The organism is Halostagnicola kamekurae, assembly GCF_900116205.1.
Lineage (GTDB): Archaea > Halobacteriota > Halobacteria > Halobacteriales > Natrialbaceae > Halostagnicola > Halostagnicola kamekurae.
Genome location: NZ_FOZS01000001.1, coordinates 957,715 through 1,066,041, shown reverse-complemented (window position 1 = coordinate 1,066,041; position 108,327 = coordinate 957,715). Strand labels below are relative to the sequence as shown.

120 protein-coding genes and 3 tRNA genes (2 of these 123 cut by a window edge) are annotated in these 108,327 nt (G+C 63.8%); 69 read left to right on the top strand and 54 right to left on the bottom strand.

The annotated features are described in order from the left end of the window. The 8 genes in view from BM348_RS05375 to BM348_RS05340 are tightly spaced (at most 7 nt apart) and all read right to left on the bottom strand, a layout consistent with a single transcriptional unit that may run on beyond the window. Positions 1 to 628 carry the 5' portion of a 30S ribosomal protein S3 gene (locus BM348_RS05375; RefSeq protein ID WP_092902704.1) on the bottom strand. The gene continues 311 nt to the left of window position 1, outside the view, so 628 of the gene's 939 nt are visible here — the first part of the coding sequence; it begins with the start codon at positions 626 to 628; its stop codon lies beyond the left edge, outside the window. Further along, entirely contained in the window at positions 629 to 1,111 is a 483-nt protein-coding gene (locus BM348_RS05370; protein ID WP_092902702.1) for a 50S ribosomal protein L22, read from the bottom strand. Positions 1,112 to 1,118: 7 nt separating this feature from the next. After that, the gene (locus BM348_RS05365) at positions 1,119 to 1,541 is read right to left on the bottom strand and encodes a 30S ribosomal protein S19 (protein WP_092902700.1); all 423 of its coding nucleotides are present in this window, start codon (positions 1,539 to 1,541) and stop codon (positions 1,119 to 1,121) included. Beyond that, complete coding sequence (locus BM348_RS05360) at positions 1,538 to 2,260, bottom strand: 50S ribosomal protein L2 (protein WP_092902698.1); 723 nt, start codon at positions 2,258 to 2,260, stop codon at positions 1,538 to 1,540. Before BM348_RS05360 ends, BM348_RS05365 begins: the two co-directional genes overlap by 4 nt. A gap of 2 nt (positions 2,261 to 2,262) precedes the next feature. Beyond that, on the bottom strand, positions 2,263 to 2,517 hold the full coding sequence (locus tag BM348_RS05355; RefSeq protein ID WP_050050027.1) for a 50S ribosomal protein L23: 255 nt from the start codon (positions 2,515 to 2,517) through the stop codon (positions 2,263 to 2,265). Further along, positions 2,514 to 3,266, bottom strand: coding sequence for a 50S ribosomal protein L4 (rpl4p, locus tag BM348_RS05350; protein WP_092902696.1), 753 nt, complete (start codon positions 3,264 to 3,266; stop codon positions 2,514 to 2,516). The genes BM348_RS05355 and rpl4p overlap by 4 nt, the downstream gene beginning before the upstream one ends. Positions 3,267 to 3,269: 3 nt before the next feature. Then, positions 3,270 to 4,289, bottom strand: a complete 1,020-nt coding sequence (locus BM348_RS05345; RefSeq protein ID WP_092902694.1) for a 50S ribosomal protein L3 — start codon at positions 4,287 to 4,289, stop codon at positions 3,270 to 3,272. A 4-nt stretch (positions 4,290 to 4,293) separates the two neighbouring features. After that, a complete protein-coding gene (locus BM348_RS05340; RefSeq protein ID WP_092902692.1) occupies positions 4,294 to 5,175 on the bottom strand; it encodes a putative RNA uridine N3 methyltransferase in 882 nt (293 codons plus the stop codon). Positions 5,176 to 5,479: 304 nt separating this feature from the next. Between BM348_RS05340 and BM348_RS05335 the strand changes: the two genes are divergently transcribed. Further along, positions 5,480 to 5,550: transfer RNA gene (locus BM348_RS05335), tRNA-Gly, on the top strand. Positions 5,551 to 5,785: 235 nt separating this feature from the next. Here BM348_RS05335 and BM348_RS05330 read toward each other — a convergent pair. Then, positions 5,786 to 7,366 (bottom strand): HTTM domain-containing protein, encoded by a 1,581-nt coding sequence (locus tag BM348_RS05330; RefSeq protein ID WP_092902690.1) that lies wholly within the window; start codon positions 7,364 to 7,366, stop codon positions 5,786 to 5,788. A gap of 114 nt (positions 7,367 to 7,480) precedes the next feature. Between BM348_RS05330 and BM348_RS05325 the strand changes: the two genes are divergently transcribed. Further along, entirely contained in the window at positions 7,481 to 8,227 is a 747-nt protein-coding gene (locus BM348_RS05325) for a competence/damage-inducible protein A (protein WP_092902688.1), read from the top strand. Between the two features lie 145 nt (positions 8,228 to 8,372). Here the strand turns inward: BM348_RS05325 and BM348_RS05320 are convergent, their stop codons facing one another. From BM348_RS05320 to gcvT, 3 genes are all read right to left on the bottom strand, one after another. Further along, positions 8,373 to 10,352, bottom strand: coding sequence for a hypothetical protein (locus BM348_RS05320; RefSeq protein ID WP_245779393.1), 1,980 nt, complete (start codon positions 10,350 to 10,352; stop codon positions 8,373 to 8,375). Positions 10,353 to 10,535: 183 nt separating this feature from the next. Continuing rightward, a complete protein-coding gene (gcvH, locus tag BM348_RS05315) occupies positions 10,536 to 10,919 on the bottom strand; it encodes a glycine cleavage system protein GcvH (protein ID WP_092902685.1) in 384 nt (127 codons plus the stop codon). Next, a complete protein-coding gene (gene gcvT, locus BM348_RS05310) occupies positions 10,916 to 12,016 on the bottom strand; it encodes a glycine cleavage system aminomethyltransferase GcvT (RefSeq protein WP_092902683.1) in 1,101 nt (366 codons plus the stop codon). Before gcvT ends, gcvH begins: the two co-directional genes overlap by 4 nt. 147 nt (positions 12,017 to 12,163) lie before the next feature. On the opposite strand from gcvT, the gene BM348_RS05305 reads away from it, so the two are divergent. The 3 genes from BM348_RS05305 (at position 12,164) to BM348_RS21155 (ending at position 14,237) form a co-directional block, all read left to right on the top strand. Then, positions 12,164 to 12,652, top strand: coding sequence for an NYN domain-containing protein (locus BM348_RS05305; protein WP_092902681.1), 489 nt, complete (start codon positions 12,164 to 12,166; stop codon positions 12,650 to 12,652). Between the two features lie 220 nt (positions 12,653 to 12,872). After that, the gene (locus tag BM348_RS05300) at positions 12,873 to 13,868 is read left to right on the top strand and encodes a phosphate uptake regulator PhoU (RefSeq protein ID WP_092902679.1); all 996 of its coding nucleotides are present in this window, start codon (positions 12,873 to 12,875) and stop codon (positions 13,866 to 13,868) included. 210 nt (positions 13,869 to 14,078) lie between these two features. Then, positions 14,079 to 14,237 (top strand): hypothetical protein, encoded by a 159-nt coding sequence (locus BM348_RS21155; RefSeq protein WP_175507112.1) that lies wholly within the window; start codon positions 14,079 to 14,081, stop codon positions 14,235 to 14,237. A 294-nt stretch (positions 14,238 to 14,531) separates the two neighbouring features. On the opposite strand, the gene BM348_RS05295 is transcribed toward BM348_RS21155, so the two are convergent. Continuing rightward, complete coding sequence (locus tag BM348_RS05295; protein WP_092903633.1) at positions 14,532 to 14,903, bottom strand: 30S ribosomal protein S8e; 372 nt, start codon at positions 14,901 to 14,903, stop codon at positions 14,532 to 14,534. Between the two features lie 117 nt (positions 14,904 to 15,020). Between BM348_RS05295 and BM348_RS21150 the strand changes: the two genes are divergently transcribed. Continuing rightward, on the top strand, positions 15,021 to 15,161 hold the full coding sequence (locus tag BM348_RS21150; protein ID WP_175507111.1) for a hypothetical protein: 141 nt from the start codon (positions 15,021 to 15,023) through the stop codon (positions 15,159 to 15,161). 24 nt (positions 15,162 to 15,185) lie between these two features. Here BM348_RS21150 and BM348_RS05290 read toward each other — a convergent pair whose 3' ends face one another. Continuing rightward, a complete protein-coding gene (locus tag BM348_RS05290; protein WP_092902677.1) occupies positions 15,186 to 17,441 on the bottom strand; it encodes an NADP-dependent malic enzyme in 2,256 nt (751 codons plus the stop codon). Between the two features lie 141 nt (positions 17,442 to 17,582). Here BM348_RS05290 and BM348_RS05285 point away from each other — a divergent pair, with 141 nt between their 5' ends. Beyond that, positions 17,583 to 18,056: a phosphopantetheine adenylyltransferase gene (locus BM348_RS05285; protein WP_092902675.1), complete on the top strand. Its 474-nt coding sequence runs from the start codon at positions 17,583 to 17,585 to the stop codon at positions 18,054 to 18,056. A gap of 144 nt (positions 18,057 to 18,200) precedes the next feature. Here BM348_RS05285 and BM348_RS05280 read toward each other — a convergent pair whose 3' ends face one another. After that, positions 18,201 to 18,509 (bottom strand): cyclin, encoded by a 309-nt coding sequence (locus tag BM348_RS05280; RefSeq protein WP_092902673.1) that lies wholly within the window; start codon positions 18,507 to 18,509, stop codon positions 18,201 to 18,203. Positions 18,510 to 18,793: 284 nt separating this feature from the next. Between BM348_RS05280 and BM348_RS21145 the strand changes: the two genes are divergently transcribed. The 3 genes from BM348_RS21145 to BM348_RS05270 all read left to right on the top strand — a co-directional run bounded on the left by BM348_RS21145 (position 18,794) and on the right by BM348_RS05270 (position 20,679). Continuing rightward, positions 18,794 to 18,970: a hypothetical protein gene (locus BM348_RS21145; protein WP_175507110.1), complete on the top strand. Its 177-nt coding sequence runs from the start codon at positions 18,794 to 18,796 to the stop codon at positions 18,968 to 18,970. 70 nt (positions 18,971 to 19,040) lie between these two features. After that, a tRNA-Leu gene (locus BM348_RS05275) sits at positions 19,041 to 19,125 on the top strand. A gap of 564 nt (positions 19,126 to 19,689) precedes the next feature. Then, a complete protein-coding gene (locus BM348_RS05270; RefSeq protein ID WP_092902671.1) occupies positions 19,690 to 20,679 on the top strand; it encodes an aldo/keto reductase in 990 nt (329 codons plus the stop codon). Between the two features lie 40 nt (positions 20,680 to 20,719). Here BM348_RS05270 and BM348_RS21140 read toward each other — a convergent pair whose 3' ends face one another. Together BM348_RS21140 and BM348_RS05260 are read right to left on the bottom strand one after the other, a co-directional pair. Next, the gene (locus tag BM348_RS21140; protein ID WP_175507109.1) at positions 20,720 to 21,199 is read right to left on the bottom strand and encodes a hypothetical protein; all 480 of its coding nucleotides are present in this window, start codon (positions 21,197 to 21,199) and stop codon (positions 20,720 to 20,722) included. A 110-nt stretch (positions 21,200 to 21,309) separates the two neighbouring features. Then, entirely contained in the window at positions 21,310 to 21,561 is a 252-nt protein-coding gene (locus tag BM348_RS05260) for a hypothetical protein (RefSeq protein ID WP_092902669.1), read from the bottom strand. Between the two features lie 137 nt (positions 21,562 to 21,698). Between BM348_RS05260 and dacZ the strand changes: the two genes are divergently transcribed. Together dacZ and BM348_RS05250 are read left to right on the top strand one after the other, a co-directional pair. Next, positions 21,699 to 22,511 carry a diadenylate cyclase DacZ gene (gene dacZ / locus BM348_RS05255; protein WP_092902667.1) on the top strand — a complete coding sequence of 271 codons (813 nt, stop codon included), beginning with the start codon at positions 21,699 to 21,701 and terminating at the stop codon, positions 22,509 to 22,511. Position 22,512: 1 nt separating this feature from the next. Beyond that, positions 22,513 to 23,277 (top strand): mechanosensitive ion channel domain-containing protein, encoded by a 765-nt coding sequence (locus BM348_RS05250; protein ID WP_092902665.1) that lies wholly within the window; start codon positions 22,513 to 22,515, stop codon positions 23,275 to 23,277. A gap of 53 nt (positions 23,278 to 23,330) precedes the next feature. Here BM348_RS05250 and BM348_RS05245 read toward each other — a convergent pair whose 3' ends face one another. Continuing rightward, a complete protein-coding gene (locus tag BM348_RS05245; protein ID WP_092902663.1) occupies positions 23,331 to 24,152 on the bottom strand; it encodes a nucleoside phosphorylase in 822 nt (273 codons plus the stop codon). A gap of 59 nt (positions 24,153 to 24,211) precedes the next feature. Here BM348_RS05245 and BM348_RS05240 point away from each other — a divergent pair, with 59 nt between their 5' ends. Beyond that, on the top strand, positions 24,212 to 24,640 hold the full coding sequence (locus BM348_RS05240) for a DUF488 domain-containing protein (RefSeq protein ID WP_092902661.1): 429 nt from the start codon (positions 24,212 to 24,214) through the stop codon (positions 24,638 to 24,640). 35 nt (positions 24,641 to 24,675) lie between these two features. Here BM348_RS05240 and cdd read toward each other — a convergent pair whose 3' ends face one another. After that, the gene (cdd, locus tag BM348_RS05235; protein WP_092902658.1) at positions 24,676 to 25,068 is read right to left on the bottom strand and encodes a cytidine deaminase; all 393 of its coding nucleotides are present in this window, start codon (positions 25,066 to 25,068) and stop codon (positions 24,676 to 24,678) included. A 215-nt stretch (positions 25,069 to 25,283) separates the two neighbouring features. Here cdd and BM348_RS05230 point away from each other — a divergent pair, with 215 nt between their 5' ends. Then, positions 25,284 to 25,592, top strand: a complete 309-nt coding sequence (locus BM348_RS05230) for an AbrB/MazE/SpoVT family DNA-binding domain-containing protein (RefSeq protein WP_092902656.1) — start codon at positions 25,284 to 25,286, stop codon at positions 25,590 to 25,592. Then, positions 25,589 to 26,065, top strand: coding sequence for a type II toxin-antitoxin system VapC family toxin (locus tag BM348_RS05225; protein WP_092902654.1), 477 nt, complete (start codon positions 25,589 to 25,591; stop codon positions 26,063 to 26,065). Before BM348_RS05230 ends, BM348_RS05225 begins: the two co-directional genes overlap by 4 nt. Before the next feature lie 63 nt (positions 26,066 to 26,128). Here BM348_RS05225 and BM348_RS05220 read toward each other — a convergent pair whose 3' ends face one another. Together BM348_RS05220 and BM348_RS05215 are read right to left on the bottom strand one after the other, a co-directional pair. Next, on the bottom strand, positions 26,129 to 27,532 hold the full coding sequence (locus BM348_RS05220) for a phosphomannomutase (RefSeq protein ID WP_092902652.1): 1,404 nt from the start codon (positions 27,530 to 27,532) through the stop codon (positions 26,129 to 26,131). Between the two features lie 236 nt (positions 27,533 to 27,768). Next, entirely contained in the window at positions 27,769 to 28,473 is a 705-nt protein-coding gene (locus tag BM348_RS05215) for a MaoC family dehydratase (protein WP_092902650.1), read from the bottom strand. A 270-nt stretch (positions 28,474 to 28,743) separates the two neighbouring features. On the opposite strand from BM348_RS05215, the gene BM348_RS05210 reads away from it, so the two are divergent. The 5 genes from BM348_RS05210 to BM348_RS05190 all read left to right on the top strand — a co-directional run bounded on the left by BM348_RS05210 (position 28,744) and on the right by BM348_RS05190 (position 32,514). After that, positions 28,744 to 29,061 (top strand): AbrB/MazE/SpoVT family DNA-binding domain-containing protein, encoded by a 318-nt coding sequence (locus BM348_RS05210; protein WP_050049697.1) that lies wholly within the window; start codon positions 28,744 to 28,746, stop codon positions 29,059 to 29,061. Between the two features lies 1 nt (position 29,062). Next, a complete protein-coding gene (locus BM348_RS05205) occupies positions 29,063 to 29,548 on the top strand; it encodes a hypothetical protein (protein WP_092902648.1) in 486 nt (161 codons plus the stop codon). Between the two features lie 39 nt (positions 29,549 to 29,587). Next, positions 29,588 to 30,142, top strand: a complete 555-nt coding sequence (locus tag BM348_RS05200) for a poly(R)-hydroxyalkanoic acid synthase subunit PhaE (RefSeq protein WP_050049699.1) — start codon at positions 29,588 to 29,590, stop codon at positions 30,140 to 30,142. A 25-nt stretch (positions 30,143 to 30,167) separates the two neighbouring features. Next, complete coding sequence (gene phaC / locus BM348_RS05195) at positions 30,168 to 31,601, top strand: class III poly(R)-hydroxyalkanoic acid synthase subunit PhaC (protein ID WP_092902646.1); 1,434 nt, start codon at positions 30,168 to 30,170, stop codon at positions 31,599 to 31,601. A 169-nt stretch (positions 31,602 to 31,770) separates the two neighbouring features. Further along, positions 31,771 to 32,514: a beta-ketoacyl-ACP reductase gene (locus tag BM348_RS05190; RefSeq protein WP_092902644.1), complete on the top strand. Its 744-nt coding sequence runs from the start codon at positions 31,771 to 31,773 to the stop codon at positions 32,512 to 32,514. 50 nt (positions 32,515 to 32,564) lie between these two features. Here the strand turns inward: BM348_RS05190 and BM348_RS05185 are convergent, their stop codons facing one another. The 4 genes from BM348_RS05185 to BM348_RS21635 all read right to left on the bottom strand — a co-directional run bounded on the left by BM348_RS05185 (position 32,565) and on the right by BM348_RS21635 (position 36,733). Beyond that, positions 32,565 to 33,584 carry an NAD(P)H-dependent flavin oxidoreductase gene (locus BM348_RS05185; RefSeq protein ID WP_092902642.1) on the bottom strand — a complete coding sequence of 340 codons (1,020 nt, stop codon included), beginning with the start codon at positions 33,582 to 33,584 and terminating at the stop codon, positions 32,565 to 32,567. 22 nt (positions 33,585 to 33,606) lie between these two features. After that, on the bottom strand, positions 33,607 to 34,155 hold the full coding sequence (moaC, locus tag BM348_RS05180; protein ID WP_092902640.1) for a cyclic pyranopterin monophosphate synthase MoaC: 549 nt from the start codon (positions 34,153 to 34,155) through the stop codon (positions 33,607 to 33,609). A 3-nt stretch (positions 34,156 to 34,158) separates the two neighbouring features. Beyond that, positions 34,159 to 35,613 carry an NAD(P)H-hydrate dehydratase gene (locus BM348_RS05175; protein WP_092902638.1) on the bottom strand — a complete coding sequence of 485 codons (1,455 nt, stop codon included), beginning with the start codon at positions 35,611 to 35,613 and terminating at the stop codon, positions 34,159 to 34,161. A 154-nt stretch (positions 35,614 to 35,767) separates the two neighbouring features. Then, entirely contained in the window at positions 35,768 to 36,733 is a 966-nt protein-coding gene (locus tag BM348_RS21635) for a M48 family metallopeptidase (protein ID WP_217641992.1), read from the bottom strand. A gap of 110 nt (positions 36,734 to 36,843) precedes the next feature. Between BM348_RS21635 and BM348_RS05165 the strand changes: the two genes are divergently transcribed. The 3 genes from BM348_RS05165 (at position 36,844) to BM348_RS05155 (ending at position 41,488) form a co-directional block, all read left to right on the top strand. After that, the gene (locus BM348_RS05165) at positions 36,844 to 39,690 is read left to right on the top strand and encodes an ATP-dependent helicase (protein ID WP_092902636.1); all 2,847 of its coding nucleotides are present in this window, start codon (positions 36,844 to 36,846) and stop codon (positions 39,688 to 39,690) included. A gap of 123 nt (positions 39,691 to 39,813) precedes the next feature. Further along, a complete protein-coding gene (locus BM348_RS05160) occupies positions 39,814 to 40,890 on the top strand; it encodes a DUF2891 domain-containing protein (RefSeq protein ID WP_092902634.1) in 1,077 nt (358 codons plus the stop codon). Positions 40,891 to 40,966: 76 nt separating this feature from the next. Beyond that, complete coding sequence (locus BM348_RS05155) at positions 40,967 to 41,488, top strand: Lrp/AsnC family transcriptional regulator (RefSeq protein WP_092902632.1); 522 nt, start codon at positions 40,967 to 40,969, stop codon at positions 41,486 to 41,488. Between the two features lie 101 nt (positions 41,489 to 41,589). On the opposite strand, the gene BM348_RS05150 is transcribed toward BM348_RS05155, so the two are convergent. Both BM348_RS05150 and BM348_RS05145 read right to left on the bottom strand, forming a co-directional pair. After that, complete coding sequence (locus tag BM348_RS05150) at positions 41,590 to 42,651, bottom strand: phosphotransferase family protein (RefSeq protein ID WP_092902630.1); 1,062 nt, start codon at positions 42,649 to 42,651, stop codon at positions 41,590 to 41,592. Between the two features lie 131 nt (positions 42,652 to 42,782). Then, positions 42,783 to 43,556, bottom strand: coding sequence for an HAD family hydrolase (locus tag BM348_RS05145; protein ID WP_092902628.1), 774 nt, complete (start codon positions 43,554 to 43,556; stop codon positions 42,783 to 42,785). 272 nt (positions 43,557 to 43,828) lie between these two features. Between BM348_RS05145 and BM348_RS05140 the strand changes: the two genes are divergently transcribed. The 3 genes from BM348_RS05140 to BM348_RS21135 all read left to right on the top strand — a co-directional run bounded on the left by BM348_RS05140 (position 43,829) and on the right by BM348_RS21135 (position 45,949). Beyond that, a complete protein-coding gene (locus BM348_RS05140; RefSeq protein ID WP_092902626.1) occupies positions 43,829 to 44,605 on the top strand; it encodes an SDR family NAD(P)-dependent oxidoreductase in 777 nt (258 codons plus the stop codon). Further along, positions 44,602 to 45,663: a TIGR04024 family LLM class F420-dependent oxidoreductase gene (locus tag BM348_RS05135; protein ID WP_092902623.1), complete on the top strand. Its 1,062-nt coding sequence runs from the start codon at positions 44,602 to 44,604 to the stop codon at positions 45,661 to 45,663. Before BM348_RS05140 ends, BM348_RS05135 begins: the two co-directional genes overlap by 4 nt. A 109-nt stretch (positions 45,664 to 45,772) precedes the next feature. Continuing rightward, positions 45,773 to 45,949 (top strand): hypothetical protein, encoded by a 177-nt coding sequence (locus tag BM348_RS21135; protein ID WP_175507108.1) that lies wholly within the window; start codon positions 45,773 to 45,775, stop codon positions 45,947 to 45,949. 207 nt (positions 45,950 to 46,156) lie between these two features. Here BM348_RS21135 and BM348_RS05130 read toward each other — a convergent pair whose 3' ends face one another. After that, on the bottom strand, positions 46,157 to 47,941 hold the full coding sequence (locus BM348_RS05130) for an outer membrane protein assembly factor BamB family protein (RefSeq protein WP_092902621.1): 1,785 nt from the start codon (positions 47,939 to 47,941) through the stop codon (positions 46,157 to 46,159). Positions 47,942 to 48,225: 284 nt separating this feature from the next. Between BM348_RS05130 and BM348_RS05125 the strand changes: the two genes are divergently transcribed. Further along, complete coding sequence (locus tag BM348_RS05125; protein WP_092902619.1) at positions 48,226 to 49,203, top strand: AIR synthase family protein; 978 nt, start codon at positions 48,226 to 48,228, stop codon at positions 49,201 to 49,203. Here the strand turns inward: BM348_RS05125 and BM348_RS05120 are convergent. Then, positions 49,167 to 50,315: an NAD-binding protein gene (locus BM348_RS05120; protein ID WP_092903629.1), complete on the bottom strand. Its 1,149-nt coding sequence runs from the start codon at positions 50,313 to 50,315 to the stop codon at positions 49,167 to 49,169. The genes BM348_RS05125 and BM348_RS05120 overlap by 37 nt on opposite strands. A 175-nt stretch (positions 50,316 to 50,490) precedes the next feature. On the opposite strand from BM348_RS05120, the gene BM348_RS05115 reads away from it, so the two are divergent. Together BM348_RS05115 and bioD are read left to right on the top strand one after the other, a co-directional pair. After that, positions 50,491 to 51,717 carry an aminotransferase class I/II-fold pyridoxal phosphate-dependent enzyme gene (locus BM348_RS05115; protein ID WP_092902617.1) on the top strand — a complete coding sequence of 409 codons (1,227 nt, stop codon included), beginning with the start codon at positions 50,491 to 50,493 and terminating at the stop codon, positions 51,715 to 51,717. 45 nt (positions 51,718 to 51,762) lie between these two features. Continuing rightward, positions 51,763 to 52,485, top strand: coding sequence for a dethiobiotin synthase (gene bioD, locus BM348_RS05110; protein ID WP_092902615.1), 723 nt, complete (start codon positions 51,763 to 51,765; stop codon positions 52,483 to 52,485). A 78-nt stretch (positions 52,486 to 52,563) separates the two neighbouring features. Here the strand turns inward: bioD and BM348_RS05105 are convergent, their stop codons facing one another. From BM348_RS05105 to BM348_RS05090, 4 genes are read right to left on the bottom strand one after another with little or no spacing between them, the layout of a single operon-like run. Then, positions 52,564 to 52,797, bottom strand: a complete 234-nt coding sequence (locus BM348_RS05105; protein ID WP_092902613.1) for a hypothetical protein — start codon at positions 52,795 to 52,797, stop codon at positions 52,564 to 52,566. 53 nt (positions 52,798 to 52,850) lie between these two features. Next, positions 52,851 to 54,428: a replication factor C large subunit gene (locus BM348_RS05100; RefSeq protein ID WP_092902611.1), complete on the bottom strand. Its 1,578-nt coding sequence runs from the start codon at positions 54,426 to 54,428 to the stop codon at positions 52,851 to 52,853. Positions 54,429 to 54,470: 42 nt separating this feature from the next. Continuing rightward, on the bottom strand, positions 54,471 to 54,851 hold the full coding sequence (locus BM348_RS05095; protein WP_092902609.1) for a type II toxin-antitoxin system VapC family toxin: 381 nt from the start codon (positions 54,849 to 54,851) through the stop codon (positions 54,471 to 54,473). Continuing rightward, complete coding sequence (locus BM348_RS05090) at positions 54,852 to 55,082, bottom strand: AbrB/MazE/SpoVT family DNA-binding domain-containing protein (RefSeq protein WP_092902607.1); 231 nt, start codon at positions 55,080 to 55,082, stop codon at positions 54,852 to 54,854. A gap of 669 nt (positions 55,083 to 55,751) precedes the next feature. Between BM348_RS05090 and BM348_RS05080 the strand changes: the two genes are divergently transcribed. The 3 genes from BM348_RS05080 (at position 55,752) to BM348_RS05070 (ending at position 56,791) form a co-directional block, all read left to right on the top strand. Beyond that, complete coding sequence (locus BM348_RS05080; protein WP_092902605.1) at positions 55,752 to 56,102, top strand: HalOD1 output domain-containing protein; 351 nt, start codon at positions 55,752 to 55,754, stop codon at positions 56,100 to 56,102. Between the two features lie 87 nt (positions 56,103 to 56,189). Then, a complete protein-coding gene (locus BM348_RS05075) occupies positions 56,190 to 56,504 on the top strand; it encodes an MTH1187 family thiamine-binding protein (RefSeq protein ID WP_092902603.1) in 315 nt (104 codons plus the stop codon). Between the two features lie 77 nt (positions 56,505 to 56,581). After that, positions 56,582 to 56,791, top strand: coding sequence for a heavy-metal-associated domain-containing protein (locus BM348_RS05070; protein WP_092902601.1), 210 nt, complete (start codon positions 56,582 to 56,584; stop codon positions 56,789 to 56,791). Between the two features lie 108 nt (positions 56,792 to 56,899). Here BM348_RS05070 and BM348_RS05065 read toward each other — a convergent pair whose 3' ends face one another. Together BM348_RS05065 and BM348_RS05060 are read right to left on the bottom strand one after the other, a co-directional pair. Continuing rightward, positions 56,900 to 57,145 carry a glutaredoxin family protein gene (locus BM348_RS05065; protein ID WP_092902599.1) on the bottom strand — a complete coding sequence of 82 codons (246 nt, stop codon included), beginning with the start codon at positions 57,143 to 57,145 and terminating at the stop codon, positions 56,900 to 56,902. Between the two features lie 95 nt (positions 57,146 to 57,240). Then, positions 57,241 to 58,722 carry an NCS2 family permease gene (locus tag BM348_RS05060; RefSeq protein WP_092902597.1) on the bottom strand — a complete coding sequence of 494 codons (1,482 nt, stop codon included), beginning with the start codon at positions 58,720 to 58,722 and terminating at the stop codon, positions 57,241 to 57,243. Positions 58,723 to 58,962: 240 nt separating this feature from the next. Here BM348_RS05060 and BM348_RS05055 point away from each other — a divergent pair, with 240 nt between their 5' ends. Beyond that, the gene (locus tag BM348_RS05055) at positions 58,963 to 59,625 is read left to right on the top strand and encodes a potassium channel family protein (RefSeq protein ID WP_092902595.1); all 663 of its coding nucleotides are present in this window, start codon (positions 58,963 to 58,965) and stop codon (positions 59,623 to 59,625) included. Between the two features lie 322 nt (positions 59,626 to 59,947). Here BM348_RS05055 and BM348_RS05050 read toward each other — a convergent pair whose 3' ends face one another. Beyond that, positions 59,948 to 61,057, bottom strand: a complete 1,110-nt coding sequence (locus tag BM348_RS05050; protein ID WP_092902593.1) for a DNA methyltransferase — start codon at positions 61,055 to 61,057, stop codon at positions 59,948 to 59,950. A 108-nt stretch (positions 61,058 to 61,165) separates the two neighbouring features. After that, a complete protein-coding gene (locus BM348_RS05045) occupies positions 61,166 to 61,495 on the bottom strand; it encodes a transcription factor S (RefSeq protein ID WP_092902591.1) in 330 nt (109 codons plus the stop codon). Between the two features lie 385 nt (positions 61,496 to 61,880). Between BM348_RS05045 and BM348_RS05040 the strand changes: the two genes are divergently transcribed. Further along, positions 61,881 to 62,285, top strand: coding sequence for a carboxymuconolactone decarboxylase family protein (locus BM348_RS05040; RefSeq protein WP_092902589.1), 405 nt, complete (start codon positions 61,881 to 61,883; stop codon positions 62,283 to 62,285). Between the two features lie 121 nt (positions 62,286 to 62,406). Beyond that, positions 62,407 to 62,946 carry an HAD family hydrolase gene (locus BM348_RS05035; protein ID WP_092902587.1) on the top strand — a complete coding sequence of 180 codons (540 nt, stop codon included), beginning with the start codon at positions 62,407 to 62,409 and terminating at the stop codon, positions 62,944 to 62,946. A gap of 83 nt (positions 62,947 to 63,029) precedes the next feature. Here the strand turns inward: BM348_RS05035 and BM348_RS05030 are convergent, their stop codons facing one another. Then, positions 63,030 to 63,263 carry a DUF5822 domain-containing protein gene (locus tag BM348_RS05030; RefSeq protein WP_092903627.1) on the bottom strand — a complete coding sequence of 78 codons (234 nt, stop codon included), beginning with the start codon at positions 63,261 to 63,263 and terminating at the stop codon, positions 63,030 to 63,032. Between the two features lie 211 nt (positions 63,264 to 63,474). Here BM348_RS05030 and panB point away from each other — a divergent pair, with 211 nt between their 5' ends. After that, positions 63,475 to 64,287: a 3-methyl-2-oxobutanoate hydroxymethyltransferase gene (gene panB / locus BM348_RS05025; RefSeq protein ID WP_092902585.1), complete on the top strand. Its 813-nt coding sequence runs from the start codon at positions 63,475 to 63,477 to the stop codon at positions 64,285 to 64,287. Positions 64,288 to 64,338: 51 nt separating this feature from the next. Here panB and BM348_RS05020 read toward each other — a convergent pair whose 3' ends face one another. Continuing rightward, on the bottom strand, positions 64,339 to 65,109 hold the full coding sequence (locus BM348_RS05020) for an alpha/beta fold hydrolase (protein WP_092902583.1): 771 nt from the start codon (positions 65,107 to 65,109) through the stop codon (positions 64,339 to 64,341). Positions 65,110 to 65,294: 185 nt separating this feature from the next. Between BM348_RS05020 and BM348_RS05015 the strand changes: the two genes are divergently transcribed. Then, entirely contained in the window at positions 65,295 to 65,537 is a 243-nt protein-coding gene (locus BM348_RS05015) for a DUF7127 family protein (protein ID WP_092902581.1), read from the top strand. Further along, the gene (locus BM348_RS05010; protein WP_092902579.1) at positions 65,534 to 67,798 is read left to right on the top strand and encodes a CDC48 family AAA ATPase; all 2,265 of its coding nucleotides are present in this window, start codon (positions 65,534 to 65,536) and stop codon (positions 67,796 to 67,798) included. Before BM348_RS05015 ends, BM348_RS05010 begins: the two co-directional genes overlap by 4 nt. Positions 67,799 to 67,977: 179 nt before the next feature. On the opposite strand, the gene bcp is transcribed toward BM348_RS05010, so the two are convergent. The 5 genes from bcp to BM348_RS04990 all read right to left on the bottom strand — a co-directional run bounded on the left by bcp (position 67,978) and on the right by BM348_RS04990 (position 71,724). After that, positions 67,978 to 68,457 (bottom strand): thioredoxin-dependent thiol peroxidase, encoded by a 480-nt coding sequence (gene bcp, locus BM348_RS05005; RefSeq protein ID WP_092903625.1) that lies wholly within the window; start codon positions 68,455 to 68,457, stop codon positions 67,978 to 67,980. A gap of 239 nt (positions 68,458 to 68,696) precedes the next feature. Next, positions 68,697 to 68,828: a hypothetical protein gene (locus tag BM348_RS22160; RefSeq protein ID WP_281244667.1), complete on the bottom strand. Its 132-nt coding sequence runs from the start codon at positions 68,826 to 68,828 to the stop codon at positions 68,697 to 68,699. A 53-nt stretch (positions 68,829 to 68,881) separates the two neighbouring features. After that, positions 68,882 to 69,850, bottom strand: coding sequence for a DNA replication complex subunit Gins51 (locus BM348_RS05000; RefSeq protein WP_092902577.1), 969 nt, complete (start codon positions 69,848 to 69,850; stop codon positions 68,882 to 68,884). Continuing rightward, positions 69,847 to 71,022 carry a DNA primase small subunit PriS gene (gene priS, locus BM348_RS04995; protein ID WP_092902575.1) on the bottom strand — a complete coding sequence of 392 codons (1,176 nt, stop codon included), beginning with the start codon at positions 71,020 to 71,022 and terminating at the stop codon, positions 69,847 to 69,849. Before priS ends, BM348_RS05000 begins: the two co-directional genes overlap by 4 nt. Before the next feature lie 225 nt (positions 71,023 to 71,247). Next, positions 71,248 to 71,724, bottom strand: a complete 477-nt coding sequence (locus tag BM348_RS04990; protein ID WP_092903623.1) for a GNAT family N-acetyltransferase — start codon at positions 71,722 to 71,724, stop codon at positions 71,248 to 71,250. Positions 71,725 to 71,943: 219 nt separating this feature from the next. On the opposite strand from BM348_RS04990, the gene BM348_RS04985 reads away from it, so the two are divergent. The 4 genes from BM348_RS04985 (at position 71,944) to BM348_RS04970 (ending at position 75,990) form a co-directional block, all read left to right on the top strand. Then, on the top strand, positions 71,944 to 72,399 hold the full coding sequence (locus tag BM348_RS04985; RefSeq protein ID WP_092902573.1) for an archease: 456 nt from the start codon (positions 71,944 to 71,946) through the stop codon (positions 72,397 to 72,399). A gap of 106 nt (positions 72,400 to 72,505) precedes the next feature. After that, entirely contained in the window at positions 72,506 to 74,005 is a 1,500-nt protein-coding gene (locus tag BM348_RS04980; protein WP_092902571.1) for an RtcB family protein, read from the top strand. A 93-nt stretch (positions 74,006 to 74,098) separates the two neighbouring features. Then, entirely contained in the window at positions 74,099 to 74,380 is a 282-nt protein-coding gene (locus BM348_RS04975; protein ID WP_092902569.1) for a hypothetical protein, read from the top strand. 188 nt (positions 74,381 to 74,568) lie between these two features. Then, the gene (locus BM348_RS04970) at positions 74,569 to 75,990 is read left to right on the top strand and encodes a DNA polymerase Y family protein (RefSeq protein ID WP_092902567.1); all 1,422 of its coding nucleotides are present in this window, start codon (positions 74,569 to 74,571) and stop codon (positions 75,988 to 75,990) included. A gap of 19 nt (positions 75,991 to 76,009) precedes the next feature. On the opposite strand, the gene BM348_RS04965 is transcribed toward BM348_RS04970, so the two are convergent. Both BM348_RS04965 and BM348_RS04960 read right to left on the bottom strand, forming a co-directional pair. Further along, the gene (locus BM348_RS04965; RefSeq protein ID WP_175507107.1) at positions 76,010 to 76,642 is read right to left on the bottom strand and encodes a uracil-DNA glycosylase family protein; all 633 of its coding nucleotides are present in this window, start codon (positions 76,640 to 76,642) and stop codon (positions 76,010 to 76,012) included. A gap of 55 nt (positions 76,643 to 76,697) precedes the next feature. Then, positions 76,698 to 77,387, bottom strand: coding sequence for a helix-turn-helix domain-containing protein (locus BM348_RS04960; protein ID WP_092902565.1), 690 nt, complete (start codon positions 77,385 to 77,387; stop codon positions 76,698 to 76,700). A 566-nt stretch (positions 77,388 to 77,953) separates the two neighbouring features. Between BM348_RS04960 and BM348_RS04955 the strand changes: the two genes are divergently transcribed. The 4 genes from BM348_RS04955 to BM348_RS04940 all read left to right on the top strand — a co-directional run bounded on the left by BM348_RS04955 (position 77,954) and on the right by BM348_RS04940 (position 82,004). Continuing rightward, a complete protein-coding gene (locus BM348_RS04955) occupies positions 77,954 to 78,445 on the top strand; it encodes a metal-dependent hydrolase (RefSeq protein WP_092902563.1) in 492 nt (163 codons plus the stop codon). A gap of 101 nt (positions 78,446 to 78,546) precedes the next feature. Further along, positions 78,547 to 80,037 (top strand): DEAD/DEAH box helicase family protein, encoded by a 1,491-nt coding sequence (locus BM348_RS04950; RefSeq protein WP_092902561.1) that lies wholly within the window; start codon positions 78,547 to 78,549, stop codon positions 80,035 to 80,037. Between the two features lie 63 nt (positions 80,038 to 80,100). Beyond that, complete coding sequence (locus BM348_RS04945; protein WP_092902559.1) at positions 80,101 to 81,678, top strand: DUF790 family protein; 1,578 nt, start codon at positions 80,101 to 80,103, stop codon at positions 81,676 to 81,678. A 32-nt stretch (positions 81,679 to 81,710) separates the two neighbouring features. Further along, positions 81,711 to 82,004 carry a hypothetical protein gene (locus BM348_RS04940; protein WP_092902557.1) on the top strand — a complete coding sequence of 98 codons (294 nt, stop codon included), beginning with the start codon at positions 81,711 to 81,713 and terminating at the stop codon, positions 82,002 to 82,004. Between the two features lie 104 nt (positions 82,005 to 82,108). Here the strand turns inward: BM348_RS04940 and BM348_RS04935 are convergent, their stop codons facing one another. Together BM348_RS04935 and BM348_RS04930 are read right to left on the bottom strand one after the other, a co-directional pair. Beyond that, positions 82,109 to 83,335: an alanyl-tRNA editing protein gene (locus tag BM348_RS04935; protein ID WP_092902555.1), complete on the bottom strand. Its 1,227-nt coding sequence runs from the start codon at positions 83,333 to 83,335 to the stop codon at positions 82,109 to 82,111. A gap of 110 nt (positions 83,336 to 83,445) precedes the next feature. Further along, positions 83,446 to 83,967 (bottom strand): helix-turn-helix domain-containing protein, encoded by a 522-nt coding sequence (locus tag BM348_RS04930; protein WP_092902553.1) that lies wholly within the window; start codon positions 83,965 to 83,967, stop codon positions 83,446 to 83,448. Positions 83,968 to 84,102: 135 nt separating this feature from the next. Between BM348_RS04930 and BM348_RS04925 the strand changes: the two genes are divergently transcribed. The 4 genes from BM348_RS04925 to BM348_RS04910 all read left to right on the top strand — a co-directional run bounded on the left by BM348_RS04925 (position 84,103) and on the right by BM348_RS04910 (position 86,370). Further along, positions 84,103 to 84,187 (top strand) — tRNA-Leu (locus BM348_RS04925). A gap of 248 nt (positions 84,188 to 84,435) precedes the next feature. Beyond that, entirely contained in the window at positions 84,436 to 84,999 is a 564-nt protein-coding gene (locus BM348_RS04920) for a DUF420 domain-containing protein (protein ID WP_092902551.1), read from the top strand. Positions 85,000 to 85,103: 104 nt separating this feature from the next. Then, positions 85,104 to 85,571 carry a hypothetical protein gene (locus tag BM348_RS04915; RefSeq protein ID WP_092902549.1) on the top strand — a complete coding sequence of 156 codons (468 nt, stop codon included), beginning with the start codon at positions 85,104 to 85,106 and terminating at the stop codon, positions 85,569 to 85,571. A gap of 184 nt (positions 85,572 to 85,755) precedes the next feature. Beyond that, positions 85,756 to 86,370: a DUF7097 family protein gene (locus BM348_RS04910; protein ID WP_092902547.1), complete on the top strand. Its 615-nt coding sequence runs from the start codon at positions 85,756 to 85,758 to the stop codon at positions 86,368 to 86,370. 39 nt (positions 86,371 to 86,409) lie between these two features. Here the strand turns inward: BM348_RS04910 and BM348_RS04905 are convergent, their stop codons facing one another. Next, complete coding sequence (locus BM348_RS04905) at positions 86,410 to 87,039, bottom strand: DUF4013 domain-containing protein (RefSeq protein ID WP_175507106.1); 630 nt, start codon at positions 87,037 to 87,039, stop codon at positions 86,410 to 86,412. A 235-nt stretch (positions 87,040 to 87,274) separates the two neighbouring features. On the opposite strand from BM348_RS04905, the gene BM348_RS04900 reads away from it, so the two are divergent. Continuing rightward, positions 87,275 to 87,865 carry a cupredoxin domain-containing protein gene (locus BM348_RS04900; RefSeq protein WP_092902543.1) on the top strand — a complete coding sequence of 197 codons (591 nt, stop codon included), beginning with the start codon at positions 87,275 to 87,277 and terminating at the stop codon, positions 87,863 to 87,865. Positions 87,866 to 87,933: 68 nt separating this feature from the next. Here the strand turns inward: BM348_RS04900 and BM348_RS04895 are convergent, their stop codons facing one another. Beyond that, the gene (locus tag BM348_RS04895) at positions 87,934 to 88,131 is read right to left on the bottom strand and encodes a DUF5800 family protein (protein WP_092902541.1); all 198 of its coding nucleotides are present in this window, start codon (positions 88,129 to 88,131) and stop codon (positions 87,934 to 87,936) included. Positions 88,132 to 88,349: 218 nt separating this feature from the next. On the opposite strand from BM348_RS04895, the gene BM348_RS04890 reads away from it, so the two are divergent. The 5 genes from BM348_RS04890 (at position 88,350) to BM348_RS04870 (ending at position 93,992) form a co-directional block, all read left to right on the top strand. After that, positions 88,350 to 89,204, top strand: a complete 855-nt coding sequence (locus BM348_RS04890) for a polymer-forming cytoskeletal protein (RefSeq protein ID WP_092902539.1) — start codon at positions 88,350 to 88,352, stop codon at positions 89,202 to 89,204. Positions 89,205 to 89,361: 157 nt separating this feature from the next. Further along, on the top strand, positions 89,362 to 90,225 hold the full coding sequence (locus BM348_RS04885; protein WP_092902537.1) for an electron transfer flavoprotein subunit beta/FixA family protein: 864 nt from the start codon (positions 89,362 to 89,364) through the stop codon (positions 90,223 to 90,225). A 2-nt stretch (positions 90,226 to 90,227) separates the two neighbouring features. After that, on the top strand, positions 90,228 to 91,880 hold the full coding sequence (locus BM348_RS04880; protein ID WP_092902535.1) for an electron transfer flavoprotein subunit alpha/FixB family protein: 1,653 nt from the start codon (positions 90,228 to 90,230) through the stop codon (positions 91,878 to 91,880). Continuing rightward, positions 91,880 to 93,577: an FAD-dependent monooxygenase gene (locus BM348_RS04875; RefSeq protein ID WP_092902533.1), complete on the top strand. Its 1,698-nt coding sequence runs from the start codon at positions 91,880 to 91,882 to the stop codon at positions 93,575 to 93,577. The genes BM348_RS04880 and BM348_RS04875 overlap by 1 nt, the downstream gene beginning before the upstream one ends. A 10-nt stretch (positions 93,578 to 93,587) precedes the next feature. After that, positions 93,588 to 93,992 (top strand): hypothetical protein, encoded by a 405-nt coding sequence (locus BM348_RS04870; protein WP_092902531.1) that lies wholly within the window; start codon positions 93,588 to 93,590, stop codon positions 93,990 to 93,992. Positions 93,993 to 94,037: 45 nt separating this feature from the next. Here the strand turns inward: BM348_RS04870 and phoU are convergent, their stop codons facing one another. Beyond that, the gene (phoU, locus tag BM348_RS04865) at positions 94,038 to 94,709 is read right to left on the bottom strand and encodes a phosphate signaling complex protein PhoU (RefSeq protein WP_092902529.1); all 672 of its coding nucleotides are present in this window, start codon (positions 94,707 to 94,709) and stop codon (positions 94,038 to 94,040) included. A gap of 134 nt (positions 94,710 to 94,843) precedes the next feature. Between phoU and gfcR the strand changes: the two genes are divergently transcribed. Beyond that, entirely contained in the window at positions 94,844 to 95,494 is a 651-nt protein-coding gene (gene gfcR / locus BM348_RS04860; RefSeq protein ID WP_092902527.1) for a transcriptional regulator GfcR, read from the top strand. Positions 95,495 to 95,579: 85 nt separating this feature from the next. On the opposite strand, the gene BM348_RS04855 is transcribed toward gfcR, so the two are convergent. After that, positions 95,580 to 96,542, bottom strand: a complete 963-nt coding sequence (locus BM348_RS04855) for a transcription initiation factor IIB (RefSeq protein ID WP_092902525.1) — start codon at positions 96,540 to 96,542, stop codon at positions 95,580 to 95,582. Positions 96,543 to 96,701: 159 nt separating this feature from the next. Between BM348_RS04855 and rnhA the strand changes: the two genes are divergently transcribed. Together rnhA and BM348_RS04845 are read left to right on the top strand one after the other, a co-directional pair. Further along, a complete protein-coding gene (gene rnhA, locus BM348_RS04850) occupies positions 96,702 to 97,295 on the top strand; it encodes a ribonuclease HI (protein ID WP_092902523.1) in 594 nt (197 codons plus the stop codon). 90 nt (positions 97,296 to 97,385) lie between these two features. Beyond that, positions 97,386 to 98,048 (top strand): DUF7108 family protein, encoded by a 663-nt coding sequence (locus tag BM348_RS04845; protein ID WP_092902521.1) that lies wholly within the window; start codon positions 97,386 to 97,388, stop codon positions 98,046 to 98,048. 54 nt (positions 98,049 to 98,102) lie between these two features. Here the strand turns inward: BM348_RS04845 and BM348_RS04840 are convergent, their stop codons facing one another. Beyond that, positions 98,103 to 98,462: a PadR family transcriptional regulator gene (locus BM348_RS04840; protein WP_092902519.1), complete on the bottom strand. Its 360-nt coding sequence runs from the start codon at positions 98,460 to 98,462 to the stop codon at positions 98,103 to 98,105. 200 nt (positions 98,463 to 98,662) lie between these two features. Between BM348_RS04840 and BM348_RS04835 the strand changes: the two genes are divergently transcribed. The 10 genes from BM348_RS04835 (at position 98,663) to BM348_RS04795 (ending at position 107,499) form a co-directional block, all read left to right on the top strand. Beyond that, a complete protein-coding gene (locus tag BM348_RS04835; RefSeq protein WP_092902517.1) occupies positions 98,663 to 99,196 on the top strand; it encodes an inorganic diphosphatase in 534 nt (177 codons plus the stop codon). Between the two features lie 228 nt (positions 99,197 to 99,424). Next, positions 99,425 to 99,547 (top strand): hypothetical protein, encoded by a 123-nt coding sequence (locus tag BM348_RS22155; RefSeq protein ID WP_281244665.1) that lies wholly within the window; start codon positions 99,425 to 99,427, stop codon positions 99,545 to 99,547. A gap of 155 nt (positions 99,548 to 99,702) precedes the next feature. Then, positions 99,703 to 101,046: an alkaline phosphatase family protein gene (locus tag BM348_RS04830; RefSeq protein WP_092902515.1), complete on the top strand. Its 1,344-nt coding sequence runs from the start codon at positions 99,703 to 99,705 to the stop codon at positions 101,044 to 101,046. A 69-nt stretch (positions 101,047 to 101,115) separates the two neighbouring features. Further along, positions 101,116 to 101,604, top strand: a complete 489-nt coding sequence (locus BM348_RS04825; RefSeq protein WP_092902513.1) for a DUF371 domain-containing protein — start codon at positions 101,116 to 101,118, stop codon at positions 101,602 to 101,604. 89 nt (positions 101,605 to 101,693) lie between these two features. Next, a complete protein-coding gene (locus tag BM348_RS04820; protein WP_092902511.1) occupies positions 101,694 to 102,521 on the top strand; it encodes an endonuclease III domain-containing protein in 828 nt (275 codons plus the stop codon). A gap of 69 nt (positions 102,522 to 102,590) precedes the next feature. Continuing rightward, positions 102,591 to 103,316 (top strand): 5,6-dimethylbenzimidazole synthase, encoded by a 726-nt coding sequence (gene bluB / locus BM348_RS04815; protein WP_092902509.1) that lies wholly within the window; start codon positions 102,591 to 102,593, stop codon positions 103,314 to 103,316. A 176-nt stretch (positions 103,317 to 103,492) separates the two neighbouring features. Beyond that, the gene (locus tag BM348_RS04810) at positions 103,493 to 104,635 is read left to right on the top strand and encodes an ABC transporter substrate-binding protein (RefSeq protein WP_092902507.1); all 1,143 of its coding nucleotides are present in this window, start codon (positions 103,493 to 103,495) and stop codon (positions 104,633 to 104,635) included. A 5-nt stretch (positions 104,636 to 104,640) separates the two neighbouring features. Next, the gene (locus BM348_RS04805; RefSeq protein WP_092902505.1) at positions 104,641 to 105,777 is read left to right on the top strand and encodes an ABC transporter ATP-binding protein; all 1,137 of its coding nucleotides are present in this window, start codon (positions 104,641 to 104,643) and stop codon (positions 105,775 to 105,777) included. A 2-nt stretch (positions 105,778 to 105,779) separates the two neighbouring features. Next, positions 105,780 to 106,703 carry an ABC transporter permease gene (locus BM348_RS04800; protein ID WP_092902503.1) on the top strand — a complete coding sequence of 308 codons (924 nt, stop codon included), beginning with the start codon at positions 105,780 to 105,782 and terminating at the stop codon, positions 106,701 to 106,703. Next, positions 106,696 to 107,499 carry an ABC transporter permease gene (locus BM348_RS04795; protein ID WP_092902501.1) on the top strand — a complete coding sequence of 268 codons (804 nt, stop codon included), beginning with the start codon at positions 106,696 to 106,698 and terminating at the stop codon, positions 107,497 to 107,499. Before BM348_RS04800 ends, BM348_RS04795 begins: the two co-directional genes overlap by 8 nt. A gap of 299 nt (positions 107,500 to 107,798) precedes the next feature. Here BM348_RS04795 and BM348_RS04785 read toward each other — a convergent pair whose 3' ends face one another. Beyond that, positions 107,799 to 108,327, bottom strand: partial view of a DMT family transporter gene (locus tag BM348_RS04785; protein WP_092902497.1) — the 3' portion only. It continues 434 nt past the right edge of the window; the window shows 529 of its 963 coding nt (coding positions 435–963); the start codon falls outside the window, past its right edge — the gene reads right to left on this strand; its stop codon occupies positions 107,799 to 107,801.

The following is a 108,327-nucleotide window of genomic DNA, read 5'->3' as shown; positions in this document are numbered from 1 at the left end:
CGACGGCGTCGGGGACGACCTCTTCGGGATCCATGTCGTCGTGGATCTGGAAGTCGTCGGGGAGTTCGGCTCCCGGCGGGATGATCTTGACGTCCACGCCGATGGTGCCGAGTTTCATGACCGCAACGCCCTGGCCGTGGTCAACGACCTCTTCGGCGGGCTCGCCGTTGTGCTTGATGTAGCCACGGTTGAACTTCTCGACGCGCGAGCGTGCGCCCGTCACCTTTCCGGAGAGGACGATCTCGGCACCGAGCGCGCCGGCTTCCATGATCCGGTCGATCGTCGTGTGACCGGCCTTGCGGAAGTACCAGCCGCGCTCGAGTGCGTTCGAGAGTCGGTCGGCGACGATTCGAGCGTTCAGGTCGGGTTCTTCGACCTCCTGAACGTCGATCTGTGGATCCTCGAGGTTGAATCGGTCCTCGAGGGCCGTCGTCACCTTCCGAATGTTCTCGCCGCCTTTGCCGATGACCATCCCAGGTTTCTCCGCTTTGAGAACGATCTGGGTTCCCATCGGCGTCTTGGCGACGTCCATGCCACCGTAGCCCGCACGACCGAGTTCCTCTTCGAAGAACTCGTCGATCTGCGATCGCTGTAGGCCGTTTTCGATGAATTGGTGTTCGTCTGCCATTTAGTTCTCACCTCCCTCGTCGGCGGCGTCTGCCGATTCGACGACGATCTCGACGTCGACTTGCGGCGTGTTCCACGACGAGGCCCGTCCCATCGCGCGCGGTTTCCGGCCGACGGACTCGCCGACCTTGTGGGCGGCGACGTGGACGATTTCCATCGATTCCCCGTCGAACCCCTGGTGTTCCGCGTTCGCGGTGACGTTCTCTAAGAGGTCGAGGAACTCCTCGCTGACCTTCTCCGGGTAGCGGCCGGCGTCCCAGCCCTCGACGTCCGATCGGTGTCCGACGCCGCTGTTGTGCGAGCGGAACGGAACCGACTGCTTCTCGTCGATGACGTCCTGCAGGTACGCCTGGGCGTCCCCAACGGTTCGACCCTTGAGTTCGCGTGCGACCTCTTTGCTGTGCTTGTGGCTCATGTGACGCTCCCGGAGCATCGCCTTTGCAGTGGAGTCCGGATCGGCGTCGACTGAGTAGTTGATTCCCATGCGTTGATCACTTCAGTGGGACGAACTTCGACGAGCGAGTCGCACCGATACCGGCCTGTCCGTGTTCGACGGACGTCCGGGTCAACTGGAACTCGCCGAGATAGTGACCGATCATCTCGGGTTCGACTCGCACGCGCTCGAAGGACTGGCCGTTGTACACGGCAAACGTGAGTCCGACGAACTCCGGGAGAATCGGCATGTTCCGGAGGTGCGTGCGGATCGGCGCGTTCGCTGTCGTCTCCTCGTCTTTCTCGCGGGCCTTCTCGAGCAGTTTCTCCTGCTCGACCGAGAGGCCGCGTTCGATACTTCGCCGCTTGCGAGCGGGCAGCAGTTCCACGACGTCATCGAGGTCCATCTCCTGCAGTTCCTCGAGCGTGTGGCCGCGGTAGGTGAACTCACCTTCACGGCCGGTTCGGTAGTCAGAACTCATTTGTTACCACCTCGGCCGGTTCGGCGCGAGGAAATGTCGCCCACCTTTCGTCCCGGCGGCGCGTCCCGCGAGACGGACTTGGGCTTGCCGGGGTGCTGGCGGCCACCGCCACCGAAGGGGTGGTCGATCGCGTTCATCGCAACACCGCGGACGCGAGGCCACTTCGTGCCTCGCGCTTTCATCTTGTGGTATTTGTTCCCTGCCTTGACGAACGGCTTCTCCGTTCGACCGCCACCGGCGACGACACCGATGGTCGCACGACACTGCGGGTCGAGGCGCTTGACCTCGCCGCTTGGAAGCTGTACGACCGCCGCGTCGCGGTCGTGTGTGATCAGGTCCGCGTTGACCCCAGAGGAGCGGGCGAACTTGCCGCCGTCGCCCTGGTTGGCCTCGACGTTACAGATCGGGACTCCCTCGGGGATCTCCGCCAGCGGGAGCGTGTTCCCGGGCTTGATCTCCGCGGAGATGCCGACCTGAATCTCGTCGCCGACCGTCACGCCCTCCGGCGCGAGGATGAGTCGCTGATCGCCGTCTTCGAACTCGACGGCGACGACCGGCGCGGAGCGGGCAGGGTCGTGTTCGACGTCGACGACCGTCCCGCGAACGATATCGCTGTCCTCGGGCTTTTTGTGCTCGAGATTTGCCTTGTACCGGTGTGAGGGAGCACGGAACGTCGGCGTCCCGCGTCCGCGTCGTTGTCCGAGAATTCGTCGTCCCATTCTCAGAACACCCCGATTCGCGAGGCGACTTCCTGTGCGTCGTCGTCCTCGGAGAGTTTGACGATTGCTTTCTTGGTTCCGTTCATCGTTATCTGCGTGTTGACGTCGGTGACGCCGACGTCGAAGCGCTCTTCGACGACGTCTTCGATCTCCGGTTTGGTGGCGTCGACGTTGACGACGAACTGGAGCTTGTTCTCGAAGTCCATGTCGTTCATCGCCTTCTCGGTGACGAGCGGATAGTCGATGATCGATTTCATCGCTCGGCCACCTCCTCGAGTGCGCTTTCGGTCCAGACCGTCAGTCGGCCCGGCTGGGTGCCCGGCGCGAGGTCCTCCGCGTTGACTTCGGCGGCGGTCGCGACGTCGGCACCGGCGAGGTTGCGAGCGGCCCGCGACGGACCGGTCTCGCTCGAGGTGACGAAGAGGATCGATTTCGGCGTGTCGTACTTCCGTCCGCGGGTCGTCCCACGTCCGGATCGGACGTTTCGACCCTCGTCGGCGCGCTCGATGTCGGCGTCGATGCCGACTTCCTCGAGGAAGGAGACGACCTCCTTCGTCTTGACGAGGTCCTCGAACTCGTCGCTGACGACCAGCGGGAGCTCGGCGTCGTCGTCGAACTGGTGACCGCGCTCGGCCACGAGTTCGGCGTCGGTCGTCGCAGCGATCGCGCTGCGGACGGCCAGTTTCTTCTCTTTCGTGTTGATCGATTCAGTCTGGTCCTTCTCGGCTTTCGGCGGGTGTGCCTTTCGTCCCGAGACAGCCTGTGGAACGCGTCGTGCGCGTCCGTTCTCTCGCGGAACGTGGGCCATGCCGCGGCCGCTACCGAACGATTCGGCGGGCGTTCGCATGCCCGCGAACTCGTCGGCGCCGTAGTCCTGTTTTCGGTTGGCCTGTGACGTGCGGACGGCACGGGCGATCAGGTCCGGGCGGAACTGCGTGTCGAAGACCGCCGGGAGCTCGATTTCCCCTGCGTCTGCACCGTCCAGGTCGCGTACTGTTGCCTGCATGGGTTATCCCTGGTTTGATGCGGTGGAGACGTACCGAACCTCGGGATCGAGGCGCGGCTGGTCTCCGGGTCGGATCGCCGGGCGGAAGCGTACGAGACGCTTGTTCGGCCCGGGGAGCGAGCCCTTGATCAGCGCGTGCGGCCCGTCGACTTCGCCGTAGTTGACGAAGCCGCCGTCGACCGTCGCGTCTGCGCCGTCGCCGATGTCGACGAGGCGTTTGTTCAGTTCGGTTCGCTGGTGGTAGCCCGTCTGTCCCTGCTGTGGAACCGTCGAGCGAACGCGGCTCGGGTTCCACGGACCGAGGTTACCGATGCGGCGGCGCCATCCCTGCCGGGCGTGTTTGCCCTTTCGCTTCTGGACGCCCCAGCGTTTGACCGGTCCCTGCGTTCCTTTCCCTTTCGTGACGCCGCTCGCGTCGACGTACTCGCCGGCGCGGAAGACGTCGTTCAGGACGTGCTCGCCGCCGTCGGCGACCAGCTCGAGTGCGAACTCGAGACGTTCCTCGACGGAACCGCCGCCGACGCGGGTCTCCATGACGTCCGGCTTCTTCTTCGGGATCGACTGTACGGAACCGGGTACTGTGTGGGTGATGACGCGAACGTCGTCGACGCGGCCCTGCTCTAGCAGGTCGCGCACGTCGGCTTCGGCAGCCTCGACGTCGTAGTCATCTCCGGGAAGGTCCAAGACGCGATCGAGATCGTCCTCGAACTCGTCGGTCCAGACCTCGGTTATCGGCTTGATACCATACGGTGTGTCTTCGTACGCACGCAGAGCGACGGCGCGCATCGGCGGCGTCTCCACGATGGTGACGGGAACGGTCGTCTCCATTCCCTCGGTCGTCGAGTTAGCGGCGTCGTCGACCATTACCACGTGGGTCATGCCGGCCTTGTAGCCCGCGAAGCCCTGGAGCGTTGGCTGTCCATCGTCGTCCGGCCACGAGTTAAACCGTGGGACCTCGCTGGTCGCACGCTGTCGTGGACCGAACCCGAGTGAGCCTTTGCGTGGTGCGTTTGGTTGTGGCATTCTATCACGCTCTCAGTGTGAGGGAAGCGAGCGTGGCGAACAGCGCTTCTTCCGTTCGCACGACGTCGCTTCCCTGGTTCGGAACCGTATTGAGCCAGAGGTCGAACCCCGGATCGCCGTTGGGTTCGACGTCTGTGTCGTCCGCGGCGTCGAGTCGCGCGACACCATCCGTTCGCACGGTGTCGGCGTCGATGCCGAGGATTGCCGGCAGCCCTCTCTCGGGCGCACCGAACGCGACGGTGAGACCGTCCCGCTCGATTCGTCCGGCCAGCGTCTCGAGTTTCCCCACGGTGAGCGCTTCACCGAACCGGGAAGCTGCGATTCGAACGCCAGCATCCTCACGGCTGAGAGCCGCCGAAAGGTCCGTTTGCTCGATCGACAACCCCTGTGTGGGCTTGCCGACGATTTTCGCACGGACCGGTCGTCGCGAAGAGATCCTGACTGTCACGCGCTCTCCCTGCTCGAGTGCCATCTCCGACGGCACGTTCAGAGAGATCGGGTGTTGCAGACCGCAATTGACCCGGACGCGTTGATCAGGTCCGACCTCGGTCACGATTCCGTGTCTTTTCGACCCCGAATCGTCGGATTCGGAGCCGGTCTGTGACGGTGCGCGGAGCGGCGGTAAGACGCCCACGTACTCCAGTTCGTCCCGCTTGCCCCAGATCTCCTTTCGGAGATGCGGAGGCGTCGTGGCGTACCGCAGTACGGTGCGTACGAACCCGCCGTCTAATTTCCCCGTTTCGCCCTCCCGGTCCGGGAAGACGATCAGGCGATCAGCCCGAAAGATCGTCGCCGCGCGGGCGACGTATCCGAGTTTGCGAGTCGCCTCGCGTTTGTCCTCGGCTTCTCGAGCGAGCGACGACGGCACGAGTACGCGTGTGGTCATACCGTGACGCTTCGGCGCCTCGTCACTAGACTGTAGCGATATTTCCTGACGGGATCTTAAAAGGGTAGCGGAATCGTTTCCGGCTGTGACACTCTGACAGTCTCGAATTCGTGCGTATCAGCCACACGCATAGTTGCGTCACCTAACGCGTTCGGTCGACCGCCGTTTTTCGGCAGATTCGGTGGTTTCCAGCGGACTGGAGCTCGAGGCCGGGAAATCGACGCCGTCGTGTGATTGTCTCTCGAGAGCGAGTCGATTCGCAACCCTTATACATCCTTCCCGATGTATTCAGAAGTGTAGCAGGGCGTTGGTAGTGTAGTGGTATCACGTGACCTTGCCATGGTCACAACCTGGGTTCAAATCCCAGCCAACGCATATTTCTCCGAACAATCACGTGAGGAGAAATATCTGTCTGGGTTTGAATCAGACGAGTCGCAGCACCGAGCGAAGCGAGTGATCGTCTCGGCGTGGTTCAAATCCCAGCCAACGCATTTCTGTCGCGAACAAACTCGTGAGTGACAGCGGTCGTCTGGGTTTGAATTTTACCGAGTTCCGCGAGTTTTGTGAAGCGGGAGCTATCGCTATTTCCGTGAGCTCGAACCGTCTCGTCTCAACACGTCCTCGAGATCCGCTCGTCGGCGACGGGCTCGCCGGTTGGGCCGTCCGGGCCGACCGGTTGCTCGAGACTGTAAATCGTCACCGTCTCGATCCGGTGGGCCGATCGATCGCAGATGTACTCCACGCTGGGTTCGAACTGGCCCGGTTCGGCGGAGCGGATGTTCCCTCCAAATCGTTTCCAGAGGGTGCTGGGGTAGGTTTCGATCGGATCCGGCGGCCGATCCAGCGTGGCAGGCTCGCCCGTCGCGAGGTCGATCCGGTCGCCGGACTCGAGTTCGGCTTCGACGACGTAGCCCCTCGACGCGTCCGGCGGATTCGGCGCGAAGAACACCCAACCGACGTCGTCTATCTCTGCGGTCAGTTCCGGAGCCGGCGAGTCGACGAAACCGGCCTGGACCGTCTGCCAGAGCACCAACGTGAGCAGGAGGGTAGCGAGGACTACCGCGACGCCGACACGGCCGACTCGTCGGAGCGCGGCCGGAACGGTCGCCGAGGGAATCGACGGCAAGGGCGTCGTCGGTCGACGCGGAACGGTGTGTCGGATCCGCGACTCGAGGCCGTCGAGGAACGCTCGCGTCCGACTGCGTTCGACGCGATCCCAGACGCGCGGGGGAAGGAACAACAACAGTCCGCTCACCATGACGAACGGGAACACCCCGATTTCCATCGTCGCTGCCATCCCGAGGTGGCTGCAGACGAAGGCGGCGGCGACCACGGTTCTGCCCCGCCCGGCGAGGACGATCAGGAGCGGCGCGGCCGAGAGCGTTCCGACCCAGGCCCAGTTGACCGCGGTGAGGACGAGCGGAAACCCGGTTAGAAACGGACCCAGCAGGGCGAGAAACTGCTCGAGATGGAAGATCCGCTCGACCGCGACGCCCTCCATCCAGGGCTCGCTCTGAAACTTCAACACCGCGTTCGTCGCGTAGATGAAGACGAGGTGGAGGAGCGCCGTCGCCGTCGCGACGGACACGACTCGAGCACCGCCGTCTGTGCCCCACCACGAACGTCCGCCCGGACCTCGATGCCGACGACGAGCGTCGAGAGACCATCGAGCACTCAGCGGGAGAAACAGTCCCAGAAACAGCAGCGACGTCAGGATCGTATCGCCGCCGTTGAGGACGTGCGGGTTCCTGAGCTGGAGCGAGGCGAGCAACGCGACCGAGACGAGGGTTGCGAGACGGGTCCGATAACCGAGACACAGACAGATCGCGGCGACGGCGGCGATCGCGAAGAGGACCCCCTGCGCCCACGGCGACCCCGACAGCGCGTGGACGGAAACGGATGCGAACGTCGGGTAGGTCTCGGCGAGCGCCGACCGGGGGAACACCCCAGCGTCGGTGTAGAACGGAACGAGCCCCGGAACGCGAAGCAAGAGCAGGTCACCGAGAACGACGAGCCCAATTGCGATTCGAAACGCGGCGAGGGCTCGGAGATCGATTCCGAGCCGCGGCCGTATCACCGATCGGACCGCCGAAATCCAGGATCGAACCGCCGGAGTCGTCGATCGACCCGCCGAACCGGACCCGGTGTCGGCACCACTCGAGCCAGACGGCGGTGATCGATCGGCGACCATCGATGGAGTTTACTCGCTTACGCGGTTGTAAGCCGCTCTATAAGTGTTTTCCCCTCCCCGACGGCTGGGTGCGCCAGCGCGAGATATAACCGTCGACGACGAGAACGTCGCGGTATGCAGGTCGCGATCCTCACGATCGGTGACGAACTGCTCGCGGGCCGAACGACCAACACAAACGCATCGTGGCTCGCCGGGAAGATCACCGATCGCGGCGGAGCGGTTCGTCGCATCTTGACGATTCCTGACGATCGAGCCCTCATCGCAGACGTCGTCGCGGAGTGGAGCGAGCGCTTCGACGCCGTCGTCGTCACCGGCGGTCTCGGCGGCACGCCGGACGACGTGACCCTCGAGGCCGTCGCGGCCGGACTGGAGCGCGATCTCGCCGTCGTCCCGTCGGTCAAAGAGCAACTCCTCGAGAAGGGCCGCGACCTCCGCGAAGAACGGCCCGAGTTCTTCGAGGAGTACGACCTCGAGTTCGACGTCGACGCCGCGGCCTCGCTTCCGGAGGGCGCGAGACCAATCGTGATCGACGACGGCTGGTCGCCGGGTTGTGTGATCGAGAACGTCTACGTCTTCGCCGGGATCCCGGACGAGATGAAGGCCATGTTCGAGACCGTCGAAGCCGAGTTTTCGGGCGAGGTCGTCTCGAAAACCGTCTTCACGCCCGCACCCGAAGGATCGCTTCGAACGGTTCTCGAGGGGGTCGACGAGCGGTTCGACGTCTCCGTCGGAAGCTATCCCCAGAGCGAGGACCGGTTGGGTCGCTTGCGAGTTACAGGAAGCGACGAAGATACCGTCGAAGCGGCCGCAGAGTGGCTCGCAGAGCAAGTCGAAACGAGAGAACCACCCGAATCCAACTGAGTCGATTTCGAGGCACTGAGCAGTCGCATCGGCTGTCGAGTACCGGTGTCGATTAAAAAACAGAGCGCCGTTCGCAACTGCCCGGACAGTCGTTCGCTACTGTCTGAGGATCGTTCGCAACGGCTCAGAACTCAGCGAGGCGACGTTACCGCTCCGGGAACGCGTAGCCGACCTGATACTGGCCGTCGTATCGGACCAACACGTGATTTACGGCGCCGATTTCGTCGACGTCGTCGCCGCTGCGGTCGGTCACGCTCTCGGCGTCGACGGTGAACGAATCGCCGTCTTCGAAGTCGCCGTCGATCTCGTCTCCGAGTGCGAGCGTGTAGGAACCGTTCTCGGCCCAGATTTCGGCCTCGAGATCCGCTGCGGGAAGCGCATCTCCACCGACGTGTTCGACCGTTCCGCCGTCGTACGCGAGATCGATCGACGGTTGCGTTTGCGTTCTTCCGATAGGGGTGTCCGTCTCGGCCCAGACGGCCTCGACGTCCGAGCCAACGGCCACGTCGTCGATCTCGAGCGTCGCACCCGTCGAGACGGTTTCGAACTCGTCGGTCCACTGCGTGTCCGCCGGCTCACCGTCGATCTGGAGTTCGTATTCGGACGCCGAGCGCTCGACGTCGTCCGTCGGCTCCGACTCTGAGTCGGGCGAAATCGGGGCGAAATCGAGCGTCGCCTCGAGGGTTTCGCTGTCATACTCGTACTCGAAGCGGGCTCTCCCCGGCGGATCGGCCTGGTGTTGCCAGATGCTGTCGTCGTAGTCCGTTCCCTTCCAGCCAACGATGACCGTATCGCCAACCTCGACGTCTTCGACCGTCGCGGTATCGCCCTCGGACATTGTTTCGCCGTCCCACGGTTGTGTCGACACCCTCGGTTCGGATCCGTCTTCGTCCAGTCGGTAGATCGGCCGTTCGTCGTAGACGGCAAGGAACACCTCCTCGCCGTCGAGCGAGAAGTCGTCTGCGTACTCGAGGGTGAGTTCGCCGGAATCGATGTCGTATGACGACTCGAACCGGAAATGAGAGAGGATCGTCGTCCTGGACGAACTGCTCCCGAGTTCGTGTTCGTGGGTGAGCGAAACGGACAGGTTCGGTTCGACGTCGTCCATATCGACGACGATCGTGTCGCCTTCCTCGAGTTTGCCGTGTCCGTCGGCCCAGATCTCTCGATCGTACGGTTCGTCGTCGATCTCGAGGGTGAGGTCCTCGATCGGCGTCGGGTCGCCGCGGCCGATTTCGATCTCGAGGAGGTCGTCGTCCTCGATATCGAAGTCGCGTTCGACCTGGAGATAGCCGGGGCTCTCGTGCTCCCTGACCGCCCGTTCTGCGGCGAGATCGCGCGTAACCGTCGTGCTGACGAACGACCCGTCGACCTCGACCGAGGGCTCGCCCGTCGTCGCAGCGTACGCGAACTGGCTCTCGAGCGTTTCGATCAGTTCGTCGGTGGCGTCCGACTCGTCCGCGAGTTCGATCCCGACAGACATCTCCATCGTGTCGGCGTCGATCACGGTCTGGGCGGTGACGGAGTACTCGATATCGACGTCTTCGAACCCGCCTAAAGTCGGTTGTTCGTCGCTTATCTGAACGGACCGTGCGTCGCTCTCTGGGAAGGTAGAGAGTCCCGATTCGATCGCCGACTCGGCCTCGAGGAGTCGATCTGCTTCACCGGCGTTCGCGTCGAACGCCGCCTCCACCGTCTCTCTGTCCGTCGACCCGACGACGACGTCGCCGTCCGACCCAACGACGCCGTCGGATTCGGGTTCGTAGTACTCGTACTCGACTCCGGCGTCAGTTTCGCTCGAGTCGGTCGATTCCGGCAGTTCGATGTCACCGGACAGAACCGTAAGCGGTTGAGAGTACTCGTCGGTGTACGACGTGACGAAGGCGCTTTTCGACACGTTGCTGGCGTCCATTTCTGCCGTGTTGATCGGCGGCGACGGACCGTACGGCTGGTCGGCCTCGCGCATCCGTTCGTAGTTCGTGACGGCCACGCCCATCGAGTCCTCGGCGACGGACGCTGGGAGGTATGCGAGCACGTCGTCGAACGAGGATTCGGTCGTCGTCGATGCCTTCGGGCGGTCGCCGTCCGGCGCGGCGACCGTCGATCCGGTGAGGGTAGCGGCCATAGTCGCACCGATGCCACCAAGAATCGTACGGCGGGGACACTGTTGCATACGACTCCCGATTGTTGTTAGGGGTATAAGTAAATTTTCCTTACTTTCTCACAGTATAACACGTCCGTGATGGACGAATATCGCCAGCTCTGGGCGACCTAGCCGTTCTCGAGTCGCCCGCGTCGGTTGAGACGCTCACGCGATCTGGTCTTCGTACTCGTCGGCAGCGAGCAGCGACTCGAGTTCGTCCGCGTCCGTGGGCTCGATCTCGAGCATCCAGCCGTCGCCGAACGGGTCGTCGTTGACGAGTTCCGGCGCGTCGAACAGGTCGTCGTTGACCGCGACTACCTCACCGCTGACCGGCGCATACAGGTCCGAAACCGCTTTTATCGATTCGACGACGCCGAACTCCTCGTCCTGGCTGACGTCGTCGCCCTCGTCGGGAAGCTCGACGAAGACGACGTCGCCGAGCTCGTCCTGCGCGAAGTCGGTGATACCGACTCGGACGAGGCCGTCCGTCTCGTGAGCCCATTCGTGTGATTCCTGGTACCGTCTGTCCGCTGGAATGTCGAAGTTCATTGTACTGTCTCGATGAAGGGTGTCGTTTCGACCCGCGCTTTCTTTGACTGTCCGCGGACCATCACTCGCAGCGTCGTCCCCGGGTCCGCGTACTCGACCGGAACGTATCCGAGTCCGATCGGAGACTCGAGGGTCGGGCTCATCGTCCCGCTGGTGACCGCGCCGACGACGCGGCTGTCGGTGTTCGTGATATCGTAGCCGTTTCTCGGAACGCCCCGGTCCATCAACTTGAGGCCGACCAGCGTCTCCTCGACGCCCGTTTCGTTGACCTGCGCGAGGGCGTCCCGGCCGACGAACTCGGTCTCGAGCGCGACGGCGAATCCGATGCCGGCCTCGTATGGCGTCCGCGGGTTGGACTCCCGGTCGAACTCCTGGCCCGCGAGGAGGTAGCCGGCCTCGATCCGGAGCGTGTCGCGTGCACCCAGCCCGCAGGGCTGGCAGTCGATCGCCGACCAGACCGACTCGGCGTCGTTCCACGGGACGACGAACTCGAACCCGTCCTCGCCGGTGTACCCCGTTCGGCCCGCCCAGCACTCGACGCCCTCGATCGTGACCGTCTTGGCATCGAACCGCGAGAGAGCATCGATCGACTCGTCTGCGGCGGCGTCGACGAGTTCGGCCGAGTTCGGACCCTGCACCGCGAACATCGCGTACTCGTCGGTCATGTTGTCCACGGTCGCCTCGAGGTCCCACTCGTTTCGGTGGGTGATCCATCGCTCGTGGATCGCCTCGTCGGTGCCCGCGTTCGGAACGAACAGGTACGTCGCCGTTTCGTCCTCGTCGGGCAGCCGGTAGATAACCGTATCGTCGATGATCGTCCCCTCGGTGTCGGTGATGGCCGCGTACTGGGCGTCTCCGACTTCGAGCGCCGCCACGTCGTTCGTTGTGAGTCGCTGCAGGAGCCGGGTCGAGTCGGGGCCGGTGACGTGAATCTCGCCCATGTGCGAGACGTCGAACTTCCCGGCGTCGGTCCGGACGGCGACGTGTTCGTCGCGGATCGAGGAGAACTCGACCGGCATGTCCCAGCCGCCGAACGCTGTAAACTTCGCTCCAGTATCGTCGTGGAGCCCGCGCAGTGGCGGCGTCTGTAGCGGCATAGTCGTGTGGACACCCCCGGGATAGTAATGTCTTTTCGTCGCCGCGCGTGCGAATACACCGCCCGCTGCGGGTACGAACCCGACCTAGTGCCGGCGGCGGCCCTTTCGTCACACCTATTTCGAGACCCCCACTACGAGGCAGTATCTATGTCCGTCTTCGACCGCGTTCGGTCTCGTCTCGAGTCTTCGTCGGAGCCCGCGCCTGAATCTGCGAACGAATCGTCGCCGACCGTCGGGCTCTTCGTCGACGGCCCGAACGTGCTGCGAGATGAGTTCGATGTCGACCTCGACGACGTTCGCGACGCGGCGCTCGAGTACGGACGCGTCGGGATCACCCGGCTCTACCTCGACGAACACGCGACGCCTGGGTTGATCCAGGCCGCAGAGGCTCGAGGGTACGAGGTCGTGGTCACCAGCGGCGACGTCGACGTCAAACTGGCCGTCGATGCGACCGCGTTCGTCGCTGGCGACCCGGTCGACGTCCTCGTCATCGCCTCGCGCGATACGGACTTCAAACCGGTGCTCGAGTACGCTGGGACGGCCGGCATTCGGACGGTCGCACTCGCTCCCGGAAGCCACGGGCGCTCGGATGCACTCCGAAACGCGGCCGACGACGGCGTCACGCTGACGGAGTGAACTCGTCTTCACTGGGTAGAGAGGAGTTTCCGTTAGGCCAGAGATATATAGATCGTCGTTCGTAACTGAGTAGCTACTTATTACTCTCGAAAACCGATCTGAACGATCCGAATACGGTCGGGAGTAGGGCTCTATCTCCGAATAGTGGCGCCCTCTATAGATTGAAATTAGATTTATAGATTAGAATAGATTTATGGTCTCATGTCCGCAACCTCTGCACATGGAGACGCGAAAAGTCCAGGTCACGGGCGGATCGACGTACACGGTATCGCTGCCGAAATCCTGGGCGACCGACAACCAGGTCAGCGCCGGGACGACCGTCGAGTTCTACCCCGAGGACGATTCGCTGCTTTTGACGCCCCAAAGCGACGTCGATAGACAGGAGGGGACCCTCGACGTCTCGAGTCTCGAGGACGACCGACTGACCCGAGCCGTCATGACGATGTACGTCAGCGGCTTCGACCTGATCCGCCTCGAGGCGAACCGGATCACGACCGACCAGCGCCGCGCGATTCGGAACGCGACCCAGAGCCTCGTCGGCGTCGAGGTCCTCGAGGAGACGACCGACAGCGTCGTGATACAGGACCTGCTCGATTCTTCGGAGCTTTCGATCGTCAACGCCGTGACTCGCATGCGCCTGATCGCCTCGTCGATGCTCGAGGACGCTATCACCGCGCTCGTCGAGAACGACGACGACATCGCACGGGACGTGATCGAGCGCGACGACGATGTCGACCGGCTGTGGCTCGTCGTCTCCCGAATTTTCCGCGCGACACTGCGCTCGCCTCGATCGGCCGAGGAACTCGGCGTCCCCCGAGAGGATTGTTTCGACTACCACTCGAGCGCCCGCCAACTCGAGCGGGTCGCGGACCACGCGGTCAAAATCAGTCAGCTCGCACTCAAACTCGAGGAGATCCCGGAGGAGGTCGCGGACGCGCTCGTCGCGCTTCGCGAAGACGCCTTCGACGTGCTCGAGAAGTCCCTCGACGCGCTGTTCGCCGACGACAGCGACGAGGCGAACCGGCTCGGACACGCCGCCCGCGAACGGATTCTCGAGATCGACGAACACACACGAACGATCGACGACATGCTTCGGGACCTAGAGCCCATGCAGGCCCAGTCGCTCGGGCTGATCGTCGACTCGCTCTCGAGAAGCGCCGACTACGGCGGCAACATCGCGGAGACGGCGCTACAGAAGGCAGCACCGAGTCCCTGATCCCGCCGACGTTGGCTTCCAGTGTGGTTTGTTTGGTCCTCCCTCGGAGACCTCGAACCGTTCTCTTTCGCTTGACAGATGCCGTGAAAAGACGCGCTCACGCGCCGATCTGCTCGCCAATTCCGCGAACTTACGCTCGATCCGGTCGGTTGTCGGGAAATAAATGTGAACACCGGCAGATTCATTTCCGTGTGTTGAGTTAGCCGAGCTATGGTCGAAACACTACTGCACGCTGGGCAAGGACACGTCAACCTCCTGTGGATACTCGTTCCGAGCTACCTGACGTTTATGCTCGGTATCGGCGTCGGGGTGTACTCCGATCGACTCCGCGAGCTCGTCACCGGGCGGGAGGCGGAAGCGGCCGAGTAACGGCGTTCGGCTCGAGGGCTATGGAACCTGACCGATTTGAATCGCTCGATTTATCGTCGATACTGAGACGCTGTTTTCGCCGTTTAATTCGTGTGAGACGCTCGATTTCGTAGAAGCACCCGGAGTTACACATCGATACTAGCAAGTTATCAGTCCGCTCGAGCGCTCGGAGGATTTCGATTCGCGTTTTGACAGCACTAGTTCGACCGTCGCTACACCGGTTCGGCTTTCGAAGCTACAGAGCGATCGCTCCCGGTCGTCGCACGCGGTCGTCCGAAAGAAACGAAATCGGCGTTAGTCGAGAAGAACGGCGTTGACCTGGCCGGTCTGTCCCGGACGGGAGGTGACTCGAGCGGTGCCTTCGTCGGTGTCGATGACCGCGCCCTTCGTGATGATGTTCCGTCGGACGTAGTTGGGGTTCGCGTCGTTTTCGACGACGTCGTTGATCTCGGTCGTGACCGTTTCGCCGCCGTCGTTGACGTTCGCGACGTTCGTCGCGAGTGCGCGGGTCTTCTCGCCGTTCCCTCGGACGTCGATGGTTCGGTAACGCGGCTCGCCGACCTCGGTCTCGGTCGGCAGGCGACCGAGTTCGTGCTTTCGTCGGTTTCGGATGTGCTTGAGTCGTCCGCCGGTTCGCTTGCGAGTAGAACGGCCCTGATCTTGCATACCCGTTGAAACTCCGGGCGGATACTTGAATGCAACCTTTTCGCCCGGCAGGTTCGATCCGGCGGGCCGGAGTGGCGGTTTCTCCGTTCGAGCGTCGCCCACGCCATCGCGGATCCGGTGGCCGTCTTCACGACGAATACGCTCGTCTACCTCCTCTCCGCGGCGATCATCTGTACGGGAATCGGCAGCTGGGGCTTTCGCCACTGGCGAGAGTTCGCCCGCGTCGAACCCTTCGAGTCAGCGGACTCACTCGAGTGAAAAATCGCGCTCGTCGGTCGTCGACTACTCCTGCTGGGCGTCGACGACGGCCACGCCGGCCAGATTGACGATGTCTTTGACCTCGTCGCCCCGCTGGAGGACGTGAACCGGTTTGTCCATCCCGGTCAGCATCGGGCCGATGGCGTCGGCACCGCCGAGGCGCTGGAGCAGTTTGTAGCCGATGTTACCCGACTCGAGGTTCGGGAAGACGAGCACGTTCGCCGGTTCCTCGAGCTCCGAGAACCCGTACGTTCCCTCGAGGATGTCCTCGACGACGGCCGTGTCGGCCTGCATCTCGCCGTCGACTGGGAAGTCGACTTCGGGATCGTCCTGCAGTTTCTGGGCCGCTTTGCGCGGTTTGACGGTGCCTTCGTTCGTGACGCTGCCGAAGTTCGAGTACGAGAGCAGTGCGGCGCGGGGCTCGACGTTGAACCGTCGCGCGAGTTTGCCGGTCTGTCTGGTCACCTCGGCGAGAACGTCCTCGTCGGGCGACTGATTGACCGTCGCGTCGGCGATGAAGATCACGCGGTTCTTGAACGTGAGCATGTAGACGCCGGCGGCGTACTCGACGTCCTCGGCGGTGCCGATGACCTGCAGCGGCGGGCGAAGCGCCGAGGGATAGTGATGCGAGAGCCCCGTGAGGAAGGCGTCCGCGTCGCCTTCTTCGACCATCACGCTCCCGAAGTAGTTCGTGTCGCGGCGGACGAGTTCGCCCGCTTCCGTTCGGGTGATCCCCTTGCGTTTTCGGAGCTCGTGCAGCCGTTCGGCGTACCGTTCGTAATCGCCCGCGTCCGGGTCGGCAACCTGCGGTTCGAAGTCCAACCCGAGGTTCGCCGCGGTCGATTTGATCTCGGTCTCGTCGCCGATGAGGATCGGCAGGGCGATGCCCTGTTCCTGGAGCTGGTAGGCCGCCCGGATCATCTTCTCGTTTTCGCCCTCGGCGAGCGCGACCGTCTTCGGGTCGGTCTTTGCCTTGTTGAGGACGACGCGCATCATCTCGCGAGACTTGCCGAGTCTGGCCTCGAGTTGCTCTTCGTACTCGTCGATATCGATCTCCGTGCGGGCGGCTCCGGACTCGATCGCGGCCTCCGCGACGGCGGGGGCGATCCGGAACAGCACGCGCGGATCGACCGGTTTGGGGATGATGTACTCGGAGCCGTACTGGATCGGGTCGTCGCCGTAGGCTTTGACGACCGCGTCGGGGACGTCCTGGCGAGCCAGATCCGCCAGCGCCTCGGCGGCGGCGACTTTCATGTCCTCGTTGATCTCGGTCGCGCGGACGTCGAGTGCGCCCCGGAAGATGAACGGGAACCCGAGGACGTTGTTGACCTGATTTGGGTAGTCCGAGCGACCCGTGGCCATGATGACGGTGTCGTCTCGAGCCTCCTTGGCCTCGGCGTAGCCGATTTCGGGGTCGGGGTTGGCCATCGCGAAGATGATCGGATCCTCGGCCATCGAGCGAACCATATCCTGGGAGACGATGTCGGCGACCGAGAGCCCGACGAAGGCGTCTGCGCCCTCCATCGCGTCCGAGAGGTCGCCCTCGGGCACGTCGCGCGCGAACTCACGTTTGTACTCGTTGATGTCGTCGGCCGTCGCGCGGGCCTCCGTGATGATTCCCGAGGAATCACACATGACGATGTTCTCCGGTTTCGCCCCGAGCGAGACGTAAAACTTTGCGGTCGCGAGCGCGCTCGCGCCGGCCCCCGAGAAGACGATCTTCATGTCCTCGATCTCCTTGTCGGCGATGTCGGCCGCATTGAGCAATGCGGCCCCGGAGATGATCGCCGTGCCGTGCTGGTCGTCGTGGAAGACGGGAATGTCCATCTCCTCGCGCAGGCGCTCTTCGATGACGAAACAGCCGGGGGCTTTGATGTCCTCTAGGTTGATCCCGCCGAAAGTCGGCTCCATCATCTTCGCGGCCTCGATTATCTTCTCGGGGTCCGCGTCGTCGAGTTCGATGTCGAAAACGTCGATGTCCGCGAACCGCTTGAAGAGAACGCCCTTTCCTTCCATGACCGGCTTCGACGCCTGCGCACCGATATCACCGAGTCCGAGCACCGCGGAACCGTTCGAGAGGACGCCGACGAGGTTCCCCTTCGCGGTGTACTGGAAGGCCTCGGACTCGTCCTCGTCGATCTCGAGACACGGGGCGGCGACGCCGGGCGAGTACGCGAGCGAGAGATCCCGCTGCGTATTCGTCGGTTTCGTCGTCGAAATCTCGAGTTTTCCCGGCGGATCGATGCGATGGTACTCCAGTGCGTCCTCGTCTAGTCCCATAGGTGGATCACTAACGTGGACCACTAAAAACAATGCGAAGGCGCAGTTCGACTATCGACGAATTATCTGTCCGTTCGCGCCCGACACGACCCGGTTCGACGATTCGACCCTTTTATACGGCCCGCGACAGTCCAATCGGATATGGATGTCGCGCTTGGTGGGACGTTCGACCCCGTTCACGACGGCCACCGACGGCTGTTCGAACGGGCGTTCGAACTCGGCGACGTGACCGTCGGGCTGACGAGTGACGACCTCGCGCCGAAGACCCGCCACGAGGATCGACCCGTCCGATCGTTCGATCGACGGAAAGATCGACTCGAGGACGAACTCGAGCCGTTCGCCGAGGAGCACGATCGATCGTTCGAAGTCCGCCCGCTCACGGAGCCGACCGGCATCGCCACCGAGCCACCGTTCGATTACCTCGTCGTTTCGCCGGAAACCGTCGATGGGGGCGAGAAAATAAACGAAATTCGGCGAGATCGAGACCTCGACCCGCTCGAGGTGGTCGTCGTCCCGCACCTGCGAGCCGAAGACGGGGACATCATCTCGAGTACGCGGATCGTCAACGACGAGATCGACGAGCACGGGAACGTGCTCGACGAAGGCGGCCAATAGCCCTCGGGCGTGAGACGCTGTTTCACTCACCGTCTTCGAGGCGTTCGTACCGGTTCTTACCGCTGGATACCGTTTCATCACCGTAGCTGGCACTTACGAGGCGTAGACGCGAAGAAATCGATCGATGGCAATTATTGCGCGACCTTACCACCGAGGCGGCTCGAGTCCAGCCGTCTCGAGGAGGTCCTTCCAGCGCTGTTGAATCGATAACCGCGAGACGTCGGCGGCGTCGGCGACCGTCCCCTGCGTGCGACCGTCGCCGGCGACCAACGAGCCGGCGTAGACGCTCGCAGCCAGGACGGCGCGCTTCGACCGGTCCGATTCCGGAACGTCAGTGAGAAAGAGGTCGCTGGCGTACGAGCGAGCGTCACTCGAGAGGTCGAGCCGATCCGCGACGATCTCGAGTTCCTCGAGCCAGGGCTCGTGTTCGATGCGGTCGCGAGCGCTGTGCATACGTCATCTGTTCGCCGGAACAGGGATAAATCCACGGACGGCGTCCGCTCCGCCGCCGCTCGTAAACTCGCCCGGGTGTCGCCTACTCGAAGTTACGGACGCCGTGAAGGGTCTCTGGGAATGGATACTCACCGCAATAGGTGGCTGTATCGGGCAACGTTCAGCTACGAACGACTAGTAAAACTGGCCGTTTGGGTGCGATCGTATAGGTCACGATTACTAAAGCCGGATACACGGCAAGGTACAATCGACGCCCGTCGCTCTCCCGCGACCCGCGTCTCACCATGAGTACCGAACCAACTTGCAAACTCGTCTGTACCGGCTGCGGCCTCGAGATGCCCTACCGAGACCGATCGCTGGCCGAACAGGCGGCGGAGCTACACCAGTTGCGGGATTCGGAGCACGTGACCTTCATCGTTCCACCGGATTGGTCTCCCGAAGAGCCGCTGATTCACGACTGATCGGGATCGGCAACCGGAGACTCGATGGGATCGACAGGTTCTTACTCGAATCGTGGGAACGGTAGCCTGCGCGCGGGTAGCCAAGCTAGGCCAACGGCGCAGCGCTTAGGACGCTGTCCCGTAGGGGTCCGCCGGTTCGAATCCGGTCCCGCGCACTGAACGAGTTTTCGAGCGCAGCGAGAAAACGAGTGAAGGAGCAGGAGCGGATTCGCGGCCCAGAGGACGAGCGAAGCGAAGTCCTCGCGGTTCGAATCCGGTCCCGCGCATGCTTCTCCGAGCAATTTCGCGAGGAGAAGCATCGCCAATACGGATTCGAAGTAGAGAAGTCGCGCGCAGCGTAGCGAGCACGTCTTCGCGTGGTTCGAATCCGGTCCCGCGCATTGTCCGCGAACAAATCCGCGAGCGGCAGCAATCGAATGACCGGTTCGAGACAGACGGGTCACAGCCCGGAATGGCCGAGCGAAGCGAGGCCACAAGCCCGGACCGTCTCGGCGAGATTTGAATCCGGTCCCCGCGCCACATTCTCGAGCGATACGCATCGCCAGAGCCATCACACCGGTGGCAAACACAGCCAGTGCCCTCGGGTAGTCTCAAACTCGAGAGTTTCACGGACGGACAGACGGTGAGGCGAGTGAACCGTCGTCTGCTGGTTCGAGTAGGTCCCGTCACGCTGTCGGCGAGTCAAACAGAGTCAAATACCTCCTCGCCAACGATAGCGTATGGAGCAGCGACGACTCGGTTCGACGGATCTGGACGTAACGGAAGTCGGCCTCGGCACGTGGAACATCGGCTCCGACTGGGGCGAAGTCTCGAGCGAGGAGGCCCGAACGGCAGTCCGGACGGCCCTCGAGGAGGGCGTGACCTTCCTCGATACCGCGGACGTCTACGGCGATGGCGCGAGCGAGCAGTATATCGCCGACGTACTCGAGGAGTGGGACGACTCCGAGGACGTGACCGTAGCGACCAAAGTCGGCCGTCGGATCGATCCCCACGAGGCCGCGGGCTACACCGCCGAGACCCTCGAGGAACACGTCGACCGGTCGCGGGAAAATCTGGGTGCGGACACGCTCGATCTGGTCCAGCTACACTGCCCGCCGACGCCGGCGTACTATCAGCCGCGCGTGTTCGACGCGATGGAGGCGCTCGTCGAGGACGGGAAAATCGACTACGTCGGCGTGAGCGTCGAGAAGGTCGAGGAGGCGCTGAAAGCGATCGAGTACCCCTGCGTCGAGACGATCCAGATCATCTTCAACCCGCTCCGACAGCGCCCCGCGGAGCTGTTCTTCGAGGAGGCCAAACGGCGCGATATCGGGGTTATCGTCCGCGTGCCGCTGGCGTCCGGACTGTTGACCGGCGCGCTCTCGGCGGAGACGGAGTTCGACGAGAGCGATCACCGAAACTTCAACCGCGAGGGCGAGGCGTTCGACCGCGGCGAGACCTTCAGCGGGCTTCCGTTCGAGCGAGGGCTCGAGGCCGTCGATCGGATCGAAGACCACGTGCCGGCCGGAATGACGACCGCGCAGTTTTCCCTGCGCTGGATCCTCGACCACGACGCCGTCTCGACGGTGATTCCCGGCTCGAGTTCGCCCGAGCACATTCGGGACAACGTCGCGGTGTCGTCGCTCGACTCGCTTTCGAACCAGACGCACGGCGCCGTTCGCGACGTCTACGAACGGACGGTCTACGAGCACGTCCACCAGCAGTGGTAACTCGGGACCGCAGAATCGAGTGAAACGCGACCGAAATCGGTTATCGTCTCTCGGCGTACTCGTCGGAATCGACCGGCTCCTGGCCTATCTCGTCGGATATTCCGGTACCACTCGCGCCGTTCGAGCCGTCGTCGCTCGAGGAACGCCTGTCATCGCCGCGATCACCGCCGTCGCGGTCACCGCCGTTGGAGATCGAATCGCCCTCGTCCGACCTACGATCATCGCCAGCCGTCCCTGCGCCAGCGAGCGTGTGCGGGTCCGCCGGTTCGTCGCTGTGTCTGGTGTCGTCCCGCTCGAACGCGTAGAGGATCGGTCCCAGGAGGAGGATGACGAGCAGTCCGGGAATCGGCACCGACGGCACGAACATGAAGAGTCCGAGGCCCGTCATTCCCGTCAGGAACATGACCACGGCCCAGACCGGCGGCCAGGCGACGCCAACCCGTCTCGCGTCCCAGTAGACGAGCACCGAGAGGGCACCGATCACGACGGGACCGAGCGCCGCGATGATGAGATCGATCATACAAAACGATTGCGTGCGGCCGGGAAAAAGGGTTCTGAGATCGGTTCGCTCGAGCGCCGACCCCGTCTCGAAATCGGCTAGTTTGGGCTGCTGTCCGCATCCACTACCGATCACTCCAAGCCTGGAACGCCGTCGGCCTCGAGGGACTCGAGGAGTCGAACCGTCGCGAGCCCGCCAGCGATGAGACAAAAGCTCGCTCCGGCGATCATCGCGATGGCTTCCGGATTGCCTGTCGAAAGCACGATCAGTGACGCCGCTCCGAGGGCGAGCGAGATCGCGAGCAGCAACTCGAGGGATCGATCGCGAATCGTCGACCAAGTCGACGGCGGCACGAGCCGCTCCGATCGATACGTGTGGACCATACGGAATACTGTTGGATGTCCATCATAAGTGTTTTCCGCGGTTTCTCGATACGCAACTCCGCCCGGAACGTATGTCGACTATTCTCACCCGTTCAAGCCCACAACGTTTATTCGATCACGAACGACTTCTAGGAGTAATGGACGGACTTGACGACGTGTTCGGGGACATCTTCTCGGGTGTCGATGCCGTCGTGCTCTTCGGGCCGAGCGGGTCGTACTACGAGCGCTTTTCGTCGATCGATGACGTGGACGTCATCGTCGTCGGCACGGAAAACGTCGTGAGTGCGGAGACGTTCGTCGAACTGCCACTCGAGTTCGAAGACGTCACGGAGCGGATCGCCTTCGGTCTCGAGGGCGCGTTAGAACAGGGAATCATCGAGGACGGCGACGTCCTCGCGTGTGCGACGAGCGTCTTCAGCGACGGTATCGACACCGTCTCGCGCGTCCGAGCGGACGCGGACTCGAAGATGGGTATCTACGACCTGTTTTCGCGGTCGCGCGCGGATCCGGAAGTGATCAAAGCGGTGCTCGAGCTGGCGGTCGAACTCGGCAAGAAAGGCCAGAAGGGCAAACCCGTCGGCGCGTTGTTCGTCGTCGGCGACGCCGGTAAGGTGATGAACAAGTCCCGGCCGCTCTCGTACAACCCCTTCGAGAAGTCCCACGTCCACGTCGGCGACCCGATCGTGAGCGTGATGCTAAAGGAGTTCTCCCGTCTCGACGGCGCGTTCGTCATCTCCGATTCGGGCAAGATCGTCTCGGCCTACCGGTACCTCGAGCCGTCGGCGGAGGGCGTCGACATCCCGAAAGGACTCGGAGCCAGACACATGGCGGGCGGGGCGATCACCAGGGACACGAACGCGATCGCGATCGCGCTTTCCGAAAGCGACGGCATGGTACGGGCGTTCAAAGGTGGCGAGTTGCTGATCGAGGTCGATCCGGAGGCGTACTGATATGGAGTTGCAGACGTTCGTCGACGAGCCGGCGATCATCGCCGTCGCAGTGCTCGCGCTCGGTCTCGTCGTCGGCTACCTCGTCGGCAAACTCAACAAGGAACTGCTCGGGGCGGCGGGCGTCACCGACGCCGTCGAAGGAACCCCGTTCGAGCGGACGGCACAGAGCCTCGGCACGTCGACGGTCGAGATCGTCGCGCGGATCAGTTCGTGGTTTATCTACGGCATCTCGGTCCTCACCGCGATCCACATCGCCGAACTGCTCTCGACCGACGCGTTCTGGGCGAGCATCATTCGATTCATTCCGCAGGTCTTTATCGCCGTCTTCGTGCTGATTCTCGGATTCATCGTCGCCGACAAGGCCGAGTTGGTCGTCAGCGAATACCTCCGCGGCGTCAAACTCCCGGAGGTTTCCATCATTCCGAAGGTCGTGAAGTACTCAGTGCTGTACATCGCCTTCATCATCGCGCTGGACCAGATCGGCGTGCACGTCTTCGCCCTGCTCATCCTGCTCGCCGTCTACACCGTCGGAATCGTCATCGTCGGCGGGTACGCGTTCAAAGATTTCCTCGTCTCGAGCGCCGCGGGTATCTACCTCCTGTTGAACCAACCCTACAGCATCGGCGACCGGGTGCGGATCGGCGACCAGTCCGGTATCGTCCAGGAGGTCGATCTGTTCGTCACGAAGATCGAAGACGACTCCGAGGAGTTCATCGTGCCGAACAGGCGCGTGTTCGAGGAAGGCGTCGTCCGAATCCGGGGCTGAGCCCGCCGAGAAGAACGCTACTTTTCCGCACTCGAGATCACTCGGATCCGAGATCACTCGAGGCTGAGCCCCGCGTGCCACCGATCCGCACCGGCCTCGCGTTTCACCGCGTCCATTTTCGCCAGCAGATGCGTCGCCAGCGAGGCTGTCTCGGCGGATCTGGACTCGCCTTCGGTTCGGAACTCGCCGGTCTCCCGGTTGGCGTAGACCGAACAGACGGCTCCGGCGCGGAGCCCGTAAATCGAGGCGATCGTCATGATCGCGCTGGCTTCCATCTCGATGTTTTTCACGTTCGCTTCCCGGAGTTCGTCGACTAACTCCGTCGAGCCGGCGGCTTCGAAGCCCTCGAACCCCGGCCGGCCCTGTCCCGGGTAGAAGGCGTCGGCGCTCATCGTGACGCCGGTGTGGTAGTCGTAGCCGAGTCGCTCCGCGGCGGCGACGAGCGCGCAGACGACCTCGTAGTCGGCGCTCGCGGGATAGTCCTCGCGGACGTACTCGTCGCTGGTGCCCTCCTGGCGAACGCCACCCGTCGTGATTACCAAGTCGCCGACCGCCATCTCTTCCTGTAACGCGCCGCAGGAACCGACGCGAATGAACGTCTCCGCGCCGACGCGGGCGAGTTCCTCGACCGCGATCGCCGCCGACGGCCCGCCGATCCCCGTCGAGGTCACCGAAATCGGCGTCTCCTCGTAGGTGCCGGTCGCGGTCCGGTACTCCCGGTGGGACGCCTGCTCCTCGTACTCGTCCCAGTGGGCGACGATCTTGTCGATCCGCTCTGGATTTCCCGGGAGTAAAACGGTGTCGGCGACGTCCGCTGGTCCGACCTCGAGGTGGTACTGTCGGTCCGCGTTCGGATCCTCGCTGTGACCTGCCATGAGGTTCGTGTGGTTCGATCTGGCGGCGTATATAAATGCCGGGAGGCCCAATCGGGCGTATGGCCAGCGGTCACCTCGCGGACACGTACGTCGCCGCGTTGCAACACGACCTCGAGGAACTCGACCCCGAAACGACGCGCGTCGGCGTGGTCAGAAACCCCACGGGCTGGTTTCACGCCGCCGTCGACGAGAACGTCCCCGAACTCGGGCCGCCTGAACCGCTGCTCGAGTCGGCCAAATCCGCCGAGGAGGCGCTGAAGATGCGCGGCTTTTGCGGGGAGGGCGCACACAACGCCGCCTGGGAAGAGGTCGGCTTCGAGGAGACCTATCGCTCGCATCTCGAGGAATCGGCGAGCGCACAGGACGCACTCGAGAGCCTCGAGGAACGACTCGAGGGCGGCGAGTCACTCGCGCTCGTCTGCTTCGAGAACACGGCGAAAAAACGGTGTCACCGGACGATTCTGCGGGAGTACCTCGAGGACCCATGACGAGACCAGTCCGGTTCATGTCACTCTCCGGCCTGTCACTCGAGCGTCTCTTCGGTGATCGTGTCGGGGAGCAACTCGCCTAAGGTGTACTCGGTCGTCGACTCGCCCTCGTCACAGATCACGCGAAGGTCGTCTCCACAGAACTCGGCGAGCGTCTGTCGGCACATTCCACAGGGGGTAACGCCGTCGCGCCGGCTCGAGCTGACGGCGATGCGTTCGAACTCGGTCGCGCCGTTTTTGATCGCCTCGGCGATAGCGACCTCCTCGGCGTGGAGGCTGTTGCTGTAGTTCGCGTTCTCGATGTTACAGCCGACGTAGATGTCTCCCGTCGCGGTCTCGAGGGCCGCACCGACCCGATACTCGGAGTAGGGGACGTGCGACGCCGACTGGATGTCGCGTGCCATCTCGACAAGTGTTTCCTCGTCCATAGCGACAGATACCGCGACTGTCGGCAAGAAAGCACCGACCGGCCGAATCGTCGATCAGGTCGATACCTGCGCTCGGCACAGAGGTCGGCGAGACGCTGGATTGCGTACGGTCCAGAGGCAGTTCGGGTGAGATCGAATCGCCCCGCCCGGAGAGAGTAGTCCTAGTAGGAGCGGAGTAATACTAATTAGGTATTACCGTATAGGTATACACGGATATGCCTCGCGTCACCACCAAAGGGCAGGTCACCATCCCGAAGGAGATTCGGGATCGCCTGGGAATCAGGCCGGGTGACGAAGTGTCCTTCGAGCAGACCGGCTCCGGATACGAGATTCGGAAAGAAGAGCCGACTACGACGGAGGGGACGGACCCCTTCAAAAAATACCGTGGCGCCGCCGAGAGCGACGAGTCCATGCCCGAACGGATGCGCCGACTCCGCGGCGAATACCCGCGCGAGAGCAGCGAGGCGGCGGATGGGAATCGTTCCGATTCGAACGACGACGAAACCACGACGAGGGAGCCGTGATAACGGCGGTCGATACGAACGTCCTCCTCGCGCTTTTGTACGACGACGCGCACACCGATACCGCCGAAGCGGAACTTCGACGCGCATATCGGGAGGGGCGAGTCGTCATTACGTCGATCGTCTACGCCGAACTCGCAGCCGATGGTCATTTCGAGACCGCAGCCGAACTGAATCATTTCCTCGAGGACTTGAGTATCCGGCTCGTCGAACCTTCTCAAGAGGCACTCCTCGAGGCGGGACAGCAGTTCGAACGGTACACGGATCGACGGCCGAACGGTCTCCAGTGTCCATCCTGTGGAGAGAAACGGACCGTCCGATGCGAGCAATGTGACGAACGTCTCGCGTCCCGTCAGCACATCGCCGCTGATTTCCTCATCGGCGGGCACGCGACCATCGATGCCGATACCCTGCTCAGTTTCGATACCGGTTTCTATCGGAGCTATTTTTCGGAACTCTCGGTCTCTCCGCAGTGAAACCGGCGTTATCGTACACCGTGTGAGCGACAGGCTGGTGAAAGCAACCGCTCCTCGACGATCTCAGTCCGCGTTCGCGATCGCCGTCTCGACGACTTCGCGCGTCTCTTCGACCAGCCGATCGACCGTCTCGCTTTCGGCGTAGATTCGAACGTACGGTTCGGTGCCGCTCGGGCGAACGAGCACCCACGAGGCGTCGGAGAACTCGAGGCGAACGCCGTAGTCCGTGTCGACCTCGGCGTCCGGGAACGCGTCCGGCAGCGCGGTCTCGAGGGCGTCCATCGCCGACTCTTTTACCGCCTCGGGACAGTCGACGCTCACCTTCTGGTAGGGTCGTTCGGTAACGGGGTCGCGAAGTGCGTCGGTGCCGCCCGCTTCGCGGGTCAGCGCAGCGATGATGCCGGCGCTCGCGACGCCGTCGATCCAGCCGCCAAAGCGGGTGTGGATGTGTTTCCACGGCTCGGCCGCGAAGACGACCTCCGTGTCTGTGTCACCCTCCTCGCGTTCGCAGGCGATCCCTTCGTGGAGCGAGCCCAGCCGAACGCGTTCGACGCGGCCGCCCACGGCGCGAACCCGCTCGTCGATCCGCGCGGAGGCGTTCGGCGTCGTCACCACGACGGGGTCCGGACTGTCCGCCCGCCGTGTGTAGTGGGCCGCGGCGACCGCCAGAATCGTATCCTCGTGGATCACCTCGCCATCTGGGCCCAAGACGACGAACCGGTCGGCGTCACCGTCCTGCGCGATTCCGAGGTCGAACGACCCGGACTCGAGAAACGCCGAGAGGTCGGTGAGCGTCTCGGGCGTGGGTTTGCTCTCTCGAGCCGAGAAGTGGCCGTCGACGGTGGCGTTTATCGCGGCGACGCGAGCGCCGAGGCGCTCGAGGATCTGGGGCGTCGCGAGCGCCCCGACGCCGCCGCCGCAGTCGACGGCGATCGAAAGTCCCTCGAGTGGCCGTGATTCTGCTGGGGAGGCTTCAGCGCTGTCGGCGTCCGACAGGGTCGGGAACTGCTCGCCGACGTAGGCCACGACCGCGTCTCGGTACACCTCGAGTATCTCGAGGGACGCCGATTTGCCCCACTCGTCCCACTGTGCCAATTCGGACGCGTCGACGGCCGCTTCGATCGCCAGTTCGGCGTCGCGGTCGTACTCGACGCCGTCTGCGAACAGTTTGATTCCGTTGTCTTCCGGGGGGTTGTGACTCGCCGTCAACATTACACCGCGGCGTCCCCGCGAGGCGAACGCGAGCGCCGGCGTCGGGACCTGCCCGAGACGCAGTACGTCGGCGCCCGCGCTCTCGAGGCCAGCTTCCATCGCGGCGGCGAGCGCGGGGCCCGTTTCGCGCCCGTCGCGTCCGACGACGAACGTCTCGCCCGGTTCGCCGGCGGCCTGTCCCACCGACAGCGCCAGCGCCGGTCGGACGGCGTCCTCGACCGGCCCGCGTATCCCCGCCGTCCCGAACAGCGTCATGGCCGACCGTTTCGCGAGCAGATACTTATGTATTGATAGCTCGACACCGCGGACCGAGTCACCGTCCCGATCCGATCAGACGTGGGGCCGGGCCCGATGTCTCCGGACTGTCTCGTCGGAGGTCGCGTCGTCGGAGAAAAGACACCGTCGTTTCGGGTTAGTTGCGTCGCAACTGGCGACGCCATTGCGCTTACAGTCGGGTTTCGGCCCGGATCGCCGGTTGACTAGTCGACCCGTCACTCCGCCGGGGGGAACTCGTCGATGAGGACGACGGCTTCCCCCTCGACGACGGTCTCGTCAGCGTCCTCGTCGCGAACGAGCGTCTCGAGTCGATACTGGTCGTCGCCGAGGGCATCGACGATTTCGACGCGCGCGGAGACGCGGTCGCCGATCTCGACCGGTCCCCGGAACTCGAGGTCCTGTGAGAGGTAGATCGTGAGCCCGGGGAGTCGGGCGAGCGCGGCGCTGATGAGTCCGGAGACGAGGGTTCCGTGGACGATGCGGTTCCCGAAGCGCGTCTCGGCTGCGAACTCGTCGTCGAGGTGGAGGCGGTTCGTATCGCCGCTGCTGTGGGCGAACGCTCGCACGTCTTCGTCCGTGAGCGTTTTCTCGAACGTGACGGTGTCGCCGACGGTGATGTGGGACGGGTCGTCGACGGTGCGTTCGAACTCCCAGTCGAGGTCCGAGTAGTCGACGGACGGGATCGTCGCTGGGATGATGTCTGTGGACGCGCCGGCGGACTCCGAACCGTCCGAGTGCCGGTCGGCTGCCGGCGTCCGACTCGAGTCGTCGTTGGACTCGGTCGCTTCCATCGCCGGAACCATCGCGGAGACCGCAGCGCGGTTGGCCGCAGCCGTGGTCCGAATGATGCTCTGGGTCATCGCCGACCAGGCGTCGGTCATGGCGGAAAAGTCCGATTTCCCCGAATTCTGTTGGGACATTTGATACGATTTCCGTACGTGCGTCGCGGTTAAGTCTCCTTTGGCTCCAGCCGGAATCGTTTTAACAACTCGAGAATCGGAATCACGGCGCATTTCAGAACATCTGTGTCGCATTTAGGATTTCGGACGCGTCGATATCGATGTCGAATTGTGAATTTCCGGACCGTATATGAACAACTAGCTACCCTAAAAGGTAGTAGATGTATTCTAATGGTATCAGATGGTGACTAGCGGAAACCCTTATTAGGAGTCGGATCGTTCGTACGGATGATGACGGACGACTCCGACCGATCACCGTGGTTCCCGCCCGCGATGTTTACAGAGCAGATGCAGGAAGCCGGTGAGCAGGTCGCACAATCCCAGCAGGAGATGCTGAAACAGATGATGCAGGCCGGTACGGCGAACCCGCTCGAGGGAATGTCGTCGCTCGGTCCGATGAACATGGGCACGGCGACGTTCAAGGCCCGTGTCCAGAGCGGCGGCCGAGTCAGCATTCCCGGCCCCGAACGCGACGCCCTTGATATCGAAGAAGGAGACATCGTGCAGACGATCGTCGTCCCCGTCAAACGCGACCGAGAGGACGAATAACATGACACAGAACCCACTCACTCACCTGTTCGACGCACAGCGCACCGCAGTGAAACAGAGCCAGACGCTCACCCACGACGCCGTCGAAGCCCAGAAACAGTCGATCGAAGCCTTCGCCACCGTCGTCGACACCTCGAGTTCCGCGCTCGAGCGAAACGCCGACGTGACGAGCGGTGCGATCCACGCGTGGCTCGACGCCGTCGAGGCGTCACTTCCGGAGGACGCCGCCGACGTCGACGAACTCCGCGCGCTCGTCGACGAAGGCTTCGAGAACGCGACCGAAGCGCAGACAGAGACCCTCGAGACCTTCCAGGACGCCATCGAGGACTCCGCCGAAGCCTACGACGAGTTCGCAGACAGCTACACCGACGCCGTCGATAGCTCCTTCGACGCGTTCCTCGACGCCCACGAGCAGGCCGAAGCCAACGTCACGGCCGTCGCCGAGAACGTCGAAGATGCCGCCGAGAAGTTCGACGCCGGCGCGTAGTCCCGAAACGCTTTCACGCTCCAACGATCAATTTTATTCATGACAGACCCAGCATCCCAGATGCACGACTGGAACGCCGCGGCCGAGCAGTGGAACGAACAGTTTCTCGAGGCGCTCGAGCAGAACATGGAAGCCCAGGCCCAGTTCGTCGAGAGTTGGTCGGAGACGGTCGGCGAAGCCACCGAGGAGAACGACATCTCCGAGGGCGTCGAGGGCTACGCTCGAGCCTACGAGACGTGGATGGACGCCTCCCAGCAGATGGTCGAGCGGATGAACGACCAGTTCGAGGGCGAGGACGTCGACATCGAGGAGTTCCGCGACATCTGGCTCAACACGGCCAACGACGCGTTCAAGGACGTGATGTCCACGACGGCGTTCGCCAAGATGACCGGCGAAACCGTCGGCGACGTGCTCGAGGCCCAACAGCAGGCCGACGAAGCCGCCGAAACGACGCTACGAACGCTCGGGTTCGCGACCGAGAGCGACGTGGTCGAAGTCGGCGACCGCCTCGTCGAACTCGAGCGACGCCAACACGCCGTCGAGCGGAAGCTCGATCGAGTCCTCGAGCACCTCGAAGACGAATCCGGGGACTGATCGAGCGACCGGAACTCAGCCACCAATGAAAAACCCATACACACTCGCGATGGACATGCAACGGCAGGCCTGGGAAGGGGCCGCCGAGCTCGCCGAAAAGACCCGCGTGGCGCCCGAACGGACGGAAACGCTCGAGAACGTCGAAGTCGGCCAGACGCCGAGCGAGGTCGTCTACGAGGAGAACAAACTCGAGTTGTTACACTACGAGCCGAAGACCGAAGAGCAACGCGACGTGCCGATCCTGATCGTCTACGCGCTGATCAACAAACCGTATATCCTCGACTTACAGCCCGACCGATCGGTCGTTCAAACGCTGCTCGAGGCCGGATTCGACGTGTACCTCATCGACTGGGGCGAGCCTTCGGCGCTGGATCGCTCGCTCACGCTCGAGGACTACGTCGACCGGTACATCGACAACTGCGTCGACGTCGTCCGCGACCGATCTGGCGAGGACGAGATCAACATCCTTGGCTACTGCATGGGCGGCACGAAATCGGCCATGTACGCCTCCCTCTACCCGGAGAAGGTCAAGAACCTCGCACTGATGGCGTCGGGGCTCTGCTTCGCCGGCGACGGCGGCGTCCTCGAACTGTGGGGCGACGAAGACTACTACGACCCGGATCGGGTCACCGACGCCTACGGCAACGTCCCCGCCGAGTTCCTCGATGTCGGCTTCGCACTGATGGATCCCGTCGCGAACAACGTGACGAAGTACGTCCGCTTTTACGACAACATGGAAGACGAGGACTTCGTCGAGAACTTCGCGCGGATGGAACGCTGGCTCTCGGAGGGGATCGACGTCGCCGGGGCCACCTACGAGGAGTTCATCACCGACATCTACCAGGAGAACAAGCTGATGGAGAACGAACTCGTCCTCGGCGACCGGCGCGTCGACCTCGAGAACATCGAGATGCCGGTCCTCCAGATCGTCGCCGAGTACGACCACCTCATCCCGCCGAACGCTTCGAAGCCGTTCAACGACGCGATCGCCTCCGAGGACACCGAGATCCTCGAGTTCCCCACCGGCCACATCGGCATGTCGGTCTCCTCGCGGAGCCACGACGAACTCTGGCCGAAGGTCTGTGAGTGGTTCGAACAGCGGGCAGAGAGCGACCTCGAGTCGGAGACGGGGCCCGATGCCGGTGGCGAGCCTGCGGATACAGACGAATCGGATGCTGCACTCGCTACGGATGTCGACGGTGACGAGACCGGCGTCGACGCCGGTTCCGGCCCTGGCGTCGGCGATGACGGCGTCGAAATCGAGATCGATGGAACCGATGCCAGCGGGGACCTCACCGGCCTTTCCGGCGTCGGCGACGCCTACGCCGAAGACCTCCGAGAGGCGGGAGTCGAGACGATCGACGACCTGGCCGCGGCATCCGCCGCGGATCTGGCGACGGAGACCGGCATCTCACCGGCACGACTCGAGGACTGGATCGAGCAGGCCCGATCGAGATAATTCCGTAGCGAGTGTGGAGAAACCTCCGCGGAGTACCATCGGACGGTTCCGCCTTCACAACTGCTTTTGTTCGGTCAGTGCTAGCTTCTTATTAAGGATCGCGTTCGTCTGGAAAACTGAAAGCCCGTACGTTATTATATAGGGCATGAGGTTCATTGTCTAGGTATCTATGTCAATGGATGGGCGAACCTGCGTCATCACCGGCTCGGCTCGAGGCATCGGTCGAGGAATCGCCGAGTACCTTGGAGCCGAGGGTGCGAACGTCGTCATCAACTATCGCTCGTCGGAGGGGGACGCTCACGACGCGGTCGACGCGATCGAAGACGCTGGCGGTTCGGCGGTCACCGCCCAGGCCGATGTCTCCGACCGCGAAGCCGTCGAACACATGCGTGAGGTCTGTCTCGAGGCCTTCGGCCCGGCGGACGTGCTGGTGAACAACGCCGGCATCACCGCGGATCAACAGTTCACCGAAATGTCTCGAGAGGACTGGGACCGCGTGATGGACGTCAACCTCGGTGGAATGTTCAACTGCACGCAGACGTTCTACGACGACATCTGGAACGCCGAGGAGGGCCGGCTGATCAACATCTCGAGCGTCGTCGGCAAGCAGGGCAACTTCGGGCAGGCGAACTACGCGGCAGCCAAGAGCGGTATGTTCGGTTTCACCCGGACCATCGCGCTCGAACTCGCACAAGGCGGTTCAACCGCGAACTGCGTCGCACCGGGCTTTACCGCGACGGACATGGTCGAGACCGTTCCCGAGCACGTCCTCGAGCGGATCATCTCGAGCGTTCCCTTGGAACGACTCGCCGAAGTCGAGGACATCGCCGCCGTCGTCCGATTCCTCGCGAGCGAAGACTCCTCGTACGTGACGGGCGAAGTGATCGACGTCAACGGCGGAATGGATCTCTGAGCCCGATGGCCGTCCTGGTTCGAATTGTCGATCAGTTTTGAACGGTACCGCTATTCTCTCCACTTCGGGAGCTGTGACATCGCTTCCCGTGCTTCGGCGACGAGTTCCTCGAGGACCGCTTCGGCAGGTTGCACGTCGTCGGTAAGACCCACACTCTGGCCGGCGAAAAGCGCCATCTCCTCGATGTCTCCGTCCACATCCGATGTTGCAAGCGCTTCGTCGTATCGCTCGATCGGTTCGCCCGCGTCGGTGGTCGCGACGACCTCGGACTCTCCGGGCCGCTCGCCGGTCGGGGGCTCTCCTGCTCGCTTCCATCGTTCGGTCGTTTCGTTTTCCAAAACGCGATGTGGCATTCCGGGCCAGCCCTTATCGAATAGCGTCGTCAGAGCGGTATCGGTTTCGTCGCTCTCACAGAGCAACCGCTGGTAGTCGTCGTGAACCGCCGCCTCCTCGGTCGCAACGAATCGAGTTCCGAGCCACGCGCCGTCAGCGCCGAGCCCGAGGACGGCCGCGATAGCCCGCCCGTCGCCGATCCCACCTGCGGCAACGATCGGCACTTCGTCCCCGACCGCATCCGCGACTCGAGGCACGAGCACCGTCGTTGCGACCTCGCTCTGGACGTGTCCCCCGGCTTCGATACCCTGTGTGACGACGATATCGACGCCGGCGGTTACCGCCTCCCGTGCGGCCGTTGCGCTCCCCACAGTCTGGAAAACGATCGCGCCTGCCTCGTGAACCCGATCGACGTACTCTCGAGCACTGCCGAACGAGAAGGAGACGGCATCGACGCCCTCGTCGAGAATGACTTCGAGATGGTCGTCAGTCTCGAGAATCGTCGTCGCGTCATCGAGCGCGAGGTTGACTGCGAACGGGTTGTCGGTCCGCTCGCGAGTTCGGCGGATCACCCGTCTCGTCTCCTCGAGGTCCCGCCAGGTGACCGCAAGGTGGCCGAGTCCGCCGGCGTTCGAAACGGCGGCAGCCAGTTGGGGATTCGTCGCACTCCCGATCGGGGCCTGAACGATCGGTCGTTCGATTCCGAGCGCGTCACAGAGCGGCGTTTGAAGCGTCATCTGTTCCCTTCGTTTCTCCGTGCTATTCCGACGCTAGTCGCTTTTCCTTCTCGAGCACTCGCACGTTCTCGATGCCAGTCGCCGGATACTGGCCGTCCTCGTCTTTCTCGACGGCTTTGACCATATCCCAGACGACGTTGAGTCCTGTCGTGACGCCCTCGAGCGCTTCCATCTCGCAGCCGGTCTTGCCCGTCGTCTCGACGGCGACCTCGAGCGCCACGCGGTCGTTCTCGAGCGAAAAGTCGGTGTCGACGTTCGTGATCGGGATCTGGTGGCACATCGGGATCGTCTCCCAGGTGTGTTTGACCGCCTGAATCGCGCCGATTCGAGCCGTCGCGAGCACGTCGCCCTTGTCGACCCGATCGTCGCGGATCGCCTCAAGCGTCGAGGATTGGAGGCGAATCTCGCCCGCGGCGACCGCGCGGCGGCTGGTATCGGGTTTGTCGCCGACGTCGACCATCTGGACATCGCCGTCGTCGGTCGTGTGGGTGAGCTGGCCGGCGTCGCCGCTGGAATCGGTATTCGACCCGCCGTTCTCGTCCGGCGTGGTCGTCGGGTGATCGTCGCTCATTCGTTACTCGTCCTCGTCGGCCTCGCCCCAAAGCACTGCTGGAACCTCCTCGAGCAGGTCGGAGGCGAGAAATCCCTGTCCCATCCGCTCGGCCCCTCGTTCGCCGGCTCGCCCGTTGACGTACGCGCCGGCCGTCGCGGCCTCGAGCGGCCCCGCGTGCTCGAGCAGGCCGGCGACGATCCCCGCGAGGAGGTCGCCCGTTCCGCCGACGGCCATGCCGGGCGTCCCCGCACGGCAAATCCTGGTTCGCTCGCCGTCGGTCGCCACGTCGTCGACGCCCTTCGCGAGGACGACGTGGCCGAGGTCCGCCGCGAATTCCTCGAGTTCGTCCGCCGCGGCCGCGAGGTCGTCCGTGTCAGGGCCGCCCATTCGCGCCAGTTCCCGCCGGTTCGGTGTACAGACCAGCGTCGCCTCGGTCTCGAGGTCGGGCACGACTCCGAGCGCGTCCGCGTCGATCACCGCCGGGCCGGTGTAGGACTCGAGAAACTGGCGTGCGGCCTCGAGCGTCTCGTCTGCGGTTCCGAGCCCGGGTCCGAGGATCACCACGTCGTCGTGACGCTCTGCGGTCTCGACGAGGCCGTCGACCTGCTCGGGAACCAGCCGGTCGCCGTCGTAGGGCTGGACGATCAGGTCCTCTGCATAGGATTGGATTTCGCCCGCGACCGCATCCGGTGCCGAGACGAACGAGAGTTCCATCCCGCTCCGGAGGGCGGCCTGGGCGGCCAGCGCCGGAGCCCCGGTGTAGGGGCCGCCGCCGATGACGAACGCCCGACCCGTTCGCCCGTCGGGTCGCGCGGCGCGGAGGTCGCCCGGCCCGACGTAGCGTTCGGCGGCCGCCGGAATGCCGATGTCCGCGACGGTAACGTCGGCCGAGAGCTCCTCGAGGCCGGGCTTTTCGTCGTGGAAGGTGACGACGCGATCGGCTTCGACGCCGTTTTCGGCGTGCGCAGCGGTGACTCCGCCGTCGCCGTCGACCGCCGCATCGGCGTCGAATCCGGACGGAACGTCGACCGCGATCACGGTCGCGTCGCTGTCGTTGATCGCCCGCGCGGCGGTCGCCGCCGGTTCCCGAAGCTCGCCGCTGATTCCGGTTCCGAGCATCGCGTCGACGACAACGTCACACTCCGGGAGTTCGAACGAACTCGAATCCGTCACCGTTCGCACGTCCGCGTTCTCGAGCGCGTCCCAGTTCTCTCTGGCGATTTCCGTCCCGATCGCCGACGGCCGGCCGAGGAGGATCGTCGTGCAGTCGTAGGCCTCGAGAAACCGGGCGGCGACGAACGCGTCGCCGCCGTTGTTCCCGCGCCCGGCGACGATCGCGACGCTCGAGTCCGGTTCCGCGGCGTTCCGGACCGCCCTCGCGACGGCGTTGCCGCTCGACTCCATCAGCTGTTTCTGGGTGACGCCAAGCGCCGCCGCGTTCTCGTCGACGGCGGCCATTCGCTCGCCTGTGATCATGGTCGGTCTTCGACGGGCGGTCCGTTGAAGATTGCGTTCTGTCGGATCTCCTCACTCTCGATTCGTATCCGGTTGAAATGCTGCAGGGGTTTCGAGACCACCGATATCAACGAACGATCTGGCGTGAAGGTAGAGCGTGCTGGCAGAAGTAGGATTAGTCGGCTGCCAGCGACCGGAGTTGTTCAATACGGGCCTCGAGCGATGGGTGCGTTGAACGAAGGCCTGATTTTACTGACTCGGTCCCGAGCGTCGGCACTATATTTATCGCATTCGTCGATCGAACGTGCTCTCGAAGGTCCGAAACCGGTTTGGCTGGCGATGAATCGTCTATTTTCTCGAGTGCTGTTGCGAGTGCAGCCGGATCGCCAGTTATTGCAACAGCGCCGCGGTCAGCGGCCATCTCTCTGCCGCGAGAAAACACACCGATACCCACCAGTGCGACGAAGCTGAGGAGATGACCGCAGACTTCGAAGATGTTTGATGTGTATCCGATGTCTTCTGTGAGCGTCTCGGCAGCGATGAGTGGGACGAGCGCGGCAGTTACTAATCTCAAATCATCGTTACCAATATGTGCGGTTTCGTGTGCGAGAACGGCTGAAACCTCCCTCTGGGAGAGTGTGTCGATAAGACCTCTCGAGATGATGATCGTCGGCATCTCACCGTGGTCAGCTCTACTGAGCGGGTCGACCGGACGATACATTGTAAATGCGAGCGGCGTCTCTGTTGGATCGATACGAACCGCTGGCTCGGGGATATCGACCTGTCTCGAAAATCGACCGACTGCAGACTGGATGGCCGACCGGTCATCTACCGGTGCGTCCGAGATGGGCGTCGTCCTTTCAAACAGCTCAGTGCGTTCGTTCCGAATCGCCTGTTTAATAACTCGAGCGAGCCAGACGACTCCACCGACAGCTGCGGCCAACCAGATGAGTGGCCATATCACTCGCGGCGGAAGAATATGAGCGAACTCGAGGAAGTCTGATAGAGAGGCAGAGATAGCAATCGTAAGGGTGAGAACTAGAACCAAAACGACGGCGAGACTGCCGGTGAGGGCTATCCCACTGATACCCACCGCGATTACTGCGCGCGTTGCGAGGCCGGCGGGTTGAGTGAGTCGCACACGTAACGGTGCTTCGCGGTGTTCAAAAATTTTAGTCTACGGCGTGATGAGCGTTCACTTCCGGTCCGGTGGCCAAACCCTCTTACCCGCACGGACCCCAGACGCGGACGATGGATGGGAGCGCGCTGCCCGTCGACGACGAGCACCTGCCGTTCGATCCCTCGAGCGTCGAGATCGACGACCGGGAGGTGTTCGGCCTGCTCGAGCCGGCCGTTCAGGAGTGGTGGCTCGAGGCGTTCGGCGAGTACGTTCCCGAGAACGACGGCTTCTTCACGCCGCCGCAGGTGGGCGCGATCCCGAAGATACACGAGGGGACGAACACGCTGATCTGTGCGCCCACCGGGTCGGGCAAGACGCTCGCCTCGTTTACCGCGATCATCAACGAACTCTTCGAGCGCGACCGAGAGGAAGAAGACGGGTTAGCCAATTCCGTCTACTGCCTGTACGTCTCGCCGCTGAAGTCCCTCGCCAACGACATCCACCGGAACCTCGAGGTTCCACTCGAGGGGATAGAGGAGATCGTCGAAGACCGCGGCGAGTCGATGGGCGAGATTCGCCACGCGATCCGCCATGGCGACACGTCCTCGAGCGATCGACAGAAGATGCTCGAGGAGACGCCCCACATTCTGAATACGACACCCGAGACGCTCGCTATCTTGCTCAACTCCCCGAAATTCCGCGAGAGGCTTCGAACCGTCGAGTACGTCATCGTCGACGAGATCCACTCGCTCGCGGGGAGCAAGCGCGGCACGCACCTCTCGGTGAGCCTAGAGCGACTCGAGGCGATGAGCAAGACGGAGATCACACGGATCGGCTGTTCGGCGACCATCGAGCCGCTGTCTCGCGTCGCGGAGTTTCTGGTCGGCTACGAGGATGCGGATGGTTCTGATCCAGCCAAGACCGATAGCGAATCGGCATCCGACGGCGAGTCTGGATCGACTGGTGAGTTAGGATCAGCATCCGGCGATGAGCGAACGCCGCGACCCTACGAAATCGTCGACGCCAGATTCGCTCGCGAGTTCGATCTCCGCCTCGAGTGTCCGACCGATGACCTGATCAACACGTCTCGAGACGTCGTACAGGACCGGTTCTACGAGCAGCTTCACGAACACATCCAAGAGCACACCAACACACTCGTGTTCACGAACACGCGATCCGGCGCGGAGCGCGTGCTCCACAACCTGCGCGAGCGCTTCGACGAGTACGGCGAGGAAAACTCCGGCTGCCACCACGGCAGTCTCTCGAAAGGGGTCCGACAGGAGGTCGAAGGGAAGCTCAAGGACGGCGAACTAGACGTGGTCACCTCCTCGACCAGCCTCGAGCTGGGGATCGACATGCCCCACGTCGACCTCGTGGTGCAGGTCGGGTCGCCCAAATCCGTCGCTGCGCTGCTCCAGCGGGTCGGCCGGGCGGGTCACCGCGTCGGTCAGACGGTGACCGGTCGCGTCATCGCGCTGGATCGGGACGAACTCCTCGAGTGTACGGTGATGTTGAAAAAGGCCGAAGACGGCTTCGTCGACTCCGTTTCGATTCCGGAGAACGCCCAGGACGTCGCCGCCCAGCAGGTGTATGGGATGGCGATCGCCGAAATTCGGCCCGAGCGCGAGATTCGAACGATTCTCGAGCGAGCCTACCCGTACCGGAACTACTCCGAGCGCGAGTACGAGTCCCTGATGAGCTACCTGACGGCCGACTACGCCGGGATGGAGGACCGAAACGTCTACGCGAAGATCTGGCGGGACGAGAACGACCCGCCCGACGGCGAGCACCACCACGAGGAGTTCCCCGTCGGCGAGCCCCTGATCGGCAAGCGGGGCCGGCTCGCTCGCGTCATCTACATGACCAACATCGGGACGATTCCCGACTCCTTCACCTGCGACGTCCACACCAGAGCGAGCGACGAGTGGGTCGGCCAACTCGACGAGAACTACCTCGACACCTTGGAGAAGGGCGACGTGTTCGTCCTCGGGGGCGACCACTTCGAGTACCAGTACCGACGCGGCTCGAAGGTCTACGCCGATCGGACGAGCGCCCGCCCGACCGTCCCCTCGTGGTACTCCGAGCGCCTGCCGCTATCCTACGATCTCGGCTGTGAGATCCTCGCGTTCCAGCGGGAACTGCTCGCCCACCACGCCGAGGGCGGCTCGCCGCGGGTCCGGGCGTGGCTCCGGGAGTTTCCGCTGGGCGACGACTGCGTTCGCGCCGTCGCGCGGCTGTTCGACCACCAGCTTCGGTACGCCGGCCCCGAGAGCGTGAGCACCGAGAACCGACTCACTATCGAGGTCGAACGCGACCGAGAGGAGTACGAACGCCACTACTACGTCCATTCGAACTACGGCCGAAAGGTGAACGACGGGCTCTCCCGGCTGTTCGCCTACCGCTGTGCACAGGAGGCGACCGCGAACGTCCGCGTCGCCGTCGCCGACAACGGGTTCGTCCTCTCGATGCCGCTCAACCGGAAGATCGACCTCGAGGGAATCGTCTCGGACCTCGAGGCCGAACAGGTCCGGGATGACCTCCGGAACGCCATCTCCGGAACCGACCTGCTCCAGCGGTACTTCCGGATCAACGCGACGCGAGCCCTGATGATCCTCAAGCGCTACAAGGGCTACGAGAAATCGGCCAGCGAACAGCAGGTCTCGAGCGAGATGCTGCTGGGCTTCGCGGAGGATCTCGAGGAGTTCGCCGTGATCGAGGAGACCTACCGGGAGATCCTCGAAGACAAACTGAACGTCGCCGAAATCGAGGACATCATCGCGCGCATCGACGACGGCGAACTGGCGATCGAACGCCAACTGCTGGACTCGCCCACCCCTCGAGCGTTCGGCCTCGCGACGCTCTCTGCGAGCGACGTCGTCCTCGCCGAAGACGAGAGCGCCGCCTTACAGAGCTTCCACGAGCACGTCCTCGAGGAAATCGGCGAGGAGTCGGTTCGCGGGCTTCCGACGGACGACTGACTAACTGCCGCGTTTGGCAGTTACATTGGAACGGCGACGCTCCCGAGTTACCGCAGAACAGTCCATCAAAAGGTAACATACCACACTCTGATTTATTGCAAAAAGGCCAGAACATGTTGGAAAATGGACTCGATTACAGATATCGAGATGAAGCGGATTCTTTCGGGAAAAAGCGATTGGATCGGGCCGGAGTTTGCAGAAACGCTCTCACAGCATCCGCTCGCTTCGATCAAAACGGAGTTCCCTCACTTCGCTCACTCGATGGAGTCCCCGGAAGGACCCGAGCGACCGAGACAGCGCCATCCCGTGTTTTACGGCTGCTACGACTGGCACTCGTCGGTCCATAGCCACTGGGCGCTGATCCGTCAACTTCGACTGTTCGACGATCATCCCGTAGCCGCCGAAATTACGGAGAGTATCGACGCTCGAGTTACCGCCGAGAACGTCGCTCGAGAGGTCGACTATTTCGAGGCGAACGAATCCTTCGAAAAACCGTACGGCTGGGCGTGGTTGCTGCATCTTGCGGCGGAACTGCATCTGTGGAATAGCGGCCAGGCGGCTGCCTGGCGGGAAGTCATCGAACCGCTCGAACAGAAAATCGTCTCCCTCGTCGAATCCGAGTTTCTCACTCAGGACCGTCCGTTCAGAGTCGGAACGCACCAGAATTCCGCGTTCGCCCTCCACTGTATACTCGATTATGCGAGAACGGTTTCGAACGACTCGCTGGAAACTGCGGTCGTAGCTACTGCGACCGAATTCTTCGCCGAAGACCGCGAGTATCCCGTCGAATACGAGCCGCTCGGCTGGGATTTTCTCTCCCCATCGCTTACCGAAGCGGATCTCATGCGGCGCGTGTACGACCGCCCGGCGTTTGTCGACTGGGTCGAACGGTTTCTCCCTAATCTCACCGCCGCGCCCGGGCGAACGCTCCTCGATCCTATCGACACGGAGTCGGACCCCGACGAGGAAATCGCCCTCCATTTCGTCGGATTGAACGTCTCGAAAGCGTGGTCGCTGGCTGGAATCGCAGATGCCCTTCCCGGGCACCAGTACGCGCCCATCCTCGAGCGAAGCGCGAAAAGACACGCCGAGCGCGGGCTATCTCAGGCGTTTACCGACACCTACGCTGGATCACACTGGCTTTCCTCGTTCGTACTCTACTTCCTGACGAGAGACGAGGGCGGGATCGCGCCGGAGTGATACGCGGGCCAGCGGTTCGTGAGAGGGGCCGAAGCGATCGAAACGCACACGTAAAACGGCCCGAAACAGGCTTCGTATGACCGAAGACGATCCGCCCGACTGGGACTTCAAAGACCGCGACATCGCGATTCTCTGCGAACTCGCCGACGACCCGCAGCTCTCCTCGCGAGAACTCACGGACGTGCTCGAGTCGGAGTACGACATCGAGGTCTCACACGTCACCGTCAGCGAATCGATTCGGCGAATGCGCGACGAGGGGGTCTTCCGAGAAGCGATCATCCCCAACGAGGAGTACTACATCTTCGCGCTATTCGAGTTCAAGTTCAACACCGAACACTTCGCCGAGAGGTGGCAGGCGGCGATGGAGCACATCCGCGAGGACAAACACACGCTGTTTTTCTTCCTCTCGGACGGCGAGTACCAGTGGAAGACCGTGATGATGTTTCGCGATCGCCAGGAGGTCTCCCGGTGGATCCACGAGTGTTACAAGGAGTACGGCGGTGTCATCGCCAACATCCGCAACTCGGCGGTCCACAACGTCCTCAAGTTCCAGACCGACCCGCGAATCTACGAGGATCTCGAGGAGACGTCGGACTAAACGCGTCTCGTTCGTGGGAAATTCGACACTCTCGTTCGGTGGAAATCGACACGGTAGTACGGCGCGGCCCCAGTCGGCTATCGTCAGGTTTCTCGAAGTCCCTAGAGCGGCTCCTCGCCGTCGACGATCCGCTTCGCTCGAGCGGCCAGCGCGGGCACTCGAGCCTCCATCTTCGGGTACATCGGATCGTCGCTGTTGCCCTCGAGGTAGCGCCGGAAGAACATCTCACCGAGGCCCGCGAGTTTGTACACCGCGAGCGCGCGGTAGAACCGCTCGTGTTCGAACGTATAGCCCGTCTGTGACTCCCATCGATCGACCAGTTCGCGTCGACTCGAGTACCCCTCTCGCTCCATAAATCGGGTCGTCAGCTCCGGAATCGCCGGCTCCGGATCTTTCGAATCGCGCCAGTATGACAGCATCCAGCCCAGATCGGCGCGCGGATCGCCGAGGGTGGCCATCTCCCAGTCGAAGACGCCGATCAACTCCGGGGTCTCGCCCGGGCCGAACATCACGTTGTCGAGTTTGTAGTCGCCGTGGACGAGCGTGTGCGGGTGGTCGTCGGGAACGTTCTCCTGCAGCCACTCCCCGACGTCGTACAGGTCCGGAACCTCGCGTTCCTCCGCGGTTACCTCGAACGCCCACATGAGTTGTTGGCCCCAGCGGTCGACCTGGCGCTGGGTGTAGCCGGTCGGGCGACCGAACTCGCCGAGCCCGACCGATTTGTAGTCCAACTCGTGGATCGTCGCCAGCGTGTCGACCAGTTCCTCGCCGATCCGCGCTCGAGCGTCGGGAGCCGCGAAGCGCTCCGGCTCGTCCTCCCGGAGAACGTCGCCCTCGAGGCGCTCCATCACGTAGAAGTCGCTCCCGATGACATCGTGGTCTTCGCACGCGAAGAGCGGCTCCGGGACGGGAATGTCAGTATAGGCGACGGCGTTGGTCACCCGGTACTCCCGAAGCACGTCGTGGGCCGTCTCCGCGACATCGCCCGGAGGCGGTCGTCGGACGACCAGTTCTCGATCGCCCCAGGTGACGAACAGGGTCTCGTTGGAGTGGCCCTCGAGGTGTCGACGAACGTCGTACGTCTCGACCTGTCCGAGGTGGTCGGTTAGAAACGACGCCAGCGCGTCCTCGTCGACGAGGCGCTCGCGGTACTCGTCACTCATGGCTTCCACGGGGTAGATCTAGAGAGGTCGGTGGTCGAAAGCACCCGCTGGTCGCGTCGATACGGTTCGGCATTGTTGTGTCTACCAGTCTCACGGTGCTTAACGAAAATAGTTTCGACGAATGCTGCGTTTTACAATGTTCTCGAGTCGCCGTCGACGATCTCGAGCACCTCGCGAGGGTCCTCGATCCGGTAGGAGACGGCCGGTCCGTCCTCCGCGCCGAAGGCCACGCCGTGCAGGCCCGCTTCGGCGGCCCCTTTCACGTCGTGTTCGTATCTGTCGCCGACCATGAGCGACCGGTCCGGAGCCGTCCCCGCTTTCTCGAGTGCGGTCTCGAACATCGCCGGATCGGGTTTGGTCCGCCCGACCTCCTCGGAGGTCGTGATCGAGTCGAACGCCGATCGCACCCCGAAGCGTTCGAGCATTCGTTTCCCCTCCGCGTCGTCGACATCGCTGATGACGCCGACGTGAACGTCGCGCGCCGCGAGTCGACGGATGGTTTCCGGCGCACCGGGAACGGGTTCGGTGGCGTCGTCTGCGGCCGCTTCGAAAACGCGGTGCCAGTCTTCGCGGGGAACGTCCGTCCCGACGAGCGTTTCGACGGCAATCGCGTAGCCCGTTCGAGCCGGGCGAAACTCCGTGCCGTCGCGCTCCCGGAAGTACTCGCCGAGAGCGGAGCGCCACGTCTCGAGCGCCCGCTCCCGACTCGTCTCGAGGTCGTAGCGGTCGACGAGTTCGTCGACGAACGCGGCGTGGGCTGCCCGAACCGACTCGAGGTCGAGGATGACGCCGCCGATGTCCCAGAAGACGGCTTCCCACCGGCTTCGGTCGCACGAGCCCTCGCTCGTCGAACCGCGCTCGGCCCCGGCAGCGCCCTCGGATTGTGCCGTTCGTGTGTCTCTCATTCGTTATTTCGCGGACGACCGTTTGCGGGCCGGTTTCGTCGACGAGCATCGACGATGCAGCTTCGAGCGCCGTACACGCGTGCCCGCCTCGGTAGCCTCGCCCGCATCCGTCTACTCGTCCGCGTCTGTCTACGGCTGTCAATGGCGACGAGACACTTAACGATACGCTTCTCATACCCATCTTTATTACCAGTGTCTCCGTATTCTGAACTGTGTCTAACAATGGTAAGAGAATCAGCGAACACGTCGTCGATCTCCGTCGGTGAGGACAGATGAGTACCGGTCAGTTCAGCGTCGACGGCGATACGGCCGTCGTCACGGGCGCCTCGAGCGGGATCGGGAAGGCGATCGCGGAGTCGTTCGCGGCCGACGGCGTCGACGTCGTCGTCTGTTCGCGCGAACAGGACAACGTCGATCCCGTCGCTGCGGGCATCCGCGAGAGCGACCGGCCGGGAGCCGCCGTCGCCGTCGAGTGCGACGTGACCGACCGCGACGCCGTCGACGCGCTCGTGGAGACGACCGTCGAGGAGTTCGGCGGCCTCGACGTGCTGGTGAACAACGCCGGGGCGTCGTTCATGGCCGGCTTCGACGACATCAGCCCGAACGGCTGGGAGACCATCGTCGACATCAACGTCAACGGGACCTACCACTGCACCCACGCCGCCGCCGCCCACCTCAAAGAGGGCGGCGGAGCGGTCATCAACCTCGCGAGCGTCGCCGGTCAGCAGGGATCGGCCTATATGAGCCACTACGGCGCGGCGAAGGCGGCCGTCATCAACCTAACCACGTCGCTGGCCGCCGAGTGGGCGAGCGACGATGTTCGGGTGAACTGCATCGCCCCCGGGTTCGTCGCCACGCCCGGCGTCGAGAGTCAGATGGGCGTCTCCGCGGACTCGATCGACCGCTCGGACGTGGACCGACAGATCGGAACCGTCGAGGAGATCGCGGACATCGCGCAGTTCCTCGCGAGTCCTGCCTCGTCATACATGGTCGGGGAAACGATCGCCGCCAAGGGCGTCCCTCGAGTCGAGGAGACGCCGGACGTATGAGTTCTCGAGGCGGAGGTGGAACGACGGATCATCGCGAACTCCGGACGACGACCGCTCGAGACGTCCACCTGCCGGTCGCCGCCCAGCCCAGCGTCGACGCGCTCGTCGAGTACGCGCGGGTGGCCGAAGCCGCCGGCTACGACCTCGCGTGGCTGCCCGAAACGTGGGGCCGGGACGCGGTGACGGTGCTTACCGCCATCGCCGAGCGAACCGAGACGATCGGTGTCGGCTCGAGCATCGTCAACACCTACTCGCGCTCGCCCGCCCTGCTCGGACAGACCGCGGCCACGCTACAGGAGGTCGCGGACGGGCGCTTTCGCCTCGGAATCGGGCCGAGCGGCCCCATCGTGATCGAGAACTGGCACGGCGTCGACTTCGACGACCCGCTCCGACGGACCCGCGAGTACGTCGAGGTGATTCGGCGGGTACTCTCGGGCGATCCCGTCGAGTACGACGGCGACCAGTTCTCGCTCTCAGGGTTTAAACTCCGGAGCGAACCGCCGGCGCGGACGCCGCCGATCGACGTGACCGGCATGGGACCGAAGGCCGTCGAACTCGCCGGCCGCTTCGCCGACGGGTGGCACGCGATCATGTTCACTGCCGATGGAATGGAAGACAGACTCGAGGATCTCCGCCGGGGCGTCGAACTCGGCGATCGGTCGCCCGAGGACGTTCGCGTGACGGTCGGCGTGACCTGTTGTGCGCTCGCAGACGCCGAGCGAGCGCGGGAACTCGCCCGCCAGCACGCCGCCTTCTACATCGGCGGCATGGGGACGTACTACCGGGATTCGATCGCTCGGCAGGGCTACGAGCAGGCCCACGAGATCCACGACGCCTGGCAGGACGGCGACCGCGAGCAGGCGACGGCCGCTCTCGACGACGACCTTCTGGACGAGCTCTGTGCCGCGGGCCGTCCCGAGACGGCCCGCGATTCGCTGGCGGCATTCGAGTCGCTCGAGGGCGTCGACGCCGTCGCGGTGAGTTTCCCCCGCGGCGCGAACGAGGACGAGATCCGAGAGACGCTATCGGCGCTGGCTCCCGCGGACGACTCGTCGTGACGGCGTCCGATGGAGCCTAACCTACGCGAGTCCGGCCACCGCTCCGACGGACTCGGCTCGAGCGACCACTTTTAACACCCGCATCGCTGTAGGTTGCGTTCGATCCACTATGGACATCACCGTCGAAGGCGAGCAGGTCGTCGTCGATCACGAGGGCACCGACTACCGATTCGACGTGATCGGCGAGAACGAACTCGAGTTCGCGGCGACCGGCGACGCCGCCGCGGCCGCGCCCGAGGGCGTGATCGAATCGCTCGAGTCGAAGGGCTACATCGTCAGGCCGTGATGGTGGGTGAAGGTCCCATCGAGGGGCCAGACAATTGTTGCTGTCCTTACCGCCCGAACACGTTTCGAACGAAAAACGGCGCTCGTTTCGATACGCCGTAAGCACTATCTCCATAAATACCGCCATTTATTCGGACTGAAACGCAACTCACCGGACGACTCGCTCGAGAAACGACGGTCGTACAACACCTCGAGATGAGCGTCCTCGTTACTCGTCCGGGTCGTCTACGCCCGCCCGTCGACGAAGCCATTCGAGACCGAGCGCACCGCCGAGCAGTCCTGTACCGGTAGTGAACCCGGGCGCCCCATCGGCGTCGTCCGTCTCGCCGTCGGTATCGGCCGTCTCGTTATCAGTGGTGTCCGTCTCGTCTCCGTTACTAGTGTTGCCGCCGTCTCTGTCAGCACTGGTTTCATTGCTGTCAATACTGGATTCGCTATTGTCGGTGCTAGGTTCAGTGTTATCCTTCCCGCACGTGGAGCCGGTTCCCTCGTCTGGACAGTCGGATCCGGCCTCGTCAGTCTCGTTCTGGTCCTCACCTGTATCGTCGGCATCTCCGCCGGTATCGCTTGATTCTTCGTCGGTGTTGCCGGTGTCCCCTGACTCATCGGCCTTCTCAGTGTCTTCGTCGGTATCATCTGACTCGTCATCGGCGTTGTCGGTTTCCCCACCGCTGTCGTTGCTATTATCCGACTCTTTATCACTGTCGTCGGTGTCGTCGGTATCCCCGTCAGTGTCATCCGTACCATCCGAGTCTTCGTCGGCAGTTTGGTCTCGGAGCGCGACGAGTTCGCCGTCGTGATCGACGTAGACGGTCGCGCCACTGATCGCACGAATCTCTCCGACTGGCATCTCGTCGATCGAGATCGCCCACTTCTCGGTCCCGTCGTACTTGTCGAGGGCGACGAGTGTTTGACTATAGTCCGCAGTACCGTCACCACCGCTGACGGAAATCGAGGGGTCTTTGCGAAAGTAGATGTATACTGTCTCTCCGCTGATAACGCCATCGCCGATATGGCCATAGAAAACCGATTTCTCCCACCTGTCTTCGGATTCGCCAAGTAAACGGGCGTGGATAGCGTCTGCATCTCCACCGATGAAGATCTCGGTTCCGAGCGACAGACCCGTGTATTCCGTCGCCGCCTGCTGGATTTCCTCGCCCGTCTGTGGATCTTGAATCGTCCGTTGGTAGTACCCCATATTGTCGAGGGCGACTGCAGCCGATGTCGCGATGGGCTGGGCGCCGCTTCCGAAGCCGCGAGCTCGCCAGACTTCGTCTCCAGTATCGGGCTCGAGGGCGAGAGTGTACACCTCGTTCACGATTTCCTCCGTTACGGCGTACACCACGCCGTTGGCTGCGGCAGTTGACTCGGTAAATGCGTACGCTTCGCTGGACGCTTCGTCTGTAACCGATTCGTTCTCCCATACCACTGACCCGTCGTCGGCATCGAGCGCGTACAGTGTGCCGTCAACGACCACGTAGACCATCTCGTACGCCACTGTCTGCTTGCTGATCGATTCCTGGGGGTCGAAGTCGGATGCCCAGCGGACCCTCCCGTCCGCCCGGTCGAGCGCTACCACTTCAGAACCGGTAAGGTAGACGGTATCACCCACGACCGCCGGAGCGTTCGCATCGACGGTCTGGTTCTCCCAGACAATAGTGCCATCCGCCGCGTCGAGCGCGACAACGCCGTCTTCATCGGTCGTATACACCGTTCCGTCAGCGACGGCGACAGAACCGTTGGGATCGACCGTCCACGCGACCTCGAGCGACTCACCGTCGAACTCGTGACCGTTGGCAATATATCTCGCGTGGCCGGCGTCGCCCCGGTAGGACGCCCAATCTTCGTCTCTCTCCGGATTGGGTTCTAATGCCGGGTCCGGAAGGTCGTCGACAGTCGACTCGGACGAACCCGCGCTGATCGACGCGATCCCACTCCCAACCGAAAGCGAGATACCAGATACAAGCACCGAACGGCGATTCCAATTCGACATATCGGTACCAAGACAGGAGACGAGTATTACTACCCACTTGCTATGATGAACTTGTGCGTAGGACAACTGTTTCAGTTCGATAACGAAAGAACGCGATACGCATTCCGAACGAAGCACCGGCATGACCAATTCGAGGCATCGGTGCCAGCGGTCGGTTCGTCGTACGCTTCGAGCGACTGGTCGATTCCCTGCTCAGGAGGAGTGATCAATCGGCGAGAGTGAGCCCACAGTATCCGTCGTCCGGAGCCGACAGCTACAAACCGACGATCGTCCCAGGATTTGGTATGCCCGGGAAAGTGGGGCCGGCCGATCTGCTCGAGCACGTGTTCGGACGGACGGGAGCAGCCGACGAGACCGTCCAGCAGGGGCCGGCGGACGGCGAGGACGCTGCCGCGATCGACTGGCCGGGCGGCCAGCTCGTCGTGAGTTCCGATCCGATCTCGCTCGCGGCCTCGAAGGTCGGGACCCTCGGCGTTCACGTCGCGTGCAACGACGTCGCGGCTTCGGGAGCCGATCCGCGGTGGCTCACGGCGGTCGTACTGCTTCCCGAGGGGACCGACCTCGAGCCGATCAGCGCCGACCTCGACGCCGCCGCACGAGAGGTGGGCGCGTCGATCGTCGGCGGCCACTCGGAGTACGTCGACGCGCTCGAGCGCCCGCTCGTCTCGCTGACGGCGATGGGGGCGACCGAGTCGTTCGTCCCGACAGGCGGGGCGAACCCCGGCGATAGGGTGGTCCTGACCGGCGCGGCGGGCCTCGAGGGAACCGCGATCCTCGCGGCTGACTTCGGTGGCGACCTCGACGTGGATCCGACGATCTGCGAGCGAGCCGAGACGTTCCTCGAGGAGATCAGCGTCGTCCCTGCGGCGCGTCTCGTTCGGGAGTACGCGACGGCGATGCACGATCCGACCGAGGGCGGCGTCGCCGCCGGACTGCTCGAGATCGCCAGAGCGTCGGGTTGCCGGCTCGAGATCGATCGCGACGCCGTCCCGGTTCGCGAGGAGACGGCCGCGCTCTGTGAAGCCGCGGGCGTCGACCCGCTGTGCATCTTCGGGTCGGGGGCGCTTCTCGCGACGATACCCGAGGACAGCCTCGAGCCCGCGCTCGAGTCGGCGGCCGCGAACGGGATCGAGGCGACGGCGATCGGAACCGTCCGCGACGCCGCCACCGGCCCCGAACTCCGACTCGGCGACGAGACGATCACCGACCCGGTCGAAGACGACCTCTACCCGCTCTGGTCGGCGGTCGACGCGGCGGAGTGAGAGCCCCGCTCGCCCGAGGAGGCCGCGGTTCCGACGATAGCGTTCGTCAGCAATTTTCCGGGATCGACAACGACGTCGGCGCCGGCTTTCTCGATGGCGTCCGGATTTCCCGTTTCCGTACACACGACGATCCGGGCGTCCGTCAGTTCCCGCGCGGCGAGCACGGCGTAGGTGTTCCGCGCGTCGTCGGTCGTCGCGACGAGGACGGCCGTTGCCGCGTCTATCTGCGCCTGCCGGAGCGTCTCCTCGTCGGCCGGATCGCCCGCGACGACGTCGATGGCTCGACTCTCGAGTTGACTGGTTACCGTCTTGTCGTCGCTGACCACGCTCACGTGGGCGTGCTTCTCGAGGCCGTCGACGAGCGATTCGGTCAGATCGTCGTATCCGAGCACGGCGATTCGTTCGCGTTCGTCCTCCCGGTCCAGATCTTTCGCTCGTCGACCGGTTCGGGAGAGGCGGCTCTCGATTTCGGGTCCGATAAGCGAGCCCACGGTTAGCCCGACAGTCGTCGGCCCGAGCACGATGAGCGAGACCGCGAACAGTCGCGCACCCTGCGTGAGCGGATGAACGTCGCCGTAGCCGACCGTGCTGGCGGTGACGAACGTGAAGTAGACGGCGTCGAGGACGGTCTCGAGTTCGGCGAATCCCGTCCGGAGCGCGTAGGCGCCAGCGGTGCCGTAGGAGAAGACGCCGATGATCGCGATCATCGAGCCGATCTGGGTCGCGGTGAGCGACGTCGATCTGGTGAACCTGTCGCTGGTGAGCACGAGGACGATCAGCCCGCCCAGCGAGAGGACGACGAGGGGAATCGAGAGCAGCCGCGACTGGGCGACCCCGTGGATTCCGGAGAGAAGGACGAGCGCGGCAGAAACGACGTACGCGAGCCGAAAGCCGCGATACATCCCCCAGGCGCTGACGAGCAATGCGAACCCGAGAACGGTCCCGCTGAACTCCGAAATCGCCTGCAGGTCGCCCCAGAGCCCGCCCGCCTGAACGGCCGGTTCGGTGACGATGGCGACGACGCCGGTCGCGATCGAAACCAGGGCGATCGCCGTGACGATCCAGACCGCGACTCGACCCCTCGGATGACGGGAACGAACACGCTCGAGCATGGGCGTTCGACCACGCCGACGCCGATAAACGATCGCCGTTCCGAGCCGGTCTCCACCGCTCGGACGACCGACAGCGGATCGTATGCGAGTCGACGCGACCGTCGGCCCAACCATTGCTGGTTCGGCGGCTTCGAACCGTGAAAGTAAAACCGGGGGACGGTCACCTTCCACGTAGATGGTAGACCGTGGGTTCGCGTTGGAATCTCGCCTCCACCAACGCGAGGCAAACGACTTGAAACGGACGCTTTCGCCCGTCGATAGCGTTTCCGAGCGGGGCTACTTCGCCGAGACGTCGGGCGGCGACCTGCCGGTTCTCGAGTCCGAGGAGGCGCTGGTGTTCGCCTCGAACAACTACCTCGGGCTCACGGACGACCAGCGCGTCCAGGACGCGGCGAGACAGGCCGCGGCGACCGTCGGTACCGGCTCGGCTGCCAGCCGACTGGTGACCGGCGACACGCTCGTCCACCACGATCTCGAGCGCTTACTCGCGGAGACGAAACGCACGGATCGCGCGCTCACCTTCTCGTCGGGGTACGCCGCGAACGTGGGGACGATCACCGCGCTCGATCCGGACGTGATCTTCTCCGACGAGTTGAACCACGCCAGCATCGTCGACGCGGTCCGCCTCACCGACGCCGAGGTCGTGATCTACGACCACTGTGACGCGGACGATTTGCGGGCCAAGATGACCGAACGCGCCGAACCTGCGGAGCCGAACGGTTCGGACGACCCCGCCGACGAGTCCTGGCTTGTCGTGACCGATTCGGTCTTCAGCATGGACGGCACCGTCGCGCCGCTCGAGGCGATCTGTCGGGCCGCCGAGGAAGTCGGCGCGTGGGTGATGGTCGACGAGGCCCACGCGACGGGGCTGTACGCCGACGGCGGCGGCATCGTCCAGTCGGAGTCGCTCGAGGACCGCGTCCACGTCCAGATGGGGACGCTCTCGAAGGCGCTGGCGAGTCAGGGCGGGTACGTCGCCGGCAGCGACGCGCTGATCGAACTCCTGATCAACGAGGCGCGACCGTTCGTGTACTCGACGGGGCTCTCCCCGCCCGCGGCCGCGTCAGCGAGCGAAGCGCTTCACATCGCCCGCTACGGCGACGTCCGGGAGCGACTCTGGGAGAACGTCGCCCACCTCCGAGACGGCCTCGAGGCCCTCGACCTCGAGGTGCTGGGCGAGTCGCAGGTCCTCCCCGTCATCATCGGCGACCGCCGGGACGCGCTCGACTTGGCGGCGGGGTTGCGCGAGCGCGGCATCGTCGCGCCCGCGATCAGGCCGCCGACCGTCCCCGAGGGAACCAGTCGGATTCGCATCGCCCCGAGCGCGTCACACGACGAAGCGGACATCGTCGACTGTCTCGAGTCGTTCCAGATCGTCGGCGAGAAGGTCGGATTGCTGTGACAACGTTCGAATACAAACACGCTCACAAATGATTCTCGAACAGATATGATCCTCGAACGCGACGACGACCGACTCGCGGTCGTCGGCACGGACACGGGCGTCGGCAAAACGGTCGTCACGGCGGCCGTCGTTCGCGCGCTTCGGACCGACGGGATCGACGCTCGAGCTGTCAAACCCGCCCAGACGGGTCATCCGCCGGACGACGACGCCGGGTTCGTCGAGGCGGCCTGCGAGGACACAGCAGCGGCCGCGGGCGGGGGTCCAGACGCTGCGACCTGTTTCGAATACCTCGAGGAACCCCTCGCGCCGCGAGTCGCCGCCGAGCGCGCGGGCGTCGACCTATCCTACGACGAACTGCGCGACCGCTGTGAGGACGCCCTCGAGGCGGCCGAGATCGGCGTGCTCGAGGGAATCGGCGGGCTGTACGTGCCGCTGGCGGGGGACCGAAACGTCATCGACTTGGTGGCGGACCTCGCGTGCCCGGCCGTCGTCGTCGCCCGCTCGGGACTCGGAACGCTCAATCACACCGCGCTCACCGTCGAGACGCTCGAGCGCCGCGGCGTCGACGTCCGCTCGATCGTCTGTAACGGGTACCGCGGGGAAACGGCCGCCGAACGGACGAACGTGGCGGAACTCGAGCGGATGACGGGACACACCGTCGAGACGGTACCACAGCTCTCTGCCGAAACGCCTCGAGAACTCGCGCTCGGTGTCGGTCGGGCGCTGTCGATTCCTATCGAGTCGGGTTCGGCGACCGACGGCGATTGATATCCTCCCGCGCTGAAGCGCGCAGACACCCGAGCGGCGGGATACGATTCGCAGAGATAGATCGCCGTATCGAGCGGCCTACATCGGCGGCGTAAGCCGAGTATCCGAGCGCGATTCGTCGTCGTCCCCCGCCTCAGAGTCGTCGTCCTCTGTCTCCGGGTCGGCAACCGGAACCGACGAGTCGCCCTGTTCCGCGACGAGCTTCGTGGCGAGTTCGGATTTCCGGTGCTCGACCTCGAGGTGGACCGTCAGCCGCGTTTCTTCCTCGAATGAGACGCGACAGATCGGACAGGTGCAGTTCGTGGGAGCCATTCGACACGAACTCACGCGAGGCGGGACCGTAATTGTACGGATCGGTCGCTTTCCTAGAGAAACTCGCTTAGCCCCGACTGGTCGTCGTCGGTTTCGCTCTCCTCGGTTCGCTCGCTGTCTCCCGCTTCGTCGGACTCGGCGGCGCTCGATGGCGCAGAGTTCGAGCCGCCACTCGAGCCGGTGAGCGTCGCTTGTCCGTCCGAACCGCCGGCGTCGTCCGATTGGCTGTCGGAACCGCTCGATTGCGTGCCAGCGTCGTCAGGGCCAGCCACGTCGTCGCCGTCAGCGTTAGGGTCGTCGTCTCCCTCCGACGAGCGGATCGCGTTCTCAAACGCGGTTCCTGAGTGCTCGACGGCGACCGCCTCCGTTCGCTCCTGAGCGTCCTCGACGATCGACTCGACCTTGTTGGTGTCCGCGCCGCTGCCGGTGATAAACGAGACTTCCTCGGCGTCTAAGTCGTAGGCGGCGGCCATCGTCACGGTCAGGTCGCGGTTCTTGCAGTGGTGGGTCATCGACTCGAGGTACGGGACGATCTCCCGGCGCGCGGTCCCGACGCTCGTTCCCTCGCGCTCTGCGATGCGCTCGGCGATCGAATCGCGGGTGTCTCGAGCGCCGCGGGTCCGTCCGAGTTTCGACCAGTAACTCGGCGGGCCGTAGCGGGTCCACCCGCCCTTCTCGTCCCGCCGAGCGGCCGCGACGCCGGCGGTCATGTTGTCCGAGGCGTAGCGCCAATAGGAGTAGTCCTGCGTCGCGCGGACGCGCCCGAGCCAGCGATCCGCGTTCGCGAGATACTCGTAGGCGTCCGCCAGTTCGTCGCCCTCGTAATCTTTAGGGACGTTGTCCTCGATCCAGTTGAGCAGGTCGTCCGGGTTCTCGTCGACGTCGTAAGACGCCCGGAGCGCCCCCTCAGCGTCCTCCTCTTTGATGAGCGCGTCGAGGTAGTCGAAGATCCCCTCGGTCGTGTCGCGTTCGCCAGTGACGACGTCCTCGACGGTGAGTCGGTCCGCCTCCTCGGCGACGGCCTGCAGGTCGTTGACCGCCGAACGCAGGTCGCCGCTGGTCGAGTCGGCGATAGCCTTCAGGGCCTCCTCGTCGAACTCGACCCCTTCCCGGCGACAAATATCCCGGAGCACGGGGACGATCGACCGCGAGGAGACGTCGCGAAACTCGATGGTCTCACAGGAGTTGCGAAGCGACTGGCTCATCTCGTAGAACTCGTTGGCGACGAGGACGATCGGCTGCTCGGCCTCTTTGACCACTCGAGTGACCTCTCGAGAGCCGCCATAATCCGCGTTGCCGTGGAAGTTGTCGGCCTCGTCTAACACGACGAGTCGGCGACCCGTCTCCCCGCCGGTCAACGTCCCGCTTTTGGCCGCCTCGCCGGCGATCCGCTCAATGACGTCGGCCTGCCTGTCGTCGCTCGCGTTGAGTTCCATCACCGGCCAGCCCATGTCCGAGGCCAGCGCGTGCGCCGCGGAGGTCTTCCCGACGCCGGGACTGCCGTGGACGATGACGGCTTCGCGGTGGTCGTCCCACGACCGCGCCCACTCCTCGAGTTTGTCTCGAGCCTTGTTGTTCCCGCGTACCTCCGACAGCGTCGTCGGCCGGTACTTCTCCGTCCAATCGCTCATTACTCGCCCTAGGCGCGAGTCGCGTTTAGTGGTTGCGGAGCGTCACTCCTCGTGCTCTTCGACCGACTTCAGGTCGAGACGGGACGTAACGTCCGCATATGTCTCGTCGCTCGAGACGATGGTATCACCATTCGATTCGACGAGATGAAGTGCATCGAACGGTGTGAATCCGTGGTCTTGCACGTACGTCGCAGCTGTAACGACCGTCTCTACGTCACCGCGCACCTCGACGAGGTTGGCGGCGTTCGAAATGACGTGTTCAGTATCACGATCTTCCCGGTAGGCGACCATCAGGAGTTCGATGAGTGTGAACTGCGATGTCCACAATTCGTCACGGTGTTCCCGGTACACCGACTCGGCGGCCTCGCCGAGCCAGTCATCGTCTTTAATCAGCGCGAGAAGAAAATCGGTTTCTGCATACATCTATCGTCCGGCCTCGTCGAGCGCTACATTACGTGCTTCTTCACGGAGTTCGTCGGCTGATTTTTCGACATCCGCGAATTCGTCCCTGAGTGCCTCGAGCGGATTATCGGCGACCGGTACCAATTTGACCCCGTCGGGGAGCTGAACGACGTGATATCGATCTCCATATCGCTCTCGGACCTCCTTTGGGAGCGTGAGGCGACCGCGGTCGTCAAGCGCTACGTCTGACATACCTCGGGGTACGGTGGGCAAAAATAAAAACGTTCCCCGATATGAGGAATTACCCATTCGGCGTCCACTTGTTGGAGTTTGTCTCCGCATTCACGACCGGCGACACATATTCGACGTTCTCAGTACATCGAATTCACATCGTATTTGCTCGACTTCTCCGTACAATCGCTTATTACTCGCCCTAGGCGCGAGTCGCGTTTAGTGGTTCCGGAGCAGTACGCTTCGCCGACTGCCTCCGAATCTACGAAGAGACACGTGTCATCAGCCACCCGACCCAGAGTTGTTTACGGCGGCTTCGAGAACCTCGTCACGAAGTTCGTCGGTCGATCTCGACATCCGAAAATCTGTCTCTGAGCCCCTCGAGCGGCCGTCTACTAGTGGTACGAGTTTGATTCCCCGGAAGCGGAACGGCGGAATACCGATAGCCGTACCGTTCTCGAACGGCCGGCGGAAGTGCGAGACGACCGCGGTCGTCCAGCGAAACGTACGACAGACAATAGGTTAGAACGGGTATGAACAAAAATCCCGTCCCGTCGCAATTTCGATACTCAATCGTGTCGATCTTCAAACCGCCGCTATAGTCACAATCGTCTATATTTATGGAGTCCGATCGTCTTTTATACTATGAACAGGTATCCACAATTGGACGATTGAACACCGAGTGTCGAAATGCAAACGAAAGTTCACACCACTGATGGGGCGAGTGACATCCAGTACGACCACGCGAACGATCGATACCGCTTCGAGTACGATCCCGACGGCAGCGCGGCTTTGACGACGACAGTCGTTCACGCGCTGGCGTCGATCGCGGACACCGACGTCTCGCAGGGGGAGTTCTCCCTGTACGACAGCGTCGATCCGGACGCCCTCGAGCGACTGTTCGCATCGAAAGCTGACGGGAGCGGCCGAACCGACGGTCACGTCGCGTTCACCGCCCTCGAGCACGAAGTATACGTCTACGCCGACGGGGAAATCGTCGTCTTCCCGCCGGAGTCTCGGCCCCGCGGCCCCGCGAACTGACGCCTTCGGCCCGCTTCACCGGCGCGAGTCCGATCTCGATAGCCCGAGGGGTGAGCTTTAGGATACTCCACGCCGATAGCTGTCTCAATGACAGTCATCGGCTTTCTCAGTACGGCACCAGTCGTCGAAGACAGCATGTCCGAAGAAGTCGCGAACGCCGTGGCGGCGCTCGAGGATTACGACGTCGCGTACGAAACCGGCCCGATGGGAACGACCATCGAAGCCGAATCGACGGACGAACTGTTCGCCGCCGCGCAGGCGGCCCACGACGCTATCGACGCGGATAGAGTCAGCACGGTGTTCAAAATCGACGACAAGCGAACGAGCGACCAGACGGCGCGGGACAAAGTAAAGGCCGTCGAGTCACACCTGGGACGCGAAGCGAAAAGCGATGGAACGTAGGGCTCGAGCGACTTCGGACCGGGCCGAGACGCACTCGAGAGGATAACGTTCAATCCGTTGGATCGGGTACGTCCGGTATGGAACAGACGACGCTCGAGGTAACTGGAATGAGTTGCAACGGCTGCGAGCAAACCGTCGTCGAGGCCCTCGAGGGCCTCGACGGGGTCTCCGAGGCGACCGCCGATCACGAATCGAACGAGGTCCGCGTCGAACACGACCCGGCGCTGGCGGACGCGGCCGCGCTCGGCGGTGCGATCGAGGGCGCGGGATACTCCGTGTCGGCGTAGCGGCCGCCGTCACGAACCCGAGCGCAGTCGATCACGCGAGGGTGGTTATCGCGGCAGTCGATCCTGGTCCTGGCGCTGTTTTCGGAACGAAGTTCGCGTCGCGCTTCGCTAGTTGTACGTCTCCTCGAGGTAGGCGACGATGTCGTCGCTCTCGTGCATACCGTCGACGCCGTGGGCCTCGTCGACGATGACGGGAACGCCGGTCTGGCCGCTTACTTCCTCGACCTCCGTGCGTTCGGCGTGGGACTGAGGCACTTCGACCGAGTCGTATTCGAGGTCGAGTTCCTCGAGTTTCGTTCGGACTTTCGCACAGAACGGGCAACCGGGCAGTTCGTAAAACGTGATGTCTGCCATGACAGTGTCTTGCCGGGCCAGCCGTATGAGCACGTTGGTTGTCAGGTCGGGTCGAAAACGAGGACAATAGCCGACTGGTACCGACCGGTGGCGTCTCAGAAGGCGACCATTCCGGCCTGCACCGCGAAGTAGGCGACGAAGTAGACGATGAACGAGATCGCGAGCAGCCACTGGCCGAGCGAGACGTCGCGGTACTCGCCCACCGCGGACTTGACCAGCGGGTAGGTGATGATTCCCGCCGCGAGGCCGTTCGAGATCGACGTCGTCAGCGGCATGATCGTGATCGTCAGGCCGCCGGAGATCGCCCACGCCGGGTGATTCCAGTCGATGTCGGCGACGCCCTGGAGCATGATGATCCCGACGACGACCAGCGCGAGATAGGTCGCGTACTGCGGAATCGCGGATATCAACGGAACGATCAGCAACGAGAGCGCGAAGAAGCCGGCGACGACCAGCGTGGTGAACCCGGTTCGGCCGCCCTCCTCGAGGCCGGTCGAGGATTCGATGAACGTCGTCACCGTGGAGGTGCCGATCATCGCGCCGACGGTCGTCCCGACCGCGTCGGCCATGAGCGGTTTCTCGGCCTCGGGCAGGTCGCCGTCCTCGTCGAGGAAGCCGCCGATCTGGGAGACGCCGATGAGCGTCCCGGCGGTGTCGAAGAAATCAACGAAGAAGAACGTGAAGACGACCATGGCGAACACCAGCGGATCCTCGGTGATCATGCCCAACCCGTCGACGAATCCCCAGAACAGCGGCGTGAAGTCGTACTGAACCGACGCGAGCATCGAAACGATCCCCTCGTTCGTCACGCTGTCGTACGATCCCTCCGGCGTGAGCACGTCGGGTTGAACGACGCCGGCGAGCGTCAGCGCCCAGCCGGCGATAGCCGTCGACACGATGCCGATGACGATCGAGCCCTTGACGCCGCGGGCGTACAGCAAGAGCATGACAGTGAGCCCGACCAGCGAGAGGGCCGCGACCGGGCTCTGGAGGACGTTTCCGAGCGTGATGAACGTATCGTCGTGTGGAACGACCAGTTCGATCTCCTGCAATCCGAGAAACAGCAGGTAGACGCCGATCCCCGCGCCGACGGCGAATTTGACGGGTTCGGGGAACAACTCGAGGACGTACTTCCGAGCGCCCACGGCGGTCAGTGCGATGAAGACGACCCCTTCGACGAAGACCGCAGCGAGCGCGAGTTCCCACGGAACGCCGAGGATGAGGACCACCGTGTAGGTGAAAAAGGCGTTCAGTCCCATTCCCGGCGCGAGTCCGAACGGCCGGTTCGCGTACAGTGCCATGACCACCATCGCCACGACCGAGGCCAGGATGGTGACCACGGCGATCATCTGGAAGAGTTCGTTCGCGGTGTACTCCGTCCCCTGTATCATCGTCGACGATTGGATCTCGCCGGTAGCGTGATTGTAGAGGATCGCATCGGTGAGGATGCTCGGGTTCACGACGATGATGTACGCCATCGCCAGAAACGTCGTGAGTCCCGCGATCGACTCGGTTCTGAGATCGGTGCCGTACTCGTCGAAGCCGAAGAACTCCGCGATCGTCTCACGTGCCCCCATGTTGGATGAACGAGCATAGCGACACCGGTAAGTTAACGCTTCCTGTCTCGACTGGCCACTACTATTGCACGTTCGTGCATATGCCGTAGATCTGGGTCGCTCGAGGAACCGGTGGATCGTCGGTTCGAGCGCCCGCCCTCGAGTAGGGGAGCACCCTCCGGTATGGAACCAACCGTGGTACTGGGACCAACTACGGCACTGGGACCAACGTATTTGACCGTCCACCACGTACGGCATACCATGAGGTTTGTTATCGTTGGGTACGGTCGCGTGGGATCGCGGACGACGCGCGTTCTCTCGGAGGAAGGACACGACGTCGTCGTCGTCGATAACGATTCCGACCGGATCGACAGAGCCGTCGGCGACGGGTTCGACACCGTCCACGGCGACGGCGCGGACGAAGCGGTCCTACTGGACGCGGGAATCGACACCGCAGACGCCATCGGCACGTTCACGCCCGACTTGAACGTCAACTTCGCAGCGTGCATGGTCGGCGCGCACCACGGGTGTCGAACCGTGTTGCGCATCGACGAGGATTACCGACAGGACATCTACGAGAAGTACGCGGCTGACGTCGATGAGATCGTCTACCCCGAGCGTCTCGGAGCGGCCGGCGCGAAAACCGCGTTGCTCGGCGGCGATTTCAACGTCGTCGCGGACCTCACGGAATCGTTGCAACTCACGGTCGTCGAGATCGCGGACGGCTCGAACGCCGTCGGAAAGCGAATCAGCGAACTCGAGTTGCCCGGCAACGCCCGAATCTACGCCCACGGGCGCGCGACCGACCCGTTGACCATCCCGCTCCCCGGCACCGAACTGGCGTCCGGCGACGAAGTCGCCATCATCACGGAAACCGAGTCGGCGGAGGAGGTCCGAACGACCCTCTCGCCCGCCTCGAGTTAGCGTTCTCTCCTTCGACGAACGGTGGCGTCGTCGGTTCCGCCCGTCGAGTGTTCGGCTGTCACTGTCTCGTCTCTCATGGGTCGATGTCTCGTCTCTCGAGTCGTTAGTTCACACGCACATCCGAGCCGAAAGTGGAGGTGAGTAAAGTGGGGAGCGAATGGGGGGAGGCGCGCCGACGGGAGGATGGGGGGAGATTGGTACCCGTCACGCGATGCGCGCCTGTTTGATTCGTTGGTTCGATACATGATAAAACTGCGTCAGACGATTGCGTGACGATCGTCAGACGGCGAGGAAATGTCCGTCGGCGATCCGTCGATTCCGCTCACTCCGATCGATCCGGCCTGAAGACGAGCACGTTCTGGTGAACCATCGACGGGACGTACGAGAACGGGTAACCGTAGACGTGGAGGTCCTTTGAGGGATCGTACCAGATCAGGTTGGCGACCAGTCGAACGGGGGCCGCGGATTCGACGGCGCGCGCGAGGTCGGCCGAGAGGAACTCGTAGGACTGCTCGCGATACATATCCCCGATGAAGACGACGAGGTGGCCATTCGATTTGACGGTCGCCGCGAACTTGGCGAACTTCTCGCCCATATCCGCGAGCCACTCCGCTTTCGTCTGCTCTGCCGGCGCTCCATCGGAGTCTACCACTCCGTCGGCATCGTTCGCTCGGTCTTGGTTGAACTCGCCCGAATCGGTATCCTCCTCGCCAGAGTCGTCGTCACCCGCCCGCTCGGCGTCGAACGATCCCAGTTTGCTCGCTCGAGTCGCCCGCTCGTTTCGGGTCTGTTCGAGTTCGTCCATGTGCCAGTACGGAACGTCGGTGAGCAGGAGGTCGATCGACCGGTCCGGGATCTCCTCGATCAGAGATGCACAATCTCCGTGGCGCAGATCCTGCGTCTCGAGGGGCGGTTCGCCCCGGTCGCGGCGCTCGTCGTTCTCTCGCTCGAGGACGTTCTCGTAGACGTCGATCCAGCGCTGGTTCCGCTCGAAGCCGATGGCGTCGCGCGACCCCGTTCCCTCGTGCTCGCAGAAACTCGCGCCGAGCAAGGTGCCGCCGACGCCGGCGAAGGGGTCGAGGACTGTGTCGCCGGCCTTGCTGAACCGTCCGATCAACTCCGCACAGAGTCGCGGCGGCTTCTGGCCGCCGTGTTCGCTGCGGAGGTCGTGCTGGACGTCCGGCGGGTACCCCTCGGCGATCACGGATTTCGTCGCGTACTTCCACTCCCGACCGGTCAGGTCGTTGACCCGGTTCCGTTCGTCGTAGATGCCCCGTCCCTCGAGATACCGCTGATGATCGGCGAGTTGGTCCGTGTCGATGACCTCGCCGTCCTCGACCGGCAGGGACTCGTCTCGAGCGCGTTCGGCGTCGAACGCCCCGTCCTCGTCCGTTACGAGGCGACTCTGGCGGTGGCGCTCCTCGTCGCTCATACCTCGAGTGGTCGTCGCTGGGCCATAACAGTGGTGGAAGCCGCAGGTCCGGCTCGGCGACGGTATCCACGGCTGCCTCGACAAACCGCGCGTCGAGTAGGTCGCCGGTCAGTTGTACTCGCGCCAGCGGTAGCCGCAGTCGGTACACTTGAAAAAGCGGGTCGGCGGTTCGTCGGCCGAGGCGGTCTGTTTGAGTTCGTACCAGGCCTCCTGGTTGCCACACTCGTCGCAGACAATGTCCGTCGCGATCGGTTTGCCCTCGAAGTTCGCCTCCTCGCTCGACTCGATCACGTCGTCGTCAGTCTGGGCCTCCGTCGTGACGAACGCTGACTCGCGCTCCCGGTCGCGGTCGTTCGAGCGACCACACTCGTCGTTCGTACAGACCATCTGATCGCCGTCGGCTTTCATCATCGAACCGCACTCGTCGCAGAACTGCATACGCCGCGTAGGGCGTCGACGCGCAAAAATCCCAAGGATGGGGCATTCGATGTCCGCTCTCCGGACGGCGACGAGGCAGGCGGCGAGCTCGCGATCCTGTCATCGGTTATATCCCGCCGTTTCGGGGTTGATCCGTCCGCTTTCGGCGTTGTCTCCCATAAGATTCGTCGTTATGGTTGGTCGGATTCGCGTTGGGTCCCGCCGAATCCATCGTTGGCTCTGACCGGAGAGCCGCTAGAATCACGACAGTTCGCGGCGGAGAAGAGCGTGTCAGGTACTTCGCGCTGGCGGACATAGAGACGAACGGATCTCGAGGCCCGCCGCCCGCAATCGGTCGTCAGGCGACCGCGGCCGCGACGAGATCCGTCTCGGAGGAGGAGACGAAATGGTATCCAACGACACAGCAGACGAGATTCAGGAGTATCTCGGCGTGGTTCCAAGCTGGATCGAGGCGCTGCCCGACGCCGCCGCCGATCACAGCTGGAACATCGTCCGCGATCTCCAGCTCGAAGAAACCGACCTTACCCGACGGGAGAAGGCGCTCGTCGGAGTCGGCGCGAGCGCTGCGATCCAGTGTCCCTACTGCATCCACTTCCACCGCGAGGAGGCGAAACTCGAGGAGGTAACGGAGGCGGAGTTAGCGGAAGCGTTCGCGCTCGCCGGCGACGTTCGATACTTCTCGACGGTGTTACACGGCGCGGAAATGGACTACGAGGAGTTCGAAACCGAAACCGAATCGATCGTCGATCACATCAACGAACAGCAGGCACAGGCGGCCGACGACGATTAGTCGAACTGGTGTCCGCTGCTATTTTTTCGGGAATCGAGCTATCCTCACTACCCGCGGGACTGCGCCGCCGATCCCGACCGGAACCGAAGTCGCTATTCGGGTCGGGTCGATACTAGCCATCGTGAGCGAGTACGACGCGGTCGTGTACGATCTAGACGGGACGGTCGTCGACCTCGCCGTCGACTGGGACGCCGTCCGGACCGACGTGCTCGACGTCTACGACACCGAGGGCGTCGAACCGCCGGCGACGGACCTCTGGACTCTCCTCGAGAGAGCGGACGGCGCGGGCATCGCCGCGGCGGTCGAGACCGCGATCGCCGACCACGAACGCGAGGGCGCGCGCCGATCCACGCGACTCGCTCGAGCGGACGAACTCCTCGAGCGAGACGTCGCCGTGGCCGTCTGCTCGCTGAACTGCGAGGCGGCCTGTCGGCTCGCGCTCGCGGCACACGACCTCGAGGCCGCCGTCGGCGCGGTCGTCGGCCGCGATACGGTTCCGGCGAGAAAGCCCGATCCGGAGCCGTTGCTCGAGTCGATTCGATTGCTCTCGAGTACGCCGGAGGCGGCGTTGTTCGTCGGCGACTCGGAACGAGACGAGCAGGCGGCCCGGCGCGCGGGCGTCGACTTCGAATACGTCGACGAGCGGGTGCCGGATCGCTGATCGCAGATTCCGGGGCGTTGATTGTGCGACTGCTTGATCGCCGTCTCCTCCGGTTGTACCGAAACCGACCTCTCCTGACGCCGTTACTCCTGAGTACGCTTCGCGTACGCGAACACCGACAGCGCGGTGACGACCCAGATGGGCGCGCCGACGCGGATCGCGAACTCGGCGCGTGCCCCCCAACTCGTCAGGTCCGCCGTGGTCGAGAGCAGCGCGACGATGGGCGCGCCGACGGCGATGGTCAGGACGAACGTGACCTGCATCACCCAACCGAAGTCGACGCCGTCGGGCGAGGTGGTTTCGACGGGTTCTGGCACGAGTGAGCATCGCCGTGCAGCCCTAATAAGTGCCGCGGGAATCGGTTGTTCCGCCCGATAGAACGCGAGAGCGCTGGTCCGCGCGAGCACGTGGCGGTCCGTTCGGCGGGACAAGAGCCGTTCGATGGTACGAGAGTCGTTCGACGGGAAGCGTTCGACTGTCCGACAGCAGAGCGGTGAGGTTTAATGAACGGCCACGAAGGAATGGAGTATGGTAACCGTACGGGATCTGCGCGAGCAGATGGGCGAGACGCCCATTACGATGTTGACCGCATACGACGCACCGACGGCCGAAATCGTCGACGAAGCGGGCGTCGACGTGATTCTCGTCGGCGACAGCGTGGCCAACACGGCCCTCGGCTACGAGACGACGGTTCCGGTGGACGTCGATCAACTGGCCAGCCACGTCGGTGCCGTGACTCGAGCCACCGAGGAGGCGCTCGTGGTCGCCGACATGCCGTTTCTCTCCTTCGGTGTCGACGAGGCCGACACGATCGAAAACGCCGGCCGGATGCTCAAAGAGGAGGGCGCGTCCGCGGTGAAACTCGAGAGCGGTCCGCACACGGTCGGTATCACGGAGCGGCTGGTCCAACTCGGCATCCCCGTGATGGCACACCTCGGATTGACCCCGCAGCACGTCAACCAATACGGCGGCTACCCGCGTCAGGGGACGGACCGGGCGGCCGCCGATCGGATGCTCGAACTCGCCGAAGATCACGCGGATGCGGGCGCGTTCTCGCTGGTGTTAGAGCACGTCCCCTCGAATCTGGCGGAGACGATAACCGACGCAATCGACATTCCGACGATCGGTATCGGTGCCGGTCCCCACTGCGACGGGCAGGTACTGGTCTTCCACGACGCGGTCGGTCTGAGCGAGTGGACGCCGTCGTTCTCGAAGCAGTTCGGCGACGTTCGCTCGGAGATGGAGTCGGCCGTCGACGAGTACGTCGCCGCGGTCGAGGACGGCGAGTTCCCGGCCGAAGAGCACAGCCATCAAGAGGGCGATCTCGGGGACATCTACTAGTTTTCGGACGGGACCGAACGAGGGCGAGACGCCGAATCGCCGCGTGGCCACCTATCGGGACGCTACGAAGTCGTCCAGCGCCTCGTTGAACGCGTCGGGTCGCTCGAGCATCGGCAGGTGTGCCGCGTCGTCGATGGTCACGTACTCGCCGTCCGGCAGTTCGTCCGCGAGGAACTCGTGATACCACGGCGGCGTGAGCCGGTCATACTCGCCACAGACCGCGAGGGTGGGGACGTCGATTTCGCCAAGATCAGCGCGCACGTCGAAGCGGTGACAGGTGCGAAAGTCCCGCGCCGTCGTCCGTCGCCCGCACTCGCGCATTCGTTCGCGAGAGGCCTCGAGCAGTTCCGCGTTCGGATCGTGAAAGAGTCGATCGGGTTCGTGGAGGAACTCGATGGCCCGTTCGAAATCCGACTCGAGCCAGGCCAGCAGATCCTCGAGGACGCCCATTCGCGCGCCCGTTCCGGTCAGGATCGCCGCGTTGGGCTCGAAGGATCGCTCGAGCAGCGCGTGGAGGGTAACGGCACCGCCGAGCGAACTCCCGACGACGGCGGTGGCGTCTGTCTCCTCGACGACGGCGAGCAGATCGTCGCTGTAGGCAGACAGCGTCGCGTAGCCGGCGTCGGCCTGAACGTCGTCAGACGCGCCGTGGCCGCTCAGATCGAGCGAGACGAGGTCGTACCGGTCCGATAGCGAGTTTTGAAACTCCCAGACGGTGTGTGACGTTCCGCTGCCGTGGACGAAACAGATCGTTTCGTCGGAGCGCTCACCGGCGGTCGCGACGAAGGCCGTCTCCCGTCCGTGATGGGTGACCGTGTCCATACAGTGTCAAAGGATAACGACCCGCATAAATACCCGAGTTCGCGTCGGCTTGCGAGAACGCGTCTGGTGTGGCAGTACCGGGTGACGGAACTGCGTGCAATGTCTTTTCCGCTACCTCGATCCCTTCCGGCGATTTGTCGGCGAAAGATATAAATACTAGCATGCCTAACTTAGGGTTAGTTACAATGGATACAGCGCAATTAACGAGCGATCAATTCGCTCGCAAATACGAGTACGACGACGGGTCGGTCATCGCGGTCGACCTCGGCACCGCCGTGCCCGAGCCGTCGGTCGACCTCGTCGATGGCACCGTCATCGTCGTCGCCGACGACGAGCAGTACGAGTTCGACCTACCAGTCGAACAGACGGATGCGCACACGTTTATCAAAAACGGCGTGCTCACTATCGAACTGGAGGACAACGCATGAAGCTCACCGTCAAACCCCTCAAGCAAAAAGACGCAGGCCGCGGGCTCGCAGCGATCGATCGCGTCTCGATGAGCGAGCTCGACCTCGAGAACGGAGACTACATCACGATCGACGGCAAGGGCGACGGCCAGTCGGTCGCCCGCGTCTGGCCCGGCTACCCCGAGGACGAAGGGCGGAACGTCGTCCGGATCGACGGGCGATTACGCCAGGAGGCGAACGTCGGGATCGACGACACCGTCACCGTCGAGAAGGCGGACGTCAAGCCCGCGACGGGCGTCACCGTCGCGCTCCCGCAGAATCTCCGCATCCGGGGCGACATCGGACCGCTCGTCCGGGACAAACTGAGCGGTCAGGCCGTCACCGAGGGACAGACGGTGCCGTTCTCGCTGTCGTTCGGACCGATGTCCAGTTCGGGTCAGTCGGTCCCGCTGAAGATCGCGAGCACCTCGCCGTCGGGCACGGTCGTCATCACCGACTCGACCGAAATCGAGATCTCCGAGACTCCCGCAGAGCAGATCTCGTCGGGACCGGGCGGGACGTCCGAGGGCGTTCCGGACGTCACCTACGAGGACATCGGCGGCCTCGACGAGGAACTCGACCAGGTGCGCGAGATGATCGAGCTGCCGATGCGCCATCCCGAGCTGTTCCAGCAACTCGGCATCGAGCCGCCGAAAGGCGTCCTCCTGCACGGGCCGCCGGGCACCGGGAAGACGCTGATGGCGAAGGCGGTCGCCAACGAGATCGACGCCCACTTCGAGACGATCTCCGGGCCGGAGATCATGTCGAAGTACTACGGCGAGTCAGAAGAACAACTCCGGGAGGTCTTCGAGGAGGCAGAGGAGAACGCGCCGGCGATCATCTTCATCGACGAACTCGACTCGATCGCCGCGAAGCGCGAGGAAGCCGGCGGTGACGTGGAACGGCGCGTCGTCGCACAGCTGCTCTCGCTGATGGACGGTCTCGAGGAGCGCGGACGGGTTACCGTCATCGCGGCGACCAACCGCATCGACGACATCGACCCCGCGCTCCGTCGCGGCGGTCGGTTCGACCGCGAGATCGAGATCGGCGTCCCGGACAAGCAGGGCCGCAAGGAGATCCTGCAGGTCCACACGCGCGGGATGCCGCTCTCGGACTCGGTCGACCTAGAGCACTACTCCGCGAACACCCACGGCTTCGTCGGCGCGGACCTCGAGAGCCTCGCCCGCGAGAGCGCGATGAACGCGCTTCGCCGGATCCGACCCGAGCTGGACCTCGAGTCGGACGAGATCGACGCGGACGTCCTCGAGAGCCTGCAGGTCACCGAACGGGACTTCAAGGAGGCGCTCAAGGGAATCCAGCCGTCGGCGCTTCGAGAGGTCTTCGTCGAGGTTCCCGACGTTACGTGGAACGACGTCGGCGGGCTGGGAGACACCAAAGAGCGGCTTCGAGAGACCATCCAGTGGCCGCTCGACTACCCCGACGTGTTCGAGGCGATGGACATGGAGGCCGCGAAGGGGGTCCTGATGTTCGGGCCGCCCGGAACGGGCAAGACGCTGCTCGCGAAGGCGGTCGCCAACGAGGCAGAGTCGAACTTCATCTCGATCAAGGGGCCCGAACTGCTCAACAAGTACGTCGGCGAATCCGAGAAGGGCGTCCGAGAGGTCTTCGAGAAGGCGCGGTCGAACGCACCGACCGTGATCTTCTTCGACGAGATCGACTCCATCGCCGGCGAACGCGGCGGAAACACCACCGACTCGGGCGTCGGCGAGCGCGTCGTCAGCCAACTGCTGACCGAACTCGACGGCCTCGAGGAACTCGAGGACGTGGTCGTCATCGCGACGACCAACCGACCGGATCTGATCGACAGCGCCCTGCTCCGACCGGGTCGCCTCGACAGGCACGTCCACGTCCCCGTCCCCGACGAGGAGGGCCGCGAACGGATCTTCGAGGTCCACACGCGCGACAAACCGCTTGCCGACGCGGTCGACCTCGAGTGGCTCGCCGCCGAGACGGAGGGCTACGTCGGCGCCGATATCGAGGCCGTCTGTCGCGAGGCCTCGATGGCCGCCAGCCGCGAGTTCATCAACTCGGTCGATCCCGACGAGATGGCAGAGAGCATCGGTAACGTTCGAATCGGCCGCGAACACTTCGAACATGCCCTCGAGGAGGTCCAGCCGAGCGTGACCCCCGAGACGCGAGAGCGCTACGAGGAGCTCGAAGACGAGTTCCAGCAGGCCGAACCCAGCGGCGAAAGCGACCAGCTGGGTCGAACCTTCCAGTAAGCCGCTCGAGTGCGGTTCGCGTTTTCCCGCAGTTCACGTTTTCCTGCGGTTCGCGTTTTTGCGCTGTTCGGACGTTTTCCCGTTCCTACGATCTCTCGAGACGGAAACGGCCCCTCGAGCCGGAATCGATCCTCCGAGACGAACGCCGCGAGACTCGAGTTCGAAAAACGGGGCGGCGCTCAGTCGCACCGCGCGACCGGTCGGTCCGCGAGATCCTCGAGCAGTTCCTCGGCGTGGCCGTCGGGCGTCACGTCCTCGTAGACGGCGTCGATAGTTCCGTCAGGGCCGACGACGTAGGTGTTGCGAAAGACGCCGTCGAACGTGTTGCCAAACATCCGTTTCTCGCCGTAGGACTCGTACAATGTCGCCACCTCACCCATCTCGTCTGCGAGCAGATCGAACTCGAGGTCGTACTCGTCGGCGAATTTCTCGAGGTCCGAGACGGAGTCGTCGCTGATCCCGACGACGGCGACGTCCGCGTCGTCGAATCGCTCGAGCGCGTCGTTGAAGCCGCAGGCTTCGGTCGTACAGCCGTCGGTGTTCGCGCGCGGGTAGAAGTAGACGACGAGCCGCTGGCCGTCGAAGTCCGATCGCCGGACGGTCTCGCCGTGCTGGTTGGGGAGTTCGAACTCTGGTGCGTCGTCGCCAACGTCGAGCATGGAACCGACTTGGGGAGCGCGGTTGTATGTATTGTGATTCGGCCCGGCCCGCGAGCCGACGGTTCCGCGATCGTTTCCGCGGAGCCCGTCGCTCGTCCTCGGCGGGCCCGTCGCGTTCCAACCGATCAACGCCTCGCCAGCCGCCGACGGCCTCGCCAGTCCATCACCGCCTCTCCCGCAGGCCCAGCCTCATCAGCCGGCTATCGCCTCGCCCTTCCCAACCGACTCACTCGCGCCGCTCACGGCATCGCTGCGCTCGTTCGCCCCTCGCGGATCGGCGCGGCGTTCTCGCCGACGGCGGCTCGGACGCCGCGCATGCGCGCCAAAGCTGTAACTCGAGGTGATTGCGTCTCGAACGAATTATGGGACACGGAAAAGTTCCCTCGCAACGGTCTGCTCGTACCGTACTCGTCGACGCGGCGATTTAGTCGAGCTGTTCGGCCGCCTCGCGCTCGACCAGCGGTGTCGCGTTCTGCTCGGGCAGCGTCACCACGTCGTCGGCCGCGAGGCTGTACTCACGATCGTCGACGCCGAGGATCGAGCCGACGTCCTCGGTAATCTTCACGGTGAGGCGCTCGAGCGAGGGGTCGTCGGTCGTCGCGTCGTCGACAGCAGGTTCGCCGCTCGAGGCGGTCGCTGCGCCGCCGTCGGTCGCCGGAGCTTCGGACGCCTCGTCCGCCGCGGAATCTTCGTGCATCGGGTCATCGGCCGACGAATCCGGAGCGTCCGACCGCGTCGCCGGCTCCGGCGGGTCGCCGCCCATCACGTCCGCGGCGCTGACGCCGCTCGATTCGGCGGTCGCCGAATCGTCCTCGGTCGTCGGCCGGTTCGCGGGGCCGGAATCCGACGGCTCGAGGTCTGCTGGCGGCGTCTCTGGCGGTGCCGGCGGCGCTGTGTCGGACGACTCGCGATCGGACTGGGCGGTCGACTCGGTCGATTGGTCTGACGCGTTCGGCCGGTCGGTCGCGTTCGGCCCCTGCTCATCGAGTTCGTCCGCGGGTGCGTCGACGCCCTCGAGGACGTCGAGCACTCGAGTCTTGTTCGACTGGATGCGATCGACGAGGTCGTCGAAGAGGTCCGCTTCCTCCGCGGTAAGGCCCTCGTCGTTCGCCGCCATGCCGGCCGCGGAGAGACTCGCCTGCTTGACGAGTTTGCCCATCCGGCGCTCGTAGATGGCCTCGACGACGTCCTTGGCGGTCTCGATCTCGTCCGTGAGCCGGCTCACTTCCGGCGAGGAGAACGGGTCCTCCGCCTCGGCGGCCGCGCGGTCACGTCTGTCCTCGAGGTCTGAAATGTACTCGCCGACCTCCTGATAGAACGAGGGGCGCAGGTTCTGGAGGCTATCCTTCTGGCGCTCCTTGCTCTGGACCGAGCGTAGTTCGTCGAGATTCATTCTTTCTCCTTTTCGGCGCGACCACGCGCCATGAGAAACATGGCGACGTACTCTGGTAGTGACTGGTCACCCTCCCGGACTGTAAAGATATCGCCCCCGAGTTCGATCTCGCCGCCGCGCTCGACGTCGACCGCGACCTCGTGACCGGTGAACGTTTCGGGGACGGCGTCGACCAGCGGATCGAACGCCTCGAGTTCGTCCGGTGCGAGCCGACAGGTCGTCAGGGCGCTCCCGCCGTGGAGGCTCCCCGGCAGGCGGATGAGTCGGTTCGTGTCCGTCGTCACCGGCTCGTCGATCGGCGCGTTGTCCCGCTCGACGGCGGTCGCGGCGAAGCGCTCGGCCAACTGGGCGATCGCCGTGTGGACGGTGATGTTTCCGGCCTCGAGGCCAGCGCGGTTGTTCTGGGCGGCCGAGAGCGTCGCCTCGGCTTTCCCCTCGCCGATGCCGTCGAAGGCCTGCAAGCGCTCGAGGGCGTCTTCCTCGTCCATCTCGAGGAGGTCCTCGACGAAGTCCATGAAGTGCTCGTGGATTCGCTCACCCCAGCCGCCGTCGACCCGCAGCGTCCGTCGCTCCGTCGGCGTCTTTCGGCCGAGCCCCGCAACCGTCTCGGTTTCGATCAGTTTCTCGAAGTCGAGGCCGATGCCGCGGACGTAGTCGACGATCTCCCGGCGGTGTTCCCGATCGAGGTGCTGGACGTTCTCGTCTCGAACGTGGACGTGATAGCCCCGTCCGCCCGAAAAGGCGATTTCGACGTTCTCGAAGGCGAAGTCGTTCTCGAGGAACTCGAGCAGGCGCATCAGTGCGTCCTTGCACTTCCTGAGCATGTCTCCGTAGGAGTCTTCGCCGAGGGTCACGCTCGGCAGGTGATCGGCGTCCAGATCGAAGACGAGATCCGACGACCGCCACTCCTTGTCGGTCATCGACCCCGCGCCGGGATCGCGGTAGCGCCCCGCGGAGAAGTAAACGTGCTGTGGTCGTTTGCGGACGAGAAACTCCTCGATGTCCCCCAACTCGAGCAGCGAGCGGTGTCTGACCATCGTCGTTCCGGGACCCTCGGTCCACGGGATAAACCCCCACTCGCGCTCGTTGGCCTCGGGCGGTAGCGTAATCTCCGTTCGGCGGTAATGATCACGGAACCGACCGCGAAGATAGGCTCTCGTTCGCTCCTCCATTCGTCTACGGTTTCTGCGACGGGAGACTATAATCTTCCCGAAAGTCTCGAACCGCCGAAAGACAGGTCGCGGTGGCGCTCACCGGCCGTGATACGAAAACCCACGGAAGACGTGCAGGTCGCAGCCTGCTCGGTCACGGGCGGTTCGCTGATTACATGGGCGGTTCGCTGACCAGACGGACGCGAGCCTATCGGCGAATCACACTCGCGTCAGTGAATCGAATACTTATCGGCGGACCAGATCAGAAATCTTGTCGGTAATCCCGCCGCTCGAGCCGAGTTTGAGGTAGTAGGCGTCGCCGCCGTCTTCGTAGTAGTTGTCGATGCGGCGCTTGATTTCGAACCCGAGGTGCTCGTAGAACTGGAGTGCGCCTTCGTTAGTCGTCCGGGCGTGACACGTGATCGTATCGTGTTCCTGTGCGACGCGGGCGATCAGTCGCTTGCCGATCCCCTCTCCCTGATAGTCGGGCGAGACGGCCAGAAAGAGGATGTAGCCGTCGCGCCGGACCGCGGCGAAGCCGATCAGTTCGTCCTCCTGAAGGAACAACTGAACCGTCGAGCGGCGATAGGCGTCGGTGAAGAAGCTGTGTCGCTGTTTGAGGACGCCAACACTGTCGTTGATCTCCTCTTTGAGTTGCCAGGCTTCGTCGACAAAATCGTCACTGCCCGAGGTGACGACGCGACTGTCGATGTTGACGCTCACTGTACTCATCTAACAGTCTCGCCAATATAATTCCACCGGCAAGCGAACCGCTCGCCCGAATATCTGACAGCCGACATCTCCGGTCGAGGCGAAGACGAGACGGGTCGATCCCACGGTGACATAGCGGATTCTGGACTCGCCGCAACGTGGCAGTTCTGACCCACCGCGACCCGTGTCGGACCGATGGTCATACGTTCGTCGCCAAGTAACTCGCACTCGATGGGGTTCGAACTGCGCGACCACACCGCCGACGTCGCCGTCGCCGCGACCGGACCGAGTCTCGAGTCGGTCTTCGGATCGGTCGCGGACGGACTCGCCGCCGCCTCGTGCGAACGCGTTCCGGAGACGGGAGGGGAGCGATTCTCGCTCTCGGTGACGGCCGAAAACCTCGAGGCGCTGCTTTTCGATTACGTCGACGAACTGATCTACCTCCGGGACGTTCGCCTCGAGCTTCCCGTCGATCACCGGGTCGAGGATATCGCGGTCGCGCGGTCCGACGAGCCGACGGCCGACGGCGAGTCGATCGACGACGCGGCCTACTCGCTCGAGGCGACGGCGCGCGGGATTCCGTTATCGGCGGTCGTCGCTCGCGAGATCAAAGCCGTCACGTACTCGGAGATGCGACTCGAGGAGACCGACGACGGCTGGGAGGCCTACGTCGTCTTCGACGTGTGACCCGCTGACGCCGGGCGAGCCGCCGGGCCCTGTAAATGTCCTAATCCGAACCCGCCACGGCGTACAGAGACGAACACCTTTCACCGTCCGCGTCCGATTTTCGGGTATGACCACGTTCGACGCGAACGGCGTCACTCTCGAGCGGGTTCGGGAGCACGTCTGGGAGATCACACAGGAGGGCGAGATGCGAACGCCGGCGCGGGTTCTCGCGAGCGAGGCGTTGCTCGAGGAGATCAGCCAGGACAAGACGCTCGAGCAGTTGCAGAACGCCACGCACCTGCCGGGGATGACGAACTACGCGATCTGTATGCCCGACGGCCACCAAGGCTACGGCTTCCCCGTCGGCGGCGTCGGCGCGCTCGACGCCGAAGACGGCTGCATTTCGCCGGGAGCTGTCGGATACGATATTAACTGTGGCGTCCGGATGATGCGGACGAATTTGACCTATAGCGAAGTCAAAGGGCACGAAGAAGAGCTCGTCGACTCGCTGTTTGCAAACATTCCGTCAGGTCTTGGCGGCGGCGGCATCGTCGAAACTGGGATCGACGACGTGGAGGAAATCCTCGCCCGGGGGGTCGACTGGGCGCTCGAGAACGGACACGCCGTCGAGGACGACCTTCTCCACTGCGAGGACGAGGGAATGCGGGAGGAAGCAGACCCCTCGAAGGTCTCCCAGAAGGCCAAAGACCGCGGGAAGAACCAGATCGGCTCGCTCGGCTCGGGGAATCACTTCCTCGAGGTCCAGCGCGTGACCGACGTGTTCGACGACGAGGTCGGGGCGGCGTTCGGCCTCGAGGAGGACCAGATCGTCGTTCTGATCCACTGTGGTTCTCGAGGGCTCGGTCACCAGACGTGTAACGACTACCTGCGAAAGATCGAACGACAACATCAGGGACTGCTCTCTCAGTTGCCGGACAAGGAACTGGCGGCGGCACCCGCGGGCTCGCAACTCGCAGAGGACTACTACGGCGCGATGAACGCCGCGATCAACTTCGCGTGGGTCAACCGCCAGTTGATCATGCACCGCACGCGGAGGGTCTTCGAGCGCGTCTTCGATCGATCCTGGGAGGAGATGGAGATGGACTTACTCTACGACGTGGCCCATAACATCGCGAAAAAAGAGACCCACACCGTCGGCCCGGACGGCCGACCGGCGGCGGAGAGCGACGCCACAGCGAACGAGGAACGCGAACTGTTCGTCCACCGAAAGGGCGCGACTCGAGCGTTCCCGAAGGGCCACCCCGAAGTTCCCGCGGCCTACCGTGACGTCGGCCAGCCGGTGATTATCCCCGGAAGCATGGGTGCCGGCAGCTACGTCCTCCGTGGCGGCGAGGCCTCGATGGATCTGACGTTCGGGTCGACGGCCCACGGCGCGGGGCGGCTGATGAGCCGAACGCAGGCGAAAAACGACTACTGGGGCGGCGACGTACAACAGGAACTCGAGGAGCAGGACCAGATCTACGTCAAGGCTCAGTCCGGGGCCACAATCGCCGAGGAAGCGCCGGGGGTCTACAAGGACGTCGACGAAGTCGTTCGGGTCTCGGACGAACTGGGGATCGGCGACAAAGTCGCGCGGACGTTCCCCGTGTGTAACATCAAGGGATAGGTTCGGGTCGAGTCAGCCCACTATCCACACGGTATTCAGTAGGTTGCATTTGCAGGCTTGGCGACTACGTGGTCGATCGACGTATCAGAATCCATGCCGGATCAACACAGTTCCACGGAGGTCGGAACGGCGACGATCGTCTACGAGACGCCCGAAGACGGGCGAGAATCCGTCACCGTCGACAACGACCGCATCGCCTACTTCCAGGACCACTGGCTGTTCGCCTACGGGACCGACGAGGACGGCAACGACGTGGTTCGTCGGGTCCCTGACAACCAGGTTTACTACGTCGAACGATCCGTCGAAGAGATAGGGGAGACCTTCGAGTCGACGCTCGAGAAAGCCAAAGACAAGATCGAGGACGTTCGGAGCTAGGCGATCCGGTTCGGGCGATCGTCCTCGAGACACCCCCGCGAGGATCGACCACCGCGTCTGCATACGACCGTTTCTCCTGCAGGTCGACAACCACGCTCACATACAGACCACCGCACCCGTCGCTGCTCTAGCGCGGATACCGACGGTCGCAACGTTCACAACCGCGGGGACGAACCGATAGGTAACGGATGAACGACGGGCCACGGCTGCCGGGGGTCGATACCGTCGACGAGGACGATCGGATCGTCCTACACGTCGACGCGGACTGCTTTTACGCCTCCTGCGAGCGTCTCAAAGAGCCCGAACTCGAGGGCGAACCGGTCGTCGTCGGGATGGGATACGAGGAAGGGGAGACCGTCGGTGCGGTCGCGACCGCGAGCTACGAGGCCCGCGAGTTCGGCGTCGAGAGCGCACAGGCCATCTCGACTGCGCTCGAGAAACTGCCCCGGCGCGCGGCCCTCGAAGACGGTTTCGACTCGTCTTCGGACGCGAACGCGGACGCCGACGCGGACTCGGATTCAAGTCCGGAGTCCAGTTCGACGGCGACGGAGAATCTCGAGCGGTCGGAAACCGGTTACTACCGCCCGGTCGATATGGAGTACTACGAGTCGGTCGCCGCAGACGTTCGGGAGATCCTCCACGATTGCGCCGACGTGGTGCGCGAGGTGAGCATCGACGAGGCCTACCTCGACGTGACCGAGCGAACCGCCTGGGAGGTCGCCGACGGCTTCGCCCGCCACGTCAAAGGCCGCATCGAGCGCGAGGTCGGCGTCACGGTGAGCATCGGGGTCGCGCCGACGATGAGCGCCGCGAAGATCGCCAGCGACTTCGACAAACCCGACGGATTGACCGTCGTCCGGCCCGGCGAGGTCGAATCGTTCCTGGCACCGCTCGAGGTCGAGTTGCTCCACGGCGTCGGCCCCGTGACGGCTCGAGAGCTACGAGGGATGGGCCTCGAGACCGCCGGTGAGGTCGCGGCGGCTGATCCCGGCCCGCTCGAGGACCGGTTCGGCGAGCGCGGCCGCGAGCTGTACGACCGGGCCCGCGGCGAGGACGACCGACGCGTCGAGCCCCGCGGCGAGCCCAAGAGCTTCTCCCGGGAATCGGCCTTCGCCGAGGCGGTCGAGGAACCGGATCCGAAGTACGAGCGGATCGAGACGCTCGCGGCCGCGGTCGCGGATCGCGCGACTCGAGAGGGCGCGCTGTACCGAACCGTCGGCGTGAAAGCGGTGTTGCCACCGTTCGAGGTCAACACGCGCGAGCAGTCGCTTTCCGGTCCGGTGGACGATCCGGCCCTCGTCGAGCGGATCGCCGCGGACCTGTTCACCGAGTTCGAGACGGAACCGGTTCGAAAACTCGGCGTCCGCGTGGCGAACCTCGAGTTCACTGGGGCCGATCAGGCTCAGTTGGACGGCTGGGACGGCAGTGATAGGGGCGATTCGACCGACTCCGTTGCCGGCAACTCGCCGTCCGATTCGGCGGGTACCAGTGACGTCGAGCACAAAAATGATGGGGCAGAGAACGGGTTGGACGACGGATCCGCGACCTCTTCGGAACGCGAGCGCCTGCCGGTAGGGCAGACCTCACTGACCGACTTCCGATCGGACTGACTCCTCGTCGACCGCCGCCCTATCCGACGGTCGTCGCGACGCCTTTCGTCTGGCGGTAATCGCTCGCGAGGATCGACTCGAGCGTCTCGAGGATCGTCTCGCGGTCGCCGTCCGTCCACTCGGTCGGGTTGCGAATGGGGACGACCATGAACCCGCGGCCGCGAATCTCACTGGCGTGGAGATTCTCCATCTCGAGGTCGAGTTTGCCGCGCTGTGTGGTGTACTCGCCCAGCACGTGGTCGGTCGCGCGTTCGCCCACCGGGAGCAGGATGTGGGCGTTGATCGCCCGGAGTTCCGCGTCGAAGTACCGCTCGAGTTCGGCGTACTCCTCGGGCGTCGGTTCCCGACCGTCGGGAAGCGAGCACATGTGGATGTAGTCCGCGAAGAGGTTCTCGAGACGGGGATCGCTCGTCGGGCCGGCGACGAACCCCGCGTCGCGAAAGAGTTCCTGAACGCCGACGCCGGCGTCTGTTTCGGTGAACGGAACGCCCGTCGTCTCGCCGCCGTGAAGGCCGGGATAGCCGCCGATCACCTGAAAGTCGGCGTTGGCGTCACCGTAGCCGAACACGGCCGGCCGCTTCCCCGCGTCCTGCCGTTCGAACGGTGGTCGCATGCCGAAGGGATTGCTCGTCCTGTCGGTGACGTTTTTCACGTGCGAGAATACGAGTGGAGGACAGTTAATTCGAGCGATTTCGGCGAATACTGGATTATCTATCGTGTGGGTTCTGTCCGACGGGACCGCTCGGCGTCTCGGAGTCGATGGCCAGCGTCGAGCCGACCAGCGACTCGAGCCCGCGGCGAAGCCGCTGTGAGACGGCGGAATCAGAGATGTCCAGTTCCTCGCCGAGTTCGACGAGCGTCGTGGCTCGCGGGACGTCGAAATACCCCCGCTCGTAGGCCGCAACGACGAGTTCTCGCTGTGGGACCGTCAGTCCGAACCGGTCGTTTCGCTCGGGGTCGACCGCCTCGTGCAGTTGTACGAGTTCCAGCGAGATGTCCCGATCCAGACAGGCGGTGTAAAAAGACGACAGATCCTCGTAGGCGGGAAACCGCAACTGAAACGTCCACCGATCGCCCGATCCCGTCCCGCTCGTGACGATGGCATCGTGTTCCCGAATCGCGGCGAGAAAGCCGTTCACCGCCGTCGTCCACTCGATTTTGAGGAGGTCGTGGTCGCCAACGCTATCTATTTGCGTCGCCGATTTCACGGTCGACTGTGCTTCGATCGTCTCGAGGACGGTTTCGGTTGCGGACCCGGGGACCCACAGGTACGGAATCACCTCCTCGCTGGTCGGAACCTGGGTTTCGATCGTCAGGGGCCCCTCGAGGTCGGACTCGAGTATCGGCCCGAACGGGAACGCCGACGCTGGTACTGAAACGCTCGCGATAATGCTCATTGATCCTGACGGGCTACGTGTCTGCGATCGACCGCTGTTTCGTCGCCCTCCGAGCAGCGGAATTTACGGGTAAAATTGCGACGTACCGTCGTCGGTTTCGACCGAAGCGATCGGCGTCGTGGATTCCGAATTACATGATCGTACATTCGTCCTCGCTATCCCAACTATCCGTACCGGTAGTAAAAATCGAGAGCTTCGGTACCAAAGGATTTTATAAGCACATTGTTCTTTGGAAATATGGATTAGCTATCGCGCTGGACTACCGGTGTCGACAACGCAATCACCTCTTCGCCTGTCCGGTCTTTCCTCAGAGGGGGTGACAGCGACTCGATGGTCCGAGATCTTTCAAGTCGAAAACGTCTCGAACTCGAGAGCCGTTCCGCCCCGAAGACCGATCGATTCCCCCCGAACCCCCGAATCATCGAATCTCCTGTGAACGCCAACGGCAGGGGACGACCATAGCGAAGTCGTCGGTTCGACGACCCCCGACTCCCGAAACCGTGAACTCGACGAACGCTCGAGCGAGACCGCGAGCGACTTACCGACGGGGAACGTAATCTGACCGGATGTATCAGCTCGGCCACGTCGGCGTCGCGCTCCTCGCGTACGCGCCGCTCGGGATGGCCGTCGCGTTCGCCGGGTCGGAGACGCTCGCGGTCGTCGGCGGCCTCGTCTGCGTGTCGCTCTCGACGCTTCCGGACTGCGATCACGATCTCCCCCTCCTCGAGCATCGCGGACTCACCCACACGGTGGGGTTCGCCGTCCTCGTCGGCGCGGTTCTCGCTGTGGCGGCCGCAGTGTTCGTTCTCGACTCGGGGTCGTTCACGACAGACCCGATCGTTCCGTTCGCGTTCGTCGTCGGAACCCTCTCGATCCTCTCCCATCTCCTAGCGGACGCGATCACGCCGATGGGGATTCGGCCGTTCCGCCCGCTCTCGAGCTATCACTACACGGCGGACTTGACGCCCGCGGCCAATCCGATCGCTAACTACGCGCTGTTGGCCGTCGGCGTCTGCGTGACCGGCGTCTGGGTAGGGCTGGTCACCGCCCTTTCGTAGCCGCCGGGTCGCGTCGCTCGAGTACTCGAACCCCCGTGACCCGTCGGTTCTCGCGGTGTGATTCCCGAGCGATATATGTGCGTCCAGCGTAATGACAGGCTGTGACGGGTCCGGAATCGACCGACGCATCGAATCTCCGGCTGCGATACGAAGACGGGACCGTCCGTCTCGACGGCACGGTCTCCGCGCCGCTTCGAGCGCGTCTTCACGAGGCGTCCGCACTCGAGTTCGAATCGGACCCGCGAACCGGGACGCACCGCGTTCCGGCCTTTCAGTACGCGACGCTCCGCGCTCTCCTCGAGCGCCCCGCAGACACCGGTGGAAACAGTCGCGAGAGCGCGAGCCCCGGTGGAGAGAGTGACGAAATCGCGAGCGCGACCGTCGACGACGGAGTCCTGTCGCTCGGGGCCCTCTCACAACTCGAGTCGGCCTACACGCTTCGCGAGTACCAGGAGACGGCCCTCGAGCGCTGGCTCGAGACCGATCCGAACCGGACCGACGACGATCTCCCGCCGGCCCCGAGAGGCGTCCTCGAACTCCCTACCGGCAGCGGCAAGACGGTCATCGGACTGAAAGCGATCGAGCGACTTTCGAAACCGACGCTGATCGTGGTCCCGACGATCGACCTGTTAGAGCAGTGGGAGCGGGAACTCGAGGCCGAGTTCGACGCGCCGATCGGGCGGTTCGGCGGCGGCGAACAGCGCCTCGAGGCGATCACCGTCTCGACGTACGACTCGGCCTATCTGAAAGCGGATTCGGTCGGCGACCGGTTCGGTCTGGTCGTCTTCGACGAGGTCCACCACCTCGGCGGGGAGGGGTATCGCGACATCGCCCGGCTGCTGGCGGCACCCGCACGGCTCGGACTCACGGCGACGTTCGAACGGCCGGACGACGCCCACGAGGCGGTCGCCGACCTCGTCGGCCCGCTCGTCCACAGCATCGACGTTGACGAACTCGCCGGCGAACACCTCGCGCCCTACGACGTCAAACGTCTCGAGGTCTCGCTCACGGACGAGGAGCGCGAGGAGTACGAGCGAAACCAGTCGATTTTCACCGACTACCTCGCGAGTTCGAACATCCGGATGCAAAGCGGCTCGGACTACCAGGAACTCGTCAAGCGCTCGGGCACCGACGCCGCGGCTCGCGAGGCGCTGCTCGCCCGGCAGCGTGCGCGCGAGATCACTCGATCGAGCGACGCGAAGATACGGGCGCTCGAGTCGATTCTCGACGAGAACCGCGACGAACGCATCATCGTCTTCACCGCCTCGAACGACCTGGCCTACGAGGTGAGCGAGCGATTCCTGATCCCCACGATCACGCATCGAACCGGGACCGAAGAGCGCCGCGAGATCCTCGAGCGCTTTCGCGAGGGGACCTACTCGCGCGTGGTCACCTCGAACGTCCTCGACGAGGGCGTCGACGTCCCGGACGCCTCCGTCGCCGTCGTCCTCTCGGGGAGCGGCAGCGAACGCGAGTTCACCCAGCGGCTCGGGCGAGTGCTCCGACCGAAAGACGACGGCGGGCGAGCGCTGTTGTACGAAGTCGTGAGCCAGGAGACCAGCGAGGAGCGCGTAGCCGATCGGCGGCGATGACTCGAGCCTCACGAGACCGCACACCGGTCGATTTTTACTCGCGCTGTACCGATCGGTTGGTGGATGTTGACGAAGGACCTGTTGCGCGTCTCGCGCGCGGGAGGGCGATATCAGCCGCGCTTCGCCGAGCGCGAACACCGTCCGCTCGCGGCGCGAGTCATCGGGATCTATCAGGGCCACGTCGGCGAGTCCCGCGGCGCACTCGAGTCGGCGCTCGAGGAGCTCGAACGCGAGATCAGCGGCGCGGGGGCGGCGTCTGCGGGGGCAACGTCGAGCGGGTCGGCGTCGACCGCGAGCCAGCGATCGGTCGACGAGTTCAAACTGGTCCGCGGCTTCGCCGCGCTGTTGGATCGCGAGACGACGGTCCAGACCGAAGCGCCGCTCGAGCCGGTCCGCGCCCGCAGAGCCGCCTTCGAAGCCGCCGAGGCCGTCGGCGGGGTCGCCTCCGAGGAGGAACGCGCGATGGCGCTGGTCGGGGCCGGCGAGACTCTCGATATCTCCGCGGACGATATCGCAGCCTCGCTGTACGCCGACCTCGAGGACAGACAGATCGTCGAGAGCGTCGATTCCCGGTGGAGCCCCGACGAGCTGCTGGCCCAGTACAACCTCTCGCTGGCCCAGACGGCGCTGTTCGACGCCACGGAGATCCGCGTCCGCTCGAGCGACCCGAAGGCGCTGATCTCGGCGATCAAACGGCTGCGCCTGATGTACGAAATCGAGAAGACGCCCGCGGGGCGCGAGGTCGTCGTCACGGGGCCGACGCGCCTCTTTCGGGCGACGAGGCGGTACGGAACCCGCTTTGCCAGATTGCTGCGAACGGTCGCGAAGACGAGCGAGTGGCGACTCGAGGCGACAATAGACGACCGCGGGACAGAGCGAACGATGTCGCTCTCTGCCGACGACCCGGTGTCGGTGCCCGACGCCGAACCGGTCGTGGACGTGAGCTTCGACAGCGGCGTCGAGTCGGATTTCGCCGCCCGCGTTTCGGCCGTCGACCTTGAGTGGGATCTCGTCCGCGAACCCGAGGCCTTAGAGAGCGGCACGCGGGTGATGATCCCCGACTTCGCGTTCGACTACCGCCACGCGGACTTCCGTGTCTACCTCGAGATCATGGGCTTTTGGACGCCCGAGTACGTCGAAAAGAAACTCGCACAGCTCGAACAGCTGGAGGACGTCGACATGATCGTCGCCGTCGACGAATCGCTCGGCGTCGGCGAGGAAATCGCCGCTCGAGACCACCGCGCGATCCCCTACTCGGGATCCGTTCGACTCAAAGACGTCGCGGACGTCCTTCGAGAGTTCGAATCGGACCTCGTGGCCGAGAGCGTGGCGTCGCTCCCCGACGAGATCGAGCCGGACGAGGACGCCGTTGCGCTCGCCGCGCTGGCCGAGACCTACGGCGTCAGCGAGGACGCTCTGTCCGAGACGTCGTATCCGAACCACGAGCTCGTCGGGCGGACGCTCGTTCGTCCCGCGGTGCTCGAGGACCTCGGGGACGAAATCGAAGGCGGCATGGACTTGACTGACGCCGAATCGGCGCTCGGGTCGTACGGTATCACCGACTCGAGCGCGGTGCTCTCTCGACTGGGCTACCGCGTCGACTGGGAGGGGCTGTCCGGCGGTACCGTCCGCGAGCGGTGACGTTTTGACGCTTCACCGGCGATTCACGCTCGATGAACGACGAGGATGAGCGCCCGCTCCCGCCCGCCGATCTCGATCCGGAAGTGGTCGAGTCTCTCGCTGTGTTCGAGGACGAAGCGCCCGCGACGATGCGAGCGGTCGCAGCGTACCTCGAGGAGCGCGCCGAGTGGGAAGAATCGAGATCGGCCGATGGGAGTGAGGAGACGCCCGCCGGCGTCCCCGAGCGAGCGACCGTTTCGGTCACCGAAATCGGCGGCACCGAGTACCGCTACTACCAGTGGCGCGAGGACGACGAGATCAAATCCGCGACACGAAAGGTGTCGTGACACCGCGACAAAACCGGCAGTAACCGCTCACCGACGTCCGAAGCTGCAGTACCCCTCACCCAGTCCGGGGCCCGCAGTACCCGCTTATCCCCGTCCGAACCGGCTCACTCGAGGCTCACCAAAATCTCCGCGGGCGCGGCGTCGAATCCGCCGCCCTGGGCCAGCCAATCCGAACCGCCACCGCCGCCGCCGAATTCGGCGGTGATCTCCTCGAGCACTGCCGTCGCCGCCGTCGCCCCGTCGGTTGCGACGACGGCGAAGACGGAATCGGTTTCGCCGGTCGCGACGACGATCTCGCCGAATTCGCTCCGTCGATCCTCGAGCACGTCGCTCACGATTCCCGCCGAGACATCGGCCACGTCCGCGAGGAGCCACTTCGCGCCGTCGTTCTCGACGGTTTCGCCGCGCTCGAGGCGCGCTTCGACGAGTTCGCGTTCCCGCGTTCGAAGCGCGTTCGCGAGTTCCTCGCGCTCGGCTTCCCGGCGCTCGAGTTCGTCGGTCACGTCCGCGAGTCCCACGCCCAGTTCCGACTTGGCGGCGAAGGCGGTCTCCTTCTCCGTGGCCCGCCGATCGATCGCGTTCGGACCGACGGCGAACTCGACTCGAGTCATCCCCTCGCCGGGGTTCGACCGTCCGAGAACGGTCACCGGACCGATTTCGCGGGTGTTCCGAACGTGGGTTCCGCCACACGCCGCGACGTCCCACGGGTTCCGCGAGACGACGCCGTTGTGACCGTTCTCGTCTTTCTCGCCGATCGTCACGAGCCGGACGCGTCCCTTCGTGAACGCGCCCTCCTCGGTCGCCTCGTTGAAGGCGACGTCCTCGCGCTCGCGGGCGTCCGCGACCGGAACGTCCTCCCAGGAAACCGACCGGGACTCCCAGACGACCCGATTGAGCCGCTCGTTCAGTTCGACCAGCACCGCGTCGTCGACTTCGGTCGTGGTCTCGAGGTCGACGCGAACCTTCTCGGGGCCGATGTCGAACCCGCCGTAGCCGAGTTCGTCGAGGAGGTCTCGTCCCGCGCCGTAGAGGGCGTGACTCGCCGTGTGGGCGCGCATGCAGTACATGCGAAACGACCAGTCGATCCGACAGAGCACGCGACGGTCGGCGCTGAAGGGCGGCTCCTCGGCAAGGACGTGGACGTGCTCGCCGTCGACGAGTTGGACGTCCTCGACCTCGACGTCGCCGATCCTCCCCCGGTCGGCCGGTTGGCCGCCGCTCTCGGCGTAGAAGTAACTCGTCTCGAGCCAGACGCGTCGCCCGTCGACGGCCGACACCTCGGTTTCGAATCGCGTCGTGTACGGCTCCGCTGCCGCCTGTTGCCCGCTCATCGGTTTGACTCCGTCTGCCGCCGATAAAAGTCTGCTCGCCGGTCAGCGCAGTCGGTCGACCTGCTCGGGTAGCGGACGCGACCGCAGTGGCCGCCTACTCGGCGCGTTTCCTACTCCTCGAGTTCGATGTCCAGTCGCTCCTCGAGCGCGGCGATGAGCCCACCGCCGATGCCGGCCTGGGTCGCTCGCCCCTGTTCGACCGCGAGCAGGTCGCTCTCGGGGACGCCGAGTTCCTCGGCGAGTTCGCCCCGCTGCAAGCCGGCGTCCTGTCGGGCCTCGACGAGGACGTCGCCGTAGCCGGTGACCAGGTACGGCAGCGGATCGTCGTCGTAGTTCGTCCCCTCCTTCTCCCAGTGTTCGGAGTCGCCGTCCCAGATCGGGTTCGCCTTGGCGACGTTCTGGGCCGCCTTCTGCTTCCGATTCGGCTCGTCCCCCTGTCCGCTCTCGCGACTGTCGTCGCCGCCGCGGGAGCTACTCGTTCGCTGTGCGTCGTCGTGGGGAGCACAGTCCGGACAGACCTCGAGTTCAGCGCCTGCGACGTTCGCTCGAGTGAGCGAATCGCTTTCCGCGCCACAGAGTTCACAGGACGTCCCACCACCGCCGCCGGACGATCCCGTCGAGTACTTTGCCATGATACCATTTGGCAATTCGCGCATTTGAACGCTCCGCTTGAGACGGTTCCGTGTGATATCGCCGCAGGCGTCGGACCAAAGGAAAGGGCTTTAATAGTCACACTGGATACGACTGAGTGCAGAAAGCACACGCGAGCGTGGGTAGCCAAGCCAGGCCAACGGCGCAGCGTTGAGGGCGCTGTCCCGTAGGGGTCCGCCGGTTCAAATCCGGTCCCACGCATCGCACCGGTGGACGATGTCCACCACTACGATGCAGGTGATTTCCCTTCGAGGACATCACCCACGCATAATTCTACCGAAGCTAACGTCCGCGAGCGAGCGCGCTCGCTATCGATTTTCGACTCTCGAGAAACCGTCGATTACCCGGGAGTCTCTCGAGTTCGACCGTCGAATACCCCGTCGAGTCGCACCCTCGAGCGGTAACGCGAGGACAGTAACCACTTTCCCGCGTCAGTCGAAGGTGTAGGTATGGCGTTCGTCTCTCGAGAGCGCGTCGCACCGCTGACGGGTATCCTGAGCGTCGTCTCGCTCGCGGTCGTCTTCGCCGCGGCGGGCGGGCGAGTCCCCCAGTCGGTGGTTCCGTTCGCCCCCGAGAGTCTGCTCGAGGCGATTCCACACGTCAACGCGCTCATCAGCCTGACCGCGATCGGCACGATCACGATGGGCTGGCGGTGGATTCGACGAGGCGAGATCGGCAAGCACAAAGCCGCGATGCTCACCTCGTTCGGCCTGTTCGCGTCCTTCCTCGGGCTCTATCTCTACCGGCTGGTCGCGACCGGCGGCCCCCAGCCGTTCCCCGGCCCGGAGGCGATCTACCAGTTCGTCTACCTCCCGGTGCTCGCGATCCACATCCTGCTGGCGATCGTCTGCATCCCGTTTCTGTACTACGCGCTCCTGCTGGCGGCCGCCTACCCGCTCGAGGAGCTTCCGGAAACCAGCCACGCGCGATTCGGACGGATCGCCGCGAGCCTCTGGCTGATCTCGTTTTCGCTCGGGATCGTTGTCTACCTGCTTCTCCACGGCGTGTACTGAGTTCCCATCTCGAGGGACAGAGATTTTGCCAGCCAGCGCCGCGCGGTGGGCTGCGGTGGTTTCAATCAGAAGGAATATGATAGAGGGATGGAAAGAAACACGTGATGAAACGCCGATCCCTCCTCGGTTCTCTTGGCGTCACGGTCGTCGCGAGTAGCGCCGGTTGCGTCAAATCGGCTCTTGGTCCGTTCGACAACTCGAGCAGGATCGGTTGGATCGGCGTGAGCAACTACGATACTGAGCCCCACCAGTTTGGGGTACGAGTGGAACGTGATGATTCCATCGTTCACGAGTCTTCGCATGCAATTCAAGAAAGGAAGGGGAACAGCCTCTCCGGAGAAGCTGTCAACTGTACGTGGGGCAAGACCGCTGGAACACATCGCATCTCTGCAAAAATCGATGAGACTGATTGGGTCGAGCAATCTGTTGCCGAGGCGATCGACGGCAGCGTCGGATGTGTGACGGCCAGAGTAACGTACGGAGACAGCAGTGATACGCTGGAGATAGTTATCAGAGAGAACTGTGATGACGTTCCTGAATACAACGGCGGGTGCGAGTTCGCTAACGAGTGAGTGCACGTTACGAAGAACGCGGAACGTCCCTTTTCATACCCAAAACCATGCCAGCCTCAAGACGATTCAAATGATTCTGCCAACTCACGTACGAGAAGGCCCGGTACGCTTTCGATAGGGTCGCTGAATAGCGATCGCTCGAGCCCAGTGGATTCAAACGCCCTCGAGCCCAACACACCCCAAAATGGAGAAGACGCCGCGAGGGACGTCGGTCGGGGTCGACGACCCCTACGAGTTCGCGGGCCTCTGTGACCACCTGACCGGCGAGGGCCGCTGTCGGTACGCCTTCGACCACTACGAGCACGATCCGGAGTTCGCTCGAGAGCGCGCCGAAGACGACTACACCTGCCCGCCCGCGAACCCCGAATCCGAAGCGACCTGGGCTGATTGTCCGCACTTTCGGTCGCGCAAGCAAGACCGAGAGTGCGTCCGCTGTGGCCTCGAGGAGAAGCGAAACGAACTCACCGAGGAACGACCGCTGCTGGAAGAACACCACCTCTCGTACCGGGACACGCTCGAGAAGAGTGCCAACGCCGCCGGTGACGGTAAGCCAGCCGGTAACGATGAGACGGCCGTGGGCGACGAGCCGGCCGGAGACGGCGCTGACGACGGCGAACTCTCCCACGAAATTACGATCTACCTCTGCCGATGGTGTCACGCCAAGGTCCACAACTCGTGGGCGCGGATTACGGACGACGTCGCGCCGGACCCGGCGGCCGTCGCCGCGCTCGAGGAACGTCGGGGACGGGAACTCGAGGAGACGGGCTTCGAGTCGGCGGCCGATCGGTACGGAGAGTAACGAGCGAAGGAATCGACGCGTTGTAGCCGGGTCGAACGACTAGGGACTCGAACGCGCCGCTGGGCGTTCGATCTCGGCTAGCAGACTCGAGAACACGAGATACTCGTAGAGCACTGCCGCCGGAAGCAACAGGATTCCGACTATGGTGAGCAGGAGCACGATCTGGAAAATAGTGAAGACGATGGGACCGACTATCGCCACGAGCAGGAAAACGGCGAGGTATCGGAGACTGAGCGCCGTCCTGACGACGCGTCGAACCCGCAACGCGTCGCGCATGCGCCGTCGGCGGCTGAATCGATACGTAATGGCACCCATGCAGTAGAGAAAACCGAAATAGAACGGGACCAGCACTGCCCAGAACAGCGCCAGCGCTGCCGTCTCGTCGAACTCCCGGATGAAAAGCACCGCGAACCCTGTGAGGACGAAAGCGACGATGTAAATCAGGAACACGCCAGCCAGTTTGACCCCGTCGACGAAGAGACCGCCAAAGTCCTCGAACCGCGGCGGTTCGCGGCCGTCCGACGCGTTCTGTATCGCCCGAACGAAATAGCCCGTCAGAACGAATATCGGGAGTATCAGAACGGAGCCGATCAGTAACACCGAGCCGATCAGCATCGTCTCGAGCGTGTCCTCGCCCTCGAGCGGATACGTGAGCGCGTCGACGATCATGGACTGGCTCGGTGCCATCCTCGTATAAGTCTTCATTCCCATTTCTGGGCTCGAAACAGCCGCTGGCATGGCAAAGAGGAAACTTGGCGAATCAGTCGCGTCGTGGTCACCGGGTCGATACACTGCCGTCGGTCGCGCTCGGAGACGTTCGCCTCGAGTAACCGGTGCCAATACACACGCGTCGGTGATAGTACGGGGATCCTACCTATGTCGCTCCGACTCGAGCGTCGACGCGATGGAACGAACCGATTCGATAGCCCGCCGCCGAGCGCTGGCGTTGGCTGGCAGCCTCACGACGACCGCGCTCGTCGCCGGCTGTCTCGGCGACGACGAGGCGGCGACCACGACCGACGAATCGTCGAACGACGGCGGATCCGATAGTGACGGCGACGGGTCCGGCGAGAACGACGGCGAATCCGAAGGTGACGACGACACCGAACGAGACGACACTGACGATGAGAAGACAGGTTCGGAGTCTACGTCTCCGGACGCGTGGGCCGACGTCGAGGAAATCCGGCTGAGCGCCACCACCTCGCGGTTCAAGGGCGTCGAACCCGCACTCATCGAGGGCCAGGAAAACCCGACGCTGGTCCTCACCGAGGGCCAAGAGTACGTGATCACGTGGGAGAACGAAGACGGGCAGTCCCACAACCTCGAGCTCTGGGACGAGAACGAACGGATCGTCGACGGTCACAGCACCGAGGTGATGGCCGAGAAAAACGAAACTCGATCGCTCGAGTTCGAGGCCACGGCGGCGATGACCGAGTACGTCTGCCGGATTCACGTCGACTGGGGCAAACGCGGCGATATCGAGGTCGTGACCTGAGAGCGTTGTGCGGGCGGACTGGGAAGCTGTTGTACCGTTTCGCTACTCGAAACTTCACAGAGAGCTGTTCACTCGAGAATGTCGCCGATCCGGCGCGGTTCGCCCTGCAGATCCGGCTGTTCGGCGACCATCTGGAGCACCTCGTGGTCGGTGACGTCGTAGTAGGACTTCTCGGTCGCCTCCTCGATGAGTTCCTGCTCGAGTCGAAACTCCGTTCCTTCGTAGACGACGTCGACGCCGGTGTCGTCGAACGCGAGCGTGGTCATACCAGCCGGTACGGGCCGCTGGACTAAAAGCGGGACGACTTCCGCGGCGAACCCGTTCGGACTCTCCGTCGGTTGTGGCACTCGGTGGCCCTCTGGGCACTCACAAATCGACGCGAACCCGCGGGCGCGGCTCGCAGCACGGAACCTGTCAGCGGCTCGTCTGACGAACGGCGACGGCGCGAGAGGTTTAATACAGGGGGGCCACATTCGTTGGGAGTGTGGCCTTCAGTAGGGATCCGCTCGACGAACTCGTCGTTCCCGACGGGACGGAAGCCAAGGAAGTCGACCTCGTGACCGACGGCGACGTGCTCGTCGGCGGGCGATCGACTATCGAGTTCGGCGTCCGTGGCCGAAACGTCCTGCTCGGGGAGAACGTCGAGGTCGACGGCGCCATCGAAGCCGAGGGCGACTGTCGCCTCGATATGTGGTGTGACGTCGACGACGACGTCCTCGTCGGGCAGGACGCCTACCTCGGCGAACGCGTCCACATAAACGGCGAACTCAAAGTCGCCGGCGATCTCGATATCGGCGACGACGTCGACATCGAGGAGGGGTTCGAAGCCAACGGCTGGATCGTCATCCGGAATCCGATGCCGACCATCGTCTTCCTGTTCGTCTACCTCAAGCACCTCCTCTTAATCGGGGAAGACGACGCGGCCCAGCAGCTCATCTCCGAGATGGTCGACGAGGACGAAGCAGCCGAAACCGAACCGCTCGTTATCCCCGGAAACGCGACGGTCAACGACGACGCCTGGCGCGTGTCGACGCCCGCCCGAATCGGGTCGGGCTGTCGGCTCCACGGCAACGTCCGAGCCGAGACGATCGACGTCGGCGCCGACTCGAATATCTTCGGAAGCCTCCGCGCTCGAGGCGACGTCTACGTCGGAAACGGAACCCGGATTCACGGCGACCTGACGACCCGAAACGGGGACGTCGTCCTCGAGAAGAACGTCCGCGTGCTCGGCGACGTGTCCTGCGAGACGCTCGATATCGCCCCGCGAGCCGAAGTCGACGGCACGATTCGCGCCGACGGCGACATCACGATGGGAACTTCCGAGCGGGACCTCGAGTAACGTCTCGTTGTCGTTCTGACTGCCGTCTCGAGCGGCCGTAAATCCCTCCGTTCGCGCTTCCGCCGGTGATTTTCACCCATATTCTTAATACCGAGAGTGTCGATAGAGTGAGGTGAGTTATGTCACGGATACACATACCACAGATACGGAGGGACGAATGCGATCCGTCGTGTTGACGAAAGGCGTCCCCCACTTCTCCGAGGGAGCCGTCTCCTTCGACGAGGACGGCCACCTAGAGCGCGGGAAGACGCCCACGGTGATGAATCCCAACGACGAGGTGGCACTCGAGGCCGCGCTTCAGACGAAGGTGCGCCACGGCGGCCACGTCAGCGGCGTGAGCATGGGTCCGCCGGGCTACGCGAGCGTCCTCGAGGAGGCCATGGAGTCGGTGTACGCGGACGACAGCTACCTCCTCTCGGACCGGGAGCTCGCGGCCTCGGACACCTGGGCAACGGCGATCACGCTCTGTTCGGGCCTCGAGAAGTATCAGGAGGAGATCGCGGATATCGACCTCGTCTTCGCCGGGTTCAAGACGGCCGACGGCGAGACGGGCCAGACCGGGCCACAGACCGCCTGGGCGCTCGAGTGGCCGATCGTCACGCACGTGCTGGCCCTCGACATCGACCCCGACGAGCGGGTCCTGCGTGCGAAACGGCTCGTCGAAGGCGATATCGACGAGATCGAGACCGTCGAAGCGCCGCTGCCGTGTGTCGTCATCGCGGATCCGGAATTCTCGCCGACCTACCGCACGGCATCACACCGCCTGACACACAAGCGGCTCCGTGCGGAGACCGAGGCGCGGGCGGCCGACCACGAGGACCACCTCACGACGTGGAATCACGAGGACCTGAACCTTGATCCGGACTACATCGGTCTCGACGGCTCGCCGACCATCGTCTCCTCGGTCGATCCGATTCCGAAAGCACCCTCAGAGCGAGAGGCGACGATGATCGAGCCCGGAGACGAAGACGGCATGGGACAGGTACTCGAGGAACTGCAGCCCTACGCGGGGGGTGACTGACCGTGGGAATCGACCCCGATGAGCACACGATCGACGAACTGACCGAGGAACTCGAGACGGTCGACGACGCCGAGGAGTTGAACGCGGTGCTCGAGGCAGAGCGAGCGGGACAGGACCGGAAAACCGCTCGAGAGGCTGTTCACAGACGGCTCGAGAAGATAGACGAGCCGACGGATGACAATGAAGCTGACGAATCCGAGGACGCCGAAACGGACGACGAAACCGAGGGCGAGTACGAGGAGACGGAAGAAGACGTCGGCGAGGACGCCGAAGGCGAGCCGGTCGAGGAGGGAGCCGAGGACGAGGCCGCCGAAAGCGAGGAGGCCGCTGAGGCAGAACCAGAAGAGCCCGAGGAAGACGACAACCTCTCACATCCCACTCGAGACAAGCGCCACGTTCGCGCGCTCGACGGCGGCGAGTACGCAGACATGTGGGTCTTCTGCGAGACGCAGGGGGGCGAGTTGCTCGAGGTTTCCCGAGAGATGCTCGGCAAGGCTCGAGCGCTGATGGACGAGTTCGCGGCCGACTACGGCGACGACGAGCGCGTCGTCGCGTTCCTGATGGGCGACGACTGCGAGGCCCTCGCCGAGGAGTGTATCGCCTACGGCGCGGACGTCGCCGTCTACCACGACGACGATCGGCTCGAGCGGTTTCTGCACAAACCCTACACCGAGATTTCGGCGCACATGGCCCGCGGGGAAGGAACGGCCGAGAGCACCGAGTGGCGCGAGTACGACCGCCCGCGATACGTCCTGTTCCCGGCGACGAACAACGGACGAGACCTCTCGGCGAAGGTGCAGGCCGAACTCGATTCGGGGCTGGCCTCGGACTGCTCGGACCTGTTCATCGAGGAAGAGGAGGTCTCGAATCCCGTCAAGACCGGCGAGCCCGGCGTCAAGAAGACCTTCGAGAAGGTACTTCATATGAAGCGTCCCGACTTCTCGGGTTTCGAGTACTCGACGATCCTGTGTCTGGACAATCCCGGCCGCGACTTCCACCCGCAGGGCTGTTCGATCATTCCGGGCAGTTTCGAGCCGATCGAACGCGACGACGACCGGGACGGCCTCGTCGTCGAACACGACATGGCTCTCGAGGACGACTGGTTCGCGGTCGAGATCACCGACCACGACCGCCTCGAGGAGGGTATCGACTTGACCGGTCACGACGTGATCGTCTGTCTGGGACGGGGGATCGGCAACGACCCGACCGAGGGGATGGAACTCGGCCTCGACCTAGTCGACGCGCTCGACGACGCAGCGCTGGGAATCACGCGCGGGATCGTCACCTCCTCCTACCAGTTCGAGGGCCACGTCGAGCGCTACTCGAGCGAAGAACGACAGATCGGCGAGACGGGACAGGTCGTCGCGCCCGATCTCTACGTCGCGGCGGGGGTCTCGGGTGCGGTCCAGCACAAGGTCGGGATGGACGAATCGGACACGATCGTCGCGATAAACACGGATACGGACGCGAGAATCAGGAATTTCAGTGATTACTTCATCGAGGGAGATCTCTTCGAGGTACTCCCGCAACTCACGTCGGCGGTCGAATCGGGCGAACTCGAACTCGAGGCTGCGACTGACGGCGGTGGCGACGGGACGGGGAGCGCGGCTGGCGGCGGCGACGAAACGGCTGACACGAACGGAGGTGGGGACTGATGGCGACCAGTAAACAGACGCGGGCCGACGACGAGTACGAACACTACGAAGCCGTCGTCGTCGGCTGCGGCCCCGGCGGGGCCGCCGCCGCGGCGAGGTTCGCGGACCACGGCGTCGAGACGCTCGTATTGGAGCGCGGTCCCGAAGCGGGTTCGAAGAACGTCTCCGGCGGGCTCATCTACGCCGAGGAGTCGGCTCCCTACACGATCGACGACCTCTTCGAGAATTTCCGAGAAGAGGCGAGCGAGCGGCCCGTCACCGACTACGAGATCCACAATATTTCCGGAAACAAGGTCAAGACCTACGACCTGACCGATCTCCACGAGCACGACACCGAGTGGTGTGACGCCGTGCTCCGGCGACCGATGGACTCGTGGCTCGAGCAACGCGTCCACGAGAGGACGAGCGAGACCGGCGGCGGCGTCCTGACCGACGTTCGGGTCAACGGCCTGCTGCGCGAGAACGGGGAGATCGCCGGCGTCACCTGCGACGAACTCGATCCAATTACGGCGGACATCGTCGTCGCGGCCGACGGCGTGAACTCGGAACTCGCTCGCGATGCCGGTCTGATGGACTGGGAGGATCCCGACGAGTGGTTCCAGGGCGTGAAGGCGACCGTCGAGATGGACGCCGAGACGATCGCCGACCGGTTCGGGATCGACGACGACGAAGGCGTCGCGCACCTCTTTTCGGGGGACTTGTTCGACGACGTTCGCGGCGGCGGCTTCCTCTACACCAACGAGGATTCGCTCTCGATCGGCACCGTCTTTCACCTCGACAGCCTGGTCGCAGAGCGGGCCGAACCCCACGAACTGCTCGACTCCTTGCTCACTCACCCGCTTTTGGCCCAGTGGTTCAGAGACGAGTACCACGAGCGCGAGTACGCCGCGAAGCTCGTTCCCGACTCGAAGAAGGTCGCACACAGGGAACCGTATCGGGATCGGCTCGTTCTGGTGGGGGACGCGGCCGGCCAGATGCAGGCTCAGGGGCCGATCATCAAGGGGATGAACCACGCGGTCAGCGCCGGCGCGCTCGCGGCCGACGCGTACGTCGTCTCGCGGGGCAACGCCGATCCAGAGAGCACCGGCCGGCGATACACGAAGATGCTCGAGCGGTCCGGGACGATGGAGAAACTCCGGCCGCGACGATACGACCTCGCCCGCACCGTCGGCGAACACGACGCGGTCGCGAACGCCGTCGATCGCGTCCTCGAGTCGCCGATCGGGAGCGTCGCCGTCGGGAACCCGCTCTCGAAGCGAGCGATGAAGCTGGCGTACAACTCGCCGTTTCTCGTCTCGATGCTGCCCGACACCGCCACGGGCTACGTGACCCTCCCCTCTCTCATCGGCGAGGAACACGGCCGAACGATCCACTGGGACAACGAGATCGAGCCGCCGTCCCTCGAAGAGCGCATCGGCGATCTGACCTACGATACGGACGTCGGGAACCCCCACATCCACCTGCGGGACGACTCCGTCGAGGCGAGCGGGGCCGCCGTCTACGCGTGCCCGGTCAGCGCCGAGGACTTCGGCGGCGGCTGTTACCGATCGGAGACGGTCCAGACGAACGGCAGCGAGGAGACGCTGATCAGTCTGGACACCCAGCCCTGCGTCGAGTGTGGCACCTGTGCGATCGTCGCCGATACCGACTGGGAGCACCCCCGCGGCGGCAAGGGCGTCGAGTTCCGCGAGGGGTGATGTCGCGACTATGAGCCGATACGGCCCGCAGATTGCGGCGCTCGCCCGCCAGGCGGCGCGCGACCGAGCGGAGTTCGACCCCGAAGCGGCGACGTCGTCGGACGGTCGGGCGTACCTCCGCGAGGGGGCCGGACCCGCGATCTGGATATACCTCGAGGCACACACCGGCGGCCGGACGGGCCGTTTCACAGCGCCCGAACTGACGGCCCTCCGCGGGGCGATGAACGCGTGGCTCGAGTGTTACACGCGCTGTCACGGCGTCTCCCTCGAGGCGGAGTTCACCGTTCGCGAAGCGGCGACGGTGTTGCTCGAGACGCGGAACGTGTTCGAGACGGCGCAGTTGCTGACACGCGTTCCACAAAAACGGTCGAAACGGGAGTCACGGGAACGAACGAAACAGCAGGGATCGACGTGAGCCGTCGATCGAACCCGTAAGCGCAGTCGTCTCTCGCGGCAGTTTTCAGTAGATGAGTTCGTCGTCGTTCTCGACCATGTAGACCGTTCGCGCGGCGATGTTGACCGCGTGATCGCCGACGCGCTCTAGGTCTCGGATCGTCAGGAGAAGCCGGGACACGTCCTGTAGGATCGTCTCGACTTCGTCGGGCGAGTCGAGTTCGCGTTCGATTAGGTCGCGGACGACGGTTTCGCTCGCCCGTTCGGCGAACTCGTCCAGTTCGTCATCTCGAGCGGCGAGGGCGTAACACGCCTCGGTGTCCTCGTCGTCATAGGCCGTGACCGCGTCGTCGACCATCTCGAGGGTCAGTTCGCCCATCGCCTGCACGTCGACCTCCGGAAAGAGGTCCTGTTCGGCCTCGAGGCTGTACTCGCCGAGGTTCACGGCGAGGTCTGCGACCCGCTCTAGGTCCGTGATGATCTTGAACGACGCCGCGATGAACCGGAGGTCGCTCGCGACCGGCTGTTGTAACGCGAGCAGGTCGATACAGTCCTGCTCTAAGTCGAGGTACATCCGGTTTATCTCCCCGTCGCCTTCGATGAGTTCCTGTGCGAGCTCGTCGTCTTTCTGCTCGAGGGCGTCGAGCCCCATACGGAGTCGTTCCATCACGACCTCGCCCATGTAGCAAACGTCCTCTCGAAGTTCCGAGAGCTTATCTTGATAGGAGTTTCTGGCCATGGTGCAGCCACCATTCCGGGCAGGGATATAACTTGCGCCCAATCACCCTTCGGCCGCCCGCGATCGACTCGGGTAACGGCCGCATTCGGGAACGACGATACGCCTATAAAAACGGGGCCCAAACCAACCCACATATGAAAAACGTCGACGACCTCATCGAGAGCGCATCGGAGCTCGCGACGCGCGGGCTGTCGAAGGGCGAAATCGCGGACGAACTGAACGTCTCCCGGGAAACCGCAAGCTGGCTCGTCGAGCGAAGCGATACGACGCCTCAGCCGACGGGTACGGAACAATCAAACGGACCGACAGGAAACGGACCGCAGGACATCCACGTCGACTGGTCCGCGATCGGCCGCGACAGCGGGCGCATGGAATCGATCGCGTCCGCGATGGCCGACCTCCTCGCGAAGCACGGCGAAGACGTCGACCTCACGATCGGGATCGAGAAGGCCGGCGGCCCGATCGCGACGCTGGTCGCTCGAGAGCTCGAGACCGACCTCGCGACCTACACGCCCGCGAAACACCAGTGGGAGGAAGGCGATCTGGACGAACTCGGCGGGATGTTCTCCCGGAACTTCGCGACGATTCGCGATCGGGAGTGCTACATCGTCGACGACACCATCACGAGCGGGACGACGATGCGCGAGACCATCGAGGCGATCCGCGCCGACGGCGGCGACCCGCTGGCGTGTGTCGTCCTCGCCGACAAACAGGGCGTCGAGGAGATCGACGGCGTCCCGGTCTACTCGCTGTTGCAGGTCATCAGCGTCGGCAAAGACGACTGATCGGACGAGTAGCGGGCCGGCGACCGAAACGACGCTGTTGCTGGGTGACGATCGGCGACTCGCGGAAAAATACGGAGTGAGCGGTTTACCCGTGGATCCCCATCGCTTCGATCTGTTCCTGATAGCGGTTCCGGATGGTGACTTCCGTGACCTGCGCGACGTCTGCGACTTCGCGCTGGGTCTTTTTCTCGTTACAGAGCAGCGAGGCAGCGTAGATCGCGGCCGCGGCGTAGCCGGTCGGTGATTTGCCCGAGAGAAGCCCTTCTTCGGCCGTCTTCTCGATGATTTCGTTGGCTTTGGTCTGGACCTCTTCGGAGAGTTCGAGTTCGGAACAGAACCGGGGGACGTACTTTTTCGGGTCGACGGGTCGCATCTCGAGGCCGAGTTCCTGCGAGATGTACCGATACGTTCGACCGATTTCTTTGCGTTCGACGCGTGAGACTTCCGAAATTTCCTCGAGACTGCGCGGAATGCCCTCCTTTCGGCAGGCGGCATACAGCGCAGATGTCGCGACGCCCTCGATGGAGCGCCCGCGAATGAGGTCTTCTTTGAGCGCGCGGCGGTAGATGACCGACGCGACCTCGCGCACGGATCGCGGCACGCCGAGTGCCGAGGCCATGCGGTCGATCTCGCTGAGCGCGAACTGGAGGTTGCGTTCGCCGGCGTCTTTGGTACGGATGCGCTCTTGCCATTTCCGCAGTCGGTGCATCTGACTGCGCTTTTTCGACGAAATAGAACGTCCGTAGGCGTCCTTGTCTTTCCAGTCGATCGTCGTCGTCAGTCCCTTGTTGTGCATCGTCTGGGTCGTCGGCGCGCCGACGCGGGACTTCTGTTGCCGTTCCTGGTGGTTGAACGCCCGCCACTCAGGGCCGGGATCGATCTTTTCCTCTTCCACGACGAGCCCACAGTCTTGACAGATGAGCTCACCCCGGTCGGAATCCTTCACGAGATTATCCGATTCACACTCGGGGCAGGCACGTACCCCTTCTTGTTCCTCGGTCTCGTCCGTCTCACGTGTTCGCTCCCGCTGGCGGGTGGACCGTGTCATCGCACTTTTATAGTAGTATCACGGACGTATATAAATCCTTGGTAAGGGTTTTTTCTCTTTGAGCCAAAGTGCCGATTTCCGTCCCGAGACGTACTGACAGACGGAGTTTGTCGCTCAAAACCAGAAAGACTTTATTCGGATCCGGCCGAATTCGCACGAATGCCGGTTATCGAGTGCGACGTCGATCGAGCCCGCGAACGGCTCGAGGACGCGGGCGTCACCGTCGAATCGGGAAACACGGACCACGAGCGCTGGCGGGCGAGCCGCGGCGACGCGACGGGGATCGCCTACGACGACAAAGTCGTCGTCCAGGGATCGAACCCGCAGGACCTCGAGGCGCTACTGCGCGAGGGCGGCGGTCGCGCGCACCTCTACTTCGACGGCGGGGCGCGCGGCAATCCGGGCCCCGCGGGAATCGGGTGGGTGATCGTTACGAGCGACGGCATCGTCGCCGAGGGCAGCGACACGATCGGGCGCGCGACGAACAATCAGGCCGAGTACGAGGCGCTCATCGCGGCGCTCGAGGCCGCACGCGATTACCAGTACGACGAGGTCCACGTCCGCGGGGACTCCGAACTTATCGTCAAGCAAGTCCGGGGCGAGTACGACACGAACAACCCGGAACTCAGAGAGCGTCGCGTGACCGCACTCGAGTTGCTCACGGGCTTCGGGGAGTGGACCATCGAGCACGTCCCTCGAGAGGCCAACGAACGCGCTGACGAGCTCGCGAACGAGGCGCTCGACGAGGCCTGAACGCTCGCGTCCGCCGCCGAAACGAACCCATGAAGGCGCGCCGGGAACGCACGACTGAAAAGCCGCCCGCTCCTCTTCTCGAGTATCCACATGCCCACACCGAACGAAGAGTCGACCACCGGGCCCGACGCCGAGAGCGCCGGAGACGAAGCCGAGCCGACTTCCCGAGAGACGACCGAAGAGGCCGGGGAATCGCTCCCGAGAGAAGTGATCGACGACGCGGAACGACTCACCAGACTCGAGCGAAACGCCGTCGACGACGAGGAAGCGGCCGCCTACGAAGCCGAGCGCGAGACGCTGCTCGAGGACCACGAGTACACTGCGCGGGTCAGAACGGAAGACGACGACGTGCTCGTACTCCACCCCCAAGAGTGGCACGACGAGGACGCGGGCGTCATCAGAACGGACCGGATCGACGATCTCGAGCGCGCCGTCGAAATTCCGCTCGAGGGCGCTGGCGATCCGGACGACTGGGAGGCAGTCGATGTGGCGAATCGCGAACTCGTCGATGACGTCCGAACCGCTCACGGTGAGGTTCATGGCGACAACGCCGCTCTCCTCGCGGATTTCATGGGTAACCACTACGCGAAGCCGATCGAGTCGGCGACGGCCGCGGAGCTCTCGGAGTTCCGCACGGAGTACGTCGTAAGAAATGCGTGGCCGTCCGACGAGCAACGAGACGCGCTCGAGCGCTCGATCGAACTCGTCTTCGAGACGGCCGGCGAACCGGTGCCCGAATACCGGTCCGAGTGATCGTCGTCAGTTCGTCGTCGACGCGGTACCGACGAGATCGTCGCGTTGCGTGTTTCAGTAGCTATCTTCGACGATGTCGGAGATCTCGTCCGCGCGGTCGTCGCCCGTGACGACCTTCGAGAGCGTCCAGCTGATACCGTCGAGGACGGCGTCGTAGCCGTCGTCGGTCAGCGAGTACTCGTTCGTTCGCTTGTCGAGTTCACTCTTCTCGACGAGTCCGAGTTCGACGAGTTCGTCGAGGTTCGGGTAGAGTCGCCCGTGGTTGACTTCGGTTCCGTAGTAGTCCTCGAGTTCCCGCTTGATCGCCAGGCCGTACATCGGCTCTTTGGCGAGGATGATGAGGATGTTGTTCTGGAACGCGGTCATTTCGCGCGCAATACCTTCTTCGCCCGTGACTGCTTGTGCCTCTGACATAGATTTGTAAATGTCACCAGACTATTTAAGACTTGCCAACTATTCGTCCAATGATTACAGCCAAACAGTCTCGCAGCGTGCTGTCGACCGTTTCATGGTCGTTTCGTCGGCTCACCTTACTAATTCGTCTGGTGGCCATCGGATATAGGTTCCAGTTCGATTACGAAAGTACTTTTTGATCGTCCATGAATCGTTTCGGTATGGTAAATCTCTGGGAAGACATAGAAACCGGACCGAACGCACCCGAAGAGATCTACGCCGTCGTCGAGTGTCTCAAGGGCGAGCGCAACAAGTACGAGTACGACAAGGACGTGCCGGGCGTCGTCCTCGATCGCGTTCTCCACTCGAACGTTCACTACCCGTCCGATTACGGCTTTATTCCCCAGTCGTACTACGACGACGAGGACCCCTTCGACGTGCTCGTTCTCGTCGAGGATCAGACCTTCCCCGGCTGCGTCATCGAAGCGCGCCCCGTCGCCCTGATGAAAATGGACGACGACGGCGAGCAGGACGACAAGGTCATCGCCGTCCCCTCCGAGGATCCCCGATACGACCACATCGAAGACCTCGAGGACATTCCACAGCAGCAACTCGACGAAATCGACGAGTTCTTCGCGACCTACAAGAACTTAGAGGAAGGCAAGGAAGTCGAGACGCAGGGCTGGGAGGACAAACAGGCCGCCTACGACGCGATCGAGCACGCACAGGATCTCTACGAGGAGAACTTCGCCTGAGCGTCGAGGGTCGAACTGACTGACCGGTTTTTTCGCTGGACACACAGTCGGTACACAGAGTTCCCGGTAGCTGCGAAGATTCGCAGTGGTGCGGAGATTCACAGAGGTGGAGCGATTCGCGGCGGTTAACAGAACTGCGGCGATTCACGGTGGTAATCAACGCGCAGACTCGCATGCGTTATGAGCATGGGTAATTTTATTGGTCGCGGGAGCGTTGATTCACACGTTATGGCAGCAAAAGAGTCCCCCGTTGGATACCGGCGTTCAGACCCCGACGAACCCGAGATCGGCGTCGGGATGGCGCATCCGACGATCGTTCCGACGAACTTCGAACCGGACGACGCCGAGTAACGCGGGGCTCGCCGATCTCGAGCAGTCATCGCTCGGACACGGTCGAGCGACCGGCGATTCTCGGATCGCTCCGTCGGCCGTGACCGACGTCGGTCGTTCTCGAAAACAGTGTCTGGAAACGAAGGTTCTTGTATCCGCTCGGACTACCATCCCGCATGGGTCTGTTTGACCGGTTACGGGGCGATGGAAGCCCTCGAGTCGCGTTTATCGGAGTTGATGGTGTCCCGTACAGTCTTCTCAGGGATAACGAGGATCGCTTTCCGAACTTCGCGGCGATCGCGTCGGATGGGACTGCAAGCGAAATATCGAGCATCGTACCGCCGGAATCCAGCGCCTGCTGGCCCTCGTTGACGACCGGGATGAACCCCGGTGAGACGGGCGTCTACGGCTTTCAGGACCGAGAGGTCGGCACCTACGACACGTACGTTCCGATGGGCAACGAAGTGCAGGCCACCCGAATCTGGGATCGGGTACAGGAGGAGGGACGAAACGCGACGGTGATGAACGTGCCGGTCACGTTCCCGCCCCAGCGAAACGTCCAGCGGATGGTTTCTGGCTTTCTCTCACCCGGCCTCGAGAAGGCGGCCTATCCCGACGACGTTCGGGACACTCTCGAGGGATACGAGTACCGGATCGACGTCAACCCGAAACTCGGCCACCAGGAGGACAAAAGCGAGTTCATCGAGGACGCCCACGCGACCGTCGACGCGCGCTACGAGGCGTTCAAACACTACATCGAGGAAGACGACTGGGACCTCTTTTTCGGCGTCTTCATGACGACCGACCGGGTCAACCACTTCCTGTTCAAAGACTACGAGCGCGACGGCGAGTTCCGCGAGGAGTTCCTCGAGTTCTACGAGAAGGTCGACGACTACATCGGCGAGCTACGCGAGGCGCTGCCCGAAGACGTCACGCTCATCGTCGCCTCCGATCACGGCTTCACCAGCCTCGATCACGAGGTCCACTTCAACGAGTGGCTTCGGGAGAACGACTGGCTCTCCTTCCGGACCGACGAGCCGGAGGAACTCGACGACATCGCCGACGAGACCAAAGCCTACTCGTTCATTCCGGGTCGGTTCTACATCAACCTCGAGGGGCGAGAGCCCCGCGGGTCGGTTCCCAAATCCGAGTACGACGCGGTTCGCGACGAGCTCAAGGCCGAACTCGAGGAACTCGAGGGGCCCGAGGGCCGCACGGTGGTCGACCGCGTCGTCGAGAAGGAAGCCGCTTTCCGCGGCGACCACGACGAAATCGCGCCCGATCTGGTCGCGATTCCGTCGAACGGCTTCGACCTCAAGTCCGGCTTCAAGGCCGATTCGGAGGTGTTTACAACGGGACCGCGAAACGGGATGCACAGCTTCGACGACACGTCGCTGTACGTCGACGACCCCGACGTGACGATCGACGACGCCGACCTCTACGACATCGCGCCGACGATCCTCGATCTGATGGAGATCGAGTACAGCCGCGGCGAGTTCGACGGCGCGAGCCTCGTATAAACTGGTCCACCGCTCGAGAACCGGACGCACGATCGATTCCATTTTCAGCGCGAGGCGGCGAACGTAGCTATGAGCGATCCGACGACGAGTGAGGACGGTAAACGGCGAGGCGATACCGACGGACGAGAGCGCGCCCTCGAGGAGATCATCCACGCCCGCGGCCACGAGAACGTCAGCGCCGAGCACGCGAGCACGTTCGAGATCTCGACGGACGACTTTCTGACCCCCGCGGGCGACTGTATTCTCGCGATCGAAGCCGACCGCGCGCCCGCGGATTTCGACCCGGAGTTCGTCGCCGCCTGCCAGCGCCCCGACGCGACGATCACGGTCACGCTCGAGGCGGCCGGCCACCGAGACTCGGTTCAGGGTCGCGGCGACCCGGCCCTCGAGTTCTCGAGCGAGCGCAGCGCGGTAGGCCGAACGAGCGAGTACGTCGACGAGCGGACCATCGCGCTCGAGGCGGAACACGCCGCGGAGGGATTCGACCGGGATCTCGTCGAGGCGCTGGCCGCGGGTGCGGACGTAACCGCGACGATTACCGTATCCGTGAACGATTGAGCGCGACTGAGCGTTAGAAGCGGTGGAGGGAGATGGACCTTGAGGGAGCTATCCAGTGATGTTTTGCCCGCTCGAGCGTACCTGCACACATGAGCGAAGATCCGGAACCGTCGCGCAACATAAGCGGCGGTCTCGAGGGCGGTGGCGTTGCGGCGGAGTTCGACCCGGCGACGGCCCAGACGCGGGCAGAGGCGGTCGTCGACACGCTCGGCGAACTGTACTGGCAGAAGGCCTACGGCGGGCAGGATGCCTTTACCTGTCTCGTCCGCACGATTTTGAGCCAGAACACGAGCGACAAGGCCAGCCAGCCCGCACATGACGCGTTGCTCGAGCGCTACGGTGCCGACGAGTCGGGAGCGACTGACGCCGATCTGGCCGAGGCGCTCGCGAACGCGGCCCAGAGCGAACTCGCCGAGACGATCAGTTCCGCGGGGCTGTACAACCAGAAGTCGGAGACGATCGTCGATGCGGCCGAGTGGGTCCTCGAGGAGTTCGGCTCCGCGGCGGCGTTCGACGCCTTCGTCACGGACGAGCCGCCGGAAACGGTTCGCGAGACGCTGCTGTCGGTTCGCGGCGTGGGTCCGAAGACGGCCGACTGCGTGTTGCTCTTCGCGGGCGGTCGCGGCGGCGTCTTCCCGGTCGATACCCACGTCCACCGCATCGTTCGACGACTCGGAATCGCGCCGCCGGACGCGGATCACGAGGGCGTCCGCGAAATCGTCGAACGAGACGTGCCGGCGGCCAAGTGCGGCTTCGGACACACGGCGATGATCCAGTTCGGCCGCGAGTACTGCACCGCGCGAAAGCCGGCGTGTCTCGAGGATCCGGACGCGTGTCCGATGGGCGGACTGTGCGAGCAGGTTGGCGTCTATCCGGCGACCGGCGAGGTCGTCGATCCGGCCGAGACGCTCGAGTGAGTCGATGCCGATCGATGGCCGAGGGATGATTTCGACGCGGCTTTGCCAGAGCCGCGTGCTACCGAACGCATGGTCGAATTCACGGACGCCGACCGCGAGGCCGTCTACAAGGCGATCTACACTCGACGGGATATCCGACGGTTTCGGACGGATCCGATCCCGGACCCGGTTCTCGAGCGACTCGTCGACGCCGCCCACCACGCCCCGAGCGTCGGGTTCTCCCAGCCGTGGGATCTGCTCGTGATCAAATCGCAGGAGACCAAACGCGCGGTGAAATCGATCGCGGACCGCGCCATCGCGGCGGCCAGGGAGGGGTACGAGGAACCGCGCCGATCCGAGTACGCCGCCCTCAAACTCGAGGGAATCCTCGAGTCGCCGGTCAACATCTGCGTGACCTGCGATCCGACGCGCGGGGCGCCCCACGTGCTGGGTCGAAGTTCGATGAAGCGGACGGACGTCTACTCGACGTGTCTGGCCGTCCAGAACCTCTGGCTGGCCGCTCGAGCCGAAGGCGTCGGCGTGGGATGGGTGAGCGTGCTCTATCCGTACGAACTCCAGGAACTACTCGGGATCCCGCCACACGTAAAGCCGGTCGCCTATCTGTGTCTCGGCTATCCCGAGGATGGCTTCCCGGACGAGCCGGTGCTCGAGACGGAAGGGTGGCGCGAGCGACTCGATCGAGAGACGGTCGTTCACGAGGAGTGTTGGGGGCCGAGATCGCAGAACGAGGACGACCGCGAGGGAACCGCGGTATCGAGGTGCTCCGAGGGCGAGTCACCGCCCGGTAGCGAGTGACCTGGGGCGGCTCCGATCGGTATCGGGTGACCTGCGACGACTCCGAACGGTAGCGAGTGATTTGGGACGAGTCCGATCGGTAGCGAGTACTTGCGAACGGTCCGCATGGGCTCGGACGCGACCGTTTCGAACTTCACAACCGTTTTATGTTCGACTCGGATAAGGCTGGAGCACCAATGGCTGCAGACCCGACACGGGTTGCAGAGACGAGGGGAGCTGAGGCGGAATCAACAACCAAATCGACGAGTGGCGTCTCTCGTCGGGGGATGCTGGCCGGGGCCGCGGCCGGTTCGGCCGCGGGGTTGGCCGGCTGTACGCGGATCTTCGGCGACGAATCGGCGGCGTCCGGCGAGACGCTTACCGTCTGCGTCTGGAGTGGGAACTACGCAGAACGGTTCAAAGAGTCCGTCGTTCCGATGTACGAGGACGAACACGACGTGACGCTGCAGGTCGAAACCGGCTGGAACAATATCCTCGCGAACATCAGACAATCGCAGGGGAATCCGCCGTACGACGTCACCGTCACGGACGGTAACTTCTACTACCGCGGTCGCCAGGGGGGGCTCTTCGAATCGATCCGAACGGAAAACGTCCCGCACCTCGAGGAGGCCATCGATTACTACAGCGAGTTCCGCCCGACGGAATACGGCATGCCGGTCGACGGTGCGCCGTGTAACATCATCTACCGGGAGGACCTCGACTTCGAGCCGAGCGAGTGGGCCGACCTCTCCTCGAGCGCGGTCGAGAACAGCCGGGGAATCGGCATCGACACCGGCTTTTGGTGGTTCCCGGTCCACGCCGCCGCAATAGGCATGGACGATCAGGAGGCCGCTGGCGAACTCTATGACGAATCGCTCCACGACGAGGTCTTCGACGAGATCAGAAACTGGAACGTCCAGAGCTGGGCCAGCAGCGGACAGGACATCTGGCAGGCGTTCGAAAGCGGAACGATCGACGTCGCCCAGTGGTACTTCGAACAGACCGCCTACGACATCGGCGACTACGATGGGCTCACGCACACGCTGCCCGAGAAGACCACCGGCTACCTCAACCACTGGTGTGTGACCAGTGGGACCGACAAGCGAGACCGCAGCGAGGAGTTCATCGACTTCCTCATGCGGTCTGACGTCCAGACCGAGTGGTCGAAATCGAGCCCGGCGCTGTTCTGTAACGCCGACATGGAGTATGCGAACGATCTCGGCGAACAGCTGCCGACGAGCGCCGAAGAGGCACAGAACATTGCCTTCCCCGACTGGGAGCAGCTCATGGACTACTACGACGAATTCGAGTCCGAGTACGCGAGTATCCGAAACGCCTGAAGCCAATGTCAGAAATAGAACTCTCCGGACTCGAGAAGCGCTACGGTGACGAACTCGCAGTCGAAGACGTCTCCGTGACGATCGAAGACGGCGAACTGCTCTGTCTGCTGGGTCCGAGCGGCAGCGGCAAGTCGACGACGCTGCGCATGATCGCCGGCCTCACGTCACCGACCGACGGAACGGTCCACATCGGTGCGGACGACGTCACCGACCGACCGGCCTACGACCGAACCACCGCGACCGTGTTCCAGGACTGGGCGCTGTTTCCTCACAAAACGGTCCTCGAGAACGTCGCCTTCGGCCTGCGGATGCAGTCGGCCTCGAAGGACGAACGTCGGGAACGCGCCCGCGAGATGTTAGAACGCGTCGAGATGGCGGACCACGCCGACGACAACCCGACGAACCTGAGCGGCGGGCAGAAACAGCGGGTCGCGCTCGCTCGCTCGCTGGCGGTCAACCCGGACGTTCTCTTGCTCGACGAGCCGCTGTCGAACCTCGACAAGCGCCTGCGAGAGGACATGCAGATCGAACTCCGCGAGATCCACGAGGATCTCGAGAAGACGTTCGTCCACGTCACCCACGACCAGGACGAGGCGTTCACGCTGGCCGACCGGATCGGGATCATGGCCGACGGCGAACTGGTTCAGGTCGGCGACCCCCACGAGGTCTACGAGAATCCGAAGAACCGGTTCATCGAGGGCTTCCTCGGTGACACGAACTTCCTCGCGGGCGAGGTCGCACAGACGACGGACGAATCGGTCGCCGTCGAAACGGAACTCGGCCAGGAGATGATCCTTCCGAGCAACGACGGTGACGCGCTCGCGGTCGGAGAGTCCCTGACGCTATCGCTTCGTCCCGAGGTCCTCTCGATCGGCGAGAGCCCGGTGGCGACCGACGCCGAACCGGAGACCGCGACCGTCGCAGACGGGGGAACAACGAACGAGATCGTCGGAACCGTCGAGAACGCCATTTACCGCGGTTCGACGGTTCGATACTCCGTCGCGATCGAGGATAGTTCGGTGTTCGTCGAGCGAACGGTCGCCGATTCGGGGGCGTTCGACGCCGGCGACGACATTCGAATCCGCTGGGACGGCGCGGACGTGCTCGCGTTCCGCGAGGACGGTACGAGGGTCGACCTGTAACCATGTCCGGAAATTCGAACGCCGCGACGTCAGGCGTCATAGAGCGGTTCTGGAAGCCGCTCGTAGCGCGCTCGCGCTCGAAACGAGCGCTGTTGCTCATGGCCCCGCTCGTGATCTTCGAACTCCTGATCTTCGTCGCGCCGTTCCTGATCTTACTCCGGATCAGCGTCTCGGAGGCGGGCGAGCGCGGGACGGCCTACGCGGAGGGGACGTGGTCGACAGACGCCTACACGAACGTCCTCACGAGCGAGGTTCCACGGGAGGTCATCGCACACTCGTTTACGATCGGACTCGTTGCGACGGCGATCGCCGTCGTCGTCGGCCTGCTGTACGCATACGCGATTTGGCGAGCCGAGGGATTCGCCAAGTCGCTGTTGCTGTTTTCGGTCATCCTGCCGTTGCTGACGACGCTCGTCGTCAAGACCTACGCCTTCCGGCCGCTGCTCTCCCCCACCGGGACGCTCAACAATCTCCTCGAGTCGATCGGGTTGCTCTCGACGCCGCTCGAGATCGTTCCGGGCCTCGCGGGGGCGATCGTCGGACAGGTGTACATCGTCCTGCCCTACGCCGTCCTGGCGATCTACAGCGTGCTGGCGACGATGGACTGGCAGTTAGTCGAGGCCGCGCGGGATCTCGGAGCGAGCCGGCCCCGGTCGGTCCTCGAGGTGGTCGTCCCGCAGGCGATGCCGGGCATCATCGTCGCCACGGTGATATCCTTCGCCTGGAGCGTCGGCTCCTACGCCGCGCCGTTCCTGCTGGGCGACAACGTCACGTTCGCGATGCGGGTCGAGGGCCAGATTCTGCGCGACTTCCAGTGGCCGACCGCGACCGCGCTGTCGGTCGTGATGATCGCGGCGATGCTCGTGGTGATCGGCGCGATCGTCGCCGTCCTCTCGCGCTTCGGAGGTGAGATGGAGTATGCGTAGAGAAAGCCTCGAGACGGCGCTCTTCCGGGCTGGCTACCTCGCGGTGTTCGCGTTCATGCTGTTGCCCCTCGCCGTCGTCGTCGTGACCTCCTTCGGCGCTTCGGGACAGCTCACGTTCCCGCCGGCGGAGTTCTCCCTCAGCTGGTACGAATCGTTCTTCGCCCAGACTGACTGGCTGCGCGCGTTCGACAACAGCCTGCTCGTGGGTCTGGGAACGGCGGTCGTCGCGACGATACTGGGCGTGACGGCCGCGTTCGGTCAGGAGATAGACGACGGGCTGGTCGGGCGATTGCTCGCGCCGCTCGTTCTCCTGCCGATGTTGATCCCGCCGGTCATCTTCGGCGTCACGCTGCTCGTGTACTTCACCGAGTTCGACCTGCAGGGGTCGTACGTGAGTCTGATCCTCGCGCACACGCTGTGGGCGACGCCGCTCGTCTACTTCGTCATGCGCTCGGTCTTCAGCCGATTCGACTGGCAGCAGTTAGACGCGGCCCACGACCTCGGCGCCGGCCCGGTGCGTTCGTTCGTCCACGTCGTCCTGCCGAACGTGAAACACGGCATCTTCGTCGGCGCGCTGCTCGCGTTCATCGTCAGCCTCCAGGAGTTCGTGATGGCGCTTTTCCTCTCGAATCACACCACCGAGACGATCCCGGTGGTCGCCTGGAACCAGCTCAGAAACTCGCTGTCGCCGATGGTCAGCGTCGTCTCGACGTTCCTGATCCTGATCTCGCTTGGCGCGATCCTCCTCGCCGCCGCGGCGACGAACCTGAACTGGCTGTCGAAACAGCTGTCCTAATCGGCGCTCTCGGGCGTTCGACGATTTTCGGGCGTTCTGTTGTTGGGCGTTCGATCGTTTTCGAGCGTCCGTTTGCGGGCGTTCGGCTGTTCGGGGGCGTTCTATTGTTTTGGACGTTTGGCTGTTTGCGGGGTTCCGTTTCCGAGCATTCGACGATGTTCTCGCATTTCGTTCTTCGGGCGTTCCGTCACTCGCGCGTTTCCTCATCGAACGCTCGCTCTTCGCGCCGTCCTCTCGAAGCGCGGCCGGATTGACGCGATCGGCGACCGGACGATCGGCGAGAAAAGCGAGGCAACCGCCTAGGTGGCCGCAAACTGGATCAGCGCACAGCCGACGAGGATCAGCAGCGACGCCGTCCCCTTCTGAACCAGCGTGAACGGATCGAACTGCTCGGCGAGCAGTTCCGGCGTCAGTTTGCTCAACGCCAGCGAGCCCACGAAGACGAGCAACACGTCGAGTTTGGTGATCGCGGTCGCCAGCGACACCGGCCCGGTCTCGAGCGCCTGCACGAACGTCAGCAACGCGAGGGCGTTCAACAGCCCGCCGACGATCAACAGTGAGATTCCCTTCGAAAGCCGCCGGGCGAAGACGTCGTCTCTCCCGCCGGTCGGCGGGAACCGAGAGCCCTCGCGAAACGGTGCTATCGCGGCGATCGATACCAGCCCGCCGACGCTGATCCAGAAGAGGACCTCGAGCGTCCCGAACTCGGTCGTAAGAACTTTCATTCCCGTGTTGAGCACGGCGAAGGCCGCGGCGGCGGCGAGCGCGACGCCGATCGTCGACGGGCCGACGGTCCCGCGAATCGACCCGCTCCCGTGTTCGTAGGAG

Bases quoted from the DNA above. Each gene is read 5' to 3' on its own strand.
- BM348_RS05370 (WP_092902702.1), bottom strand. From the start codon at position 1,111: ATGGGAATCAACTACTCAGTCGACGCCGATCCGGACTCCACTGCAAAG.
- BM348_RS05365 (WP_092902700.1), bottom strand. From the start codon at position 1,541: ATGAGTTCTGACTACCGAACCGGCCGTGAAGGTGAGTTCACCTACCGC.
- BM348_RS05360 (WP_092902698.1), bottom strand. From the start codon at position 2,260: ATGGGACGACGAATTCTCGGACAACGACGCGGACGCGGGACGCCGACG.
- BM348_RS05355 (WP_050050027.1), bottom strand. From the start codon at position 2,517: ATGAAATCGATCATCGACTATCCGCTCGTCACCGAGAAGGCGATGAAC.
- rpl4p (WP_092902696.1), bottom strand. From the start codon at position 3,266: ATGCAGGCAACAGTACGCGACCTGGACGGTGCAGACGCAGGGGAAATC.
- BM348_RS05345 (WP_092902694.1), bottom strand. From the start codon at position 4,289: ATGCCACAACCAAACGCACCACGCAAAGGCTCACTCGGGTTCGGTCCA.
- BM348_RS05340 (WP_092902692.1), bottom strand. From the start codon at position 5,175: ATGACCACACGCGTACTCGTGCCGTCGTCGCTCGCTCGAGAAGCCGAG.
- BM348_RS05330 (WP_092902690.1), bottom strand. From the start codon at position 7,366: ATGGTCGCCGATCGATCACCGCCGTCTGGCTCGAGTGGTGCCGACACC.
- BM348_RS05325 (WP_092902688.1), top strand. From the start codon at position 7,481: ATGCAGGTCGCGATCCTCACGATCGGTGACGAACTGCTCGCGGGCCGA.
- BM348_RS05320 (WP_245779393.1), bottom strand. From the start codon at position 10,352: ATGGCCGCTACCCTCACCGGATCGACGGTCGCCGCGCCGGACGGCGAC.
- gcvH (WP_092902685.1), bottom strand. From the start codon at position 10,919: ATGAACTTCGACATTCCAGCGGACAGACGGTACCAGGAATCACACGAA.
- gcvT (WP_092902683.1), bottom strand. From the start codon at position 12,016: ATGCCGCTACAGACGCCGCCACTGCGCGGGCTCCACGACGATACTGGA.
- BM348_RS05305 (WP_092902681.1), top strand. From the start codon at position 12,164: ATGTCCGTCTTCGACCGCGTTCGGTCTCGTCTCGAGTCTTCGTCGGAG.
- BM348_RS05300 (WP_092902679.1), top strand. From the start codon at position 12,873: ATGGAGACGCGAAAAGTCCAGGTCACGGGCGGATCGACGTACACGGTA.
- BM348_RS21155 (WP_175507112.1), top strand. From the start codon at position 14,079: ATGGTCGAAACACTACTGCACGCTGGGCAAGGACACGTCAACCTCCTG.
- BM348_RS05295 (WP_092903633.1), bottom strand. From the start codon at position 14,903: ATGCAAGATCAGGGCCGTTCTACTCGCAAGCGAACCGGCGGACGACTC.
- BM348_RS05290 (WP_092902677.1), bottom strand. From the start codon at position 17,441: ATGGGACTAGACGAGGACGCACTGGAGTACCATCGCATCGATCCGCCG.
- BM348_RS05285 (WP_092902675.1), top strand. From the start codon at position 17,583: ATGGATGTCGCGCTTGGTGGGACGTTCGACCCCGTTCACGACGGCCAC.
- BM348_RS05280 (WP_092902673.1), bottom strand. From the start codon at position 18,509: ATGCACAGCGCTCGCGACCGCATCGAACACGAGCCCTGGCTCGAGGAA.
- BM348_RS21145 (WP_175507110.1), top strand. From the start codon at position 18,794: ATGAGTACCGAACCAACTTGCAAACTCGTCTGTACCGGCTGCGGCCTC.
- BM348_RS05270 (WP_092902671.1), top strand. From the start codon at position 19,690: ATGGAGCAGCGACGACTCGGTTCGACGGATCTGGACGTAACGGAAGTC.
- BM348_RS21140 (WP_175507109.1), bottom strand. From the start codon at position 21,199: ATGATCGATCTCATCATCGCGGCGCTCGGTCCCGTCGTGATCGGTGCC.
- BM348_RS05260 (WP_092902669.1), bottom strand. From the start codon at position 21,561: ATGGTCCACACGTATCGATCGGAGCGGCTCGTGCCGCCGTCGACTTGG.
- dacZ (WP_092902667.1), top strand. From the start codon at position 21,699: ATGGACGGACTTGACGACGTGTTCGGGGACATCTTCTCGGGTGTCGAT.
- BM348_RS05250 (WP_092902665.1), top strand. From the start codon at position 22,513: ATGGAGTTGCAGACGTTCGTCGACGAGCCGGCGATCATCGCCGTCGCA.
- BM348_RS05245 (WP_092902663.1), bottom strand. From the start codon at position 24,152: ATGGCAGGTCACAGCGAGGATCCGAACGCGGACCGACAGTACCACCTC.
- BM348_RS05240 (WP_092902661.1), top strand. From the start codon at position 24,212: ATGGCCAGCGGTCACCTCGCGGACACGTACGTCGCCGCGTTGCAACAC.
- cdd (WP_092902658.1), bottom strand. From the start codon at position 25,068: ATGGACGAGGAAACACTTGTCGAGATGGCACGCGACATCCAGTCGGCG.
- BM348_RS05230 (WP_092902656.1), top strand. From the start codon at position 25,284: ATGCCTCGCGTCACCACCAAAGGGCAGGTCACCATCCCGAAGGAGATT.
- BM348_RS05220 (WP_092902652.1), bottom strand. From the start codon at position 27,532: ATGACGCTGTTCGGGACGGCGGGGATACGCGGGCCGGTCGAGGACGCC.
- BM348_RS05215 (WP_092902650.1), bottom strand. From the start codon at position 28,473: ATGTCCCAACAGAATTCGGGGAAATCGGACTTTTCCGCCATGACCGAC.
- BM348_RS05210 (WP_050049697.1), top strand. From the start codon at position 28,744: ATGACGGACGACTCCGACCGATCACCGTGGTTCCCGCCCGCGATGTTT.
- BM348_RS05205 (WP_092902648.1), top strand. From the start codon at position 29,063: ATGACACAGAACCCACTCACTCACCTGTTCGACGCACAGCGCACCGCA.
- BM348_RS05200 (WP_050049699.1), top strand. From the start codon at position 29,588: ATGACAGACCCAGCATCCCAGATGCACGACTGGAACGCCGCGGCCGAG.
- phaC (WP_092902646.1), top strand. From the start codon at position 30,168: ATGAAAAACCCATACACACTCGCGATGGACATGCAACGGCAGGCCTGG.
- BM348_RS05190 (WP_092902644.1), top strand. From the start codon at position 31,771: ATGTCAATGGATGGGCGAACCTGCGTCATCACCGGCTCGGCTCGAGGC.
- BM348_RS05185 (WP_092902642.1), bottom strand. From the start codon at position 33,584: ATGACGCTTCAAACGCCGCTCTGTGACGCGCTCGGAATCGAACGACCG.
- moaC (WP_092902640.1), bottom strand. From the start codon at position 34,155: ATGAGCGACGATCACCCGACGACCACGCCGGACGAGAACGGCGGGTCG.
- BM348_RS05175 (WP_092902638.1), bottom strand. From the start codon at position 35,613: ATGATCACAGGCGAGCGAATGGCCGCCGTCGACGAGAACGCGGCGGCG.
- BM348_RS05165 (WP_092902636.1), top strand. From the start codon at position 36,844: ATGGATGGGAGCGCGCTGCCCGTCGACGACGAGCACCTGCCGTTCGAT.
- BM348_RS05160 (WP_092902634.1), top strand. From the start codon at position 39,814: ATGGACTCGATTACAGATATCGAGATGAAGCGGATTCTTTCGGGAAAA.
- BM348_RS05155 (WP_092902632.1), top strand. From the start codon at position 40,967: ATGACCGAAGACGATCCGCCCGACTGGGACTTCAAAGACCGCGACATC.
- BM348_RS05150 (WP_092902630.1), bottom strand. From the start codon at position 42,651: ATGAGTGACGAGTACCGCGAGCGCCTCGTCGACGAGGACGCGCTGGCG.
- BM348_RS05145 (WP_092902628.1), bottom strand. From the start codon at position 43,556: ATGAGAGACACACGAACGGCACAATCCGAGGGCGCTGCCGGGGCCGAG.
- BM348_RS05140 (WP_092902626.1), top strand. From the start codon at position 43,829: ATGAGTACCGGTCAGTTCAGCGTCGACGGCGATACGGCCGTCGTCACG.
- BM348_RS05135 (WP_092902623.1), top strand. From the start codon at position 44,602: ATGAGTTCTCGAGGCGGAGGTGGAACGACGGATCATCGCGAACTCCGG.
- BM348_RS21135 (WP_175507108.1), top strand. From the start codon at position 45,773: ATGGACATCACCGTCGAAGGCGAGCAGGTCGTCGTCGATCACGAGGGC.
- BM348_RS05130 (WP_092902621.1), bottom strand. From the start codon at position 47,941: ATGTCGAATTGGAATCGCCGTTCGGTGCTTGTATCTGGTATCTCGCTT.
- BM348_RS05125 (WP_092902619.1), top strand. From the start codon at position 48,226: ATGCCCGGGAAAGTGGGGCCGGCCGATCTGCTCGAGCACGTGTTCGGA.
- BM348_RS05120 (WP_092903629.1), bottom strand. From the start codon at position 50,315: ATGCTCGAGCGTGTTCGTTCCCGTCATCCGAGGGGTCGAGTCGCGGTC.
- BM348_RS05115 (WP_092902617.1), top strand. From the start codon at position 50,491: ATGGTAGACCGTGGGTTCGCGTTGGAATCTCGCCTCCACCAACGCGAG.
- bioD (WP_092902615.1), top strand. From the start codon at position 51,763: ATGATCCTCGAACGCGACGACGACCGACTCGCGGTCGTCGGCACGGAC.
- BM348_RS05105 (WP_092902613.1), bottom strand. From the start codon at position 52,797: ATGGCTCCCACGAACTGCACCTGTCCGATCTGTCGCGTCTCATTCGAG.
- BM348_RS05100 (WP_092902611.1), bottom strand. From the start codon at position 54,428: ATGAGCGATTGGACGGAGAAGTACCGGCCGACGACGCTGTCGGAGGTA.
- BM348_RS05095 (WP_092902609.1), bottom strand. From the start codon at position 54,851: ATGTATGCAGAAACCGATTTTCTTCTCGCGCTGATTAAAGACGATGAC.
- BM348_RS05090 (WP_092902607.1), bottom strand. From the start codon at position 55,082: ATGTCAGACGTAGCGCTTGACGACCGCGGTCGCCTCACGCTCCCAAAG.
- BM348_RS05080 (WP_092902605.1), top strand. From the start codon at position 55,752: ATGCAAACGAAAGTTCACACCACTGATGGGGCGAGTGACATCCAGTAC.
- BM348_RS05075 (WP_092902603.1), top strand. From the start codon at position 56,190: ATGACAGTCATCGGCTTTCTCAGTACGGCACCAGTCGTCGAAGACAGC.
- BM348_RS05070 (WP_092902601.1), top strand. From the start codon at position 56,582: ATGGAACAGACGACGCTCGAGGTAACTGGAATGAGTTGCAACGGCTGC.
- BM348_RS05065 (WP_092902599.1), bottom strand. From the start codon at position 57,145: ATGGCAGACATCACGTTTTACGAACTGCCCGGTTGCCCGTTCTGTGCG.
- BM348_RS05060 (WP_092902597.1), bottom strand. From the start codon at position 58,722: ATGGGGGCACGTGAGACGATCGCGGAGTTCTTCGGCTTCGACGAGTAC.
- BM348_RS05055 (WP_092902595.1), top strand. From the start codon at position 58,963: ATGAGGTTTGTTATCGTTGGGTACGGTCGCGTGGGATCGCGGACGACG.
- BM348_RS05050 (WP_092902593.1), bottom strand. From the start codon at position 61,057: ATGAGCGACGAGGAGCGCCACCGCCAGAGTCGCCTCGTAACGGACGAG.
- BM348_RS05045 (WP_092902591.1), bottom strand. From the start codon at position 61,495: ATGCAGTTCTGCGACGAGTGCGGTTCGATGATGAAAGCCGACGGCGAT.
- BM348_RS05040 (WP_092902589.1), top strand. From the start codon at position 61,881: ATGGTATCCAACGACACAGCAGACGAGATTCAGGAGTATCTCGGCGTG.
- panB (WP_092902585.1), top strand. From the start codon at position 63,475: ATGGTAACCGTACGGGATCTGCGCGAGCAGATGGGCGAGACGCCCATT.
- BM348_RS05020 (WP_092902583.1), bottom strand. From the start codon at position 65,109: ATGGACACGGTCACCCATCACGGACGGGAGACGGCCTTCGTCGCGACC.
- BM348_RS05015 (WP_092902581.1), top strand. From the start codon at position 65,295: ATGGATACAGCGCAATTAACGAGCGATCAATTCGCTCGCAAATACGAG.
- BM348_RS05010 (WP_092902579.1), top strand. From the start codon at position 65,534: ATGAAGCTCACCGTCAAACCCCTCAAGCAAAAAGACGCAGGCCGCGGG.
- bcp (WP_092903625.1), bottom strand. From the start codon at position 68,457: ATGCTCGACGTTGGCGACGACGCACCAGAGTTCGAACTCCCCAACCAG.
- BM348_RS05000 (WP_092902577.1), bottom strand. From the start codon at position 69,850: ATGAATCTCGACGAACTACGCTCGGTCCAGAGCAAGGAGCGCCAGAAG.
- priS (WP_092902575.1), bottom strand. From the start codon at position 71,022: ATGGAGGAGCGAACGAGAGCCTATCTTCGCGGTCGGTTCCGTGATCAT.
- BM348_RS04985 (WP_092902573.1), top strand. From the start codon at position 71,944: ATGGGGTTCGAACTGCGCGACCACACCGCCGACGTCGCCGTCGCCGCG.
- BM348_RS04980 (WP_092902571.1), top strand. From the start codon at position 72,506: ATGACCACGTTCGACGCGAACGGCGTCACTCTCGAGCGGGTTCGGGAG.
- BM348_RS04975 (WP_092902569.1), top strand. From the start codon at position 74,099: ATGCCGGATCAACACAGTTCCACGGAGGTCGGAACGGCGACGATCGTC.
- BM348_RS04970 (WP_092902567.1), top strand. From the start codon at position 74,569: ATGAACGACGGGCCACGGCTGCCGGGGGTCGATACCGTCGACGAGGAC.
- BM348_RS04960 (WP_092902565.1), bottom strand. From the start codon at position 77,387: ATGAGCATTATCGCGAGCGTTTCAGTACCAGCGTCGGCGTTCCCGTTC.
- BM348_RS04955 (WP_092902563.1), top strand. From the start codon at position 77,954: ATGTATCAGCTCGGCCACGTCGGCGTCGCGCTCCTCGCGTACGCGCCG.
- BM348_RS04945 (WP_092902559.1), top strand. From the start codon at position 80,101: ATGTTGACGAAGGACCTGTTGCGCGTCTCGCGCGCGGGAGGGCGATAT.
- BM348_RS04940 (WP_092902557.1), top strand. From the start codon at position 81,711: ATGAACGACGAGGATGAGCGCCCGCTCCCGCCCGCCGATCTCGATCCG.
- BM348_RS04935 (WP_092902555.1), bottom strand. From the start codon at position 83,335: ATGAGCGGGCAACAGGCGGCAGCGGAGCCGTACACGACGCGATTCGAA.
- BM348_RS04930 (WP_092902553.1), bottom strand. From the start codon at position 83,967: ATGGCAAAGTACTCGACGGGATCGTCCGGCGGCGGTGGTGGGACGTCC.
- BM348_RS04920 (WP_092902551.1), top strand. From the start codon at position 84,436: ATGGCGTTCGTCTCTCGAGAGCGCGTCGCACCGCTGACGGGTATCCTG.
- BM348_RS04915 (WP_092902549.1), top strand. From the start codon at position 85,104: ATGAAACGCCGATCCCTCCTCGGTTCTCTTGGCGTCACGGTCGTCGCG.
- BM348_RS04910 (WP_092902547.1), top strand. From the start codon at position 85,756: ATGGAGAAGACGCCGCGAGGGACGTCGGTCGGGGTCGACGACCCCTAC.
- BM348_RS04905 (WP_175507106.1), bottom strand. From the start codon at position 87,039: ATGATCGTCGACGCGCTCACGTATCCGCTCGAGGGCGAGGACACGCTC.
- BM348_RS04900 (WP_092902543.1), top strand. From the start codon at position 87,275: ATGGAACGAACCGATTCGATAGCCCGCCGCCGAGCGCTGGCGTTGGCT.
- BM348_RS04895 (WP_092902541.1), bottom strand. From the start codon at position 88,131: ATGACCACGCTCGCGTTCGACGACACCGGCGTCGACGTCGTCTACGAA.
- BM348_RS04885 (WP_092902537.1), top strand. From the start codon at position 89,362: ATGCGATCCGTCGTGTTGACGAAAGGCGTCCCCCACTTCTCCGAGGGA.
- BM348_RS04875 (WP_092902533.1), top strand. From the start codon at position 91,880: ATGGCGACCAGTAAACAGACGCGGGCCGACGACGAGTACGAACACTAC.
- BM348_RS04870 (WP_092902531.1), top strand. From the start codon at position 93,588: ATGAGCCGATACGGCCCGCAGATTGCGGCGCTCGCCCGCCAGGCGGCG.
- phoU (WP_092902529.1), bottom strand. From the start codon at position 94,709: ATGGCCAGAAACTCCTATCAAGATAAGCTCTCGGAACTTCGAGAGGAC.
- gfcR (WP_092902527.1), top strand. From the start codon at position 94,844: ATGAAAAACGTCGACGACCTCATCGAGAGCGCATCGGAGCTCGCGACG.
- BM348_RS04855 (WP_092902525.1), bottom strand. From the start codon at position 96,542: ATGACACGGTCCACCCGCCAGCGGGAGCGAACACGTGAGACGGACGAG.
- rnhA (WP_092902523.1), top strand. From the start codon at position 96,702: ATGCCGGTTATCGAGTGCGACGTCGATCGAGCCCGCGAACGGCTCGAG.
- BM348_RS04845 (WP_092902521.1), top strand. From the start codon at position 97,386: ATGCCCACACCGAACGAAGAGTCGACCACCGGGCCCGACGCCGAGAGC.
- BM348_RS04840 (WP_092902519.1), bottom strand. From the start codon at position 98,462: ATGTCAGAGGCACAAGCAGTCACGGGCGAAGAAGGTATTGCGCGCGAA.
- BM348_RS04835 (WP_092902517.1), top strand. From the start codon at position 98,663: ATGGTAAATCTCTGGGAAGACATAGAAACCGGACCGAACGCACCCGAA.
- BM348_RS22155 (WP_281244665.1), top strand. From the start codon at position 99,425: ATGGCAGCAAAAGAGTCCCCCGTTGGATACCGGCGTTCAGACCCCGAC.
- BM348_RS04830 (WP_092902515.1), top strand. From the start codon at position 99,703: ATGGGTCTGTTTGACCGGTTACGGGGCGATGGAAGCCCTCGAGTCGCG.
- BM348_RS04825 (WP_092902513.1), top strand. From the start codon at position 101,116: ATGAGCGATCCGACGACGAGTGAGGACGGTAAACGGCGAGGCGATACC.
- BM348_RS04820 (WP_092902511.1), top strand. From the start codon at position 101,694: ATGAGCGAAGATCCGGAACCGTCGCGCAACATAAGCGGCGGTCTCGAG.
- bluB (WP_092902509.1), top strand. From the start codon at position 102,591: ATGGTCGAATTCACGGACGCCGACCGCGAGGCCGTCTACAAGGCGATC.
- BM348_RS04810 (WP_092902507.1), top strand. From the start codon at position 103,493: ATGGCTGCAGACCCGACACGGGTTGCAGAGACGAGGGGAGCTGAGGCG.
- BM348_RS04805 (WP_092902505.1), top strand. From the start codon at position 104,641: ATGTCAGAAATAGAACTCTCCGGACTCGAGAAGCGCTACGGTGACGAA.
- BM348_RS04800 (WP_092902503.1), top strand. From the start codon at position 105,780: ATGTCCGGAAATTCGAACGCCGCGACGTCAGGCGTCATAGAGCGGTTC.
- BM348_RS04795 (WP_092902501.1), top strand. From the start codon at position 106,696: ATGCGTAGAGAAAGCCTCGAGACGGCGCTCTTCCGGGCTGGCTACCTC.